Annotated in this window: 97 protein-coding genes and 1 tRNA gene (1 of these 98 running past the window's edge); 52 read left to right on the top strand and 46 right to left on the bottom strand. The window is 63.2% G+C overall.

Annotation, left to right across the window (positions count from 1 at the left end; all coding sequences use genetic code 11):
• Positions 1–97, top strand: partial view of a DUF499 domain-containing protein gene (locus Q5H89_RS22015; RefSeq protein WP_305021491.1) — the 3' portion only. Its footprint begins 3221 nt before the window's first position; only the last 97 of its 3318 coding nucleotides appear in the window; its start codon lies beyond the left edge, outside the window; its stop codon occupies positions 95–97.
• An 899-nt stretch (positions 98–996) separates the two neighbouring features.
• On the opposite strand, the gene Q5H89_RS22010 is transcribed toward Q5H89_RS22015, so the two are convergent.
• From Q5H89_RS22010 to Q5H89_RS21990, 5 genes are all read right to left on the bottom strand, one after another.
• Complete coding sequence (locus Q5H89_RS22010) at positions 997–1968, bottom strand: PorP/SprF family type IX secretion system membrane protein (RefSeq protein WP_305021490.1); 972 nt, start codon at positions 1966–1968, stop codon at positions 997–999.
• A gap of 75 nt (positions 1969–2043) precedes the next feature.
• Positions 2044–6951 carry a T9SS type B sorting domain-containing protein gene (locus tag Q5H89_RS22005; protein WP_305021489.1) on the bottom strand — a complete coding sequence of 1636 codons (4908 nt, stop codon included), beginning with the start codon at positions 6949–6951 and terminating at the stop codon, positions 2044–2046.
• A gap of 433 nt (positions 6952–7384) precedes the next feature.
• Positions 7385–7672, bottom strand: a complete 288-nt coding sequence (locus Q5H89_RS22000) for a hypothetical protein (RefSeq protein WP_305021488.1) — start codon at positions 7670–7672, stop codon at positions 7385–7387.
• A 342-nt stretch (positions 7673–8014) separates the two neighbouring features.
• Positions 8015–8536, bottom strand: a complete 522-nt coding sequence (locus Q5H89_RS21995; RefSeq protein WP_305021487.1) for a hypothetical protein — start codon at positions 8534–8536, stop codon at positions 8015–8017.
• Positions 8537–8623: 87 nt separating this feature from the next.
• Positions 8624–9946 (bottom strand): M23 family metallopeptidase, encoded by a 1323-nt coding sequence (locus tag Q5H89_RS21990; RefSeq protein WP_305021486.1) that lies wholly within the window; start codon positions 9944–9946, stop codon positions 8624–8626.
• A gap of 159 nt (positions 9947–10105) precedes the next feature.
• Here Q5H89_RS21990 and Q5H89_RS21985 point away from each other — a divergent pair, with 159 nt between their 5' ends.
• The 4 genes from Q5H89_RS21985 to Q5H89_RS21970 all read left to right on the top strand — a co-directional run bounded on the left by Q5H89_RS21985 (position 10106) and on the right by Q5H89_RS21970 (position 13337).
• Positions 10106–10972, top strand: a complete 867-nt coding sequence (locus Q5H89_RS21985; protein ID WP_305021485.1) for a hydroxymethylglutaryl-CoA lyase — start codon at positions 10106–10108, stop codon at positions 10970–10972.
• A 4-nt stretch (positions 10973–10976) separates the two neighbouring features.
• Positions 10977–11483 carry a hypothetical protein gene (locus Q5H89_RS21980; protein WP_305021484.1) on the top strand — a complete coding sequence of 169 codons (507 nt, stop codon included), beginning with the start codon at positions 10977–10979 and terminating at the stop codon, positions 11481–11483.
• Between the two features lie 2 nt (positions 11484–11485).
• Positions 11486–12235, top strand: coding sequence for a (Fe-S)-binding protein (locus tag Q5H89_RS21975; protein WP_305021483.1), 750 nt, complete (start codon positions 11486–11488; stop codon positions 12233–12235).
• A 169-nt stretch (positions 12236–12404) separates the two neighbouring features.
• The gene (locus tag Q5H89_RS21970) at positions 12405–13337 is read left to right on the top strand and encodes a cation diffusion facilitator family transporter (RefSeq protein ID WP_305021482.1); all 933 of its coding nucleotides are present in this window, start codon (positions 12405–12407) and stop codon (positions 13335–13337) included.
• Between the two features lie 21 nt (positions 13338–13358).
• On the opposite strand, the gene Q5H89_RS21965 is transcribed toward Q5H89_RS21970, so the two are convergent.
• Together Q5H89_RS21965 and dapA are read right to left on the bottom strand one after the other, a co-directional pair.
• Positions 13359–13922: a 2OG-Fe(II) oxygenase gene (locus Q5H89_RS21965; RefSeq protein ID WP_305021481.1), complete on the bottom strand. Its 564-nt coding sequence runs from the start codon at positions 13920–13922 to the stop codon at positions 13359–13361.
• A gap of 26 nt (positions 13923–13948) precedes the next feature.
• The gene (dapA, locus tag Q5H89_RS21960; RefSeq protein WP_305021480.1) at positions 13949–14812 is read right to left on the bottom strand and encodes a 4-hydroxy-tetrahydrodipicolinate synthase; all 864 of its coding nucleotides are present in this window, start codon (positions 14810–14812) and stop codon (positions 13949–13951) included.
• Positions 14813–14891: 79 nt separating this feature from the next.
• On the opposite strand from dapA, the gene Q5H89_RS21955 reads away from it, so the two are divergent.
• On the top strand, positions 14892–15833 hold the full coding sequence (locus tag Q5H89_RS21955) for a polysaccharide deacetylase family protein (RefSeq protein ID WP_305021479.1): 942 nt from the start codon (positions 14892–14894) through the stop codon (positions 15831–15833).
• Between the two features lie 201 nt (positions 15834–16034).
• Here the strand turns inward: Q5H89_RS21955 and Q5H89_RS21950 are convergent, their stop codons facing one another.
• Entirely contained in the window at positions 16035–17213 is a 1179-nt protein-coding gene (locus tag Q5H89_RS21950; protein ID WP_305021478.1) for a LacI family DNA-binding transcriptional regulator, read from the bottom strand.
• A 308-nt stretch (positions 17214–17521) separates the two neighbouring features.
• Between Q5H89_RS21950 and uxuA the strand changes: the two genes are divergently transcribed.
• The 18 genes from uxuA to Q5H89_RS21860 all read left to right on the top strand — a co-directional run bounded on the left by uxuA (position 17522) and on the right by Q5H89_RS21860 (position 50726).
• On the top strand, positions 17522–18724 hold the full coding sequence (gene uxuA / locus Q5H89_RS21945) for a mannonate dehydratase (RefSeq protein ID WP_305021477.1): 1203 nt from the start codon (positions 17522–17524) through the stop codon (positions 18722–18724).
• Positions 18725–18793: 69 nt separating this feature from the next.
• A complete protein-coding gene (locus tag Q5H89_RS21940; RefSeq protein WP_369810690.1) occupies positions 18794–20902 on the top strand; it encodes an alpha-glucuronidase family glycosyl hydrolase in 2109 nt (702 codons plus the stop codon).
• A gap of 34 nt (positions 20903–20936) precedes the next feature.
• On the top strand, positions 20937–21764 hold the full coding sequence (locus tag Q5H89_RS21935; RefSeq protein WP_305021476.1) for an SDR family NAD(P)-dependent oxidoreductase: 828 nt from the start codon (positions 20937–20939) through the stop codon (positions 21762–21764).
• A gap of 61 nt (positions 21765–21825) precedes the next feature.
• Positions 21826–25023 (top strand): SusC/RagA family TonB-linked outer membrane protein, encoded by a 3198-nt coding sequence (locus Q5H89_RS21930; protein ID WP_305021475.1) that lies wholly within the window; start codon positions 21826–21828, stop codon positions 25021–25023.
• 82 nt (positions 25024–25105) lie between these two features.
• Positions 25106–26896, top strand: coding sequence for a RagB/SusD family nutrient uptake outer membrane protein (locus Q5H89_RS21925; RefSeq protein WP_305021474.1), 1791 nt, complete (start codon positions 25106–25108; stop codon positions 26894–26896).
• A gap of 209 nt (positions 26897–27105) precedes the next feature.
• Positions 27106–28644: a GH35 family beta-galactosidase gene (locus Q5H89_RS21920; protein ID WP_305021473.1), complete on the top strand. Its 1539-nt coding sequence runs from the start codon at positions 27106–27108 to the stop codon at positions 28642–28644.
• Entirely contained in the window at positions 28622–30586 is a 1965-nt protein-coding gene (locus Q5H89_RS21915) for a sialate O-acetylesterase (protein WP_305021472.1), read from the top strand. The genes Q5H89_RS21920 and Q5H89_RS21915 overlap by 23 nt, the downstream gene beginning before the upstream one ends.
• Positions 30576–32774: a glycoside hydrolase family 3 N-terminal domain-containing protein gene (locus Q5H89_RS21910; RefSeq protein ID WP_305021471.1), complete on the top strand. Its 2199-nt coding sequence runs from the start codon at positions 30576–30578 to the stop codon at positions 32772–32774. The genes Q5H89_RS21915 and Q5H89_RS21910 overlap by 11 nt, the downstream gene beginning before the upstream one ends.
• 8 nt (positions 32775–32782) lie before the next feature.
• Positions 32783–34288: a xylulokinase gene (locus Q5H89_RS21905; protein WP_305021470.1), complete on the top strand. Its 1506-nt coding sequence runs from the start codon at positions 32783–32785 to the stop codon at positions 34286–34288.
• Between the two features lie 189 nt (positions 34289–34477).
• Entirely contained in the window at positions 34478–35794 is a 1317-nt protein-coding gene (gene xylA / locus Q5H89_RS21900) for a xylose isomerase (RefSeq protein WP_305021469.1), read from the top strand.
• A gap of 77 nt (positions 35795–35871) precedes the next feature.
• Positions 35872–37956, top strand: coding sequence for a transketolase (gene tkt / locus Q5H89_RS21895; protein WP_305021468.1), 2085 nt, complete (start codon positions 35872–35874; stop codon positions 37954–37956).
• A gap of 331 nt (positions 37957–38287) precedes the next feature.
• Complete coding sequence (locus Q5H89_RS21890) at positions 38288–39373, top strand: endo-1,4-beta-xylanase (protein WP_305021467.1); 1086 nt, start codon at positions 38288–38290, stop codon at positions 39371–39373.
• 145 nt (positions 39374–39518) lie between these two features.
• The gene (locus Q5H89_RS21885; RefSeq protein ID WP_305021466.1) at positions 39519–42128 is read left to right on the top strand and encodes a glycosyl hydrolase 115 family protein; all 2610 of its coding nucleotides are present in this window, start codon (positions 39519–39521) and stop codon (positions 42126–42128) included.
• Positions 42129–42186: 58 nt separating this feature from the next.
• Positions 42187–43617, top strand: a complete 1431-nt coding sequence (locus Q5H89_RS21880; RefSeq protein ID WP_305021465.1) for a glucuronyl esterase domain-containing protein — start codon at positions 42187–42189, stop codon at positions 43615–43617.
• 21 nt (positions 43618–43638) lie between these two features.
• Positions 43639–46323 (top strand): glycoside hydrolase family 3 C-terminal domain-containing protein, encoded by a 2685-nt coding sequence (locus Q5H89_RS21875; protein ID WP_305021464.1) that lies wholly within the window; start codon positions 43639–43641, stop codon positions 46321–46323.
• Positions 46324–46384: 61 nt separating this feature from the next.
• Positions 46385–48061, top strand: coding sequence for a glycoside hydrolase family 43 protein (locus Q5H89_RS21870; RefSeq protein ID WP_305021463.1), 1677 nt, complete (start codon positions 46385–46387; stop codon positions 48059–48061).
• A gap of 32 nt (positions 48062–48093) precedes the next feature.
• Positions 48094–49437 (top strand): family 43 glycosylhydrolase, encoded by a 1344-nt coding sequence (locus Q5H89_RS21865; protein WP_305021462.1) that lies wholly within the window; start codon positions 48094–48096, stop codon positions 49435–49437.
• Positions 49438–49532: 95 nt separating this feature from the next.
• Positions 49533–50726, top strand: coding sequence for a lactonase family protein (locus tag Q5H89_RS21860; protein WP_305021461.1), 1194 nt, complete (start codon positions 49533–49535; stop codon positions 50724–50726).
• 120 nt (positions 50727–50846) lie between these two features.
• Here Q5H89_RS21860 and ligA read toward each other — a convergent pair whose 3' ends face one another.
• Both ligA and Q5H89_RS21850 read right to left on the bottom strand, forming a co-directional pair.
• Positions 50847–52856 (bottom strand): NAD-dependent DNA ligase LigA, encoded by a 2010-nt coding sequence (ligA, locus tag Q5H89_RS21855; protein WP_305021460.1) that lies wholly within the window; start codon positions 52854–52856, stop codon positions 50847–50849.
• Positions 52857–53029: 173 nt separating this feature from the next.
• Positions 53030–53269 carry a hypothetical protein gene (locus tag Q5H89_RS21850; RefSeq protein WP_305021459.1) on the bottom strand — a complete coding sequence of 80 codons (240 nt, stop codon included), beginning with the start codon at positions 53267–53269 and terminating at the stop codon, positions 53030–53032.
• 168 nt (positions 53270–53437) lie between these two features.
• On the opposite strand from Q5H89_RS21850, the gene Q5H89_RS21845 reads away from it, so the two are divergent.
• The 3 genes from Q5H89_RS21845 to Q5H89_RS21835 all read left to right on the top strand — a co-directional run bounded on the left by Q5H89_RS21845 (position 53438) and on the right by Q5H89_RS21835 (position 54795).
• Positions 53438–53719 carry a hypothetical protein gene (locus Q5H89_RS21845; RefSeq protein ID WP_305021458.1) on the top strand — a complete coding sequence of 94 codons (282 nt, stop codon included), beginning with the start codon at positions 53438–53440 and terminating at the stop codon, positions 53717–53719.
• Complete coding sequence (locus Q5H89_RS21840; RefSeq protein ID WP_305021457.1) at positions 53691–54059, top strand: hypothetical protein; 369 nt, start codon at positions 53691–53693, stop codon at positions 54057–54059. Before Q5H89_RS21845 ends, Q5H89_RS21840 begins: the two co-directional genes overlap by 29 nt.
• A gap of 61 nt (positions 54060–54120) precedes the next feature.
• Entirely contained in the window at positions 54121–54795 is a 675-nt protein-coding gene (locus Q5H89_RS21835) for a cytochrome c oxidase subunit 3 (protein ID WP_305021456.1), read from the top strand.
• Positions 54796–55234: 439 nt separating this feature from the next.
• Here Q5H89_RS21835 and Q5H89_RS21830 read toward each other — a convergent pair whose 3' ends face one another.
• Positions 55235–57544 (bottom strand): T9SS type B sorting domain-containing protein, encoded by a 2310-nt coding sequence (locus Q5H89_RS21830; RefSeq protein WP_305021455.1) that lies wholly within the window; start codon positions 57542–57544, stop codon positions 55235–55237.
• Positions 57545–57717: 173 nt separating this feature from the next.
• Here Q5H89_RS21830 and Q5H89_RS21825 point away from each other — a divergent pair, with 173 nt between their 5' ends.
• The gene (locus tag Q5H89_RS21825) at positions 57718–59757 is read left to right on the top strand and encodes a M1 family aminopeptidase (protein ID WP_305021454.1); all 2040 of its coding nucleotides are present in this window, start codon (positions 57718–57720) and stop codon (positions 59755–59757) included.
• Between the two features lie 4 nt (positions 59758–59761).
• On the opposite strand, the gene Q5H89_RS21820 is transcribed toward Q5H89_RS21825, so the two are convergent.
• The 3 genes from Q5H89_RS21820 to Q5H89_RS21810 form a co-directional block, all read right to left on the bottom strand.
• The gene (locus tag Q5H89_RS21820) at positions 59762–60400 is read right to left on the bottom strand and encodes a hypothetical protein (RefSeq protein WP_305021453.1); all 639 of its coding nucleotides are present in this window, start codon (positions 60398–60400) and stop codon (positions 59762–59764) included.
• A gap of 156 nt (positions 60401–60556) precedes the next feature.
• The gene (locus Q5H89_RS21815) at positions 60557–61000 is read right to left on the bottom strand and encodes a DUF2147 domain-containing protein (RefSeq protein ID WP_305021452.1); all 444 of its coding nucleotides are present in this window, start codon (positions 60998–61000) and stop codon (positions 60557–60559) included.
• Positions 61001–61635: 635 nt separating this feature from the next.
• Positions 61636–62571: a C40 family peptidase gene (locus Q5H89_RS21810; protein ID WP_305021451.1), complete on the bottom strand. Its 936-nt coding sequence runs from the start codon at positions 62569–62571 to the stop codon at positions 61636–61638.
• A gap of 119 nt (positions 62572–62690) precedes the next feature.
• Here Q5H89_RS21810 and Q5H89_RS21805 point away from each other — a divergent pair, with 119 nt between their 5' ends.
• Positions 62691–64571 carry a M61 family metallopeptidase gene (locus tag Q5H89_RS21805; protein ID WP_305021450.1) on the top strand — a complete coding sequence of 627 codons (1881 nt, stop codon included), beginning with the start codon at positions 62691–62693 and terminating at the stop codon, positions 64569–64571.
• 86 nt (positions 64572–64657) lie between these two features.
• Here Q5H89_RS21805 and Q5H89_RS21800 read toward each other — a convergent pair whose 3' ends face one another.
• The 7 genes from Q5H89_RS21800 to Q5H89_RS21770 all read right to left on the bottom strand — a co-directional run bounded on the left by Q5H89_RS21800 (position 64658) and on the right by Q5H89_RS21770 (position 71342).
• Positions 64658–65008 carry a nuclear transport factor 2 family protein gene (locus Q5H89_RS21800; RefSeq protein WP_305021449.1) on the bottom strand — a complete coding sequence of 117 codons (351 nt, stop codon included), beginning with the start codon at positions 65006–65008 and terminating at the stop codon, positions 64658–64660.
• Positions 65009–65098: 90 nt separating this feature from the next.
• Positions 65099–66850: a protein-disulfide reductase DsbD family protein gene (locus Q5H89_RS21795; protein ID WP_305021448.1), complete on the bottom strand. Its 1752-nt coding sequence runs from the start codon at positions 66848–66850 to the stop codon at positions 65099–65101.
• A gap of 11 nt (positions 66851–66861) precedes the next feature.
• Positions 66862–67311, bottom strand: a complete 450-nt coding sequence (locus Q5H89_RS21790; RefSeq protein WP_305021447.1) for a protein-disulfide reductase DsbD domain-containing protein — start codon at positions 67309–67311, stop codon at positions 66862–66864.
• Positions 67312–67581: 270 nt separating this feature from the next.
• On the bottom strand, positions 67582–69543 hold the full coding sequence (locus tag Q5H89_RS21785) for a KUP/HAK/KT family potassium transporter (protein ID WP_305021446.1): 1962 nt from the start codon (positions 69541–69543) through the stop codon (positions 67582–67584).
• A gap of 84 nt (positions 69544–69627) precedes the next feature.
• The gene (locus tag Q5H89_RS21780) at positions 69628–70407 is read right to left on the bottom strand and encodes a hypothetical protein (protein WP_305021445.1); all 780 of its coding nucleotides are present in this window, start codon (positions 70405–70407) and stop codon (positions 69628–69630) included.
• A 6-nt stretch (positions 70408–70413) separates the two neighbouring features.
• On the bottom strand, positions 70414–71049 hold the full coding sequence (locus Q5H89_RS21775) for an FKBP-type peptidyl-prolyl cis-trans isomerase N-terminal domain-containing protein (protein WP_305021444.1): 636 nt from the start codon (positions 71047–71049) through the stop codon (positions 70414–70416).
• 158 nt (positions 71050–71207) lie between these two features.
• Positions 71208–71342, bottom strand: a complete 135-nt coding sequence (locus Q5H89_RS21770) for a hypothetical protein (RefSeq protein ID WP_305021443.1) — start codon at positions 71340–71342, stop codon at positions 71208–71210.
• Between the two features lie 381 nt (positions 71343–71723).
• Between Q5H89_RS21770 and Q5H89_RS21765 the strand changes: the two genes are divergently transcribed.
• Positions 71724–72131 carry a hypothetical protein gene (locus Q5H89_RS21765; RefSeq protein ID WP_305021442.1) on the top strand — a complete coding sequence of 136 codons (408 nt, stop codon included), beginning with the start codon at positions 71724–71726 and terminating at the stop codon, positions 72129–72131.
• 6 nt (positions 72132–72137) lie between these two features.
• On the opposite strand, the gene Q5H89_RS21760 is transcribed toward Q5H89_RS21765, so the two are convergent.
• Genes Q5H89_RS21760 through Q5H89_RS21750 form a run of 3 tightly spaced genes read right to left on the bottom strand, consistent with a single transcriptional unit; the run spans position 72138 to position 74513 of the window.
• A complete protein-coding gene (locus Q5H89_RS21760) occupies positions 72138–72554 on the bottom strand; it encodes a YybH family protein (protein WP_305021441.1) in 417 nt (138 codons plus the stop codon).
• 45 nt (positions 72555–72599) lie between these two features.
• The gene (gene mtgA, locus Q5H89_RS21755) at positions 72600–73361 is read right to left on the bottom strand and encodes a monofunctional biosynthetic peptidoglycan transglycosylase (RefSeq protein WP_305021440.1); all 762 of its coding nucleotides are present in this window, start codon (positions 73359–73361) and stop codon (positions 72600–72602) included.
• A gap of 15 nt (positions 73362–73376) precedes the next feature.
• On the bottom strand, positions 73377–74513 hold the full coding sequence (locus tag Q5H89_RS21750; RefSeq protein WP_305021439.1) for an App1 family protein: 1137 nt from the start codon (positions 74511–74513) through the stop codon (positions 73377–73379).
• 87 nt (positions 74514–74600) lie between these two features.
• On the opposite strand from Q5H89_RS21750, the gene Q5H89_RS21745 reads away from it, so the two are divergent.
• Positions 74601–75719: a DNA topoisomerase IB gene (locus Q5H89_RS21745; protein WP_305021438.1), complete on the top strand. Its 1119-nt coding sequence runs from the start codon at positions 74601–74603 to the stop codon at positions 75717–75719.
• A 3-nt stretch (positions 75720–75722) separates the two neighbouring features.
• Here the strand turns inward: Q5H89_RS21745 and Q5H89_RS21740 are convergent, their stop codons facing one another.
• Positions 75723–76958 (bottom strand): MFS transporter, encoded by a 1236-nt coding sequence (locus tag Q5H89_RS21740; RefSeq protein WP_305021437.1) that lies wholly within the window; start codon positions 76956–76958, stop codon positions 75723–75725.
• An 81-nt stretch (positions 76959–77039) separates the two neighbouring features.
• Entirely contained in the window at positions 77040–78623 is a 1584-nt protein-coding gene (locus Q5H89_RS21735; RefSeq protein ID WP_305021436.1) for a hypothetical protein, read from the bottom strand.
• A gap of 199 nt (positions 78624–78822) precedes the next feature.
• Here Q5H89_RS21735 and Q5H89_RS21730 point away from each other — a divergent pair, with 199 nt between their 5' ends.
• A complete protein-coding gene (locus Q5H89_RS21730) occupies positions 78823–80442 on the top strand; it encodes a hypothetical protein (RefSeq protein ID WP_305021435.1) in 1620 nt (539 codons plus the stop codon).
• A 158-nt stretch (positions 80443–80600) separates the two neighbouring features.
• On the opposite strand, the gene Q5H89_RS21725 is transcribed toward Q5H89_RS21730, so the two are convergent.
• Together Q5H89_RS21725 and Q5H89_RS21720 are read right to left on the bottom strand one after the other, a co-directional pair.
• Entirely contained in the window at positions 80601–81299 is a 699-nt protein-coding gene (locus Q5H89_RS21725) for a spheroidene monooxygenase (RefSeq protein ID WP_305021434.1), read from the bottom strand.
• Positions 81300–81420: 121 nt separating this feature from the next.
• Entirely contained in the window at positions 81421–81933 is a 513-nt protein-coding gene (locus Q5H89_RS21720) for a pyridoxamine 5'-phosphate oxidase family protein (protein ID WP_305021433.1), read from the bottom strand.
• Between the two features lie 139 nt (positions 81934–82072).
• Between Q5H89_RS21720 and Q5H89_RS21715 the strand changes: the two genes are divergently transcribed.
• Positions 82073–82663, top strand: a complete 591-nt coding sequence (locus Q5H89_RS21715) for an acyl carrier protein phosphodiesterase (protein ID WP_305021432.1) — start codon at positions 82073–82075, stop codon at positions 82661–82663.
• A gap of 42 nt (positions 82664–82705) precedes the next feature.
• Here Q5H89_RS21715 and Q5H89_RS21710 read toward each other — a convergent pair whose 3' ends face one another.
• The 4 genes from Q5H89_RS21710 to Q5H89_RS21695 form a co-directional block, all read right to left on the bottom strand.
• Positions 82706–82984, bottom strand: coding sequence for a SemiSWEET family sugar transporter (locus Q5H89_RS21710; RefSeq protein WP_305021431.1), 279 nt, complete (start codon positions 82982–82984; stop codon positions 82706–82708).
• An 88-nt stretch (positions 82985–83072) separates the two neighbouring features.
• Complete coding sequence (locus Q5H89_RS21705; RefSeq protein ID WP_305021430.1) at positions 83073–83363, bottom strand: SemiSWEET family sugar transporter; 291 nt, start codon at positions 83361–83363, stop codon at positions 83073–83075.
• Between the two features lie 124 nt (positions 83364–83487).
• Entirely contained in the window at positions 83488–84003 is a 516-nt protein-coding gene (locus Q5H89_RS21700; RefSeq protein ID WP_305021429.1) for an FKBP-type peptidyl-prolyl cis-trans isomerase, read from the bottom strand.
• A gap of 170 nt (positions 84004–84173) precedes the next feature.
• Positions 84174–86363 carry a catalase gene (locus Q5H89_RS21695; protein ID WP_305021428.1) on the bottom strand — a complete coding sequence of 730 codons (2190 nt, stop codon included), beginning with the start codon at positions 86361–86363 and terminating at the stop codon, positions 84174–84176.
• Positions 86364–86638: 275 nt separating this feature from the next.
• Between Q5H89_RS21695 and Q5H89_RS21690 the strand changes: the two genes are divergently transcribed.
• Entirely contained in the window at positions 86639–87781 is a 1143-nt protein-coding gene (locus Q5H89_RS21690) for an SMP-30/gluconolactonase/LRE family protein (protein ID WP_305021427.1), read from the top strand.
• Positions 87782–87926: 145 nt separating this feature from the next.
• On the opposite strand, the gene Q5H89_RS21685 is transcribed toward Q5H89_RS21690, so the two are convergent.
• From Q5H89_RS21685 to Q5H89_RS21665, 5 genes are all read right to left on the bottom strand, one after another.
• Positions 87927–89915: an AAA domain-containing protein gene (locus Q5H89_RS21685; protein ID WP_305021426.1), complete on the bottom strand. Its 1989-nt coding sequence runs from the start codon at positions 89913–89915 to the stop codon at positions 87927–87929.
• An 85-nt stretch (positions 89916–90000) separates the two neighbouring features.
• Positions 90001–90270, bottom strand: a complete 270-nt coding sequence (locus tag Q5H89_RS21680) for a DUF7710 domain-containing protein (protein WP_305021425.1) — start codon at positions 90268–90270, stop codon at positions 90001–90003.
• Positions 90271–90272: 2 nt separating this feature from the next.
• A complete protein-coding gene (locus Q5H89_RS21675) occupies positions 90273–90689 on the bottom strand; it encodes a hypothetical protein (RefSeq protein WP_305021424.1) in 417 nt (138 codons plus the stop codon).
• 20 nt (positions 90690–90709) lie between these two features.
• A complete protein-coding gene (locus Q5H89_RS21670) occupies positions 90710–91081 on the bottom strand; it encodes a cupin domain-containing protein (protein ID WP_305021423.1) in 372 nt (123 codons plus the stop codon).
• Positions 91082–91121: 40 nt separating this feature from the next.
• On the bottom strand, positions 91122–91376 hold the full coding sequence (locus Q5H89_RS21665) for a Kazal-type serine protease inhibitor domain-containing protein (protein ID WP_305021422.1): 255 nt from the start codon (positions 91374–91376) through the stop codon (positions 91122–91124).
• 180 nt (positions 91377–91556) lie between these two features.
• On the opposite strand from Q5H89_RS21665, the gene Q5H89_RS21660 reads away from it, so the two are divergent.
• The gene (locus Q5H89_RS21660) at positions 91557–92117 is read left to right on the top strand and encodes a CsbD family protein (protein WP_305021421.1); all 561 of its coding nucleotides are present in this window, start codon (positions 91557–91559) and stop codon (positions 92115–92117) included.
• A gap of 133 nt (positions 92118–92250) precedes the next feature.
• Complete coding sequence (locus tag Q5H89_RS21655) at positions 92251–92661, top strand: YtxH domain-containing protein (protein ID WP_305021420.1); 411 nt, start codon at positions 92251–92253, stop codon at positions 92659–92661.
• Between the two features lie 276 nt (positions 92662–92937).
• On the opposite strand, the gene lysS is transcribed toward Q5H89_RS21655, so the two are convergent.
• The 3 genes from lysS to Q5H89_RS21640 all read right to left on the bottom strand — a co-directional run bounded on the left by lysS (position 92938) and on the right by Q5H89_RS21640 (position 98201).
• Positions 92938–94494, bottom strand: coding sequence for a lysine--tRNA ligase (gene lysS, locus Q5H89_RS21650; RefSeq protein WP_305021419.1), 1557 nt, complete (start codon positions 94492–94494; stop codon positions 92938–92940).
• 228 nt (positions 94495–94722) lie between these two features.
• Positions 94723–95832: a hypothetical protein gene (locus tag Q5H89_RS21645; RefSeq protein WP_305021418.1), complete on the bottom strand. Its 1110-nt coding sequence runs from the start codon at positions 95830–95832 to the stop codon at positions 94723–94725.
• Between the two features lie 227 nt (positions 95833–96059).
• Entirely contained in the window at positions 96060–98201 is a 2142-nt protein-coding gene (locus Q5H89_RS21640) for a carboxy terminal-processing peptidase (RefSeq protein ID WP_305021417.1), read from the bottom strand.
• Between the two features lie 185 nt (positions 98202–98386).
• Between Q5H89_RS21640 and Q5H89_RS21635 the strand changes: the two genes are divergently transcribed.
• A complete protein-coding gene (locus Q5H89_RS21635; RefSeq protein ID WP_305021416.1) occupies positions 98387–99364 on the top strand; it encodes an ADP-ribosylglycohydrolase family protein in 978 nt (325 codons plus the stop codon).
• Positions 99365–99653: 289 nt separating this feature from the next.
• Here Q5H89_RS21635 and Q5H89_RS21630 read toward each other — a convergent pair whose 3' ends face one another.
• The 3 genes from Q5H89_RS21630 to Q5H89_RS21620 all read right to left on the bottom strand — a co-directional run bounded on the left by Q5H89_RS21630 (position 99654) and on the right by Q5H89_RS21620 (position 101879).
• Positions 99654–100067, bottom strand: a complete 414-nt coding sequence (locus Q5H89_RS21630; protein ID WP_305021415.1) for a thiol-disulfide oxidoreductase DCC family protein — start codon at positions 100065–100067, stop codon at positions 99654–99656.
• A 122-nt stretch (positions 100068–100189) separates the two neighbouring features.
• Positions 100190–101062 carry an EamA family transporter gene (locus tag Q5H89_RS21625; RefSeq protein WP_305021414.1) on the bottom strand — a complete coding sequence of 291 codons (873 nt, stop codon included), beginning with the start codon at positions 101060–101062 and terminating at the stop codon, positions 100190–100192.
• A gap of 97 nt (positions 101063–101159) precedes the next feature.
• Positions 101160–101879, bottom strand: coding sequence for a GAF domain-containing protein (locus Q5H89_RS21620; protein ID WP_305021413.1), 720 nt, complete (start codon positions 101877–101879; stop codon positions 101160–101162).
• A 227-nt stretch (positions 101880–102106) separates the two neighbouring features.
• Here Q5H89_RS21620 and Q5H89_RS21615 point away from each other — a divergent pair, with 227 nt between their 5' ends.
• A complete protein-coding gene (locus tag Q5H89_RS21615; RefSeq protein WP_305021412.1) occupies positions 102107–102763 on the top strand; it encodes a hypothetical protein in 657 nt (218 codons plus the stop codon).
• Between the two features lie 68 nt (positions 102764–102831).
• On the opposite strand, the gene Q5H89_RS21610 is transcribed toward Q5H89_RS21615, so the two are convergent.
• From Q5H89_RS21610 to Q5H89_RS21600, 3 genes are all read right to left on the bottom strand, one after another.
• Positions 102832–104250 (bottom strand): glycoside hydrolase family 125 protein, encoded by a 1419-nt coding sequence (locus tag Q5H89_RS21610; RefSeq protein ID WP_369810689.1) that lies wholly within the window; start codon positions 104248–104250, stop codon positions 102832–102834.
• A 157-nt stretch (positions 104251–104407) separates the two neighbouring features.
• Positions 104408–105757 carry a tyrosine-type recombinase/integrase gene (locus Q5H89_RS21605; RefSeq protein ID WP_305021411.1) on the bottom strand — a complete coding sequence of 450 codons (1350 nt, stop codon included), beginning with the start codon at positions 105755–105757 and terminating at the stop codon, positions 104408–104410.
• A 2-nt stretch (positions 105758–105759) separates the two neighbouring features.
• A complete protein-coding gene (locus Q5H89_RS21600) occupies positions 105760–106530 on the bottom strand; it encodes a hypothetical protein (protein ID WP_305021410.1) in 771 nt (256 codons plus the stop codon).
• Between the two features lie 126 nt (positions 106531–106656).
• Between Q5H89_RS21600 and Q5H89_RS21595 the strand changes: the two genes are divergently transcribed.
• The 14 genes from Q5H89_RS21595 (at position 106657) to Q5H89_RS21530 (ending at position 115224) form a co-directional block, all read left to right on the top strand.
• Positions 106657–106845, top strand: coding sequence for a hypothetical protein (locus tag Q5H89_RS21595; RefSeq protein ID WP_305021409.1), 189 nt, complete (start codon positions 106657–106659; stop codon positions 106843–106845).
• Positions 106846–106847: 2 nt separating this feature from the next.
• Positions 106848–107159 (top strand): hypothetical protein, encoded by a 312-nt coding sequence (locus Q5H89_RS21590; RefSeq protein ID WP_305021408.1) that lies wholly within the window; start codon positions 106848–106850, stop codon positions 107157–107159.
• Between the two features lie 2 nt (positions 107160–107161).
• Positions 107162–107344, top strand: a complete 183-nt coding sequence (locus Q5H89_RS21585) for a hypothetical protein (RefSeq protein WP_305021407.1) — start codon at positions 107162–107164, stop codon at positions 107342–107344.
• 4 nt (positions 107345–107348) lie between these two features.
• A complete protein-coding gene (locus tag Q5H89_RS21580; RefSeq protein WP_305021406.1) occupies positions 107349–107597 on the top strand; it encodes a hypothetical protein in 249 nt (82 codons plus the stop codon).
• 28 nt (positions 107598–107625) lie between these two features.
• The gene (locus Q5H89_RS21575; protein ID WP_305021405.1) at positions 107626–107904 is read left to right on the top strand and encodes a hypothetical protein; all 279 of its coding nucleotides are present in this window, start codon (positions 107626–107628) and stop codon (positions 107902–107904) included.
• A gap of 65 nt (positions 107905–107969) precedes the next feature.
• Positions 107970–109058, top strand: coding sequence for a hypothetical protein (locus Q5H89_RS21570; protein ID WP_305021404.1), 1089 nt, complete (start codon positions 107970–107972; stop codon positions 109056–109058).
• A 6-nt stretch (positions 109059–109064) separates the two neighbouring features.
• Positions 109065–109129, top strand: a tRNA-Cys gene (locus tag Q5H89_RS21565).
• 236 nt (positions 109130–109365) lie between these two features.
• Complete coding sequence (locus Q5H89_RS21560) at positions 109366–109815, top strand: hypothetical protein (protein WP_305021403.1); 450 nt, start codon at positions 109366–109368, stop codon at positions 109813–109815.
• Complete coding sequence (locus Q5H89_RS21555; RefSeq protein WP_305021402.1) at positions 109812–110057, top strand: hypothetical protein; 246 nt, start codon at positions 109812–109814, stop codon at positions 110055–110057. The genes Q5H89_RS21560 and Q5H89_RS21555 overlap by 4 nt, the downstream gene beginning before the upstream one ends.
• Before the next feature lie 604 nt (positions 110058–110661).
• On the top strand, positions 110662–111639 hold the full coding sequence (locus tag Q5H89_RS21550) for a 3'-5' exonuclease (protein WP_305021401.1): 978 nt from the start codon (positions 110662–110664) through the stop codon (positions 111637–111639).
• Between the two features lie 4 nt (positions 111640–111643).
• Positions 111644–112642 carry a hypothetical protein gene (locus Q5H89_RS21545; RefSeq protein ID WP_305021400.1) on the top strand — a complete coding sequence of 333 codons (999 nt, stop codon included), beginning with the start codon at positions 111644–111646 and terminating at the stop codon, positions 112640–112642.
• 2 nt (positions 112643–112644) lie between these two features.
• Positions 112645–114168 carry a replicative DNA helicase gene (locus Q5H89_RS21540; RefSeq protein WP_305021399.1) on the top strand — a complete coding sequence of 508 codons (1524 nt, stop codon included), beginning with the start codon at positions 112645–112647 and terminating at the stop codon, positions 114166–114168.
• Positions 114168–114362, top strand: a complete 195-nt coding sequence (locus Q5H89_RS21535) for a hypothetical protein (protein ID WP_305021398.1) — start codon at positions 114168–114170, stop codon at positions 114360–114362. Before Q5H89_RS21540 ends, Q5H89_RS21535 begins: the two co-directional genes overlap by 1 nt.
• A gap of 367 nt (positions 114363–114729) precedes the next feature.
• Positions 114730–115224 (top strand): ASCH domain-containing protein, encoded by a 495-nt coding sequence (locus Q5H89_RS21530; protein WP_305021397.1) that lies wholly within the window; start codon positions 114730–114732, stop codon positions 115222–115224.
• The last annotated feature ends 119 nt before the right edge of the window (positions 115225–115343 follow it).

The raw sequence follows: 115343 nt of genomic DNA, 5'->3' as shown, positions 1-115343 counted from the left end.
CTCTACTACTGCTAAGCCGCTGACGGAGAATAGCGCCGAGTATAAAATTATTAAAGAATCGGCGCGGCAACTGGGCCTGAAGCTGGAGGAGGAATAGTGGGTGAACGCTGGGGCGCGGCTGGCTCTATGAGATATTATGGGCATCGGTGGTATAGCTAGCTGCAAATTTCAATTTCATCAGGCTCGATTGAAGCAGCCAGCAATATCACCGGCGCAAATCGCCGGACGCTATTTCAATTCCACCGGCTCCTATTTAAACTGCCTGGTGAGCTAGAACCGGCCGGGCGCTATTAAATTTCAATTCCCTCAATTCAAGTGATACCCAAGTATGAGGTCGCCAAGTGAGTGCGCCACAAATGTTCCAATTCCGTTTGGTTTGCTTAATGAATTGTAAAGCAAGATGTTAGTGAAAAGTATCAGCTTTTTTCAATTCTGCCTGTTCCGATTAATACCCTCCGGTACGGCTGGATAGGCAACCACGAATTTCAGTTTCAATTCCACTTGGGCTAGGGTAAATTCCTGCGTCAAGATGCTGGTGTGCTTCAAATGCCAGCTGGTCCGATTGAAGCACGCCTGCCAGCAATGCTTCCGGCAGTATTTACGGGGCGCCGGTAAAAATATTGGTAACCTACCAACCCTAAGGGGGCCAGCCCCCGCCGGTGGAAGCCTTGCGTCAGCACGTTCAGGTGCGGGCGTTGGGTAGGATGAGCGGAAGGCGCAGGCAGCGCATCTTAGTAGCACTACCGCCAAAAGCGACGCAGCTTAAAAACTGAGAACAGCCCGGGCAGTAGCCCGGTTAGCCGCGTTGTCACGCATTAAGCGAGCGAAGAAGGCACCCGGTGGAATGGCCGGCCGGGCACCGGCGCAATTCCTCAGCGCGGCGCTTGCCGTGGGCGCCCGCGGCGCTTTCGCCTGCCGATGCTGAAGCTTTCCCCTGCCTGCGCCTGGCCACTCGCCGCTAGCCGGCAGCCCGGGCCACCGCCCGCTGAGGCCGCCTTACCAAAATTTACTGACGCACGTGCTCTGGTTTTTCTTCTTGAGCCGCAGCCCTATCAGTATTTCGTGGCTGCCGCCGTTGTAGCCGGCCAGCTGGCTGGTGCCGGCATCGTAGGAGTAGCCCAGCGTAAACTGCTCGTAGCTGAGACCCACCATGGCCACCACCGCGTCGAAGGCGCGCCACGACACGCCGGCCCACAGCAGGTCGCGGTACTTGAGCTTGGCATTGATATCGAGCGAAAGTGGCGCCGGGTTCACCGACTTGAGCAGCACCGACGGCACCAGCGAAAAGTCTTCGCTCAGCGGCACCCGCACCCCGGCCGTGGCAAAGTAGTGCCGCTTGAGGGAGTTGCCGGGCGCACCCACCCCTAGCTGATTGGGCCCGTAGGCAAAGTCGAGCTGATTGCCAAACAGCTGCGCCCCCGACAGCCCCAGGTAAAAATCGGGGCTGTAGAGCCACAGGCCGGCCGAGGCATCGACCACCCGCGAGGCGGCGCTGGCCGCCACAGTAGTAGGGTCAAAAAAGTGTAGCTGATTGCCATCGACGGAGAACTGCTGCATGCCGGCCGATACGCCCAGCGACAGCCGGATGGTGCGCGTAAGCACCGCGTTGTAGGCGTAGGAGCCGTAGACCCCTAGCCGGCTCGTGGGCCCGGTCACGTCGTTGTACACCAGGCCGCCCACCGCGTGAAACCCCCGCAGCGGCTCGCGCCGGGGGCGGTTGTCGGTGCCCCGCCAGGGGGCCAATGAGGAGCTGCCGCTGACGTAGTAGGTTTTGGGCGCCCCCTCCAGGCCCGTCCACTGGGTGCGGTAGCTGGCCTTGAGGTCGATATAATCCTCCACGCCCGTGGCCCCCGGGTTGATGATGTAATTATTGTTCATGTACTGGCTGTACTGCGCCTGCTGCTGGGCCAGGGCCGGCCCGGCGGCCAGCAGCAGCGGCCCTAGCGCGCCCAATAAAATCTTTTTCATAGCGGATAATACCTTGTCGATGAGCTGGATAAAACCCCGTTCGGCAGTGCTGAGCCCCACCGAACGGGCTGCTGCTTAGTACAGAATCGTAATGGAGCCCGCGTAGGACTTGCCCAGCGGGCCCTTCGTAACGACGACGTAGTAGTAGGTGCCCACCGGCGCGGGCTGGCCGTTGATGTCGCCGCGCCACTCGTTGGCCCGGCTGTAGTTTTCGGCCGAGAAAATCTTGTTGCCCCAGCGGTTGAACACGGTCACGGTATTATCGGGGAACTGCTCGATGAACTCAATCTGCCAGGTGTCGTCGCGGCCATCGCCGTTGGGCGTGAAGGCATTGGGGATGCGAATGGCCGGGCGCACGGTCACGGTTACCTGGTCGGAGCTGGCGCAGCCGCCGGCCCCCGCCGAGAGGGTGTAGGTGGTCGTGACCAAGGGCGCCGCAATGGGGTGCAGCGGGTCACTGGCCGGAATGGTGAGGCTGGCGCTGGGCGTCCACGTTACGGGGTAGGTGCCATCGGCGCTGCCCTCCAGCACCACCGAGGTGCCGGCCAGAATCTCCTTGTCGGGCCCGGCATTCACCACCACCGGCGGCTGAATGCGCACGACTATGCCCGCCGAAACGACCGTTACTACCTGGCCGCAGTCGTTGGTGGTGCGCAGGCGCAGCGTCACGGTCTGGCCATCGCGCAGCGTGGTGCTGGTGAAAACCGGGGTGGTGGCCCCGGCCACGTCGGTGCCATTCACCTGCCACTGGTAGGTAGGCGCAGGGCCGGCGCCGGTTACGCTGGCGATGCTGAACGTGAGCGGGTCGCCCTGGCAAACGGGGCCGCTGGGCTGCGCCGTAATGGCCAGCGTAGGCAGCGGCGTGGGCGTGCGCGTAATGGTGACGGTGGCCGTGGCCAGGCCCGTGCTGCACAGGCCCACGGTAGGCGTCACCTCTACCTGCACCTGGTCGCCGGTTACGAGCGTGCTGCTGGTGAAGGTAGGCCCGGTGGCCACGGCCACGCCATTGACGAGCCAGCGGAAGGTGGGCGCGGCACCCGCGTTCGTGACCACGGCCGTGAAGGTGAGCGGCGTGCCGGGGCACTGCACCGGCGGGGTGGCCAGGGTTACGGTGGGCGTTACGGCGGGCGTCACGCGCACCGCAACAACATTAGAAACCGGTGCGGCGCAGGTACCCGAAGTAGCCCGCCGCCGGAAGTAGGTAGTGGCCGTGAGCGCGCCCGGCGCATAAGTCGCGCTGGTAGCGCCGGCAATGACCGTCCAGTTGGAATTATCAGCCGAGGATTCCCACTGGTACGTGTAGCTGCCGGTGCCGCCGCTAGCCTCACTGATGCTTGTGAGGGGGGCCGGCGTGGCGCCGGAGCAAATGTCCTGGTCGGCCGCAATGCTGCCCGGGGTCAGCGTGGGCAATACCCGCACGGCAACGGACGCGGAATACACCGGCCCGCAGGCGCCCGACGTTACCCGGCGCCGGAAGTACGTGGTAGTTGCGAGCGGGCCCGGCGCATAGTCGGCGCCCGTGGCGCCCGCAATAGCCGTCCAGGCGCTATTGTCCGGCGATGATTCCCACTGGTAGCTGAAACTGCCGGTGCCGCCGCTAGCCCCCGCCGTGCTGGTGAGGGTGGCCGGGGTGACGCCCAGGCAAATAGTTTGGTCGGCCCCGATGGTGCCGGCCGCCAGGGCCGGGGTTACCGTGATGGTGACCACGTTAGACACCGCCGGCCCGCAGACCCCCGACGAGGCCTGACGCCGGAAATAGGTAGTAGCCGCGAGCGGGCCGGGCGCGTAGGTTTCGCCCGTAGCCCCGGCGATGTTCGCCCAGGTTACGTTATCCGCCGAGGACTGCCACTGGTAACTGAGCGGGCCGGCGCCCCCGCTGGCGGGGGCACTGCTGGTGAGCGGGGCGGGAGTACTGCCCGCACACAGGGCCTGGTCGGCGGCAATGCTACCGGCCACGAGCGCGGGAGCCACCGTAATGGTCACCACGTTGGAGGGCGTGGTGGTGCAGGCGCCGGCGGTTACCTGGCGGCGGTAGTAGGTAGTGGCCGCGAGCGGGCCGGGCGCGTAGGTTTCGCCCGTAGCGCCCCCAATGGCCGTCCAGGTCACGTTGTCCGACGACGCTTCCCACTGGTAGGCAAACGTGCCCGTGCCCCCGCTAGCCGCGCTGGCGCTGGTAAGCGGGGCCGGCGCGGTGCCCGCGCACACCGTTTGGCTGGCGGCTATGGTGCCCGCGCTCAAGGCCGGCAGCACGGTGAGCGTAACGGCCGGCGAGTACGCCGGGCCGCAGGCCCCCGAGGTTACCTGGCGGCGGAAGTAAGTGGTAGCCGTCAGAATGCCCGGCGCATACGTGGGGCCGGTGGCACCCGCAATGTTCGTCCAGGTGGCGTTATCGGGCGATGACTGCCATTGGTAGGTGTACGTGCCGGTGCCGCCGCTAGCCCCCGCCGTGCTGGTGAGGGCGGCCGGGGTAGCACCCGGGCACAGCGTCTGGTCGGCGGCTATAGTGCCGGCCACCAGGGCCGGCGATACCGTGATGGTGACAACGTTAGACACCGCCGGCGCGCAGCCGCTGCCCGAGCTGGCCCGGCGCCGGAAATAGGTCGTGACCGTGAGCGCGCCCGGCGCATACGTGGGCCCGGTAGCGCCCGCAATGGCCGTCCAGGTTACGTTATCAGTCGAGGCTTCCCACTGGTAGGTGATGGCGCCCAGGCCGCCCGTGGCCACGCTGTCGCTGGTGAGGGGGCTAGCCGTGGCGCCCCCGCACAGGGCCTGGCTGGTGCCGATGCGGCCGGCCAACAGGACCGGGGCCACGGTTATTTTAACCGGGTTGGAAGGCTTAGCCGAGCAGGCGCCGGAGCTTACCTGACGCCGGAAATAGGTGGTAACGGTGAGCGCACCGGGCGAATATGTTTCGCCCGTGGCCCCGGCAATGGCCGTCCAGGTCACGTTGTCCGGCGAGGCTTCCCACTGGTAGGCAAACGTGCCGCTGCCGCCCGTGGCCGGGGCCGTGCTCGTGAGCGGGGCCACCGGGCTGCCGGCGCACACCGCCTGGTCGGCAGCAATGGTGCCGGCCGCCAGGGCGGGCAGCACGGTAATGGCTACCGAGGCAGTAAAGGTGGGCGTGCAGTAAGGGCCCGACTGGTTTGGCAGCAGCAGCTGCACCCGCCGCTTGAAGTAGGTAGTGCCAACCGGCAGCGTGCCTGGGGGCGTGTAGCTAACCCCCGTAGCGCCGCTGATATCCGCGAAGGTGACATTATCCGAGGAGGATTGCCACTGGTAAACGAGCGGCAGGCCGCCATCGCTGAAGGCACTGGCCGTGCTGGTGAGCGGGGCCGGGGCCGTGCCGGCGCATAGCGTCTGCGGAGCCGCAATGCTACCCGGCACGGGGAGGTTCGGTACCAGAATAGAGCCCGTGCTTTCGCGGCAAAAGCAATTGGTGGTAATGCGCAGGGTTACCGTGTAGGTACCGGGCGTAGCATACACGTGCACCGGGTTTTCCTCGGTAGAGGTGGCCCCGTCGCCAAATTTCCAGGAGTAGGTTTTGTTGTCGAAGTCAATGGGCGGCGCCGTAAAGGTGATTTGGCGGCAGCCGGTTATCTCCGCGCTGGGCCCCACCCGCAGCAGCGAGCTTTGGTTGAAATTGACCAGCCCCAGGCCACTGCGGCGGCCGCTCAGCTGCAGCGTCACGCTGTCGTCGGCGTAAAGGGCCTTGGCCCCCACCGAGTCGGGGTGGGCAATGAAGCCCAGGGCCGGCTGGTTTTCGCGGGCCACGTAAATCTTGCCATCGGGTGCGGCTTGCAGCGAACCCAGGTTCACGGGCGTTTTTTGCTTGAGCGGCAGGCTCTGCTTGTTCAGCGGGCCCGTGCCGCTGACGTTGAATTGCAGCAGCTTGGGCGGGTTCATGACGGTGGCGTAGAGCTTGCCGCCGGCCGAGAAATCGACCCCGTAGTACTTGCCTTCGCCACGGTCAACGATGTACGGCACCCGCGGATTGACGCTCACCGTGCCCGTGCTGGTGTCGAAGTTAAATAGCTCAACGGTGCTGCTGCTATCGCCCAGCACCTCGCTGTAGCGGGCCACGGCTAGCTGCTGGCCGTTGGGCGTCACCTTCATCTGCCCGCGGTAGCCTAGCGGCGAGGCGCTCGGCGCGTGCAGCGAGCCCACAGCCGAGATAACCGGCGCGTCGATGAGCACCGGGCCCAGGCCAGCCCCGCCTACCAGCCGCACGCGGTAGGCCAGAAAGGCGTCGCCGCGGTTGGCGGTGCCCGACTTAGCATCGCCCCAGCCGTGCACGATAATCCAGATGTCGCAGCCGTTTTTGTGAAATACGCCCGTCATTTTCTCGGTGGTGCCCTGGGTGAGCGGCGTGTTTTTGGTGGCGGCTACCACCGTGCCGGGCCCGCCGCCGGCCGGAATAATAATCTCCGACCAGCTCAGGCCCTTGGGGCCGCCCGCCGCGTCTTGCGTAAAAATGAGGTAGCGCGTGGCGGCCCCCGCCGTGCCGGGGGGCGGGCTGCCGGGCAGCCGGATGGGCAGCGGCCCATCGGTCACCAGCCGGTTGCCGCCCAGGCCCGTGCCATTGGTCATGATGCTGCCGTTGGCATTCCAGATGGTGTCGCCGTTGCTGTAAAAGAGAATCTTGCCGGTACCATCCGACATTATCCCTGAGCCGGCGGGGGCCGTCATTTGGCCATCGGTGAGCACTTTGGGCGGAATGGAGTCGGTAGCCGAGTTGAAATCGAGCCCCGCCTTATAGCCGAAGTACCAGGTGTTGGCAAATTTCTCGTCCTGGCTGCACTCGGGCGGCGGGGCGGCCACCTGCGCCAGGGCGGTGGTGGCCGCCCCGCTCAGCAGCCAGAGCAGCAGCGCCAGCAGCCAGCTAGCCGCCGGGCGCCGGCGGGGGGCGCTGGCCGCCGCACCGGGCCGGGCAACGGGCAGCGTAGGGGTGGGAAATTGGACCGGAGACGATAGCTCTGCGGGCATAGAAGGGCGGGTAAGTGGGCAGACAGGTAAGTGGATACCTAGAAAAGCAACGTCCCACTTGCCGCCCGAAAAGAACGGAGCCTGCTGACCAGTTATTACTCGAAAAAAAGCACGCCTAGCCAGTATCAGTAAAGCTACGCACGGCTAGCCAGCTTTAGGCAAGCCACTGCCCGAATAGTACCGCCGGGCTGCCCTTGCGCGCCATTTCTGCCCGGCCCGGCCCTTGCCTCGCGTTAGCTGCGCCCGGTTTTCAATTCGATAAAGCACCGCTGGCGCCCACGCGGCCATTACCGCAGCAGCCCAAATCTCTGCCCGTGCTGCTGACCTCTCAGAAGCTGTTTAAGTCAGCAAAAAGCGGTTGTCATTGCAAGCGTAGCGCCGCAATGACAACCGCTTTACAGGTCTGTTCAATCAATACCAGGCAGCTGCTTAGCTAGTTAGGGCAGGGCGGCCGGCGCGCAAAGCCGGGCTGCTCGCCGGGGCGTAGCGACTCTTGCAGCTGCGAGTCGAGCAGCGCATACTGGGCCATATCGAGCAGCTGCTGGGCCCGCTGGCGCTCGGGTGGCGTGGGTGGGGGGCCGGCCAGCAGGTAGGCGAGCAGCTCGGCTTCGGTGCGCTGCAGCAAGGCATCGGCTTCCTGGGCCAGGCTAGGCCGGGCGCCCAGTTCCAGGTAGAGGCGCACGCTGGCGCGCAGCTGGTCTTGCCAGGTGGCGGTTTGCATGCGGGCAAGGAGGCTGGGGCGCGGGGTAGCAAGTTTATCCATGCCGACATAAACGAAAGAAAAAGTTCCGCCGGATTGCCCTGCTTTCTAAAATTTCTCTAACGGCAAGATGGGCAGCGGGTTTCTTTGCCGCGCGGGCCCTGGTAGCTACCGGGCGGTGGCAGCAGTAAGTACGCTTGCCCACCGCCAGAAGAGCCGCACCGCCCTGGCTGTAGCGGCAGGCCCCTTAGTGCGCCGGTGGGGCACTAAGGGGCCTGCCCCGGCAAATTGCCGGTTAACGAGGGGCCGGGGCGGCCGCTGGCCGCTGGGTAGAAAAGCAGCGCGCGCCTGCCGCTGCGCGTGCTACGCGCCGCTAGAGGCCGCCGCCTTGGTACGCAGCAACAACTCGAGCTGCTGCACGGCCCGGGCCAGCTTCGACTGCGACTCGGTGGGGCGCAGCGGCAGGCCGCAGCCCGTGGCATACTCGCCGGGGTTTTGCTGCAGCCAGCTCACGGCCTCGTCCAGCTCATCGAAGATGGCTAGCTGCAACAGGGGCAGCCGGTTGATGATGGTTTGCACAATGTTGCGGCCGCGCAGGCCGGGCGCACAAACCCAGGCAAATTTTTCGACGCCGGCCAGGGTCAGGAAGGGTAGAAACTCCTGGGCGAGCCAGCCGGCTACTTCCCACTGGGTGGTAGTGACTTGCACATTGCTGTTGAGCACCCGGGCGTAGGGGCGCCCCAGCACGCAGCGGCCCAGCTCGAGGCAGGCCACCTGCACGGCGGGCAGGGTTAGCTCGCCGTGCCAGTCGGCAAAAAGCCAGTTGTTCCAGCTGTCATAATAAATAGCTATACTAGAGGTGCTGCGTAATAAGTGCAGGTTCATGGAAAAGAAATAAGGCGAAGCGAATTTACGCGCCGCCATACGTAATTCTTTGCCTGACCGGTGGTTTGCCCCTGGTAGCGCCGCGGCTTATATTTTAGCCCAGCCTTGCTGCCCGGCCGGGCCACGCAAGAGCGAGTAGCCGGCGCTTTGGCCCAGCACGGCCACTGGCGTGTGCAGCGGCCAGGCCGCCAGCGCCGGCGCGCCCGCCGCGGGCGCCAACTGAATTTCGTGGGCTGCCGCCAGCGTGAAGCGCCGCAGCGGCTGCGCCACCGCCACGGCGCGGGCGGCCACGTAGCGCCGCTGCCCGCCAGGCAGCTCTACCCGCAGATAGCCGGCGCGCTGGCCCAGCACCAGCAGGGGCAGGGTGGCGGGTAGCTGCCGGCTGGCCGCGCTGGCGCGCACCCACTCGCCCCGGCGGTCGGGGCCCGGCAGGGCGGCGGGCACGGCATCGGCGCGGTGCAGAAACGGCCAGGGGTCTACGGCGCCGCCCGCGCGGTAAATGCCGAAGTGCAGGTGCGGTGCCGTGGTGCGGGCGTTGCCGGTGTTGCCCACCAGGCCCAGCGTGTCGCCGGCGCGCACGCGCTGGCCGGGCTGCACCAGCTGCCGGTCGAGGTGGGCGTAGTAGAGGTGCTGGCCCTGGGCATCGGCCAGCCACACCACGCGGCCGCCGAGGGTAGTTTCGCCGGTGCGGGTGATGTAGCCATCGGTGGCGGCCACGGCGGGCGTGCCGCGCGGGGCGAAAATATCGACGCCCTCGTGGCGCCGCGCGCCGCCGTCGCGCCCATTGCCCCAGAAGCTGCCGATGGCCTGGTCGGTGCGCCCCTTCACCGGAAACAGCCCTAGCCCCGGCCCGCGCCACAGGCGCAGCGTGTAGCGCCCGGCGGCCAGCAGCTCGGGCTGCACGCGCAGCAGGTGCTGGCCATCGTTGGCCACCGGGTAGCTGTAGTCGTAGGTGTCAGCGGCGGTGGTGTCGGTGGCGGTCCACTTCAGCAGCTCGGGCGGCTGGCCGGGGGCTAGCGCAAAGGCATCGACAAACACGCGCGGGGCCAGCACCGGGCCGGGCGCCAGCGTGAGGCGCACGTGCACCAGCTCGCCGGCCCGCACGGCGTAGCGGTAGCTGGCCGCCGTGGGCTGCTCGGGGCGGAAATACCCGGTTTCGAGCACGGGCAGCGTCACGGTGAGTGAGTCGCGCAGGGCCTGGGCGGCGGCCTGCTGCCACTGCCGGCCCAGCGCGGCTTCCTGCAAGCCGGCGCGGTCGAGGGCGCGGGCGTAATCGTCGTGCGGGGTGGTTTTTTGAAATAAAGCCGCCAGGGTCTGGGGCTTGCTGCACGAAGCCAGCAGGGCTAGCAGCACCACTAAAAAGCCCCCGGCCTGCCGCCTGTCAGGGGGTGCGAAAAACGAGAAAAGCATACCTGCCCAACGCCCGCGCCGCCGGGCAAGTTCGACTAAAACCGGGTGTCATTGCGAGCGCAGCGCAGCAAGTGCATCCGAACGATTCGTGCTAGGGTCGTTCGGGTGCGCTTGCGTCGCCGGCCCGCAATGACGGGGATTTTCTACCTTCGCCTTACTATGCCCACCCACCCCGTCGTCCTCACCGAATGCCCGCGCGATGCCATGCAGGGCCTGCATGCCTTCATTCCGACCGCCACCAAAACGGCCTACCTCCAGCAGCTGCTGGCCGTGGGCTTCGACGTGCTCGACTTCGGCTCGTTTGTGTCGCCCAAGGCCATTCCGCAGCTGCGCGACACCGCCGAAGTCCTCGCCGGCCTCGACCTTAGCCAGACTAAGACCAAGCTGCTGGCCATCGTGGCCAACCTACGCGGGGCCGAGCAAGCCGCCACCCACCCCGAAATCAGCTACTTGGGCTTCCCGCTCTCCGTCAGCGAAACCTTCCAACGCCGCAACACCAATCAAACCATCACCGAGGCCCTCGCCGACGTAGCCGCCATGCACGCGCTCTGCGAGCGCGTGGGCAAAACGCTGGTGGTGTACCTCTCAATGGGCTTCGGCAACCCCTACGGCGACGCGTACAGCCCCGCCGTGGTAGCCGACTTCACGCAGCAGCTTGCCGCGCTAGGGGTGCGCATCGTGGCCCTGTCCGACACCATCGGCGTGAGCACGCCCGCGCTCATCACGCCCTTGTTTGAGGAGCTGATTCCGGCCTTCCCGCAGATTGAGTTTGGCGCGCACCTGCATACCACGCCCACCACCTGGCGCGAGAAAGTGCAGGCCGCCTACCAGGCCGGCTGCCGCCGCTTCGACGGCGCCCTCGGCGGCATCGGCGGCTGCCCCATGGCGGCCGACGTGCTCACGGGCAATATGGCGACGGAGAATTTGGTGGCGTATCTGGAGGAAGAGGGCGAAGAATTAGGGCTAGATAAAAAATCACTGATGCAAGCGCAGCAAATGGCAAGCTCAGTTTTAGCTTTTGCGTAGCGAAATGCCCGAAGAAAATCAAAAGAAAATATTAGGCCGCTTCCTTTTGCTATTACTCTTGTTGGGTATTAGCTGGCAGTTTACAATGATTTGGCGAGAGTTTAGGGCTGATTTGAAAAAGCTAAGCAAGGTTTCAGGAGTGCCAGGTTCTATCGAAGTAAAGTACTCAAGAACCAATCCTCCGCTTACTTATCTACGCTTTTCCTTGATTGGCAGCAAGGATACTTTCGCTATTCGCTCGCCGGACTGCGATGATAAACTCAGTGTTTTAGCAGATAAGCTGCGTTATAGTAAGCAGGCGATGGTCTACTATGACAATAGCTTTTTTAGTCAAACTACTGCCGGGTGTCGCAAAGCCTTTCAAGTAGAAACTGAACAAGAAATAATCTACCCTATTGAAGAGTTGCGCAAAAGCGCATCAACCGGGTTGATTTGGGGAGCACTGTTCATTTTTGTGATGGCAATGAGTTTTTTAGGTTTTTATCTACAAGGCCACAGGGCCAATTCATAACCGTGTCGCAAGTTCCCAAAGTCGATATTTTCATCCCCTGCTTCGTCGACCAGCTTTACCCGCACACCGCCCTAAACATGGTGAAGGTGCTGGAAAAAGCCGGCTGCCAGGTGCACTACAACCCCGCCCAAACCTGCTGCGGCCAGCCGGCCTATAATGCGGGCTACAAAGCCGAGAGCTGGGATATTGGGCACAAGTTTCTAAGCGACTTTGCCCCGCCTGCCAGCGGCGAAATGCGCTACATAGTCAGCCCTTCGGCCTCGTGCGTGGGTATGGTGCGCAATGCGTACACTCATCTGTTTACGGAACGTGAGGAGCATTATATGTGCCAGGGCGTGCAGGCCCGCACCTACGAGCTTACCGAGTTTCTGACTGATGTGCTGAACATCAGCACTATTCCGGGGGCTAGCCTGCCCGGCACCTACACCTACCACGACTCCTGCTCGGCGCTGCGCGAGTGCGGCATCCGGGAGGCGCCGCGCCGGCTGCTCGATGGCGTGGCCGGCCTCCGCCGCGTCGAGATGGCCGAAACCACCACCTGCTGCGGCTTCGGCGGCACGTTTGCCGTCAAGTTTGAGGCAATTTCGGTGGCCATGGCGCAGCAAAAGGTCGAGCATGCCCTGGCCACTGGCGCCGACTACATCGTGAGCACCGACGTGAGCTGCCTCATGCACCTGGAGGCGTACATCAAGCGCGAGAAGCTGGCTATCAAAACGATGCACATCGCTGATGTGCTGGCCAGCGGCTGGTAGCCGGAGTTCAATTATGAATTTTTAATTAAGAATTATGAGTGAGCGGCCAACGGCGCGGCCGAATGAGCGTAAGGAAAGCGCGGCTAGCTAGCCATGTCCCGGTACTCGCCAGCAACTGCTTAGCCGCTGTGCCACCTTTCGAGTCAATTCATAACTCCTAATTTGCCCAATGGCCGGAGGTTCTAAAATAGTCGTTTACGGGGCCATCGGGGCCAACCTTGCCATTGCGGCGGCCAAGTTTACGGCGGCGTTTTTTACGGGCAGCGCGGCCATGCTCTCCGAAGGCATCCACTCACTGGTCGATACCGGCAACGGACTGCTCATCTTGCTAGGCCTGTCGCGGGCCAGCAAGGCGGCCGACGACGAGCACCCCTTCGGCCACGGCAAAGAGCTGTATTTCTGGACGATGATAGTGGCCGTGCTCATCTTTGCGGTGGGCGGCGGCCTCTCGCTCTACGAAGGCTGGATTCACATTGAGAAGCCCGCCCCGCTCACCGACCCCACCTGGAACTACTGGGTACTGGGCCTGGCCGTGCTCTTCGAAGGCATCGCCTGCTCGCTGGCCTTCCGCGAATTCAACAAAACGCGTGGCGACGCCGGCTTCTGGCAGGCCCTGCGCGCCAGCCGCGACCCGGCCGTGTACGCCATTCTGCTCGAAGACCTGGCCGCGCTCGTGGGCCTGGTTATCGCGCTGGGCGGCGTGTATTTCGGGCACCTGCTCAATAATCCGTATTTCGACGGCGGGGCCTCCCTGGCCATCGGCGTGCTGCTCATCGGCATGGCCGTGTTCATGCTCAAGGAAACGCGGGGCCTGCTGGTGGGCGAGGGCATCGACGACGCCACCCGCGCTAGCCTGCAAGCGCTGGCCCAGGCCGACCCCGCCGTGCAAAGCATGCGCCCGCCCATGTCCATGTACCTCGGGCCCACCGAGGCCTTCCTGGCGCTCGACGTGCGCTTTCGGCAGGACCTATCCGCCCAGCAGGTCGAAGACGCCGTGGGCCGCCTCGAAAAAGCCATCCGGGCCCGGCACCCCGAGTTCAAGCGCATTTTCGTGGAAGCCGAGTCGTTTGCGCCCGAGCAGCGGGCTAGCCCCGCTCCCTGAAAAAGAGCCCCCGAATGCGGGCTAGGCCTCCGTAGCCGGGGTTTCGGTGCGGTACATTACATCGGAGCGCAGCACGTATTTCACGCCCTGCGTCACCTCGCTGCCCTCGTGGTAGAGGCTGTGCAGGAAAAGCAGCGCCATGCCCTGCCGGGGCCGGATGCGCACGCCCCGAAACGTGGTGTCGCCGCCCTGAAAGTTGTCGTTCAGGTACACCATAAAGGTGAAATAGCTTGCCTCCTGCGCGTTGCGGACGTAGCTTTCATCGTAATGACCCTTAAACTTATGCCCGCGCTGGTAGCGATAAAAGCGAAACAGCTCATTGAGGCCGATGGCCGTGCTATTGCCTAACCGAGCCGGCGCGCAGGGCGCGAGCTTCTGCCACAACTCCTGCGCTAGCTCCTCACTGTTGAGAAAGGCCCGGCTGTTGTTGCGCACGTCGGTCTTGACCTTGCTGCCGCTCGCCGTGTTCACCTTGGCCAGCTCGTAGCCGATTTCCTCACTGCGCACAATGTACTGTAAGCACTCGGCGCGCGTGAGAAAATCTTCGACCGTGAAAATATTATCGGCTACTTTGGTAAGGTGCATAGGCAAACAAGGTAGGCAAACATAGCTTACAACAGCGCCTTAATGCGCGCCGTCAGGCTCTCGCTGGCGGGCACCAGGGGCAGGCGCACGGCGGGCTCGCACACGCCTTGCAGGGCTAGCGCGGCCTTCACGCCCACGGGGTTGCCCTCTTCGTACATCAGCGGGTTCAGGCCCACGAAATAATAGAGCAGCTGGCTGGCGCGGGCAAAGTCGCCGGCCAGCGCAGCACGGGTCATGTCGCTGAATTTCTGCGGAAATGCGTTGCCCAGCACCGAGATAATGCCCTGGCCGCCGCAGGCAATGAGCGGCAGCGTGAGCATGTCATCGCCGCTCCAAAACAGGAAATCGGCCGGCTTTTTCGCCAAGATGGCCAGGCACTGCTCCACGTTGCCGCTCGCCTCCTTGATGCCGATAATATTGTCGTGCTGCGCCAGCTTGAGCGTAGTATCGGTCGAGAGGTTGGAGCCGGTGCGGCCGGGCACGTTGTAGAGGATGAGGGGTAGGGGCGAAGCCTCAGCGAGGCGCTGATAATGAGCCAGTATGCCCGCCTGGCTAGGCTTGTTGTAAGCGGGGCTAGCCGACAGAATGGCCTCAATGCCGCTAGGGTCGAAGCTGCGCAGCTGGTGCTCTACAGCGGCCGTGTCGTTGCCACCGATGCCGTACACAAGCGGCACGCGGCCGGCCACGTGCCGGCGGGCAACGTCCAGCAATTCATTCTTTTCCGAAGCCGTGACGGTGGGCGACTCGCCCGTTGTGCCGTTGATTACCAGGTATTCGACGCCGCCTGCGATGTTGAAATCGAGCAGGCGCTCCCAGGCTGCCATATCGACCGCGCCGGTGGCGGTAAAGGGGGTCACCAGGGCCACGCCGGTGCCGTGTAGTTTGTTCATCCGCTGTGGGGGTTGTTGCTTTGTGCAAAAGTACACCCTTCGTCCGCCGTTGCGCCCCGCCGGCTTTTTAATTGCTTCCTTGAAAAACCTGTTTCCGGTTGCCGCCCTGGTGGCTGCCACGCTGAGCCTAGCCGCCTGCGACTCGAAAACCGCCACCACCGGCGAGGCCCGCACCACCCCCGACGCCGAGGCCACCGGCAAAAACGACTCGGCTAAAATCGACGAAACGGCACCCACCACGGGCACCGCCGCCGTGGCCGCCGACGAGGCCAACGCCAAGCCCGGCCCCGACCCCAGCACCATTCCGGCCGTCAAGGCCAGCGACGCGGCCGCCATCTACGCCCGCCCGCAGGTGCCGATTCTGTGCTACCACCAGATTCGCGACTGGACGGCCCGCGACTCGAAAGGCGCTAAGGACTACATCATTCCCATCGCGCAGTTCAAGGCCCAGATTAAGATGCTGGCCGACAGCGGCTACCACACCATTCAGCCCGACCAGCTCTACGCCTACCTCACCACCGGCGCCAAGCTGCCCAGCAAGCCGGTGATGCTGACCTTCGACGATACCGACCTCGACCAATTCACCATCGCTAGGCCCACCCTGAGCCAGTACGGCTACAAAGGCGTGTACTTTGTGATGACCGTGAGCCTCGGCCGCCCGCACTACATGACCAAGGACATGGTGAAGCAGCTCTCCGACGAGGGCAACCAAATCGGCTCGCATACCTGGGACCATCACAACGTGAAAAAGTACCAGGGTAAGGATTGGGAAACCCAAATCGACAAGCCTACCAAGACGCTGGAAGACATTACGGGCAAGAAAATCAAGTACTTCGCCTACCCCTTCGGCCTCTGGAACACCCAGGCTTTCCCCGAGCTGAAAAAGCGCGGCTTCGTGGCCGCTTTCAGCCTGGCCGAGAAGCGCGACCAGCAGGACCCGCTCTTCACCATCCGCCGCATCATCGCCAGCGGGTATTGGACGCCCCGCACGCTGCACAACAACATGGTACAAAGCTTTTAAGGTGCCGTTTTAGCGGGTTACCTCACCCCCCGGCCCCCTCTCCTTAGGGAGAGGGGGAGCCTTACGATTTGTTCTAAAAACAGAAAAGCGCTCAGCGGTTGCTGAGCGCTTTTCTGTTATAGTGCTCGGTAAATGCCGCTGTGGCTTCCCCTCTCCCCAAGGAGAGGGGGCCGGGGGGTGAAGTGACCCGCCAGAACAGTTCTAAACCAGTACTTTCAACTTCTCGCCCTTCCCTTTCAGCGACGACTGCCGGATAACCAACTCGCTGGATATTACGCAGGTGCGGGGCTGAAAGTCCTCCTTCTGCGCCATTTGCTCCAGGAAGAGGCTAGCCGCCTGCTGGCCGATACGGAAGGGGTGCAAATCGACCGTGGTGAGGCCCGGCTCGATGAGGCTGGCCAGGAATTCGTCGCCGAAGCCCACGATGGCCATGTCCTCGGGCACGCGCACGCCGCGCTGGCGCAGGGCCAGCAGCAGGTCGAAGGCATTGGTGTAGTTGATGGCAAAAATGGCGTCGGGTGGCTCGGGCAGGGCCAGCCAGGCATCGAGGGCGGCCACTGCGGAGGTGGGCCGGAAGTCGATGTGGGCGCACAACTCCTCGGTGGTGGGCAGGCCGTGCTTGCGCAGCGCGCTGAGGTAGCCCGCCTGCCGCTGCCGGCTGATGAGCAGCGACTCGGGCCCCGCCAGAATGGCAATGCGCCGACAGCCCTGCTCAATGAGGTGCTCGGTGATGGTAAAAGCTCCCAGCCGGTCATCAAGGATGACTTTGGCGCTGTTCACCTCATTGCACACCCGGTCGAAGTGGATGACCGGAATACCGCGCCGCGCGGGGTCTTTCACGTGGTCAAAATTCTCGGTTTCGCGCGAGTGGCAGATGAGCAGGCCATCTACCCGGCTGGCTATCAAGGCCTGCACGTTGCTCACCTCGGCCTCGTACGACTCCTTCGACTGGCAAATCATTACCCGGTAGCCCGCCTTGGTGGCCACTTGCTGAATGCCGCTGACGGCGGTAGCGAAAAACGGCCGCTCCAGGTCAGGAATCAGCACGCCAATGGTATTGGTAGCCTGGCTTTTCAGGCTCTGGGCCAGCAGGTTGGGCTGGTAGTCGAGCTGCTGCGCCGCCTCCAGAATGGCCTGACGCGTGAGCGGGCTGATATCGGAGTGCCCATTGAGGGCCCGCGATACCGTGGACGGCGCCACGCCCACCTGCCGGGCCACGTCGGCAATGGTGGCCTGGTGGCGCTTGCGGCTAGGGGTGCCGGCCGGCTTCTCGGCCGTGAAATGGTACTCGCAGGACTTGCAGAAGAACCGCTGCCGCCCCCGCACGAAGCCCGCTTTCATCACGTCGTCGGCGAGGCTGCACTTAACACATTTAACCATGAGGCAAGGGTGGGAAGAAAGGTGGATAATGCGAAGGTCGGGGAGAAGCTACGAAGTAGCCAGCTAAAAATGATTGCTAAAAAAATATTTCGCTAAGATAACCTATCGGCAACGATTGCGAAAACGTTTCCGATAGGTTTTGAAAGTATTTTACTTGAATTTGAGGTTTTTAGGTTTCAGCAAGTGGTAACGCTGCCTTTACATTTGAATCAGATTCCTCCCCGGCCCGTTGCCAACGGCTAGCTTATCAACTGATAAAGTGGTCTTCGGCGGTGGGTAAAAAATTGTACTATTCTATTTCGACTGCCATGCTGCATACCATGCGCTGGTTCGGGCCCAACGACCCGGTTTCGCTCTTCGATATTCGCCAGGCGGGCTGCGCCGGGGTGGTGTCGGCGCTGCACCAGCTGCCCGTGGGCGCGGTGTGGCCGGTGGCCGAAATCCGGGCGCGCCAGCAGCTTATCGAGGCCGCTAATCAGACCCATTCGCCGCTGCACTGGGCTGTGGTTGAGAGTTTGCCGGTGCACGAGGACATCAAGAAGGGCCGGCCCAGCCGCGACGAATACATTGCCAATTATCAGCAGAGCCTGCGCAATCTGGCGGCCTGCGGCATCCGCACGGTGTGCTACAATTTCATGCCTGTGCTCGACTGGTCGCGCACCGATTTGAGCTACGAAATGCCCGATGGCTCGCGGGCGCTGCGCTTCGTGTGGCAGGATTTTGCCGTGTTTGACTTGTGCATTCTCAAGCGCCCCGGTGCCGAGGCCGATTACGAGCCCGCCGTGGCCGAGGCCGCCCGCCAGCAGTTTGCCAGCATGAGCCCCGAAGCCGTAACCCAGCTCACCAACACCACCCTGCTAGGTCTGCCCGGCTCGGAAGAGGCCTTTGAGCTGAGTAGCTTCCAGGCTTATCTGAATGAATACAAGTCGATTGACGCCGTTACTCTCACCGCCAACCTGCACTATTTCATCCAGCAAGTAGCGCCGGTGGCCGAGGAAGTAGGCATCGGCCTCTGCATTCACCCCGACGACCCGCCCTTCCCGCTGCTGGGCCTGCCCCGCGTGGTGAGCACCGAGGCCGACCTGGCTGGCCTGCTGGCCGCCTGCGACGTGCCCGCCAACGGGCTGACCTTCTGCACTGGCTCGCTGGGGGTGCGGCCCGATAATGACCTGGCCGGTATGGCCGAGCGCTTTGGCCCGCGCATTCACTTTGTGCACCTGCGCACCACCAAGCGCGAGGAAAACCCGCGCAACTTCCACGAGGCCGACCACTTGGCCGGCGACGTGGATATGTACGCCGTGGTGCGGGCCCTGGTGCAGGAAGAGTTGCGCCGCGAGGCCGCCGGCGACACCCGCCCGCCGCTGCCCATGCGCCCCGACCACGGCCACCAGATGCTCGACGACCTGAGCACCAACAAGCGCACTTACCCCGGCTACTCGGCCATCGGCCGCCTGCGCGGGTTAGCCGAGCTGCGCGGCCTCGAATACGGCGTACGCCGCATGCTGCTATAAAGGCGAAACACCTCTGCGTTTCGCCTGCCTAACTGCCTGACTACCCTCCACGTTTCCCACCCGCCCGCCGTGTTGCTCCGCAACGTACTTCTGCTCTTTCTGTGCCTAGCCGCCGCGGCCCCGAGCCGCGCCGACGACGGCTACCGCCTGTGGCTGAAGTACGACCGCGTGGCTAATACTGCTGAACGACAGCAAGTTGCGCGGGCGGCGCAATTTGTGGCTAGCCCCGGCAGCACGCCGGTATTGCGCGCCGCCAGCGCCGAATTGCAGCGTGGGCTGAGCGGCCTGCTGGGGCAGGCGGTGCCGGTAGTAGCCACCGCGGGCAGCCGCACGGGCGGCATCGTGCTGCGCGTGGATGCCTCGGCTAGCCCAGCGCTAAAGGCGGAGGGCTACCGCATTTTCCCGGAGAAGAACAACCTCGTTATCACGGGCCGTACCGACCGGGCGGTGCTCTACGGGGCTTTTGCGCTGCTGCGGCAGGTGCAGACGGGCCAGCCGCTGGCCGGCCTTAGCCTGAGCAGCAGCCCGCGCATCAATTTTCGGCTGCTCAACCACTGGGATAACCCCAATGGCACCGTGGAGCGCGGCTACGCCGGCTCTTCGATTTGGAAATGGTACGAGCTGCCCGAGCGCCTCGACCCGCGCTACACCGACTACGCCCGCGCCAATGCCTCTATCGGTATCAATGGTGTGGTAGTCAACAATGTGAATGCCAGCGCACGCTACCTCTCGGCCGAGTATATAGGCAAGGTGGCGGCCCTGGCGGGCGTGCTGCGGCCGTATGGGCAGCGGGTGTACCTGTCGGTATTTTGGGCGGCGCCTAAGGTGCTGGGCGGGCTAGCCACCGCCGACCCGCTCGACCCTGCCGTGAAGCAGTGGTGGGCCGCCAAGAGCGATGAAATTTATAAAGCCATCCCCGATTTCGGCGGCTTTCTGGTAAAGGCCAACTCGGAGGGCGAGCCCGGCCCGCAGGACTACAACCGCACCCACGCCGACGGCGCCAACATGCTAGCCCAGGCACTCGGCCACCACGATGGCGTGGTGATGTGGCGCGCTTTTGTGTACCAGGCCGGTAGCAAGGACCGCTTCAAGCAGGCCTACGAGGAGTTTCAGCCCCTCGACGGCAAGTTTGACCCCAAAGTATTGGTGCAGGTGAAAAACGGGCCGATTGATTTCATGGCCCGCGAGCCGTTTCACCCCCTGTTTGGGGCCATGCCCCGCACGCCGCTGGTGCTGGAAGTGCAGCTGACGCAGGAATACCTGGGCTTCGCCACGCACTTAGTGTACCTGGGGCCGCTCATCAAGGAAGTGCTGGAGGCCGATACCTACGCCAAGGGCCCCGGCTCGACGGTGGCCAGGGTAGTGGATGGCTCGGTTGATAACCACGCACTGAGCGCCATTGCGGGCGTGGCCAACATCGGCTCGGACCGCAACTGGACCGGCCACCCGGTGGGCCAGGCCAACTGGTACGCCTTCGGCCGGCTAGCCTGGGACCATGAGCTGGACCCCGCCGCCATCGCCCGCGAGTGGACCCGCATGACGCTGACCACCGAGCCGGCCGCCGTGCGCACCATTACCGACTTGCTGGGGCAGTCGCGCAGCATCTACGTGCGCTACACCATGCCGCTGGGCCTGCACCACATTATGGGCGAGAGCATTCACTACGGCCCGCAGCCCTGGCTGGCCAAGTCGGGCCGGCCCGACTGGACGGCGGTTTATTACCACAAAGCCGATTCCATCGGCCTGGGTTTCGACCGCACGGCCACGGGCTCCAACGCGCTGGCCCTCTACAAGCCCGAGGTGCAGAAGGAGTGGGGCAACGCCCAAACCTGCCCGCTCAACTACCTCCTCTGGTTTCACCACGTGCCCTGGACGCAAAAGCTCAGCACCGGCCGCACCCTCTGGAACGAGCTGGCCACCCGCTACTACACCGGCGCCGACTCGGTGCTCTGGCTGCAAAAGCAGTGGCTAGCCGCCCGCCCCGCCCTCGACCCCGCCCTGTATGCCGACGTGGCGGCCCGCCTCCAAACCCAGCGCAAAGAGGCCCTGTGGTGGCGCGATGCCTGCGTGCTCTACTTCCAGTCGATAGCCAAGCAGCCCATTCCGGCGCCTTTCGCCCCGCCTACCCGCTCGCTGGCCGACATCAAGCAGCTCGTGCAGCTCTACCAGCTCAAGTAATTCCCACCCTGTTCGCTCCGGCTTTATTCTGCTTATGAACTCCTCGATACTCTCTTCTAACGGCAACGGCCACGCGGCCACTACCACGCCCGATTCGGCCCCGCTGGGCGACGTGTTTTCGCTGGCCGGGCGGGTGGCGCTCATCACGGGCGGCGGCACGGGTATTGGACTCGAAATAGCCCGCTGCATGCTCACGGCCGGCGCCACGGTCATCATTACTGGCCGCCGCGAAGCGGTGCTGCAAGACTCGGCCGCCGAGCTAGGGGAGGGCGCCCACTTCGTGGTGAACGATATCTGCGACCTGGCTAGCCTCGATGAGCTGGTGGAGCAGGTGGAAGCCGCCCACGGCCCACTCGACATCCTGGTCAACAACGCCGGCATCAACATGAAGAAGCCCGCGCTGGAAGTTACCGACGAGGATTTTAGCCGCATTATTCACACCAACCTCACGGCCGTGTTTGCCCTCACGCGGGCTGCCGCCAAGCGCATGGTGCCCCGGGGCAGCGGCGTTATCCTCATGATTTCGTCGATGGCCGCCTACTACGGCATCGACCGCGTGGTGGCCTACGCGGCCTCCAAGTCGGCCGTGGAAGGCATGGTGAAGGTGCTGGCCTCCGAGTTTTCGGCCCACGGCGTGCGCATCAACGCCATCGCCCCCGGCTTCATAGAAACCGAGATGAGCCGCACGGCCATGAACTCGGACCCCGACCGCCGCGACCGCGCCATGCGCCGCACCCCGATGGGCAAGTTTGGCAAGCCCAGCGACATCGGCCACGCCGCCGTGTTTCTGGCCTCGGAGGGCGCGCGCTACATCACGGGCGTGTCCTTGCCCGTGGATGGGGGCAATTCTATTGGTTTCTAATGCTGACTCGCCCCGAGCGGGCCGTTTCCTTCTGCTTTTCACTTTTCAAGTTTCCCACCCCATGAACACACGCATACCTTCCGCTCGCCCGCTTAAGGGCTTGAAATGGTCGCGGCTGGTGCCGCTCCTTCTTCTCAGTGGCGGCCTGGCCCCGCTAGCCCCGCAGGTTGCCTACGCCCAAGTGGCCGGCACCCACACCGTGAGTGGCCGCATCACTTCCGACAACGGCGAGGGCATTCCGGGCGTGACGGTGGTAGTAAAAGGCACCACCACCGGGGCCACTACCGACGCGGACGGCAACTACACCGTGACGGTACCTAACGATAACAGCGTGCTGGTGTTCAGCTCGGTGGGCTACACCCGGCAGGAAGTAGCCGTGGGCAAGCGCACCAACCTGAGCCAGGCCCTGGTGCCCGAAACCCAGGCCCTCAACGAGGTGCAGGTGGTGGGCTACGGTACCCAGAAGAAAAGCCAGGTAACGGGCGCCATCTCGAGCGTGAGCGACGAGCAGCTGCGCGACGTGCCGGTGGCCAACGTGGGCCAGGCCCTGCAGGGCCGCGCGGCCGGCATCACAGTATCGAGCAACGGCACGGCGCCGGGCCAGGCGCCCACCATCCGCATCCGGGGTAGCCGCTCGCTCTCGGGCTCCAACGACCCGCTGCTGGTGGTGGATGGCGTGCCCTTCGACGGCAGCCTCAACGACCTGAACCCCGACGACATCACCTCGCTCGAAGTGCTGAAGGACGCCAGTTCCACGGCCATTTATGGCGCTAGGGGTGCCAACGGGGTTATTCTGATTACGACCCGCCGCGGCAAGAGCAGCGCGGCCCGCGCCACCTACGCCGGCTACTACGGCATGAAGGACATCTACGGCCGCTTCGACCTGATGAACGGTACGCAGTACTACAACTACAAGCTCGAAGCCTACCGCACGCAGAGCCCCACGTTTGACCCTAGCAACCCGTCGTTCCTGACCCAGGATGAGCGCAACAACTACGCTGCCGGCAAAACGACCGACTACCAGAGCCTGCTGTTTCAGAAAGGCCACATTCAGAACCATACCCTAGGGGTTAGTGGTGGCACCGAGCAGACGCAGTATTCGGCTTCGCTGGGCTACTACGACGAAACGGGCATCGTGCCGGTGCAGCGCTTTCAGCGCTACTCGCTGCGCGCTACCCTCGACCAGCAGATTGGCAAGCGCGTTAAGGTAGGTGTCAACTCGCTCAACACGTTCACCAACGCCAACGACCCGAACGTGAACGTGTTGTATCAGATTCTCACCACTAGCCCCCTGGCTTCGCCCTACGACCAGAATGGCCAGTTGGTGCTCTACCCCAACGGCGACAACGCGGGCTCGAACCCGCTGACGCTGTACGCGCCCAACGCCCACCTCGACCGCAGCCGCCGCCTGCGCTCGTTCAACAGCATCTACGGGCAGGTGAACATTGCGAAGGGCCTCGACTACCGGCTCAATGTGGGCCTTGATGGCCGCACCCAGGCCGACGAGTCGTTCTATGCTTCGGTAACGCCCAACAACGGCGGTGGGGTAAACACGGCCAGCCGCTCGTCGAGCATTGCCTATAACCTGCTGGCGGAGAACATTCTAACGTACAACCGCAACTTTGCCGAGAAGCACGACCTGAACGTGACGGCCCTCTACAGCCGCCAGACCTACCACGCCGACGGCTTCCAGGGCGCGGTGCGGGGTACGCTGGCCGACTTCCAACTGGCCGACAACCTGGGGGCGGGTACGCCGAGCACCGTTAGCAACAACACGCAGCCCATCGACTGGGCGCTGGAGTCGTACATGGGCCGTATCAACTACGCCTACGACAACCGCTACTCGGCCACGCTTACGGCGCGCATCGACCGCTCGTCGCGCCTGGCGCCGGGCCACAAAACCAACCTGTTCCCCTCGGCTGCCGTGGCCTGGAACATCGCCAACGAGTCGTTCCTGAAGGATTATTCCTGGCTCAATACCCTGAAGCTGCGCGCTAGCCTGGGCCGGGTGGGCAGCACCGCCATCAACCCCTACCAGACGCAGGGCGCGCTCATCACGGGCATCGGCAACGGCTATTACAACTACGGCACCACCGGCGGCATTGGCGTTATTCCTTCGGCCATTCCGAACCCCGACCTGGGCTGGGAGTACACCACCACCACCAACTTCGGCCTCGACTTCGGCTTCTTCCAGAACCGCCTCACGGGTAGCGTGGAAGTGTACCAGCAGCGCACCAGCGACCTGCTGCTGCCCGACGCCCTGCCCACCGCCAGCGGCTACAGCTCGTTTTTGCGCAATGCCGGCCAGACCCAGAACCGCGGCGTTGAAATTTCCTTGACCACCGTGAACGTGCGGGCTAAAGACCTGGGCGGCTTTGAGTGGAGCACCGACTGGAACTTCACCGTGAACCGCGAAAAAGTGCTCGATTTGAACCTGACCAACGCCGACGGCAGCAAGCGCGACGACGTGGGCAACCAGCGCTTCATTGGCCAGCCGCTCTACGTAATCTACGATTACCGCAACCTGGGCGTGTGGCAGGCCTCGGAGGCTGACCAGGCCAAGAAGTACGGCAGCAAGGTGGGCCAGATTAAGGTGGAGGATGTGAACGGCGACGGCGTCATCAACGCCAACGACCGCGTGATTGTGGGCTCGCGCCAGCCCAAGTTTGAGGCTGGCCTCACCAACCGTTTCCGCTTCAAGGGCTTCGACCTGACGGTGGTAGCGCTGACCCGCGTGGGCGCCACCGTGGTAGACCCCTACTCGTTTGGCCCTAGCTACTACGCCACTAACACCGGCCGCCGCAACCAGATAAACTTCGACTACTACTCCAGCGGTATTCCGGCCAACCTGACCCCGCAGACGCCGGGCGGCGTGCCCGCCAACCCCAGCAACACCTACCCCGAGCCCGACCAGACACCCCGCGCCAACGAGTGGCCTACCTACGGCTCTACCCTGGGCTACCACAGCGGCACATTTATCAAAGTGCGCAGCATCGACCTGGGCTACACGCTGCCCGCCGCCTGGGCCAAGGCCGCGTTCATGAGCAGCACCCGCATTTACGTGCAGGTGCAGAACCCCTACATCTGGGCGGCCGACAAGTACTTCCAGCACAACAAGGCCATCGACCCGGATGCGCTCTCTTACTCGACCCGCTTCGACTCCTCGCAGGGCGTTAATGCCGCCAACATCTCCTTCCAGGGTGGCAGCAACTACCCCGTTACGCGCGCCTTCATCGTGGGTGTAAACCTGGGATTCTAGCGCTGCGCGGCGGCCCCTGGCCGGGCTGGCCCGGCCAGGGGCCGCGAGCCCCCCATTTCCCATCCAATCCTTCGCAATCATCATGAAAAAAATAGTATTAGCGACGCTCGGTACGGCCCTGGTGCTGTCGGCGACCAGCTGCAACAAGGACATTCTGGACGAAAACCCGACGTCGGTGCTGACGCCCTCGTTCCTGCAAACGGCGCAGGGCGTTGAGGCCGGCGTAACGGGCGTGTACTCGGGCCTGCGCCAGGTGTACGGCAACGACGCGGCCACCTTTACCACTGAGGCGGGCACCGACCTCTGGACTACGGGCATCTCGGCCAGCAGCGGCCTGTCCGACTACGACAACAACGCCCTGACGCCCTCGGGCGACGGCTCGCACTCATTTATCTGGACGGCGTGCTACCAGAAAATTAACGCCGCCAACGGGGTGCTGCAATACGGCCCCAATGCCCAGGGCCTGACGCCCACCCGCCTGACCCAGCTGCTGGCCGAGGCCAAGCTGCTGCGCGCTCAGTACTACTTCGTGCTGGTGCAGGACTTCGGCGACGTGCCGCTCTACACCAACTTCATCGACCAGCCCACCAAGGAAATCAGCCGGGCCCCGCTGGCCGATGTGTACACGCAGATACTCAAGGACCTGAACGAGTCGCTGGCCACCATTGCCGACAAGCCCGCCCAGCCCGGCCGCGTAACGCGCGCCACGGCTCTGCACCTGCTGGCCAAGGTATACCTGACCCGCGCCACCTCGTCGGCCAAGCAGGCCACCGACTACACCATGGCCGCCCAGTACGCCAAGGAGCTGATTGACAACCAGGCCCGCTACGGCCTGGGCCTGGAAGCCGACCCGGCTACCGTATTTGCCGAAGGCAACGAGAATGGTAAGGAGGTCATCTTCAACGCGCAGTTCAACAACGACGCCACGTTCACGGGCCTGGACGGCTTCACCTACGTGAGCGGCGAAAACGTGCTGGGCTTCCAGTACCGCAGCCGCTACGACAAGCTGCCCAACATGGCCCGCGACACGTACAATGGCCGGCCGTTTGCCCGCCACGTGCCCACGTTCTTCCTCGAAAACTCGTACATCCTGCGCGATGCCAGCGGCAACGCCCTGGAGTCGGGCGCCACGCTGCGCACCACCGATACCCGCTACAACAAGTGGTTTACGACGGTGTACTTGGTAAACTCGAACTCGCCCAACGCCAACGGCGGCAGCACCAAGGCCGTTATCGGCGATACGGCCGCCTGGTACCCCGGCCGCGAGCTAACGGCGGCGCAGCTCACGCGCATTGCCAACCGCACGCCGTACCCGTACATCGTTATTTCGCCGAGCCAGTATACCACGGAGTACTTCCCGACGCTCAATAAGTTCGACAGTCGCAACCGCTCGTCGCTCAACGGCTTCTCGACCCGGCCCAACATCATTTACCGCCTGGCCGAAACGTACCTGATGGCCGCCGAGGCCTACTTCTACCTCGGCAACACTGCCCAGGCTGCTACCTACCTCAACGTGGTGCGCGAGCGCGCCGCTGCCAGCGGCAAAAAAGCCCAGATGGACATTACGGCCGCCCAGGTGACTATCGACTTCATCCTGGACGAGCGCGCCCGCGAGCTGTGCGGCGAGTTTACCCGCTGGTACGACCTGAAGCGCACGACTACCGCCGGGGGCGCCAGCGAGCTGCTCACGCGCGTTCGCAACACCAACTATGCGCCTGCTTCGCGCGCGGTCACGACCCCCGGCTTCACCAAAGGTGGGGTATATGGCTCCAACGCGGCCATCAACATCAAGGACTTCCACGTGCTGCGGCCCATTCCCCAAAGTGAAATTGACCGCACGAGCGGCAAGCTCACCCAGAACCCGGGGTACTAGCCCTGGGTAGCCAGCGCTGCCGGGCTGCCGCATGGTAGCCCGGCAGCCATTGGCTGCGGCGCGTGAGGAGTAAGGTGAGTTTGCTTGCAGAATCGTTTATAGTAGAAAGAGTTTTGAGCGCTAAACAATTGATAGGTAAGCTGCTGGTAATTAGCCTGGTTGTGCTGAGCGCCTTGGGTACCCATGCCCAGAGCGCCCTGCCCCACCTCGTGAAAGCCGGACCCAGCACCCAGCTGGTAGTCGATGGCAAGCCTTTCCTGATTCTGGGCGGCGAGCTGGGCAACTCCAGCAGCTCCAATACCGCCTACATGCAGCCCATCTGGCCCAAGCTGACGGCCATGCACCTGAACACGGTGTTTGCGCCCGTGTACTGGGAATTGCTGGAGCCCACCGAAGGCCAGTTCGATTTCAGGCTACTTGATGAGCTGCTGGCCGACGCCCGCCAGCACCAACTGAAGCTGGTGCTGCTGTGGTTTGGGGCCTGGAAAAACAGCATGTCGGTGTATGCCCCGGCCTGGGTCAAAACCAACCCTAGCCGCTTTCCGCGCGCCACCGATGCCCAGGGCCGCCCCCAGGAAATCCTGACGCCTTTCAGCGCCGCCAACCTGGAAGCCGATAAAAAAGCGTTTGTACGCCTGCTGCAGCACCTCAAGCAGACGGACAGCCGCACCCACACCGTGCTCATGGTGCAGGTCGAAAATGAAATTGGCATGTTGCCCGAGGCCCGCAGCTACGACGCCGCGGCCCAGGCCGCCTTCGCCCAGCCCGTGCCCGAGAAGCTGCTAGCCCACCTGCAGCGCGACAAGGCCACCCTACGCCCCGAGTTTGCTGCCCAGTGGCAACGCCACGGCGCTAAAACCCAGGGCACCTGGACCGAGGTTTTTGGCCCCGGCGTGGCCACCGACGAGATTTTTCAAGCATGGTACTACGCCGACTTTACGAATACCCTGGCCGCGGCCGGCAAAGCGGCCTACCCACTGCCCATGTACGTGAACGCGGCCCTTAACTACCGCGCCGACCGCCTGCCCGGCCAGTACCCTAGCGCCGGCCCGCTGCCGCACCTCGCCGATGTGTGGGAAGCTGGCGCCCCGAGCATCGACATCCTGGCGCCCGACTACTACAACCCGAATTTTCGCTACTGGTCTGACCTGTTTACCCGCAACGGCCGGCCGCTTTTTACCCCCGAAATTGCGTTTGAGCCCGGCGACGACGCCAAGGCGCTCTATGCCTTCGGGCGCTACAACTGCCTCTCATTCTCGCCCTTTTCCATCGAGTCGACCGATAAGCCCGCGCAGGAGCCCATCGGCAAAGCCTACGACCTCTTGCAGCAAATAACCCCGCTGCTTACCAAGTACCAACCGCTAGGGGCGGTGCGCGGCTTCCTGCAAGCCAAAGACTCGGCCGCCGGCCGCGCCACCCTCGGCGACTACCGCTTCACGGTGAAGCATGACTACACGCTAGGCTGGGCGCCTGATTCGAAAAAAGCTGACTGGCCGCTAGCCGGCGGCCTGATTATCAGTGTGGCGCCCGACGAGTTTTACGTCGTCGGCAACAGCCTCGTCATCACCTGCGAGCCCACGGCGGCTGGCAAAAAAGCTGGCTTCGTCAGCATCGACGAAGGCCGCTTTAGTAACGGCGCCTGGGCTCCCGGCCGCCGCCTCAATGGCGACCAGAACCACCAGGGCCGCCACATTCGCCTCGAACCAGGTAGCTACGCTATTCAACATGTTAAGCTCTATACCTACTAATCGTTTTGCTTTGCTGGCCGCCGCCGGCACCCTGGCGGCGCTGGCGGCGGCGCCTGCCCGCGCCCAGGTGCGCCTGCCGCGCCTCGTAAGCAACGGCATGGTGCTGCAGCGCGACGCGCCGGTGCGCATCTGGGGCTGGGCCAAGGCCGGCGAGGCCGTAACTGTGGCTTTCCAAGGCAAAACCTACCGCGCCACCACCGGCGCCGACGGGCAGTGGCACGTGGCCCTACCGCCCCTGAAAGCCGGCGGCCCCTACGAGATGAAGATTGACGCCAGCAACCACTTGGTACTGAAGGATATCTTGGTGGGCGACGTGTGGTATTGCGCGGGTCAGTCGAACATGGAACTGCCCATGCGCCGCGTACGCGACAAGTACCCGCAGGAAGTAGCCACGGCCAACAATCCCCGCATCCGGCAGTTCGACGTGCCGATGCGCTACGCTTTCAACGGCCCCAAAAGCGACGTGACGGGTGGCAGCTGGGTAGCCCTGACGCCCGAAACGGTGCTGGGCTTCTCGGCCGTCGGCTACTTCTTCGCCAAGGAAATCAACGCCAAATACCAGGTGCCGGTGGGCCTGATAAAGGTGGCCGTGGGCGGCTCACCCGCCGAAGCCTGGCTGAGCGCCGACGCCCTCAAGCAGTTTCCCAAGTACGAGCAGCAAGCTGCGCCTTACCGCGACAGCGCCGCCGTGGCCGGCATCCGGCAGCGCGAAAGCGCCGCCGTGAGCGACTGGTACAAGCGCCTGCACCAGGCCGACCAGGGCGAGGCCCCCGGCCAGCCCAAGTGGAGCAGCCCCGGCTACGACGCCAGCGGCTGGGCCAGCATGAATGTGCCCGGCTACTGGGCCGACCAGACCCCGCTGGGCCCCGTAAACGGCGTGCTGTGGTTCAGAAAAGAAGTGGAGGTGCCCGCCGCCATGGCCGGCCAGCCCGGCCGCCTGGAACTGGGCACCCTAGTGGATGCCGACTCGACCTACATCAACGGCCAGCTCGTGGGCACCACCGCCTACCAGTACCCGCCGCGCAAATATGACTTCGGCCCCGGCGTGCTGAAGGCCGGCAAAAACGTGCTTACCGTGCGCCTCATCAGCAACGGTGGGCGCGGCGGCTTCACCAGGGAGAAGACCTACCAACTCACGGCCGGCGGCCAGGCCCTGGACTTGCGCGGGCCCTGGCAGTATAAGCTGGGGGCTACTACGCCACCCACGCCGGGCACTACCACCTTTCAGTATCAGCCGGGGGGCCTTTACAATGGCCTCGTGGCCCCGGCCTTGCCCTATGCACTAAAAGGCGTGCTGTGGTACCAGGGCGAATCGAATACCGGCCATCCGGCCGATTATTATCCCTTGACTTCGAGCCTTGTCACCGACTGGCGCGCGCATTTTCAGCGGCCCGATTTGCCGTTTCTCTACGTGCAATTAGCCAATATCAATGCCGCCAAAAAAGAGCCCGGCGAGAGCAACCAGGCCTTGGTGCGTGACGCCCAGCGCCGCCTGCTAGCCCTGCCGCGCACCGGCATGGCCGTTATCAGCGACGTAGGCGAGTGGAATGACATTCACCCGCTCGACAAGCAGACAGTGGGCCACCGGCTAGCCCTGGCGGCCGAGAAAGTAGCCTACGGCGACGCCAAAGTAGTAGCCAGCGGCCCGCTCTACCAAGCCATGAAAACTACCGGCAAACAGGTTACGCTGACTTTTGCCGGGGTAGGGACTGGATTGGAAGCGAAAGGCGGCGGCCCGCTGGGCGGCTTCACCGTGGCCGGGGCCGACCACAAGTTTGTGCCCGCCCAGGCGCATATTGAGGGCGGCAAAGTGGTGGTGAGCAGCGACCAGGTGGCCGCACCCGTGGCTGTGCGCTATGGCTGGGCCGACAATCCGGAAAGTGCCAATCTGTACAACAAGGAGGGTCTGCCCGCTTCAACCTTCCGCACCGATGACTTCTAAGCTGACCTCTTTGCTGCCCGGCTTCGCGCTGCTGGCCGTGGCTAGCCTGGGCGCGCACGCCCAGACTACGCCCGTGTTTCGCGACGCGAAGCAGCCACTCAGCGTGCGCGTGAACGACCTCATCAGGCAGATGTCGCTGGAGGAAAAAGCCCAGCAGATGCTCGACCAGAGCCCGGCCATTCCGCGCCTGGGCATCCCAGCCTATAGCTGGTGGAACGAGGCGCTGCACGGCGTGGGCCGCTCGGCGCCGGCCACGGTTTTTCCGCAGGCGATTGGGCTGGGGGCCACGTTTGACGATGACCTGGCGCTGCGCGAAGCTACCGCCATTTCGGACGAGGCGCGGGCCGTGTACAACGCCGCCATTGCCAAAAACCACTACGTGAAGTACGGCGGCCTCACCTTCTGGACGCCCAACATCAACATCTTCCGCGACCCCAGATGGGGTAGGGGCCAGGAGACTTACGGCGAAGACCCGACCCTCACGAGCCGGCTAGGGGTCGCCTTTGTGAAAGGCTTGCAGGGCGACAACCCCAAGTATCTCAAGGTGGCGGCCTGCGCCAAGCACTACGCCGTCCACAGCGGCCCCGAGCGCCTGCGCCACGAGTTCAACGCCGAGGCTAGCCCTCAGGATTTGCGCGAGACGTATTTGCCCGCCTTCAAGGCCCTCGTAAAAGATGCCCACGTGGAGGCCGTGATGTGTGCCTATAACAGCACCAACGGCGAGCCCTGCTGCGGCAACGAGTTCTTGCTGAGCCAGGTGCTGCGCAAGGAGTGGGGCTTCCGGGGCCACGTGGTGAGCGACTGCGGCGCCCTCGACGACCTCTACCAGGGTCACAAAACAGTAAAAACCAAAACCGAAGCCGCCGCGCTAGCCCTCTCGCGGGGGGTAGACCTGAACTGCGGCGACACCTACACCAAGCTGCCCGAGGCCGTGCGCCAGGGCTTACTCAAAGAAAGCCAAGTGGATAGCGCGCTGGCCATTCTGCTGCGCACGCGCTTCAAGCTGGGCTTGTTCGACGGGCCCAACGCCACGCCCTACGACCGGCTAGGCCCCGAAGTAGTGAACAGCGCCGCCCACCGCGCGCTGGCTAAGGAAGTGGCGCTCAAGTCGATGGTGCTGCTCAAAAACAACGGCGTGCTGCCCCTGCGCCCCGACCTCGGCAAGTACTTCGTAACCGGCCCCAACGCTACCAGCGTGGAGGCGCTGCTCGGCAATTACTACGGCGTAAATGGCCAGATGAGCACCATTCTCGAAGGCCTAGTGAGCGCGGTGCAGCCCGGCAGCCAGATTGAGTACAAGCAGGGCGCCCTGCTCGACCGGCCCAATATCAACCCCATCGACTGGACCACCGGCGAAGCCAAGCAGACCGACGCCATCATCGTGGTGATGGGCATTACGGGCGTGCTGGAAGGGGAGGAGGGCGAGTCCATTGCCTCGCCCAATGCCGGCGACCGCCTCGACTACAACCTGCCCCAGAACCAAATCGACTTCCTCAAGAAGCTGCGCCAAGGCAGCAAAACGCCCATTATCGCCGTCGTGACCGGCGGCAGCCCCATGAACCTGGCCGAAGTGCACGAGCTGGCCGATGCCGTGCTCCTGACCTGGTACCCCGGCGAAGAAGGCGGCAACGCCGTGGCCGACCTCGTGTTTGGCAAGGCCTCGCCCTCGGGCCGCCTGCCCGTCACGTTCCCCAAGAGCTTCGCCCAGCTGCCCGCCTACGAAAGCTATGGCATGAAGGGCCGCACCTACCGCTACCTCGACGCCGAGCCGCTTTACCCCTTCGGCTACGGCCTGAGCTACGGCAAATTCACGTACTCAAATCTGAAGTTCGGCAAGGCTAAAATTGGTAAGAACGAAGCGGCCGAAGTCACCGCAACCGTTACCAATACCGGCCCGGTAGCGGCCGACGAGGTGGTGCAGCTCTACCTCACGCACCCGCCCAAGGCCGGCACCCAAACGCCGCTGTTTGCGCTCAAAAACTTTCGGCGCGTGAATCTCCAGCCAGGGGCCAGCGCGCAGGTAAAATTCACGCTCACGCCCGCCCAGCTAGCGCTCATCGACAAAACCGGCGGCGCCGTGACACCCAGCGGCCCCGTGACGGTGTACGTGGGCGGCTCGCTGCCCTCGGCCCGCAGCCTGGCGCTGGGCGCCGCCCGGCCCGCCTCGGCCCTCCTTACTATTAAATAGCTTCCACTATGAAATATCTACTCGGCTACGACATCGGTAGCTCTTCCATTAAAGCCTCGCTGCTCGACATCGCCACCGGGCGCTGCGTGGCCGCCGCCACCTCGCCCGAAACCGAGATGGAAATGGCCGTGCCCCAGCCCGGCTGGGCCGAGCAGCGCCCCGAGCGCTGGTGGCAGGAAGTTATCAACGCCACCAAAAAGCTGCAAGCCCGCTACGGCTTCGACCCGTCGCTGCTGGCCGGCATCGGTATTACGTACCAAATGCACGGCCTCGTGCTGCTCGACAAGGCTGGCCACGTGCTGCGCCCGGCCATCATCTGGTGCGACAGCCGCGCCGTGGAGATTGGCAACGAGGCGTTTGCCGAGCTAGGTGAGGAGTTTTGCCTGCAAAATTTCCTGAACTCGCCCGGCAACTTCACGGCTTCTAAGCTGAAGTGGGTGCGTGAGAACGAACCCGAGGTTTACGCCCAGATTCACAAGATTCAGCTGCCTGGCGACTACCTCGCCTACCAACTTACGGGCCAGATGCAAACCACGGTATCGGGCTTGTCGGAAGGCGTGTTCTGGAATTTTAAAAAGCAGGCCATCGCCCAGGAGCTGCTCGACTACTACGGCATCAGCGCCGACTTGCTGCCCGAGGTGGTTGACACGTTTGCCATCCAGGGGCGCCTCACGGCCGAAGCGGCGCAAACGCTGGGGCTAGCCCCCGGCACGCCCATCAGCTACCGCGCCGGCGACCAACCCAACAACGCTTTCTCGCTCAACGTGCTGAACGCCGGCGAAGTAGCCGCCACCGGCGGTACCAGTGGTGTGGTCTACGGCATCAACGAAACCACTACTGCTGACCCGCGCTCGCGCGTCAACTCCTTCGTGCACGTCAACAGCACCCGCGAGCAGCCCAAAAACGGCGTGCTCATGTGCCTCAACGGCACCGGCATTCTGAACAGCTGGCTGCGCAAAGTGGTGGGCAACCTGCCCTACGACCAGATGAACACCCTGGCCGCCCAGGCGCCGGTGGGGGCAGAAGGCTTACTGTTCCTGCCCTTCGGCAACGGCGCCGAGCGCATTCTGGAAAACCGGCCGGCCGCCGCTAGCCTTCACGGCTTGCAGTTCAACGTGCACGGTCAGCCGCACCTCATCCGGGCGGCGCAGGAGGGCATTGTGTACGCCCTTAACTACGGCATGGACATTATGCGCAATTCGGGCGTGCAGGTGCAGAAGGTGCGCGCCGGCCACGCCAACATGTTCCTCTCGCCGGTTTTCCGCGAGGCCTTCGTGAACTGCGGCAACGTGACGCTGGAACTCTACGACACCGACGCGGCTCAGGGCGCGGCGCGCGGCGCGGGCATCGGCGCCGGCATCTACGCCAGCCCCAGAGAAGCGTTTAATGGGCTAGCCCTCATCAGCACCGTAGAGCCTACGCCCGCCTTGCAGGAACAGTATCAAGTAGCTTACAGCGACTGGCAGCAGCTGCTGGCCCGCGAAACCCGGCCGGCAGAACTGCTGCTGGCCTGAAAACCTCACCCCCGGCCCCCTCTCCTGCGGAGAGGGGGAGCCTGACGACTCCTAGTATAGGTTTGCGTCTATTTACGGTCGGCTCCCCCTCTCCGCAGGAGAGGGGGCCGGGGGGTGAGGTTAGCTAGCCGGTCAGCCGCAACTACCACCTTTATCAGAAACCCAACTACCCCAATCTCCATTCCCAACATGGCAACCTCCGAGTTTTTCAAAGGCATCGACAAAATCAAGTTTGAAGGCCGCGAATCTGATAATCACCTGGCTTTCAAATGGTACGACGAAAACCGCGTGGTGGCCGGCAAAACCATGAAGGACCACCTGCGCTTCGCTACGGCCTACTGGCACACCTTCGTGGGCACCGGCGGCGACCCGTTTGGCCCCGGCACCAAAAACTTTGCCTGGGACCAGAAGGGCGACATCGTGGGCCGCGCCAAGGACAAGGCTGACGCCGCGTTTGAGTTCTTTACCAAGCTCGGCACGCCTTACTATTGCTTCCACGACATTGACTTAGTGGACGAGGGCTCGTCGCTGAGCGAGTACGAGAGCAACCTGAGCACGGTGGTTGACTACCTCAAAACCAAGCAGCAGGAAAGCGGCGTGAAGCTGCTGTGGGGCACGGCCAACGTGTTCTCGAACCCGCGTTACATGAACGGCGCCAGCACCAACCCCGACTTCTCGGTGGTGGCCCACGCCGGCACGCAGGTGAAAAACTCCATTGACGCCACCATCGCGCTGGGCGGCGAGGGCTACACCTTCTGGGGTGGCCGCGAGGGCTACATGACCCTGCTCAATACCAACATGAAGCGCGAGCAGGAGCACCTGGCCCGCTTCCTGACCATCTCGCGCGACTACGCCCGCAAGCAAGGCTTTAAAGGCAAGTTCTTCATCGAGCCCAAGCCGGCCGAGCCCACCAAGCACCAGTACGACTTCGATGCGGCTACCGTAATCGGCTTCCTGAAGGCGCACGGTTTGGAGAATGACTTCATGCTGAACCTGGAAGTGAACCACGCCACCCTGGCCGGCCACACCTTTCAGCACGAGCTGCAAGTGGCGGCCGATGCCAATCTGCTGGGCAGCATCGACGCTAACCGCGGCGACTACCAGAACGGCTGGGACACCGACCAGTTCCCCAACAACCTGAACGAGCTGACTGAGAGCATGCTCATCATCCTGGAGCACGGCGGTATCTCGCCGGGTGGCATCAACTTCGACGCCAAGACGCGCCGCAACTCGACCGACCTGGAGGACATCTTCATCGCCCACATCGCCGGCATGGACACCTTCGCTAGGGCCCTCGTCACGGCCGATGCCATCCTCACCAAGTCGCCCTACAAGCAGTTCCGCACCGAGCGCTACGCCTCGTTCGACTCGGGCCACGGCGCCGAGTTTGCCAAGGGCAACCTCACGCTGGAAGACCTGCGCCGCATTGCGCACGAAACCGGCGAGCCTACCCCCCGCAGCGGCAAGCAAGAGTGGCTGGAGAGCATCATTAATCAGTACATCTAGCGAAAAATCCGTAGAAGAACGCGGCGCGGCCCGCTCGCGCCGCGTTCCTTTGCGCTACCAATCTTTTTCGCTTACCCATGAGCAACTCCAATCCCAACAACGTTTCAATTGATGAATTGAGCGTTAACACCATCCGCCTGCTGTCGGTGGACATGGTGCAGAAAGCCAACTCGGGCCACCCCGGCCTGCCGCTGGGGGCCGCCCCAATGGCCTACGTGCTGTGGTCGCGCTTCCTGCGCTTCAACCCGCAAGACCCCAAGTGGCCCAACCGCGACCGCTTCATCTTGTCGGCCGGCCACGGCTCGGCGCTGCTCTACAGCCTGCTGCACCTCTACGGCTATGACCTGAGCCTGGATGATTTGAAGAATTTCCGCCAGATGGGCTCCAAAACGCCCGGTCACCCTGAGTCGCACATTACGCCCGGCGTGGAAGTGACTACCGGACCGCTAGGGCAGGGCTTCGCCAATGGCCTGGGCATGGCGATGGCCGAAGCACACCTCGGCGCGCTCTACAACAAGGAAGGCCACGCCCCGGTGCAAGACCACTACACCTACGTGCTGGTGAGCGACGGCGACCTGATGGAAGGCATTGCCTCGGAGGCCGCCTCGCTGGCCGGCCACCTGCAGCTGAACAAGATGATTTATCTCTACGACGATAACAACATCTCGCTCGACGGCCCCACCAACCTGACCTATACCGAGAACCCGATGAAGCGCTTCGATGCCTACTACTGGCACACGCAGCACGTAACCGATGGCAACGACCTCGACGCTATTGAGAACGCCATTAAAGTGGCGCAGTCGGTGACCGACCGGCCCTCGATTATTGCGGTGCGCACCATCATCGGCTTCGGCTCGCCGCTGGCGGGCACCAACAAGTCGCACGGCTCGCCGCTGGGGGCTGATAATGTGAAGATTACCAAGAAGTTTTACGGTTTCGACCCCGAGCAGACCTTCCAGGTGCCGCAGGAGGTGTACGACCACCTGCGCGAGCCCGGCCAGCGCGGCGCCGAGCTGCAAAAGCAGTGGGACGCCGACTTCGCCAGCTACGCCGAGAAGTTTGCCGACGAGGCTAGCCAATTCAAGCTTTCCTTCGACGGCAAACTGCCCGAAGGCTGGGACGCCGACCTGCCCGTGTACACGCCCGCCGATGGCGAGCTGGCCACCCGCCAGGCGTCGGGCAAAGCCCTGGATGCTCTCAAAAAATCGGTGCCCTTCCTGTTCGGCGGCTCGGCCGACCTAGCCTCGTCCAACGAGATGGATAAGGTGGGTAGCGACAGCTTCCAGCCCGCCCACAAGGCGAATCGCAACATCTGGTGGGGCGTGCGCGAGCACGCCATGGGCGCGGCCATGAACGGCCTGGCCCACCACGGCGGCGTGCGTACCTACGGCGGTACCTTCCTCACGTTCAGCGACTATATGCGGGCGGCCATCCGCCTCACGGCCCTGGCCGAGAGCACGGCCACGTTCGTGTTCACCCACGACAGCATTGGCCTGGGCGAAGACGGCCCTACCCACCAGCCGGTGGAGCAGGTGCTGGCCCTGCGCTCCATCCCGAACATTGTGGTGCTGCGCCCCGCCGACGCCAACGAAAGCACCGAGGCCTGGCGCATCGCCATGACCACGCCTAAGTCGCCGGTTGTGCTCGTGTTCTCGCGTCAGAAACTGCCGATTCTTGACCAGTCGAAGCTCGGCTCGGCTCGCGAGGGCGTAGCTAAGGGTGCCTACATCCTGAGCGAAGCCCAAGGTGGAGAGCCCAAGCTCATCCTCATTGCTACCGGCTCGGAAGTGGCCCTGGCCATGAAGGCGCAAGTGGAGCTGGAAAAGGCCGGCACGCCAACCCGCGTGGTGAGCTTCCCCTCGTGGGAGTTGTTTGAGCACCAAGATAAAGCCTACCGCGAAAAGGTATTGCCGCCGACTGTGAAGAAGCGCCTGGCCATTGAGGCTGGCTCGCCCATTGGCTGGCACAAATACACGACCGATGAAGGCGGCATCATTGCCATGAACCGCTTTGGCGAATCGGCCCCGGCCGAGGAGCTGTTCGCAAAATTCGGCTTCACGGTGGCCAACGTGGTGAAGCGCGCCCAGGGTGTGCTAGCCGGCCACCCCGAAGACGAAGGCCAGGAAGAAGAGAAAAAGCAATTAGTAGCCAAGGGCAACTAAGGCGGCGCGTTGCGGGTGGCCGGGCAACTGGCTGCCGAACGTGTCGCGGATGCGGCCCGGCATCCCAGATACCCAACCACCCGCAACCAACATCGTGCGTTCTCACCTCCTTTTTCGGCGGCCGGCTGGCCGCCGCCACTGGCTGGCCCTTGCCGGGGCCGCCGGTTTTGCTGCCCGGCGCGCGTGCGCGCCACTGTGCCCGTAGTGCCTGCGGTCGCGACCCTAGCCGGGCCGTGGCCGCAGGGGCTGCGGGCATTTTTATTGGCTAAGCCGCCCGCTTGAATTTGGCTGTTGGGCCCAACCTTTTCTTTTCCACTAGCTCATTATTCACATGAAAATCAACGCTTACGCGCTAGCCCTGGTTAGCCTGCTCGGGGTGGCGGGCCTCACGGCCAGCCAGCGCCCGCCCACCGAGAAGGGGCTCAAAGACTACTACAAAAGCTACTTTCCTATCGGCGTAGCCGTGTCGCCGCGGGCCCTGCAAAACCCGGCCGAGGTGGCGCTTATTCTTCAGCAGTTCAATAGCCTGACCCCGGAGAACGACATGAAGATGGGCCCCATTCACCCCGACTCGACCCGCTACAATTGGGGGCCGGCCGATGCCATCGTGGATTTTGCCCAGGCCCATAAGCTGAAGGTGCGCGGCCACAACCTATGCTGGCACGAACAAACGCCGAAGTGGATTTTCAAAAACCCCGACGGTAGCCAGGTGAGCAAAGCGCGGCTGCTCAAGCGGTTGCACGACCACATTGACGCCGTAGTGAAACGCTACAAAGGCAAAATCTACGCCTGGGACGTGGTGAACGAGGCCATTGCCGACAACCCCAACGAGTTTTTGCGCAATTCGGACTGGTACAAAATCTGCGGCGAAGACTTCATTACCGAAGCCTTCCGCTACGCCCACGCGGCCGACCCGAGCGCGGTGCTGTTTTACAACGACTACAACACCGAGCGCCCCGAAAAGATGGAGCGCATCTACAAGCTGCTCAAGAAGTTGAAGGATGCCAAGGTGCCCATCGACGCGGTAGGCTTACAGGGCCACTGGTCGCTGGTCGAGCCCACCGAGCAGGAACTGCGCACCACCATCGAGCGCTTCGCCTCGCTAGGCCTCAAGGTGCAGGTGACGGAGCTGGACGTGTCGGTGTATCCTTGGGAGAAGGACCGCCGCGCCAAGCGGCCCGGCGAGTCGGACGCCTACACGCCCGAGATGCAAACCAAGCAGGCCGCGCAGTACGCCATGTTTTTCAAAGTGTTCCGCGACGAAGCCAAGTACATGACGGGTATTACGTTCTGGAATATTTCCGACCATTATTCCTGGCTCGATACCTACCCGGTGGCGGGGCGGAAGAATCATCCGCTGTTGTTTGATGAGAATTTCAAGCCCAAGCCGGCTTACTACGAGGTAGTAAAATTTTAAGGCCCTAGCGGTAGCCCAAAAAAACGGTCAGGCAGCGCGTAGCATCTCGCCTGTGTTGCTAGGGGTACCAATTCAACGGAAGCCAGCGAGATGCTGCGCTGCGCGCTGCCTGATAGTTCTTTAGAAGTTAAAAACAACCAAACCTATGCGCACCATCCTTTCCCACCTTCGGCTGACTGTGCTGCTGCTAGCCCCCGCGCTAGCCTGCGCCCAGCCAGCTACGCCCGCTGCGCCGCTCACCACCCACTACATCTCGGCCAAGAAAACCACCGGCAGCTTTCCGCTGGTGGCCGGCGGCAAAGCCGCCACGCTCTACGCCAGCGAAGGCGATTGGCCGGGCGTGCTGCGCACTATTCGCGATGTGCAGGCCGATATCAACCGTGTGACGGGCCACGAGCCCACTTTTCTCACCGATAAGCCGCAGGGCCAGCAGCCGGTGGTGCTCATCGGCACGGTGGGCCACAGCCCGCTGATTGACGAGCTGGTGCAGGCGGGCAAGCTCGATGTGAGCAACCTGGCCGGGCGTTGGGAAACCTTTGTGGTGCAGGCCATTGCGAACCCGATGCCGGGCGTGGCGAGCGCCCTGGTGGTGGCGGGCAGCGACAAGCGCGGCACCATCTACGGCCTCTACGACCTGTCGCAGCAAATGGGCGTGTCGCCCTGGTACTGGTGGGCCGATGTGCCGACGCCGCACCAAAACAGCCTCTACGTGGCGGCCGGGCGCCACACGCTGGGCACACCCCAGGTGAAATACCGTGGCATTTTCATCAACGACGAGGCGCCCGCGTTTTCGGGCTGGGCCAAGGAGAAATTTGGCGGCGTCAACCACGGCGTGTACGAGCACATGTTTGAGCTGATTCTCCGGCTTAAAGGCAATTACCTGTGGCCGGCCATGTGGGGCAACATGTTCAACGTGGACGATGTGCGCAACCCCGAGCTAGCCGATATGTACGGCATTGTGATGGGCACCTCACACCACGAGCCGCTCACTAGGGCCCACGAGGAGTGGAAAAAAGCCGGCCACGGCCCCTGGAACTACCAGACCAACGACACCACGCTGCGCCGCTTCTGGCGCCAGGGCATGCGCCGCATGGGCACCCGCGAAAACATCGTGACCATCGGCATGCGCGGCGACGGCGACGAACCCATGAGCGAGGGCAGCAACATTGCCTTGCTCGAAAAGATAGTGGCCGACCAACGAAAGATTATCGCCGGAGAAACCCACAAGCCGGCCGAGCAAACGCCCCAGATGTGGGCGCTCTACAAGGAAGTACAGGACTATTACGACAAGGGCATGCGCGTGCCCGACGACGTCACCCTGCTGCTCTGCGACGACAACTGGGGCAACCTGCGCAAGCTGCCCAAACTCGGCGACAAGCCCCGCAAGGGCGGCTACGGCATCTACTACCACTTCGACTACGTGGGCGGCCCGCGCAATTACAAGTGGCTTAATACCAATCCACTGCCGCGCGTGTGGGAGCAGATGCACCTGGCCCATGAATACGGCGCCAACCAGATTTGGGTGGTGAACGTGGGCGACCTCAAGCCGATGGAGCTGCCGATTTCGTTTTTCCTCGACTACGCCTGGAACCCCGACGCGCTGCCCGCCGATGGCGTGGCGGCCTACACCCAGCGCTGGGCTAGCCAGCAATTTGGCCCCAAATACGCGGCCGACATCGCCGATATTCTAGCTAAATACGCCAAGTACAACGGCCGCCGCAAGCCCGAATTGCTCGACGCCAATACCTATAGCCTGGCCACCGGCGAGTGGGCTAGGGTAGTGCGGGATTACGACGCACTGGCCGCTCACGCCGAGGAAATCGGGGCTAAGCTTCCCGCCGCCGACCAGGCCGCCTACTTCGAGCTGGTACTGCACCCGGTACTGGCCTGCGACAATCTTAACCTGTTGTATTACATGGTAGCCCGCAATCACGAGGCCGCCAAAACAAACCAGCCTAGTACCAACGACTTTGCGGCCCAGGCCCAGCGTCTATTTACGGCAGACGCTGAGCTTTCGCGCCGCTACAACGATATCGCCGGCGGCAAGTGGCACCACATGATGGACCAGATGCACATTGGCTACAAAGCCTGGCACGATGAGCCCAAGGATGTGATGCCCGACGTAGTGACCCTAGCCGCTGGCACTACTGCCACCGGCGCGCCGGCTAGCCCCACCGCACCGGTCAAGGCCGACTACGTAGCGCTTGATGCCGAGCACTACACGCAGGCCGTGAACGCCGGCCCCATTACCTGGCAGCGCCTGCCCGACCTGGGCCGCACGGCGGGGGCGGTTACCACGTTTCCGGTCACGGCGGCGCCCACGGCCGTGCCGGGCGGGGCTAGCCCGCACCTGGAGTACCGCATTGCGCTGGCCCAGGCCGGGCCCGTAACGGTGAGCGCCTACCTGGCGCCGACCCTGGATTTTACCAATACCACTGGCCTGCGCTACGCCGTGTCGCTGGATGATGAAGCGCCGCAAGTCATCAACCTGCACACCGGCCTCAACCCCGATAATGGCAACAGACCCTGGGAAAGGGCGGTGGCCGAGAACATTATCCTCAAAACTTCGCAGCACAACGTGGCAGCCGCTGGCGCGCACGTGCTAAAATTCTGGCGCGTGGACCCTGGCGTGGTACTCGAAAAGCTGGTAGTGAGCCAGGGCGATGTGCCCCCTAGCTACCTCGGCCCCGCCGAAAACGCCGGCGCTGCCAGGCACAAAGACCAGCCGGTGCCCGGTAGCCTGGGCAGCCGCTAGCGCGCTGCCCAGGCTGGCGTGCGCAGGATTATCACCAGCTTAAAAGCCCATACGTTGCATGAAAAAGCTTGCTTGTTTAGTGCTCGGCGCGGTGCTGCTGCGCCACGTGGCCGTGGCGCAAGCGCCCGCCCCCGATTTTGCCAAGATGAGCGCTGAGGAACGCACGGCCTACTTTGCCAAGCAAAATGCTGCGGCCTACGCCGACTGGCAGCAGACCATGCAGCGCCTGCACCTCACCGTGCCGCAGCTCGGGCCCGAGGCCACCGACCCTAATCGCCCGGCCAATACCTTCCGCAAAGGGGCTAGCGGGCCGTGGCTCGACTCGGTGGGCACCAACTACTTTCGCTCGGCCTGGGGCAACTGGACCAACTACCGCGAGGAGCTAGCCGGTGGCCTGCCGCCCGCGCCCGCCCTACTCACGCTCGCCAACGGCCAGCCCGTGCGCACCGCCGCCGACTGGACGCGCCAGCGCCGCCCCGAGTTGCTGCGCCTCTACGAGCAAACTATCTACGGCCAACAGCCGGCCCACACGCCGGCCGTGCGCTTCGACGTAACGGCCACCGAGGCCGGCGCACTCGGTGGGCAGGCCCGGCGCCGCGAGGTGGTGGGCCACATCGACAACAGCCGCTACCCGGCCGCCACGCCGCGCCTGGCATTCACCATCTACACGCCCGCCCGGGCCACCCGGCCGGTGCCGCTGATGGTGATTGTGTGGGGCGGCATCTTTCCGACGCCCACGGCTACTATCGAAAAGGTATTGGCGAAAGGGTGGGGGGTAGTGCTATTTGACACCGGCGCGGTGCAGCAGGACAGCGGCGCCGGCCTGGGCCAGGGCATTATCGGGCTCATGAGCCAGGGCCAGCCCCGCCAGCCCGCCGACTGGGGCGTGCTCTCGGCCTGGAGCTGGGGCCTGAGCCGGGCGCTCGATTTTCTGGTGAAAGACCCGGCCATCGATGCGCAGCACATTGGCATTGAGGGCCATTCGCGCTGGGGCAAAACGGCCCTGCTGGCCGGGGCGCTCGACCCGCGCTGGGCCATTGTGTGGGCTAGCAGTGCGGGCAGCATGGGTACCTCGCTCGAAAAGCGCAACTTCGCCGAAAGCATCGACATCGTGGCCGGCTCGGGCGAATACCACTGGATGGCGCCCAACTTTCTGCGCTACGGCGGCCACTGGCAGGATATGCCCGTCGATGCCCACGCCCTGCTGGCCCTCATCGCCCCGCGCCCGCTGTTCGTGACCGGCGGCACCAAGGGCGATACCTGGGTAGACCCACACGGCGAGTTTCTGGCCTGCGTGGCGGCTAGCCCCGTGTATGAGCTGCTGGGCAAAAAAGGCCTCGGCAGCACCACCATGCCCGCGCCCGACCACGAGCTGGTGAATGGCGAAATTGCCTTCCGCCTACACGAAGGCGGCCACACCGACGCGCTGGACTGGCCCACGTTTCTGGAGTTTGCGGGCAAGTATTTCCCGGCTGCGCCTGCCAACTAAATCGCCTAAGCATCCCACCCTATGAAACTGACCAAGCCGCTACTCGGCCTGTTGCTGCTGGCCGCCCCGGGCGCCCAAAGGCTACTCGCTAGCCACCCAACACTTCTTGAAGCCAGCAAAGCCGCCGGCTATCCTTTCCAAAACCCCGACTTGCCCATCGACCAGCGGGTAGACGACCTGGTGGGCCGCCTGACGCTGCCCGAAAAGGTATCGCAGATGCTGAACAACTCGCCGGCTATCGACCGGCTGGGCATTCCGGCCTACAACTGGTGGAATGAGGCGCTGCACGGCGTGGCCCGCACCAGCCTGAAAACTACCGTGTTTCCGCAGGCTATTGGCATGGCGGCAACTTTCGACAAGGACGCCATGCTTGAGATGGCCACCATCACCTCCGACGAGGCGCGGGCGGTGCACCAGGAATTTGTGCGGCGTGGCGAGCGCGGTATTTACCAAGGCCTTACCTTCTGGACGCCCAACATCAACATCTTCCGCGACCCGCGGTGGGGCAGGGGCCAGGAAACGTACGGCGAAGACCCCTACCTGACCGGCCAGATGGGCTCGGCGCTGGTGAAAGGCTTCCAGGGCGACGACCCTAAGTATTTGAAAGTGACGGCTTGTGCCAAGCACTTTGCCGTGCACAGCGGCCCCGAGCAGCTGCGCCACGTATTCGACGCCAAAATCAGCGACTATGACCTGTGGGACACGTACTTGCCCGCCTTCCGCGACCTGATTGTGGATGCCAAGGTGGCCGGCGTCATGTGCGCCTACAACGCCTACGCCAGCCAGCCGTGCTGCGGCAGCGACATCCTGATGACCAACATCTTGTATAAGAAGTGGAAGTTCAAGGGCTACGTCACCTCCGACTGCGACGGCCTCAACGACTTCTGGCAGCACCACAAAACTGACCCCGACGCGGCCACGGCCGCCGCCGATGCCGTGCTGCACGGCACTGATATAGAGTGTGCTACGGGCAAGCTATTTACCTACAACTCACTGCTCGAATCGGTGCAAAAGAAGCTTATCACCGAGGAGCAACTCGACGTATCAGTGAAGCGGCTCTATAAAATCCGATTTCAGCTGGGCATGTTCGACCCCGTGGAGCGCGTGAAGTACGCCCAGATTCCGATGAGCGTGGTGGAGAGTGCGCCGCACCAGGCCCACGCCCTCAAGATGGCCCGCGAATCGGTGGTGCTGCTCAAGAACGAGCACAATACCCTACCCCTGCGTAAGGACCTGAAGAAAATTGCGGTGCTCGGCCCCAACGCCAACAACGAGAACGTGCAGCTCGGTAACTACAACGGCTTCCCGACCAACATCGTGACACCGCTCGAAGGCATTCGGGCCAAGGTAGGGCCGGGTACGGAAGTGGTGTACATTCAAGGTGTTGACTATGCCAGCAACACTGTGTATGAGCCGCTAAATATCAATAAGAACCTGAGCTACAATGGCCAGCGCGGCTTTCACGCTGAGTATTTCAAAGGCACCAACCTAGAGGGTCCTGCCGTAGCCACCCGCCAGGAGGATGGCCTTGACCGCTACCTCGCCAATGTGAAAATGGAGATTGCGCCTGGCCTGCCTTCCGAAAATATTTCGGCCCGCTACCTCACCACGTTCACCCCCGACAAGACCGAGGAGCTAGCCCTGCAAATCACCGGCGACGATGGCTACCGCTTGTTTGTGGACAACAAGCTGGTGGTAGATGGCTGGAACGGCCACGGCGTTTCGACCAACCAATACGTGCTCAACGTGACGGCTGGCCAGAAAATCGACCTCAAAATCGAGTATTTCCAGAACGTCAGCCGCAGCATTCTCAAGTTTACCGGCGCGCACGTGGTGCCCATGAACGCGGCCAATATCCTGGCCAAAGTGAAGGACGCCGACGCCATCATCTTCGTGGGCGGCATTTCGCCCAAGCTGGAAGGCGAGGAAATGAACGTGAAAGTGCCCGGCTTCAGCGGCGGCGACCGCACCAGCATTGCCCTGCCCACCGTGCAAACCGATTTGCTGAAGGTGCTGCACACCACGGGCAAGCCGGTGGTATTCGTGATGATGACCGGCAGCGCCATTGCTACCCCCTGGGAAGCGGCCAACCTGCCCGCTATCGTGAACAGCTGGTATGGCGGCCAGGCCGCCGGCACCGCGCTGGCCGACGTGCTATTTGGCGACTACAACCCTTCGGGCCGCTTGCCCGTGACGTTCTACAAGTCGGAAACCCAGCTGCCGGCCTTCGACAACTACAGCATGGAAGGCCGCACGTACCGCTATTTCAAGGGCGTGCCGCTCTATCCCTTTGGCCACGGCCTGAGCTATACTTCTTTCAAATACAGTAACTTAAAAGTGCTGTCGAAGCCACAAACCGGCCAGCCCATCACCGTCAGCGTGGAGGTGCAGAACACCGGCCAGCGCGCCGGCGACGAGGTAGTGCAGCTCTACGTGAAGCATCCCGGCGCGCAGAGCCGCGTAGCGCTCCATTCGCTGGAAGGTTTCCGGCGCATCGCGCTGCCCGTGGGGAAAAAAAAGACGGTGCAGTTCACCTTGTCGCCGCGCCAGTTGTCGCGGCTCACTGCGCAGGCGCAGCGGGTAGAGCAGGCCGGGAAAGTGCAGCTGTTTGTGGGCGGCGGGCAGCCGCTAGGGCCCGATGTGGCCGCCGGCCGCGTTCTGAAAACCGACCTGCTGCTGACCGGCGCGCGGGTGGCGCTCGACTAAGGCGCCGCACCAAGCGGCTGCATTCTCGCCGCATCCTTTCATCTTCTCTTTTCTGAGCATCATGCGAATAAAAAGACTTCTTTTCACCCTGGCCGCCCTCGGGTGGCCTGGCACAGCACTTTTTGCACAATCGATTGAGTTGGTTAATCCCATCTTAACCGGCTTTTACCCAGACCCTAGTATAGTGAAGGTAGGGCTTGATTATTACCTGGTTAACTCTACGTTTGCCTATTTCCCGGGTATTCCGGTGATGCACAGCCGCGACCTTAAGAACTGGCGGCAGGTGGGCAACGTCATCAGCCGTCCCTCGCAGATGAATTTCCTGGGCGACCGCATGACGCGCGGCTTGTTTGCGCCAGCCATTGAGTATCACAACGGTACGTACTACGTCACCTGCACGCTGATTGACCACAAGGGCAACTTTGTGGTGACGGCCAAAAACCCGGCCGGGCCGTGGAGCGACCCGGTATTTTTGCCCGAGGTTCGGGGCATCGACCCCTCGCTGTACTTTGAGGGCGACAAGGCCTACGTCATCTACAACAGCGACCCACCCGACAGCAAGCCGCTCTACGACGGCCACCGCTCCATCAAGATTATCGAGCTGAACCCCCAAACGCTGCAAACCGTGGGCGAGGCCAAAATCGTGGTGAATGGGGGGGTAGACCTCAGCAAAAAGCCCGTTTGGATAGAAGGGCCGCACCTGATGAAGCGGGGCGACTGGTACTACCTCTACGCGGCCGAGGGCGGCACGTCGGTAAACCATACGGAGGTTGTTTTTCGCAGCAAGGCGCCGCTGGGGCCGTTCGTGCCTTATGAGAAGAACCCCATCCTTTCGCAGCGCGAGTTGCCCCGCGACCGCAAAGACCCCATCACATCGGCGGGGCACGCGCAATTTGTGGAAGGGCCCGATGGCAAGACCTACGCCATTTTTCTGGCCGTGCGGCCCTACGAGGGCAACTTCTACAACACTGGCCGTGAGACGTTTATCGTGCCCGTGGTGTGGAAGGACGAGTGGCCGGTGATGGACCCCGGGCCTGGCGGCGTGCAGTATAGCTACCGGGCCAGCTACCCGGAGGTGAAGCAGCCCGGCGCCCGGCCTCAGAGCGGCAACTTCGGCTACACCATCACTTTTGAGAAGCAGCTTGACCCGGCTCTGCTGTTTCTGCGCACGGTCGATAGCAGCAGCTTTTCGCTAGGCAAGGCCAAGGGCCTCACCCTGAAGCTGAAGCCCGAAACGTGCGCCGAAACCGGCAACCCGGCATTCATTGGCAAGCGCCAGCAGCACCTGTACTGCACCACCGAAACAGAGCTGACATTTACGCCGCGAGGTGACGGTGAGCAGGCGGGCCTGGTGGTCTTTCAAGACGAAAAACACTTCTATTACCTCTGCAAATCGCTGGCGGGCGGCCAGCCTGTCCTCACCTTATACAAGAGCACCGACAAGCCGAAAATACTGGCCATGCTGGCCGAAACCCCGCTAAAATCGGCCACCGGCAAGGTACAACTGCGCATCGTGGCGGCGGGCGATACCTACAACTTTGCCTACTCGGAAAACGGTAAAACCTGGTCGACACTTAAGGATAAAGTGGACGCCCGTTTCCTGAGCACCCAAACGGCGGGCGGCTTCATTGGCTGCCTGTTTGGGGTGTACGCTACCTCGTCGGGCCAGCCCACGACCAACACGGCCTCTTTCAAGTATTTGACATACGCGGGCAACGACCCCGTGTATAGGCCCTAACAAGCACGGTGTACTTTCATCAGCTACCGCACATGCCTCGCACACTTTCTTGCTGGCTAGCCACCATAGCGGCATTGCTGCTGCATTCGGCCCACGCCCAGAACCCGTTCATTACCAATCAATTTACGGCCGACCCTTCGGCTAGGGTCTTCAACGGCCGGGTGTACGTGTACCCCTCGCACGACATTCCGTGCGGGCCGGGGCGCGGGCGCCTCGGGTGGTTTTGCATGGAGGACTACCACGTGTTTTCCTCCGCTAACCTAGCCGACTGGACCGACCACGGCGTGCTTGTAACCCAGAACAAGGTGCCTTGGGTGCAGCCCGACAGCTACAGCATGTGGGCGCCCGACTGCGTTTTTCGCAACGGCAAGTATTATTTCTACTTCCCCACTACCCCGAAAGACACCACCGGCGGCAAGGGCTTCCGCATTGGGGTGGCCGTGGCCGACCAGCCCACCGGCCCCTTCGTGCCCCAGCCGCTGCCCATCAAGGGCGTGCGGGGCATCGACCCCAACGTTTTTGTTGACAAGGACGGGCAGGCCTACCTCTACTGGTCGCAGGGCAATATCTACGGCGCCAAGCTGAAAGACAATATGCTGGAGCTGGCTGCTGAGCCCCAAACGCTGGGCCAGCTGCCCACGCAGGGACTGAAGGAAGGACCGTACCTGTTTGAGCGCCAGGGCACGTATTACCTGACTTACCCGCACGTGGCCAACAAGACCGAGCGCCTCGAATACGCCACCAGCTCTTCGCCGCTAGGGCCGTTCACGGTGCGGGGCGTTATTATGGATGAGTCGCCCACTGGGTGCTGGACCAATCACCACTCCATTATCGAGTTCAACCACCAGTGGTACCTGTTTTATCACCACAACGACTTGTCGCCGAAATTCGATAAAAACCGGTCAGTTCGGCTCGATAGCCTATTTTTTGAACCCAACGGCGTCATCCGGAAAGTGACCCCCACGTTGCGCGGGGTAGGGCTGACAGATGCCCGCCACAAAATTCAGCTGGACCGCTACAGCCGGCTCAGCCCCCAGGGCGCTACCATCGCCTTCCTGGATACGGCCCACACGTTTGGCGGTTGGAAAACTGTTTTTGCCGGCGGCTCCGGCTGGGTGCAGTACAACGGCGTGGTATTCGGCCCGCAAAAGCTCCATACGCTTACGCTCCGGGGCGCCTCGGCCGCCGGGGGTACGCTGCAGATTCGCCTCGACCACGCCCGGGGCCCGGTAGTGGCGGAGGTGGCCGTGCCGCCGGGCGGCGCCTGGCACGATGTGGTAGCGCCGCTAGGGGCCATCAGGCCCGGCACGCACGCGCTGTTTGTGTCGCCAAAAACCCCGGCGGCTGTAGCCGTAGATTGGGTTCGCTTTGAGTGAGCAAGTCGGCGGTAGTCGCCCGGGCCAAAGCGGTGAGGTGCTGCCAAACGCGGGCCGCGGCGACATCTTTGCACTTCTACTTCCCAATTTGCCCAATGCTTTATTCGCTTGTTTACGCCGCCGCTAGCCGGCGCATCTTTGCCGCCGGCCTGGCGGTGGCTGGGCTAGCCGGCTGCGCCCGCTCCGTGCCCACGGCCAGCAACCCCGATTATTTGGTGTACGTTGGTACGAATGTGGCTAGCCCACAAGAGAATACGATTTACCTCTACCACCTCAGCCCCACCACCGGCGAGCTGCTGCCGCTCGGGGCCATGAAGGGCGGCGCCCAGCCTACGTACCTGACGATGGACGCCGCGCACCGCCACCTCTATGCGGTGAGCGAAACCCAGACTTACCTCGGGCAGCCGGGCGGGGGCGTGAGCGCCTTGGCCATCGACCCGCGCACGGCTATGCTCACGATGCTCAATCAGCAGCCTTCTACCGGGGCCTCGCCGTGCTACATCAGCCTCGACGGCACGGGCAAGAATGCCTTGGTGGCCAACTATGTAGGCGGCAACGTAGCGCTGCTGCCCGTGCGCCCCGATGGCCAGCTAGCCCCGCCCGCCGCTACCGACCAGCACCAGCCGCCCACCGGCCCGCACAAAAACCAGGACAAGCCGCACGCCCACAGCTTTCTGCCCGCGCCCGATAACCGCTACGTATTCTCGGCCGACTTGGGCACCGATAAAGTATATGGCTATCAGCTCGATGCCGCTAGCGGCAAGCTGAGCCCACTGCCCGCGCCCGCCTTCACGGCCAAGCCGGGGGCGGGGCCGCGCCACCTCACGTTTCACCCCAACGGCCGCTGGGCTTACCTCGAAAACGAGCTGAACTCGACCGTAACGGCCCTGGCGTATGATGCCAAGGCCGGCACCTTCCAGGAAATTGAAACGCTGAGCACGCTGCCCGCCGGCTTCAGCGGCGACAACTCGGGTGCCGACGTGCACGTGAGCCCCGATGGCCGCACGCTCTACACCTCCAACCGGGGCGATAACAGCTTGGCGGTGTTCAGCATCGCGCCCGCCGATGGCCGCCTCACGCTGGTGCAGCACGTGAGCACCCAAGGCAAAACGCCCCGCAACTTCGCCCTCGACCCTAGCGGCCGGGTGCTGCTCGTGGCCAATCAAAATTCGGGCAATATCTTCACCTATGCCGTTGATAAGCAGACGGGTAAGCTCACGCCCACCGGCAAGTCGGTGAGCCTGCCTTCGCCGATGTTTGTGGAGGTCGTGCCCGATTTTACGAAGTAGTTACGGCTATAAATCGCCTGTCATTGCGAGCCTGCGAAGCAATCGCACCAGAACGAGTAGTTCGGGTGTCGTCCTGGTGCGATTGCTTCGCAGGCTCGCAATGACAGCTGGGTAAGGACATTACTCAGTCGGCAGCAGGGCTAGCAGTTCATTCTCCGAAATAATCGGCACCTTGAGCGTGGTCGCTTTTTCGCGCTTGGCGGGGCCCATGTTTTCGCCGGCCACCAGGTAGCTGAGCTTCTTGGAGATGGAGCCCGTGATTTTGCCGCCGTGCTGCTGAATGAGGTTTTGCAGCTGCTCGCGGCTGTAGTTTTCGAACACGCCCGAGAGCACGAAGGTGAGGCCGGCCAGGCGGTCGCTCACCGCCTTGGGTGGCTCGCCGCTCGCCTCCAGCTGCACACCGGCCGCTTGCAGGCGGGCAATAAGCTCCTGGTTTTCGGGCTGCTGGCTCCAGAGCGCCATCGAGTCGGCAATGACGCCGCCGACCTCGGGCACCTCGGCCATTTCGGGGGCCGAAGCCGCCATAATGGCCCCGATGGTGCGGTAGTGCTGGGCCAGTTTCTGGGCCACAGTCTCGCCCACGTAGCGAATGCCGAGGCCGAAAAGCACCCGCTCGAAGGGCACGGTTTTGCTTTTCTCGATGCCGGCGATGAGGTTGTCAATCGACTTCTCGCCCAGGCGCTCCAGGCCCACCAGCTCGGCGCGGCGCTGGGGCAGGTCGTAGATGTCGGCGGGTGTTTTAACTAGGCCCAGGTCGAAGAAGCGACCCACTGTTTCGGCGCCTAAGCCGTCGATATTCAGCGCTTTGCGCGATACATAATGCTCTAGCCGGGCCTTGAGCTGGGGCGGACAGCCGCGCTCATTGGGGCAGCGGAAGTGGGCCTCGCCCTCGGGACGCACCAGCGGCGTGCCGCAGGCCGGGCACTCGGTGGGAAAGCGCACGGGCACGGCCTCGGCGGGCCTGGCGGCCAGGTCTACGCCGGTGATTTTAGGGATGATTTCGCCGCCCTTCTCTACGAACACCAGGTCGCCCAGGCGCAGGTCGAGCAGCGCTATCTGGTTGGCGTTGTGCACGCTGGCGCGCTTGACGGTGGTGCCGGCCAGGGGCACCGGGTCGAGCAGCGCCACGGGCGTGACGGCCCCGGTGCGGCCCACGTTGTAGATAATCTCGCGGAGGCGCGTGCGGGCCGCGGCCGTGGGGTATTTGTAGGCGATGGCCCAGCGTGGGCTCTTGGCCGTGAGGCCTAGCTGGTCTTGCTGGCGCAGGTTATCGACCTTAATAACAATGCCATCGGTGTTCACGGGCAGCGTGAAGCGCTTCTGCTCCCACTCGTGGATGTAGTCTAGTACCTCCTGCAAATTGGCGCAGCGCCGCCAGGTGGGCGATACCGGCAGGCCCCAGGCCGTGGCGGCCTCCAGGCTTTCGCTGTGGCTGGCGAAGTGCCGGCCCGGCGTGAGCACCGAGTAGGCGTAGAAGCGCAGCCGCCGCGCCGCCACCTGGGCCGAGTCTTGCAGCTTGAGCGCGCCGCTGGCGGCATTGCGGGGGTTGGCCAGCAGGGCCTCGCCGTTTTGCTCGCGCTCCTGGTTGAGGTCGTTGAAGACCTGGTTGGGCATGAAGACCTCGCCGCGTACCTCGGCTTCGGCCGGGAAGGTGCCGTGCAGGTGCAGCGGCAGCGTGCGGATGGTGCGCACGTTGGCCGTTACCACGTCGCCGCGGGTGCCGTCGCCGCGCGTCACGCCCTGGTGCAGGTCGCCGTTTTCGTAGGCCAGGCTCATGGCCACGCCGTCTATTTTCTGCTCGCATACATACGCATACGGCGCGCCTTCGAGGCCCTTTTGTACGCGCTCGTCAAACTCGCGCAGGTCGTCTTCCGAGTACGTGTTGCCCAGGCTCAGCATGGGGTAGCGGTGCTGGGCGGTGGCAAACTGCTTGGTGATGGTGCCGCCCACGCGCTGGGTGGGCGAGTTGGGCCGGGCTAGCGTGGGGTGGTCCTTTTCGAGCTGGTTTAGCTCGGCCAGCAGGGCGTCAAACTCCTGGTCCGACACCTCCGAGATGTCGTGCTGGTAGTACTGGGTATTGAGGTGGTGCAGGCGCTGGGTCAGCTCCTGAATACGGGCTTGGTGGTCCATAGGGGCGGGGGAGAAGCAGCGCAATTAAACTTTTAGTAAGTAAAAAAAGAACGTCATGCAGAGCGCAGCGAAGCATCTCGCTCGAATCGTTGGATTGGTACTCCCAACGGTGCGAGCGATATGCTTCGCTGCGCTCTGCATGACGTTCTATAGAATAGCCGTGCGGTGAAAACCTAGGCGGCGGCCGAGAGCTGGTGGCCGGGCACTACGAAGTAGGTGCTGCCGCTTTTTTGCTGGGCATCGCGCTCGCCTTGCTCCTCGGTGCGGGCGGGCGGGGCGTTTTCCTCGCCTTGGTGGCCCTGGGCTTCCTTGGCGCCGGTCGGAATGATGGGCTCGGCCGGGGCCTGGGGCTTGAAGCGGGCAACAAGCAGGAAGAGGATGGTGGCGACGGCGAACCAGGCGAAGAATTTCATGGGCGTAGAGAAAACGGGCAAAACCAGATGTGGGGCAAAAATACACCGCTTCGGCCAACGGCAACCCTGGCCCGGCGGTTGCGTTTGGCCGTTGGGGGCCCGCTAGCTTGCTTTGCAGCGCCAAGCGGCAGCTGCCACGGTGCCTTTAACTTTTAAAATTTGCTTCCCATGCCTGACCAATCCGCTACTTCCTGGGCCGAAACGGCCGCCTCGCTGCTCACCAAGCTTTCGGGCGGCGTCGAGCTGAATTTGAACTTCGACCAGGTAGAGCTGCAGGTGCCCAACCAGGCCAACCCCGCCGGCGTGCCCGCCACCTGGAAGCTCAACGGCGCCCTGCGCATCCGCACCAAGGGGGAGGCCCCGGCACCTCCCGCCGTGCGCGTAGACCCGCCAGCGCCCAGCGGCCAGCCCCAGCCTCAGTTTGGCCAAGCCAACGCGCCGCGTGGCTAGGGCCCTGGAGGTAGAAGCCCAACTGGTGCTCACCTGGCCGGGCGGGCACGAAATTCAGCTGGCGGCCGCGGGCTCGTATCTCATTCTCAACGTGCCCAGCCAACAGGTGCTCGACCTGATTACGAGCGGGCCGCCGCAGCCACCGGGCACGCCCAAAAAGCCTAAGCAGCCCGGCCCCGACCCCCTGGAGCAGCTACACTGGCTGGCCCGCCGCCTGGGCCTGGTGCTCGACCTGCGCGTGGCCGGCAAAACCTACGTCACCTTTGGCCTGCCCGACCGCAACGGGCCCAAGATTACGCTGAATGCGGTGCTGGGGAAAATAGGCTCGTTTTTTAAGTGAGCGCCGCCCGCCGCGGCCGAACAAAAGACTCCTTTTTCGCCTTAGAGGAGGGAGTCTTTTTTTGCCTAATTTCGCTTTTGTGCAAGCCCCCCGCGACGACCGCAATACCCCGCTAGGCACTGGCCGCCGGCCGGCCGGCAGCTCGGCCTTCAGCCGCATCGAGCGCGTGCCGCCCCTGCTGATGCTGCTGTACCTGGCCATGCTGGGCATCACCATGCTGTTTGTAACGCTGGTGGCCCTGTACGTGGCCTCGCGGGCCCAAAGCGCGGTGCCGCGCGGGCTGCACGAGTTTCCGCGCTACTTTTCGCTGAGCACAGTGGTGCTGCTCGTGTCGTCGTACACGCTGGGGCAGGCGCCGCGCCTGTACCGCGCCGACGACCTGCCTGCCCTGGTGCGCTGCCTGGGCGCTACGCTGGTGCTGGGGTGCATTTTCAGCGGCTTGCAGGTGCAGGGCTGGCGCGAGCTGGTGCACCAGGGTGTGCTGTTCACGGGCGAGCGCAGCGGCACGTTTGTCTACGTTATTTCGGGGCTGCACGTGGCGCACATCGTGGGCGGGCTCGTCTTTATTCTGGCACAGCTGCTGCGCACGCTGCACGCCAGCCGCGACGCGGTGCGCACGCTCGTTTTCATCCGCAACCCCTACCACCTGCGCCAGCTGCGGGCGCTGCTCACCTACTGGCACTTCATCGACGTGCTGTGGCTAGGGCTGTTTGTGGTGTTTTTGCTCCTGTACTAAGGCGGCCCCGGCGGCCGGTGGCAGCCGCCGGGTTGAGGCTGCGGTAGCAGTTGGGCCGCCAGGGGCATTGGCTGAGGGCAGCCCCGGCTAGCTGCCGAAAAAGCGGAATAAGTTGGGGTCGGACGTTGCTGCTATCATACCCCATTTCCCGGCAGAAGTCCGAAAAAGCGGAATAAGTTGGGGTCGGACCCAAACCGATTGCCTAAAAAGCGAGATAAGTTGGGGTCGGACCCAAACCAGTTGCTTAAAAAGGGAAGCCAGCTGCCCGAAAAGAGGAGCAAGCTGGGGCCGGACCCCAACCGGCTGCCCGAAAAGGGGAGTGGGTTGCGCAAAAAGAGAAGCCAGCTGCCGAAAAAGGGGAGTGAGTTCGGGTCTGACCCCAACTCACTCCCCTTTTTTGGCAGCTGCTCAGGCTGGGCAGCCAGCACACCTGGCTGCCCTATTGCACCACCTCTACCCAGCCTTTGTAGCGGCGGCCGGTGGTGAAGGTGAGCAGGTAGTAGTAGGTGCCGGCCACGTTGTCGCCGCCCCAGCGGAAGGTGCGCTCGCCCGACTCGTACACCTGGCGGCCCCAGCGCGAAAATATTTTGATGCCCGCAAAGCGCGCGTCGCAAAAGTCGGGCGGCAGGCTGCTCATCGTGAACACGCGGTTGGCCTGGTTGGGGCTGGTGGGCAGAATGATGTTGGGCGGCAGGAAGGCCAGCGTGTCGGGGTCAACCACCGCAAAGCGCACGGTGCGCGTCTGGGGCTGGGCGCGGCAGGTAGCCTCCTGCAGTTGAAACACGACGGTGAGCGTTTGGGCCTTGCCTTGCAGCACGCTGGCCGCCTCGCAGCCCGGCAGCCACTCAAACGTGCCCTTGGCCTGCCCCGCCGGGCTAGCCACCGTGGTAAAGCGCATGCCCGCGCTGGCCAGCTCGAAGCCCTGCCCGGCGGCGCTCAGCGTCAGCACGTCGGCATCGGCGTCGAAGCCGGTAAGGGTGGCCACGTAGGGCTTGCCCAGCGGCAGCCGGATGAGCGGCGGCTCGGCCGGCGGGGCGCCGGCCGGCGGCAGCGTGGTGGTGAGCACCGGCGGCGTGTTGCTGTAATCGACAATAACCGGGATGCTGAGCGGGGCCGAGGTCAGCTTCTCGCCGCAGGGCGTAGTAGAGCTGGCCGTGAAAACCAGCTGCCGCACCTGGCCGGCCGGGTCGGTGAGGGCCCGGCAATCGACGGGCCAGGTAAAGCGGGCGCGGCGCGTGGTGCCGGTTTGGGCCTGCGGCACCAGCGTAGCCCCTAGCGCATCGGGCACAAAGCCACTGGGGCTGCCCGCCAGCGTAAATAAAATGGGGTCGCTGTCGGCATCCGTCGCTACGAGGTCGAAGGCCAGCGTCTGGCCCGGGCGCACGTGCAGCGGCAAGCTAGGGCCGGCGTTGCTGCTGAGAGTGGGCGCGGCATTGGGTGGCGGCGAGCCGATGAAGGCCACGTGCACGGTATCGTGCTTGGGCAGCGAGCAGCCATTATCAGCCACCAGCACGTCGAGATACCCCACCTTGCCCTTGGTATCGGTGCACTCCGAAAAGCAGAGCGAGGCCACCAGGGTATCGGGCAGGCCGGCCGCGTGCACGGTGCCGCTGGTGGCCGTGGTGAAGGTAGGCAGCGGCCCCGCGTAGCCAACGGGCCGCAGGCTTAGCGTGAGCTGCGCGCGCGCGTCGGGGTCGGTGAAGCGCAGGCGCACGCAGTGCGGGCCGCCGGGCACAATGCGCAGCGTGTCGCGGCCCGGCCGGTACACGGTGCTGCCGCTGGTGCCGGGCAGCAATTGCAGGCTAGGGGGCAGGTTTTTGGGGCAGGTAGTGACGTAAATCTGAAAGTCGCGCCGCGTTTCGCCAATTTTCTCACCCTTGCGAAACTCCGAGCAGCGTACCCCAAATACAAACAGGCCCTTGGCCGTGGGCCGCACCGAAAGCCGCCCCGTGCGAGCCCCGATACTCAGGGCCGGGGTGCCCGGAATCTGGCTGCTCACGCTGCGGCCCGCCGCCCAGCTAACTTCGGTGTAGGGCGCCGAAGTGGCCGCCGCCGGCTTGGGCTCCACGGGCGTGGAGTGGCCGTTGAGCGGCGTCACCATGTCGTAGACCAGCGAATCGCCGTCGGGGTCCTGGCCCCCAAAGTCGTAGGTGAATAATTCGCCCAGGCAGGCATAATCGCTCACCGGCGGAAATACGCGGGGCGTAGAGTCGCGAAATGCTTGCCCGCCCCGCGTCACGGCCGGAAACTCCAGGTAAAACGTTTGGGCCGCATTGGCCGGCGCGATAATGTTGCTGATGGTGATGTTGCGGCAGCAGCGCTCCACGGCCGCATAGTAGCCCTGGGTGCCATTGTAGGTGCCCGCCGGCAGCTCAATGGTGCTGCGATACACGATGGCCTTGGTGCTAAGCTCCCCAATAGTACAGGCCGGATTGGTATAGCTAACAAACGCGTTGCTGATGAGCGGCAGCACCACGTTGGCCATGCGGCGGTTGGTGGCCTTGTCGAAAATGCCGGCCGTGAGGTCACTGTCGAGCGCGCCGGGGCTGCCATTCACGGCGTCGAAGTACAGGTTGAGGGTCAGCTGGTAGGTGTCGCCGCGCAGGTATTGCAGGTCCATCTCGCCGCCTACAATGTGGGTGGCCCGCGCCGCCGGGGCACTTAGCAGCAGCCCTAGCAGCAGCAAGGCCCCCCCGGCCCGGCCGGCGCGGGTTGCCAGGGCTAAAAGCGCAGCGTATAGTCTTATCATACAGCAGAAGTTGGCAGGTAGCCTGGCGAAGAAAAAAGAAGGGCGGGGGCAAGCCGCGCCGTATCCCGAAGATAAGCCGCGGCGCCTAGTTGGCCCCTGCTATTTACCTTCGGCTATCTGCCCCGGCTATCTGCCCCGGCTAACGCCGGGCGCGCCCTTTCCCGTATTCGGTTATGTCTAAAAAACTACTTGCGTGGGTATTGCTGACTTTCCTGGCCGGGCGGTGGCCCGCCGCCGCGCTAGCCCAGGCGCCTCTTGCCAGCGCCGATGCCGCGCAGGCGTGCCGGCAGGCGCGCCTGGGGGCCGCCGCCCGCACGGCGGCCACGGCCGGGGTGCCGGTGCGCCACCGCCAGAAAATGGACCGCTACGACCTGAAATGGGTGAAGCTCGACCTGGCCCTCGAAAACAACTCGCGGGCGGTGGCCGGCTCGGCGCTGCTGCTGGTGCGGGTGGGCCCGCAGCCGCTCGATTCGCTGGCCTTCGAGCTGTATCAGGCGCCGGCCGGCGCCGCGCCCGGCACGGCCACGCTCACCATTGACTCGGTGGTGGCCGATGGCCGGCGCTCGCCGGGGGTGCTGCGGCAGGGGCAGGCGGCCACGGCGGCGCTGGCGCAGCCCGCGCCGGCGGGCGCGCTGCTGGCGGCGCGCATCTACTACCACGGCGCGGCGCCCACGGCGGGCACCGCGGCCATCGGCAATGCCTACAGTACGGCCACGCTGCCGGGCGGCAGCTACCAGGTAAGCTGGAGCCTGTCGGAGCCGTTTTCGGCCCACGAGTGGTTTCCCATCAAGCAGTCGCTCACCGACAAGGCCGACTCCTCGGCCGTATCCGTCACCACCACGCTGCCCAACAAGGTAGCCTCCAACGGCCTGCTGCGCCGCACGGTGCTGCTGCCCGCGGGCAAGGTGCGCTACGAGTGGAGCACCCGCCACCCCATCGATTACTACCTCATTTCGGTGGCCGTGGCGCCCTACGTCGAGTACACCACCCAGGCCAACCTGCCGGGCGCGCCCGCCATGCCGGTAGTCGGCTACCTCTACGACCAGGCGGCGCTCGATGCTAATAAGTACGCACTCAGCTTCTTGCCGAGTACCATCGAGTACTTTTCTAGCCTGGTGGGTACCTACTACTTTGCCGATGAGAAGTACGGGCTGGCCTTCGCGCCCATGGGCGGGGGCATGGAGCACCAGACCATGACCACCCAGAGCAGCCTGGGCACGGACTTAACCCTGACGGCCCACGAGCTGTTTCACCAGTGGTTTGGCGACAACGTGACCTGCGCCTCCTGGGAGGATATTTGGCTCAACGAGGGCTTTGCCTCCTACGGCGAATACCTGTATTTGCAACAGTACTACAACCCGCGCAGCTGGCTGAATGACGCCCACAGCTACGCCTCGCAAGACCCGCTAAGCTCCGTGCGCGTGCCCGACACTACCAGCGTCAGCCGGATTTTCAGCTACAGCCTGACCTATAAAAAGGGCGCCTCGGTGGTGCACATGCTGCGCTACCTCTGCCACGACGATGCCCGGTTTTTCCGCGCCCTGCGCACCTACCAGCAGCAGTTCAGCGGCCGCGCCGCCCGCACTGCCGATTTGCAGCGCGTGTTTGAGGCCGAGCTAGGGCAGCCGCTCGGCTATTTCTTCGACCAGTGGTACCGCGGCAATGGCTACCCGATGTTTAATGTGCGCTGGAACCAGTTGAACAGCTCGCTTTTCCTGCAGGTCAATGAAGTAACTTCGGCCGGCGCATCCCCGGCATTTTTCCGTACCGAAGTCGACTACAAGCTCACCTTTAAGGACGGCAGCACCCAGCTCGTGCGTTTCAACCAAACCCAGGCCAGCCAGGGCTTTAGCGTGCCGGTGGCCGGCACCGTTACGGGCATCGAAGTAGACCCCGATGCCTGGCTGCTGGCTTTCCCCAATACCGTGCAGCGCGATAATAGCCTGGTGCTGGCCACGCGGGCCGCCAGCGCCCCGGCGCTGACCCTGTTCCCCAATCCGGCGCGCGGCTACCTCACCATCAGCGGGCTAGCCCCGGCCGCCGCCACTACGGCCGAAGTATGCGACGCCACCGGCCGCGTGGTGCTGCGCCAGCCGCTGCCGGTAGCGCCCGCCCGGCTGAACACAGCCGCGCTGGCCCCCGGCCTGTATTTCCTGCGCCTGGCCGGCGCGCAGGGCGAAACCCTAGGCCAGGGCAAATTTGTGCAGCAGTAGGCGGCTAGCCCTCGTAGTACTCGGCAATGCGCTGCTCAATGGCCGCATCGGCCACCGGCTCGTCGAAAACCGTTTGCAGCAGCGCCTCAAACGACTGCGGCGGCGTAAAGTGCGCCTCGTGCACGGGGTTGGTGCTGAGGCGAATAAAGAGCGGCCGGTCGTTCACCACCACCAGGTCGAGGGTGATGAGGCCGTAGCGCTGGTTGCAGCGGCCGCTCTCGGTGCAGTCGGTGGGGTCGGGCTTGAAAAGCTGCTTTATCGTGTTTTCGCGCAGCTGCTCGTGGCGGCGCTGACGGCGGTCGTGGCAGGCGCGGTGGTAACCCAGGGCCCCAATGCGCTCGCCCAGCAACTGATAAAGGTGCTCGAAATTGCCCGGCCCAATGCTAGGGTCATAAAAAAACAACGCCCCCTGGCGGCCCTTCTCGTGCAGCAAATCTACGCGGTAGCCCCGCCGCCCGCCGGCCCCGCCCTTGCGCAGGTGGTAGGCCTTAAAGTAGGGCCCCAGCCAGTTGCGATACACGCGCTCCGCTACCCAGGCGGCGTGCCGCCGGGCCTGGGCGGGCGTGGGCGTGGCGGCGGGCTGCCAATCGGGGCCCGCGCCGCTGCGGCGCCGCTGAAAAAGCTGGTGGATGAAGTGAAGCACAGTAAAAAAGGCAACCTGAACGGGTGAAAAACACGGGCTCCGGCAAATAGTTTCGGGCGGCGCGGGGCGAGCGGCTCCGCCGCCCGGCAAAAAAACAGCGGCCCTTCCCGCAGGAAAGGCCGCTGCCGCCAGAAGCAGGCTAGTGCACGGGCGCACCTATTTTACCCGCGTCCAAGTCTGCGATTTGCCAATGAGCGAGAAGCCAATGTAGCCTTTGACTTCCATCGTATTGGCCGACTCCATCTTCATGTAGCACGAGTAGGTTTTGCCGCTTTCGGGGTCGTATATCTTGCCGTTGTCCCACTTGTTATCATCTTCATAATTAAAGCCTTGCATGAATACCAGGCCCAGGCGCGGGCGGGTGCGCAGCTTGGGGTCGGGGTTCTGGGTGTCGAGCTTGGGCTTGCCGGTGGCGGGGTCGTTGGGGATGGTCAGGCTCACGATTTTACCGCAGAGCTTATCGCCGCACTTATAGATTTCGAACGTCGCCTTTTTCTCGGCATTCGTCCAGATGCCCAGCGGCGAGAGGGTTTGGGCGTGGGCAGGCAGGCTAGCCGCCCCAAGCCACAGCGCCAGCAGAAAAAAGAGAGACTTGTACATTGTCAAAAAAGAGTGAAGAAGTAGTGAAGGGTGGATGAGACAGGAAAGCTACTGGAAAAAAGAGGAATAAACCAGGAGGTGCAAGTATGCGGCCAGTTTGGCGCGCCCCCGCCGGCCGGGCCCTGGCCGGCGGCGTTTGGCCGGCCGTGGGCGCCGGGCCCAGAAAGAGCGCCGACAAATCAAAATTAATATGCTTGACTTTCAGTCAACTGCCGTAAACGTCGTCCCCGGCCCCCTAAAATACTCGGGAACGCTTGGAACCTACCCCCCGGCAATTAACTTTAACACCCAGTAGCGAGTGCTACGGCCCCGGACGAGCCGCCCTAATTTGCTGGGCAGCAACCCCAGGGTTATGTGGAACCATAAAGAAAGGAGGTACAAAATGTCTAGTAGTCCCAACCAAATCCTGCCGAGCCTGTCCAATGTAGTACGCCTCACCGCCGTACTCGCCTAAACACACAGCTCGGCGGAGGGCGCTGCAGTATTGCGGCCCCCTTTCGTTGGACAGGTCTTACTGTGAGACGGCGGCGCTGCACCCCAGCGCTCTCGCTCGGTAAGATTTGAAGGATTAGATGCCCGACTAGCCCCCTGGCGCGCGCAAGCGCGCCGCGGTGGGCCGGTCGGGCATCGTTTTTTTAGCGGGTCTTTGGTTTTGCCGAGTGATGCGCTGGCTTTGTTTGGGCCGCTGCCTTAAGTGCTTTTTGGCCGGTTGGCTGCTTTTTGGCCGTAGTCTTTTTGCTGCTTACTAGCTTTTGGGCAGCGGCGTGCCTAGCCGGGGTAGGCCGTTTGCGCGTGGCAGTTGCTTTGGCGGTAGCCCTGGCGTGGGGGCGTAACCGAACCGGGACCGGGGCAACCCTGGCTGGCAGCGTTGCGGCCAGGTCAACCTTTACCTTGGGCGAAGCCGCGGGCAGCGAGGTTACGGGCGCCGGCGGGCGGGCTAGCTCTGGCCGGCTCGAAGCTGCGGCTATTCTCGGGGTGGTGGCCGCCGGCCCGGCCGGGCTAGCGCCCAGCACGCGCCGCACCTGCATAAAGCGCCGCTCGTAGCCCGAGTTTTCGACTTGGCTGATTTTAACCCCCGACTCGCGCCGGGCCGACGAGGCGTGTACAAAGCGCAGCGGCGTTTCGCCCAGCGCCGAGATGACAATGCCCGCGTGGCCGGGCGTAGTGCTGCCCTCAGCTGTGCCGTTGAACACCACGATGTCGCCGGGCTGCGCCTGCGCGCGGGGCACCGCCTGGCCGGCCCCGATGAGCAGCGCCGTGGCGTGGGGCGTGGGCACGCCAAACCGCCCGAACACGTAGGTGATAAACCCCGAGCAGTCGAAACCCGTGAGCGGGCTGGTGCCCGCCCAGGTGTAAGGTGTGCCTACTTGCCGCAGGGCAAAGCGCACGATGCTATCGCGCTGCCCCGTGGGGGCGGGGCGGGGGCTAGCCAAGTGCTGGGCCACCAGCACTACCGCCGGCGCCGTGGGTGCGCTGCCGGCCGCCGGCTTGGCCGCGCGCCGGGGCAGCCAGAAGCGTAGCCCGAGCAGTACCAGCAGTAAACAACCAAAAATCAACCAGATACTACGCATATAAAAGCAGCCGCAGCGGCGGCCTAGCTCGCTTAACGGCGGGGCTGGGCAGGAAGTTGACTTGCCGCCGGCCTAGCAGATGCAGCGGCCGGCCCGGTTGGCGACGTTACTTTGTGGCCATGTTCGCATCTACATCTGCCTTTTGCCGCCTGGCCGCCGTGGCCGGCCTGCTGGCGGCCGTGCCCGCCGCCGCCCAAATCAAAACTAAAATCAAGGTAAAGCCGGGCGCCGCTGCCACATCGGCCCCGGCACCCGCCAGCGTGGCTGGCGGCAGCCTGCGCTACACGCTCGCCATGCCCGCGCCCCAAACGCACTATTTCGAGGTGCGGATGGACTTGCAGGGCTTCGGCCAGGAATACACTGACCTCAAAATGCCGGTGTGGGCGCCGGGCTCGTACCTGGTGCGCGAGTTTGCACGCCACGTCGAGCGCTTCCGGGCGCAGGGCGCCAATGGCCAGGCGCTGGCCGTGGAGAAGCTCGACAAAAATACCTGGCGCGTGCACCACGCCGGCCAGGGCACGTTCCGGGTCGACTATGGGGTGTATGCCTACGAAATCAGCGTGCGCACGAGCTTTATCGATGCCGACCACGGCTTTGCGCTCGGCAGCAGCATCTTCATGTACCCGGCCCTGGCCAAAAACATGGCTAGCCAGGTAACGGTGCAGCCCGCCGCCGGCTGGGCCACCGTGAGCACCGCCCTGCGCCCCGCGCCGGGCATGCAGAAGTTCGTGTACCAGTCGGCCAGCTACGACGAGCTGGCTGATTCTCCGATTGAAGTGGGCAACCAGAAAGTGCTGAATTTCAGCGCTAATAATACGCCGCACCAAATGGCCATGTATGGGCCTTACACGTTGCCCGACGAGCCGCGCTTCCTGGCCGACATGAAAAAGATTACCGAGGAAGCCCAGCGCGTAGTAGGCCAGAATCCGCTCGACCACTACCTCTTCATCGTGCACCACCTGGAGACGGGTGGCGGCGGCCTGGAGCACCTGTACTCGACCACGCTGGGGGCGCGGCCGGGTACGTACTCGTCGGAGGCGGGCTACAAGAATTTTCTGCGCCTGGTGGCCCATGAGTATTTCCACCTCTGGAACGTGAAGCGCATTCGGCCGGTGGCGCTGGGGCCGTTTGACTACGACCACGAGAACTACACGCACATGCTGTGGGTAAGCGAGGGCCAGACCGAGTACATGGCCAACCAGATTGCCCAGCGCGCCGGCTTCTATACCGCCCAGCAGTACTACGACCAACTGGCTACCGTGCTGGGGGGCGTCGAGAACCAGCCCGGCAACAAGCTACAGCCGGTAGCCATGGCGAGCTTCGACGCCTGGATTCGGGCCTACCGCCCCGATGAAAACTCGAAGAATTCGGAAATCAGCTACTATGACAAGGGCGAGATGGTGGGCATGGTGCTTGACCTCATGATTGTGCAGGCCACCAACGGCCAGAAGCATATCGACGACGTGTTCCGCCTGCTCTACGATAAATATTACAAAGGCCTGAAGCGCGGCTTTACCGACCAGGAGTACCAGGACGCGGTGGCCGAAGTAGCCGGCCGGCGCTTCGACGATTTCTTCCGCAACTACGTGTACGAGGCGCGCACCCTCGACTACGCCACCGCCCTGGGCTACGTGGGCCTGGCCCTGAACAGCACCCCCGCGACCCCCAACGGCAGCCTGGGCGCCACCATCGCCAACCGCAACGGCCACTACGTGGTAACGAGCGTGAAGCGCGACGGCACCGCCTGGACCGGCGGCCTCAACGTGAACGATGAGGTGCAGCAGCTCAACGGCGCCGCGCCCACCGACGATGCCGTGAAGCAGGCGCTCTTCGGCACCGCGCCCGGCACGGCCCTGAAAATGCAGGTTAAGCACGGCGCCCTCACCCACGACCTTAGCCTGACCCTGCAGCCCGACCCCGACCGCACCTACCAGATTCAGCCCGTGGCTAGCCCCACCCCCGACCAACTGCGCCTGCTGGCCAAGTGGCTGGGCAAGTAACAGCTTGCGGTGATGTTGCCCTAAAACCAAAAAGCCCTCCTGACCCTAGCGGCCAGGAGGGCTTTTTAGTAAGGTGAAATACCCGGTTATACCTGCTCGATATCCATCTGCTTGAACAGCTTATCCTCAATAGTATAGAGGTGCTTTACCGGGCCATCGAACAACAGCTGGCCCTGCTTATCTCTTACTATCTGATGCACGGCAACTTCCAGCCGGCCGTCTTCGCGCTCCTTGAAGCCGGTTGGCATCACCTGCGGGTTCAGCTCCTGCCACTGGCGCAGCCAGTATTCGCGCACCTCGTCGTGGCCGGTGGCATAGTCGCCCTCCCACGCCTTCGACCAGCGGACCTCGGGGTGAAGGGTGGTGAGAACGGTTGGAATATCGCGGGCGTTGAAAGCCGCATATGCTTTCCGAATCAGGTCGTGATAGTATTCCATTGGGAGAGGGCTAAATACGTGCGTGCGGCCTGAACTGAAGCAAAGCTTGCCAGCCAGGGCTCTTGCTTAACAGGAGGTGCTAGTAGGTAACTAGTAGGCTTTCAGGCCGCTATTGAGATAGTTTACGAAGTCGGCCACCTCGTAGTCGGCGCCCTGCGGCGGCACCAGCACCTGGCCCTCGCGGCCCAGCAGCACGTAGTAGGGTTGCGAGTTGGTGTTGAAGCGGCTGGCTTGCAGGTCGCTGTACTTATTGCCGATGGTTTTGAGGGTTTTACCGCTGAGCTTCGACACGGTTTGCTCGGCGGCGGGCAGCTCGGTTTTATCGTCTACGTAGAGCTGAATGAGTACGTACTTGTCGCGCAGCAGCGGCAGCACCTGCTTATCGGGCCACACATTGGCTTCCATTTTGCGGCAGTTCACGCAGGCGTGGCCCGTAAAGTCGATGAGCACCGGCTTGCCCACTTGCTTGGCGTAGGCCATGCCTTCATCATAGTCGAAGAAAGCCGGCAGCCCGAGCGGCGCATGGAACAAATCGGCGTACTTGTGGGGGGCGGTGCTAGCAGCGGGTGCCGCGCTGCCCGTGCCAGCCGGGGCCAGCAGGGTAGGTGTGTAAAGGTCAAAATCCTGGGTGTCCTGCGGGGGCAGAAAGGCCGACACGGCCCGCAGCGGCGCGCCCCACAGGCCCGGTACCAGGTACAGAGTGAAGGACAAGACGATGATGGACAAAAACAAGCGCGGCAGCGTGATAAACGGCAGGTCGCTATCGTGCGAGAAGCGCAGCTTGCCTAGCAAATACAGCCCCATCATCCCGAAAATAATTACCCACAGCACTAGAAACACCTCACGGTCGAACCACTGCCAGTGGTAGGCCAGGTCCACGTTGGACAAGAACTTGAGGGCTAGCGCCAGCTCCAGAAAGCCCAGCGTCACCTTCACCGAATTGAGCCAGCCGCCCGACTTGGGCAGCGAGGCCATCCAGCCCGGAAACAGCGAAAACAGCGTAAACGGCAGCGACAGGGCTAGCGCAAAGCCAAACATGCCCACGGCCGGCCCCAGCAGCTGGCCCATAGTAGCGGCCTGCACCAGTAAGGTGCCGATGATGGGCCCGGTGCACGAAAACGACACCAGCGCCAGCGTGGCAGCCATAAAGAAAATGCCCGCCAGGCCGCCCCTGTCGGCCTTCTCGTCCATTTTATTGGCCCAGGCCGTGGGCAGCATAATCTCGAACGCGCCTAGAAACGATGCCCCAAACACCACCAGCAGCAGGAAGAAGAAGAAGTTGAAAATGCCGTTGGTAGCCAGGTTGTTAAGCGCATCGGCCCCAAACAGCACCGTAATCAGCAGCCCCACCGCCACGTAAATAACGATGATGCTGGCCCCGTACACCAGCGCGTTGCGAATGCCGCGCGCCCGCGTGCCCGAGCGCTTGGTGAAGAAGCTCACCGTCATGGGCAGCAGCGGGAAAATGCAGGGCATCAGCACCGCCGCGAAGCCCCCCAGCAGGCCCGCTAGAAACGTGACCCACAGCGAAGATTTTACCGGCGCGGGCGCCGCCTGGGCCGGCTGGCTGGCCTCGGCAGCGGCGGCCGGGCTGGCGGCCGTGGCCGCCGGGCTGGCAGTAGCCGGGGCAACTGCGGTGGCTGCCGTATCGGCAGCCTTGGCCGGCGGGGCGGCCTCCTCCACGGGGGTAAACTGAATATCGGCCGTCGAAACGGTATCCTGGGCCTGGGCGGGCTGCCCGGCAAAGACCCCAACCAGGAGCCACAGCCCTAGCAGCCAGGCCGCCGGGGCCTTTAACGAGCGCAGGAGCCTAGTGGCTCCTGCTAAATTGGTTACGCGCATTACAAAAGAAGTTATTTTACGGGAATGCTGAATGCCACTTCATCGGGCGGCAGGCATTTCTCGTCGTTGCAGGCCATAAATTCCAGGTTGCCCTTCACCGTGATGGGGCCCTTGCCAGTGAGCTTCACCTTCTGCTGAAAAATAACCGAGTTAGTGAAGTAGCTCACCTCCATGTTGAAGGTCTTTTCCATCTTGGAAATCGGCTTGGGCTCCTGCGGCGCGCCCACCAGGGTGTAGGCTTTTGAGGGGTCAAACTTAATGGTGGTTTTCACCGGGCCGCCGTCCTTCACGTTTTGCGAGTACACGTGCCAGCCCGCGTCGATGGTGGCTTTCAGGAACACCACGGCCTCGGTGGGGCTGATTTTTTTGGCGGCGTAGCTCCAGTGTACGGGCGTCAGAATCTGGGCTTTGGCTTGCGTGGCGCCAAGCAGGACCATGCCTGCCAACAGTAGTTTTTTCATGAATGCAAAGGGCAATAAGCGGCCCGGTAGATGCGCTAAAACAAAGGTAGTGCCTGTTTTATCCCAGCGGCAGGCAGTATCGGCAAACTACCAGTTGCCAGGCCTACTTGTTTTGACAAGGTATGCTGGCCGCTACCGGAGGCTAGTAGTGGCCGGGGCCGCTGGCTGTAGCGCCAGTCTGCAACCAAAAAGTCGCGACAGCCAGCCCCTCTTTTACGAAAAAAGCCTGCCGGGCAGGCAGGCTTTCTTGTGCTATCAGGTACCTGGCGGCTATTTCACCCGCGTCAGGGCCACTTCGCGCACCGGGGCAATAACCAGCGGTACTTTCTCCATCTTCACCGAAGAAGTGTCGAGGCCGAAGTACTGGGCCTCGCCCGAGATGAACTGCTTGATGTAGAAGTATGCCTGCATCACGAGCTTTTCCTGGGTCGGGAAGTCGTTCTCGACCGACAGGTATTTTTCCAGCACCACGAAGCGGAAATCGCCCACCACGTGCCGCTGGCTCAGCGAGGAGTAGCGCGAGGTGATATCCACTTCCTTGTTGCGCACCAGGTCCTCCACCACTTTGCGGAAGAACAGGTTGATGCGCTGCTGCACCCGGAAACCCAGCTTGAAGTTAATGCGGAACACGTCGTCGGGCGCCAGCTCGGTCACCTTGTACTCCATCGTGTACGGCTCGTCGGTGGTATCGACGTGGATAAACCAGTAGATATCCGCCCGCTTAGGTCGCTTCTGGAAAATGGAGTAGATGATTTTCTGCTCAATCTCGCTGGCCCGCTCGGCCGAGGTCAGGAACACGAGGTGGGTGGCATACTTGCCAATCGAGTCGTCGTTGCTGAGCTGCTTGAGCGGCTCAATGTAAGGCTCCATCTTCACGAAGTCGGTGAGGCGTCGCTTGATGTAGTAGGCCTTGAGCCACACGTACATCACGGCCATGAGCGCCGTGCCAATCATGAGCGATACGTAGCCGCCCTTGGGAAACTTGAGCAGGTTAGCCACCAAGAAAGAGCCCTCAATCAGCCCATACACTACCACAAACAGGGCCACCAGGGGCAGGGCTACCCGCTTCACTTTCCAGAGCCAGACGGTAAGCAGCACCGTGGTCATGAGCATGGTGAGGGTGATGGCCAGGCCGTAGGCGGCGTCCATATTGGCCGACTCGCGGAAGTGCAGCACCACCCCGATGCAGCCAATCAGCAGCAGCCGGTTCATGCTGGGCACGAAGAGCTGTCCCTTCACGTCGGTAGGGTAGTTGAGGCGCACTTTGGGCCACATATTCAGGCGAATGGCCTCGGCCACCAGCGTAAACGAGCCGGTGATGAGGGCCTGCGAGGCGATAACGGCCGCCACCGTGGCTAGCCCGATACCAAAAATGAGGAACCCGTGCGGCATAAGCGCATAAAAGGGGTTGGTATCGCCGAGCGGCTCGCCCACGTGCAGCAGCAGCCAGGCGCCCTGGCCCAGGTAGTTGAGCACCAAGGTAGTCTTTACAAAAGTCCAGCTGATGCGGATGTTGCCCTTGCCGCAGTGGCCCAGGTCGGAATACAGGGCCTCGGCCCCGGTAGTGCACAGAAATACCGACCCCAGCAGCCAGAACCCCCCCGGATAATTTACCAGCAGCTGATAGGCATAGTAAGGATTGATGGCCTTGAGAATGACCGGATTTTTAATTATCCACATGCTGCCCAGCACGCCCAGCATGGTAAACCAGAGAAACATAATCGGGCCAAAGGCTTTGCCTACTATCTGGGTTCCAAAGCTTTGGAGCAGGAATAGCCCCGCGATAATGCCGATAACAATGTAGACAATAATGTCCTGCGTGAGGCCCGGAAACACCGCCTTCATGCCCTCTACCGCCGACGATACCGAGATGGGCGGCGTAATAACCCCATCGGCCAGCAGCGACGCCCCTCCGATAATGGCTACCGCCGACAGCCAGGCCCCCCGCCGCCGCACCAGGGCGTAGAGCGAAAAAATGCCGCCCTCGCCGTTATTATCGGCATTGAGGGTGAGCAGCACGTACTTGACGGTGGTTTGCAGCGTGAGCGTCCAGAGTACGCACGAAATGCCGCCGAGGACTAAGTCTCTGTCAATCAGGCCCGGCACGTGCCCACTCTTAATGAGGGAGGTCATCACGTACAGAGGCGAGGTGCCAATGTCGCCATAAATAATACCGAGCGCAATAAGCAGCCCGGCCCCGGAGATGGCGGTGTGCGAAGATTTAGAACTCATGAGGTAACGGAGTAATTACTTAGTCAAAAAGCAGCGCGTAAAGCCCGGTGACGCGGTAAAAGTAAGAAGGTGCGACGGCCGGCTTTACGCAGGCGCGTCCGAAATGGCTGGGTCGGGGGCCCACTGTGCCGCTTCGGCCTGCCTGGCTGCCTCGGCGGCGGCGGCACGCTCGGCTTCCAGGGCGGCCAGCAGCCTAGCGGCTTCGGCGGCGGCCTGGTCGTGGGCGCGGTGCACGCGGCGGTTTAGCTCGCCCACCAGGCGCCGCCAGCCATCGGCATCGCCGGGCAGGGCAAAGTGCACAGCCTCGCGGCCCAGCAGCACCAGCCGCAGCCGGTTGGTGCCCCGGTGACCATAGAGCAGCACCAGCGCCGTGGCCAGCAGCCCGGCCATAGTAGGCAGCGTACGTAGCCAGTTATTTAAAAACAGAATCAGCACAATGGCTAGCCCCAGCCCGCCCAGTAGGTACCACAGCAGCCAGCGCACTGGCTGTACTTCGGCCCGCTCCAGCTCGCGCAGGCCGTAGGTGTGGCCCAGCACCGTGAGCGAGGTATCAGTCAGGGTCAGGCGGCCATCGGTGCTGCTGATGGTAGGAGCAGGGGGCGGCAGCGCCTCGGCTTCGGCCGCTAGGGCAGGTGCCGCGTCGGTAGCCGCCGGTTCATCCGCCGGGCTGGCTGCTACCAAAGCCGCCACCGGCGCGGGCGCGACCGGTGGCGGACTAGGGGCAGCAGGCGCGGCCAAAACGGGGCTAGCGGGCACGGCCGTGCTGTGCCGTACCCAGGTGGGGGCGGTAGCAGCGGTGGCCGTGGCGCCCGCTAGGGGGGCGGGCGCCTGGGGCGCCTCGCCCGGTACATCCCCGTCTGGCACGGCTGCTTAGTTGTTTACTTTAAGCAGCTCCACGTCGAAAATCAGCGCCGAGTCGGGGCCGATGTCGCGGCCCGCGCCGCGCTTGCCGTAGGCCAGGTCCGAGGGGATGTAGAGGCGGTACTTCGAGCCTTCGGGCATCAGCTGCAGGGCTTCGGTCCAGCCGGCGATTACGCCATTCACCGGGAAGGTAGCCGGCTGGCCGCGCTGGTAGCTGCTGTCGAACACGTTGCCGTTGATGAGCGTGCCGTGGTAGTGCGTGGTTACCGACGAGCGCAGGGTGGGCTTGGGGCCGGTGCCCTGGGTCAGCACTTCGTACTGCAGGCCGCTGGGCAGGGTGGTTACGCCCGGCTTCTGGGCGTTTTCGGCGAGGAAGGCTTCGCCTTCGGCTTTGTTGTTCATGGCATTGGGGTTTTGGGGGGCGTCGTCATCGTCGTCTTCACCGCCGCCGAGCTGCTCTTGCAGCTGCTGCATGGCGGCTTGCATTTGCTCCTGGGTCAGGCGGCTGGGCTGGCCCGAGAGGCCTTCTTTAAGGGCAGCCGCCAGGGTGTCGATATCCAGCTCCAGGCCCTGCTGGGCAAAGTTGCGGGCCAGGTCGCGGCCGATGATGTAGCTGACCTGCTGTTGATTGGTGTCGAGCGTCACGGGTAAATGAGCGTAAATGCGCCGGCTCGCCAGAGCCGGCCAGGCGTGAAAAATGAGGAAATGAGGCCGCGAAGGTCGGCACTGCTAGCCGCTTCTTACGCAAAAAGCCCCGCCGGGGGCGAGGCTTTGCAGGCAAGTATGGTGGGAAACCCGGTGGGCTAGAGGTAGTAATGGTCCTCTTCGCCGTGCAGGTGAAAGGTCAGATTGAGGTTGGCCAGCTGCGCCCGCAGGTAGCGAAGCGAACCCAGGCTGCCGAGCAGCAGCAACGACGATAGGGCAGTTGTCTTCTTCATGAGCACTGGTTGTTAAAAGATTAAAACGCAGCGCAAAGATACGCAAGCTTGCGGAAATATGTTAGGCGTGCCGAGTAGTTTGCGAGATTTAGCTTGCTGCTAAAGGCTACCCGCCCTACTTTGCCAAAAAATATTCCCATGGCGTTGCTTCGTTACCTCAGCCCCTTGGTGCTGGCCTTCAGTCTGCTTGTCCGGCCTAGTCTGGCTCAACAGGCAGACCTTACGCCAGTGCAGCCAGTTCAGCCCCGGCTTGTGTGGCCCGCTGCCTCTAGTGAGAGCACCGGGCACACAGTTGCGCCGGTGGCCAGTGCAGCACCAATAGCTAGGCGGTGCCTGGTTTCGGTGTTGCCGCCAATGCCACTACTAGTAATAAACTCAAAATTGCTAACTGATTATGCCTACTTAAACAAGCTCAATCCTGCTAATATCAAAAGAGTTATTGTTTACAAGGGCGGCAATTCCATGCATGCCACCACACCTATCCAATGGCGCGGCTTGGATAGGAACGGTTTGATAGCGATAAGGCTGAAGAAGAAAAGGCGCCTGAAAAGTCAAACGCTGGCGCAGCTAGGGCGTCAACTGCGAGTGCAGGGGCCGATAAGCTATACCATTAACGACTTGCCAGCTAACGGCGCCCTGTGCATCGCTACGGCCAGCATTGCGGAAATAAAATTGGCCCGCACGCCCATCGGCACCACCGTTGGGGTGTGGCTTTTGCAAGAGCCTAGCCCGCTAACCAAGACTTACCCGCTCGGTACTATTATGATTCAGGACACGGCCCGCCGCTAGCCCACCTTAACTCGAATGGTCGGCCACGATAACCCACTGGCCGTTTAGCTTGCGGAAAATCAGCAGAAACTGCCCTTGCGCATCGCCGGCCGCCGCGCTGGGCCGGGCCAGGTGCCAGTGGCCCACTACCTGCGCCACGTCGGGGGCGAGGGGCGTAATGCGCAGCTGGCTGAAATCAAGTTTGCCCATCTGGGCGGCGTCGGGGTAGTGTTTTTGGTAGTTGGCTATGGTCGGCTGCCAGCCGTAGGTAGCGCCGCCCTTGCCAATGAACACCAGCGAGTCGGAGTGCCAGTAGCCGGCCATGAAGCCGGGAATGTCGCCCCGGTTCCAGGCCGCCGTTTGGGTAGTGAGCACCTGGGCAATGGCCTGGCGTGGGGTGGGCGGCGCGGCGAGGGCCAGGGCGAGCAGCAGCGTGTTCAGCATAAGCTTGGCGGCAAAAGGTATAAGTGAAGTGCCAGGGCGTAAGGGCTAGCGGTTCAGCAAGGTAGCCACGTAGGCGGTGCCGCCCAGCGCCCGCATGTTGCGCAGCACGCGCAGCTGCTTGGCCCGCGCCTGCGGCCCGGGCTGGCCCGCCCGAAAGCGCAGCGGGTTGGGCAGCACGCCGGCCAGCAGCGCCGCTTCGGGGGCGCTGAGGTTGCGGGCGGGCTTGTGGAAATAGCGCTGGCTGGCCGCTTCCACGCCGAAGGTGCAGTCGCCCATCTCGGCCACACTCAGGTACATTTCCATGATGCGGCGCTTGCTCCAGAGCAGCTCGATGAGGACGGTGAAGTACGCCTCGGCGGCCTTGCGCACGTAGGAGCGGCCCTGCCAGAGAAACACGTTTTTGGCCACCTGCTGCGAGATGGTAGAGCCGCCGCGCACGGGCTTGCCATCGGCGCGGTGCCAGTTGTACTGGGCGGCCTTCCACATGCCATCCACGTCGAAGCCGTGGTGGATGAGGAAGCGCTGGTCCTCGGCCGCCACCACGGCCAGCGGGATGCTGGGAGCCACCTCATCGAGCGAGGTAAAATTGTAGTGCGCGTGGCGTGGGTCGGCCTGAATGCCGATGTACCCTAGCCCCACCGGCGCGTGGGCGCGGCGGTCGAGCATAAGCCAGGTGGCGGGCGGCGCCACCCAGCGGTAGAGCAGCACCCACGTCACGGTAAGCAGAAACAGCGCCGCCACGGTTTGCAGCGCCACGCGAAAAACCGTGCGCCACGGCGGAAGAAGAGATTGTACGGAATGCGCCACGGGGCAAAAGTAAGGCTAGCCGTGCTCGGCGCGCACCTGCGCCAGCCCCTCGGCCGTGATGAGGCCGTGGGCGGCGGCGTGGGTGGCGGCGGCCAGGTAGTCGGGCACCAGCAGCAGCGCCACGCCGGTGTCGCGATGCAGGGCCTCGGCCAGGGGCGCCACGCGGGCGGCGCGGGCCGGCACGCCCACGTCGCGGATGTACACTACCCGAATGCGCCCGGGGTGCGTGCGCACTACCTCGGTATAGATGTCGGGGTCCTGCTGGCCGCTGTCGCCGAGTAAAATAAACGTGAGGTCGGGATACGTATCGAGTATCTGATTGATTTCCTTTAGCTTATGGCCGTGGTGGGGCGAGGCCGCGGTAGGTTTTGCCTCCGAGCCGGGCGTGCGGCCCAGCAGGGTTTCGCGCAGCAGCAGCGGGCCGGGCGGCACGCCTTGCAGGCGCAGAAAGTCATCGAGCACGTCGTACAGATTCCAGGGCGACGAGCTGACGTAGAAAAAGGGGTTGTCGGGCCGGCCGCTGAGGCCGCGCAGCAGCGCCTGGTAAAAGGCCGCCACGCCCGCCAGCGTTTCGTGCGAGTGGGCGTTGCGCAGCAGTACGGTGCGCAGCATCCGCAAAATGTGCGTGGCCTTGGTCACAATCACGGTATCGTCGAGGTCGGAGATGACCCCAAACTCGGCCGTGGGCGGCGGAATAAGCACCTGCGCCGTGCCCTCGACCTGCCCCAGCAGCCCCAGAAACCGCGGGGGCAGCTTGGTGAGGCGCACCGGCACCGGGTGCCACAAATACTCGACCGAGGGCGGTAGCGCGGGCGGGTCGAGGCGCAGGGTGAAGTAGCCGGTGTTGCCCGTGACGACGGGCAGCTCCAGGTGGTTGGGTAGCGAGATAACGACCTCAGCGCCGGGTATTTCGCGGCTGTTGAAGCGCCGGTACATGGCCTGGAAGTTGCGCCACGGCGAGTCGGCATCGGTCTGGGGCGTGAGGCCGCGGTCGGCAAGCAGGCGGCCCTTCACGTAGAAGCGGTGCGGGGTGCCGTAGCTGCGGTACACATCGAGGTGCAGCGGGCGCAGCCGCCCCAGCCGGGCCGCCACGCGCGTTATCGACGCATCGACCCATTCCCACCCATCCGCTAGCCATTGCGCTATGTCCATCCGGCAAACCTACGGCCGGCGGGCGGTTTGGGCGGCCTCACCATTTGCCTGGCTTTTGCGTAGAACCCGGCTTTACCCCGCGCTTCCATGCCCACCGCCCCCGTGCAGCCCCGCCCCAAAACCCGCAAGAAAAGCCTGCCGCCCATCCACGAGCTGGCCGCCCACGAGCTTTACAAAGACCCCGCCCGCCAGGCCGAGCTGGCCGGCCTGCGCTACGCCACCGATGCCGGCCCTGGCCTGCGCCGCGAGGCTAGCGGGGCGCATGAGTTCGTGTATGTCAATGCGAAAGGCGAGAAAATTACCGATGCCAAAACGCTGGACCGCATCCACAGCTTCGTGATTCCGCCGGCCTGGACCGACGTGTGGATTGCGCCCAATCCCAGCTTTCACCTGCAGGTGACGGGCCACGACGCGGCCGGCCGCAAGCAGTACCGCTACCACCCGGCCTGGGATGCCGCCCGCTCGCTCACCAAGTTTTCGCGCCTGCTGGCCTTCGGCCAAAAGCTGGGCGAGCTGCGCCAGCAGCTGCGCAAAGACCTGGCCCGCCCCGGCCTCGACCGCGATAAGGTGGTGGCCCTCGTGCTCACGCTCATGGACCAGTCGTTTATCCGCATCGGCAACGAGGAATACGCCAAGAAAAACAAAAGCTACGGTCTCACCACGCTGCTCGATGACCACGTGGCAATCAGCCACGGCGACGTGCGGTTTTCCTTCGTGGGTAAAAAAGGCGTGGCCCACGACGTCACCATTCACGACCGCAAGCTGGCTAGCCTCGTGCGCAAGTGCAAGGAGATACCGGGCCAGCACCTGTTTCAGTTCTACGGCGCCGATGGCCAGCGTCACCCCCTGGAGTCGGGCCATGTGAATGATTACTTGCACCAGCATACCGGCATCGCGCTCTCGGCCAAAGACTTCCGCACCTGGGGCGGCACCGTAAAAATGGTGCAGTGCCTCGAAACAGTGCTGAACGGCGACGTGGAGCTAGCCCCCGAAAAAGCCATTCGCCAAGCTACCAAAGAGGTTGCCAGCAACCTCGGCAACACGCCCACCGTGTGCTCCAAGTACTACATTCATCCGCAGGTGACGGAGCTGTTCAAATCGGGCAAACTTATTGAGTATCTGCGCCGCCACGATGCCGACCCGCAGGACCGCGACGAGCTTTCGCCCACCGAGCACCTGGTGCTGGAGATGCTGGCCGAGGTGTAGCCCCTAGCGGGCGGCCAGCTCGGGGGGGGCGGCGGGCGCCGCCTGCCGCAGATTGCGCCAATACAGCAGGCCAATGCCGAAAGCCAACAGGCTCTCGGCCAGTACGGTAGGCTGCACGCCGAGGCGCTGCGACACGGCCCCCACTACCACGCTGCCCAGCGGCAGCGCGGCCGTGTACACCAGCACGTAGAGGCTGATAACCCGCCCCCGCATGGCGGGCAGCACCAGCGTTTGCAGCAGCGTCACGCTGATGGTAGTCTGGGCCATCATCCCAAACGCGGCCACTACCAGAAAGGCCAGCGCCAGCCCATACCAGGGCGTGTAGGCAAAAAGCAGCAGCCCCGCCCCAAATACGAACGTGGTGAACGTCACTACTTTATTTAGGTTGGTGGCCGGCGGCAGCCCGGCCAGGTACAGCGCCCCCACTAGCCCGCCCAGCCCAATGGCGCCGTCGAGCAGGCCGAAGGTGGTGGCCGTGCCCCCAAAAATGTCCTTGGCGTACACGGGCATGAGCGTGGTGAAGGGCAGCACCAGCAAAGCCGTGAGCCCGAGCGTGCTGATAATGAAGCGGATAGCCGGCGTGGCTTGCACGTAGTGGAAGCCATCGGCGAGTTCGGCCAGCAGGTTTTGGGTCGAAGGTCTAGCTACGAAGGCCGGCAGGCGCATGGCCAGCAGCGACCCGATAACGGCCACGAAGCTGAAGGCATTCAGGCCAAAGCACACGGTGGCCCCGAGCCGCTCAATGGCCAGGCCCGCCAGGGCGGGGCCTAGCAGCTTGCTCAGGTTGAGCATCGTCGAGTTGAGGGCCACGGCGTTGGGCACGTCCTGCTTATCGGCCACCAGCTCGTAAACCAGCGACTGCCGGGCCGGCACATCGAAGGCGTTGATGACGCCCAGCGCGGCGCTCAGAGCCATAATTGGCCACACCGCATCGGGCCGCCAGTACACAGCCAGCGCCAGCAGGGCCGCCTGCCCCATCGAGAGCACCTGCGTGAGCAGCAGCACCCGGTAGCGGCTGTAGCGGTCGGCCACCACGCCGCCCAGCAGCGAAAACAGGGCCGAGGGAAACAGCGTGGCAAACACGCTCACGCCCAGCATAAACTTGGAGTGCGTTTGGGCATATACTACCCAGCTCACCGCCGTTTTCTGCATCCAGGTGCCGAGTAGCGACAGCGACTGCCCGCCGAAGAACAGCCGAAAATTGCGGCTGCGAAAAGCCCGGAAAGCAGCTGCATTCATCATGCGAAACTACGCGCATCCGGATGAAGCCGTCAAGAATAAGCCGCCGCTTAAGCGGTTTGTCGGCCATTGCCCGGGCTTCTACTCGTCCGTGAGGCGGTCGTAGTTGTCGAAACGCTGCTTCTTTTTGGTGGGGGCGGGGGTATTGAGCGTACCGTTTGACTCGGGCTCGTAGCGCAGGCGGCGGCGCGAGGTAGCACGCAGCACATCCGCGCCCGCGCCGGCGTGAACTACGATTTTGAGGCCGTGGCCGGTAAGCTCAAACACGTCGTTGCCCCCTAGCCCTTCCAGGGTGAGGCGCTTGGTTTCGCGGGTGTAAAACGTGCGCTGGTAAAACAGCGAATCGGCCCCGAGCGTGCGGTTGTACACGCGCACGGTGGTCGAGTCGGGGGTGCGGGCCACGGCAAAATGGTCGGGCAACTCGGTGCCGGCCACCACGGGGCGCTCGGCTTTCAGCTCGTAGTAGGTTTGGGCCAGCTGCGGCAGCTGGTCGCGGCGGCTCCGTAAATCGTGCAGCAGGCGCGGGCCCTCCAGGGCGTACACGGCGGGCGGCAGGTGGCGCACGGCCCGGGCCAGGGCCGAATCGGGGAGGCTAGCCACTGCGAAGCGGGCCGCCGCGGCAAAGTCGCGCCGGCTCAGGGCATTGAGGCCGCGCTGGTCTACGTAGCGGCCCTGGCCGGTGAGGGCCACCACATCATGAAAGTCGGGCTTGAACGTGACGAGGTGGCGCACCAAAAACTTGCGCGTCATCAGCCACGGCACTGCCCCGTCCGACATGCGGAAAAACACCTGGTCGCGGTCCTTGGGCACGGCCACGAACAGCGTGCCGCCGGGCCTAGCCGGGTTGGGCAGCTCGCCCCACTGCCACTGGCCCGAGTGCCGGTCCCAGTCGCCAATCAGCACATCGAGCAGGCGCGCCCGCAGCAGGGCCAGCTGGTCGGGGCGGTTGCGCGGGTCGGCGTAGAGGTGCGCCCGCATCTTCTCATCGCTGATAAACTTGGTAGCCCCGGGCAGCAGCGAAGACTGTACCCGCTCGCCGTCATACTTTTCTTCGAGCAGCACCAGCTTGCCGCGCAGGCGCTCGTTGGCCTCGGCCGAGCCCAGGTTGTCGGCATCGGGCGGCACGTAAAAGATGCGTGGGTGCGTGTGCGGCACGCCCAGCTTTTGCGATAGCGTGGGCACCACCAGCGCCCCGTAGGGGAGGCCGGCCGAAGTGCCATCGCGCAAGCCATTGGTTATAAATGTTTTCTGCAGCCACTCGGGCATAATGCGCGAAGGGTCTTTATCGAGCGAGCGAATGACGTAGGGTCGGCCATCGGCCCCTAGCAGCGTGAGGCTGGTGCTTTGAAAGCCGCCGCCCAGCTTGGTGGGGGTGAGGCGGCCCGCCTGGGGCACGGCCGTGGCCAGGCGTAGCACCGGCACCCGCACCGGGGCGGCCCACACGGCCCGGTGGTGCGGCCCCATCAACAGGTGGTAGGCTTTGCTGTGGCGGTTGTACTGGCGGCCGGCCGTGGCCCACACGCTGTCGGTGGTAGCAGGCCTGGCAACGGGCTGGGCCGAAGCCGGCAGCCGGGCATCGGGCTGGAAATAATGTTTACGGGCGCAGCCGGTGGCTAGCCCAAGCAGCAGCCCGCCAGATGATAATAATAGGGTAACAGAGCGCAAGACGGGCCAGAATAACGAGGTGCACGGCAGCCAGCGCTGCCCAAGCTTGTCTAACGTAGCCCGCGCCCAAAAAGATAGGGGCCAGGCTAGCGCTGGCCGGCAACCCCATAGGCCGGCCTTGCGCTATACGGGGCAGGCCTGCGGCCTTTTTACTTTTTAAAGTCAGGATGCCGGTGCAAATGCCGGCTCCGATGCGCCAGTGGCAGTACGTAGAGCATCGTTTGGGAGGAAGTGGGCGGTTCTGGGGCTGCCCCTGGCCGTGCTGGGCCTGGGTGGCTGCGCCGAACCTGCTACGCCCGCCCCCGGCGAAACGGGGCCGGTGTTCAGTGCCGATTCCAGCACGGTGCGGGTAGCGGCCGGCGCGCACTACGCCCGGCGCGGCTGGCTTTGGCAGCGCCTGTGGGGCCGCCACTACCGCCCGCTGTGGGCCACGCCCGTGAGCGCGCCGGTGCTGCGCCTGGGGCAGCTGGGCTTCACGCCGCTGCGGGCCGGGGGCAGCTTCCAAACCAATACCCTGCGCCTGCGCACGCCCGACGGCCGCATTTTCGTGCTGCGCTCGGTAGATAAGGACCTGAGCCGCAGCCTGACGGTGGGCTGGCTAGGCCGCCTGGTGGCGCCCGTGCTGCGCGACCAGACCTGCGCCGCCCCGCCCTACGGCGCCTACGTGGCCACGGCCCTGGCCCGCGCCGCCGGCGTGTTTCATACCAACCCGCGCCTGGTGTATCTGCTGCCTGATGCCGCGCTGGGCGAGTGGCGCACGCGCTTTCGGCCGGCTTTGTATTTGCTCGAAGAGCGCCCCGCCAACGACCAAAGCCACGCCGCCAGCTTTGGCCGCGCCCGCCGGGTGGTGGGCTCCGATAGTATGCTGATGCAGGTGCTGCGTGGCCCGGCTGCCCACCTGGCGCCCCGGGCGTACCTGCGCGCCCGCCTGCTCGACCTGCTGGTGGGCGACTGGAGCCGCCGGGCCGACCAGTGGCGCTGGGCAGCATTTGCGGGAACTGGCGGCACGGTGTTGCGACCCATCCCGCGCGACCGCGACCAGGCGTTTTTTCGCTTCGATGATGGCTGGCTCACGCGCTGCGTGTCGTGGGTGCACCCGCGCTACCAGACCTTTAACCCCCACCTCGTGCCCGCCGATGTGGGCCCGCTCACCACCACCGCTCGGCCCCTCGACCACACGGCCCTGGCCCTGCTGCCCGAGGCAGTTTTCCTGGCCGAGGCCGACTCGCTGCGCCGCCGCCTGCCCGATGCCGTGCTGGCCCAGGCCCTGCAAGCCGTGCCCGCCGAGGTGCGCGCCCGCATGACCCAGGAGCTGCTGCCCGCCCTGCGCGCCCGCCGCGATGCGCTGCCCGCCGCCGCCCGCCGCTATTACGAGGTATTGCAGCAGGAGGCCGTGGTGACGGGCACCGACGCCCCCGAGCGCTTCGAACTCACGGGGCTGGGGCCGGGCCGGCTGCGCCTGCGCGTATTTGCCCGCCGCCCGGCCCGGCCCGATAGCCTGCTCGGCGAGCAGGTCTACGACGCCCGCCGCACCATCCGCCTCAGCATCTACGGGCTAGGGGGTAAGGATGAGTTTATGCTCGGTGGGCGGCTGGCGCCGGGCTTTGGGGTGCACCTCTATGGGGGCGCGGGGCGCAACGTGTTTTTGCAAGCCGACATTATGCAAGCCGCCGGCCCTGGCTTCACCATCCACCCTGGCCCGGCCGATGACCTGGTGCAGGCCAGCCACACTGTGCGAGTACTGCCCGGCACCACGGCCCCCGCCACGGCCGCCGCCTGGGTAGCCACCCAGTACCGCCTGCAGCTGGGCAGCCGCTAGGGCAGAAGTGCAGAAAGTACATCTCCCACGCTGATAGCGCGGGGCAGAGCCCCGCGCTATCAGCGTGCTATCGGGCATGTTTGGGCTTGTTGTCAACTTTTTTTGCGTTCCAAACACTTTCAGACGCCTGGTGGCCGGTTCGTAGCCTTGTTGCCGGGCTAGCCCAGCGGGTTGCGGCCATCCACGGTGCCAGAACTGCTCAGCACCTGAAAGCGGGCAAATAACTCTTCCGAGTACCAGCCCTCGCGGCGCGTAAGTTGGATTACCTCGCGGTGCCGCACATCGCGGTAGGCGTACTGCTGCATGGCCTGCACCGACTCCCACACGCTAAACGTGGCTTGGCGCACCAGCGGCAGCTCGCCCAGCCCAATGGCCAGCTGCAGGCCCTCGGCCCCGGCCAGCGCCCGGCTCGTGGGCTCCACAAACTGCCAGAAGCGCGGTGCCCGCCGCAGCCGGATGCTGGCCCGCGTGAGCACGGCCACCGGCCCCTCGGCCCGGCCGCCACCGGCCGCTGGTTCGCCGAAGGGCAGCACGTCGTCCCAGGTGCCGTGGGCTTGCAGGGGGGCTAGCTCGGCGGTCCAGCACTCGGTGCTGCGCTGCTGGTAGGCGGCCCACACCGGGTGGGTGGCGAAGAACTCGGCCGCTGCCTCGGGGCTGGCCCAGGTGGCCATAAAGCCGTAGCGCCGCAGGTTGGGCCAAAACCCAAACCCGTTGTCGGCCCCGCTCCCCAATAGCTGAAAAAAGCGCAGCCCGGCTACTCGCCGCAGCTGGCGCGGGGCCGTGGCCATTTGGGCCAGCGCCCAGCGCGCCGCGTTGGCGCCGGGTTTCAGGGTAAGCAGCGAAAGCGTAATGTGCATGGCTAGGGTAACAACCGGGCGCAAAAAAAGGCCGGAATCGCGTCCGGCCTTTTTTTTAATGTATGAATTATGAGTTATGAACTCGTCCGGCACCTCATAATTCATACCTTTTACCTCATACTTATTTCTGCACCTGGGCGTGCTCATTCACGTCGTCCGACTTGCTGCCCTCGCCCGTAGTTACGGCGCGCAAGTAAGCGTAGGCGCGCGACAGCATGCCGCTGGGCGAATCCCAGTACTCACCTTTCTCAATGTCAACTTTGAGAATCATGATGTTCGGGTCTTCCTTGCCTTTCGGAAACCAGGCTTTCATGTCCTCGCTCCACAGCTCGGCAATCTTCGCTTCGTCGCGGTAGGCGCTGGCCGTGCCCGATATCGACACGTACACGTTGTCGCTAGGGTTGGCGTAGCTCAGGTTAACCTTATTGTCTTTTTTTACTTCGTACACCTTGGCCGAATCCTTATCGGTGAAGAAGTACAGTGCCCCGTCGGTGCCGGGCTTGATGGTGCCCATTGGGCGGCTGTGCAGCGCGTGCTCCTCGTCGAAGGTCGAGAGCATGGCGATGCGCACATCCTTGATTTTTTCAAATAGCTTGCTGAGGTCGTGGGTGACCGGGGTTTTCGAATCAGACATGGGAAAGGAAATGGTAAGGAAAGAACGGGAGCGGGCCCGCTGGGCGCACGCTGCGGCTTTAGCTTACGGCCGAACTTGCCCCGGGTTTCCCGGTTGGAAGGGGCAGGCCGCCGCGCGTGGCCCTTTTGCCGCCCCGCTTATGAATTTTCTGGCCCACCTCTACCTGGCTGGCCCGCCCGCCGCTCCTGACTACCCGGGGCGGCTAGTGGGCCAGTTTATTGCCGACTCGGTGCCCGGCCGCCAGCTCGAAACCTACGCGCCCGCCGTGCAGGCCGGCATTCGGGCGCACCGCGCCATCGACACCTTTACCGACCAGCACCCCGTGGTGCGGCGCACCACGGCCCGCCTGCGCGCGGCCGGCGCCGGCAAGTACGCCGGCGTGGTGGCCGACGTGTTTATGGACCATTTTCTGGCGCGCTACTTTACGGAGTTTTCCAGCGAAAGCCTGGCCGATTTTACCCAGCGCGTATATGCCGGGCTGGCTAGCCAGCAGGCCGGCTTTCCGGCGGCAGTGCAGCGGTTTTTTCCGCACCTGGTGCAGCACAATTGGCTGCTGCACTATGCTGACCTCGAAGGCATTACCCGTGCCTTGCTGGGCCTCAGCCGCCGGGCCTCGCCCGGCTCGGGCATGGATACGGCCACCGAAGAGCTGCGCCGCAACTACACTGCCTACGAGGCCGATTTCCGGGAGTTTTTCCCCATGCTGCAAGCCTACGCGGCCGGGTTGTAGCGCGGGGTTTGCAGGCCATACCTGGGCAACAGGCTACGTGGACTAAGTCCGCGCTACCTTATCGCCTGGCTTGGCCGTGAGCTTCAGGTAAAGGATAATGGTGGCTAGCCCGCCCGAGATGAGATTGGTCATCAAAATCGGAATGTCGTGGATGAGCACCGCGTAAGTTCCCCACAGACAAGTGCCCAAAAACAAAATCAGGAAGGTGGGCAGCGAGAGGGCGCTGGTGTCGCGGGTTTTTATGGTTTGGTACGCCTGCGGCACGTAGGCAATGGTAGTCAGAAAAGCGGCCAGGCTGCCGATGAGGGTAACGGTGGTCATAGCTAACGAAAAGAAGAACAGGCAGTGAGGGCAAAAGCCGGACGGGGCCCGCCAATTGGCCCGCCCCGCCCGGGCCGCAAGGTAGCGGCTAGGGCGCGCTCGTTGCGTCAGTATTCTCCTCCGTAGGCTTGGCGGTCAGCTTCAAAACCAGAATAATACCCGCCAGCGCGGCCGTTACAATGTTGGACACGATAACCGGCAGGTCGCCAATGTGCAGGCCGTAGGTGGCCCACAGGCAGGCCCCCACAAACAGCATCACATAGGTAGGCAGCGAGAGCGCCGCCGTGGCGCGCGTCTTGATGGTTTTGTAGGCCTGGGGCACGTAGGCGGCCGTGGTTAGAAAGGCAGCCAGCCCGCCAATCAGGGAGAAGAACGACATAGGTAAACAGTTCGTGGGCAGGAGCTAAGCTCCTAAAATAGAAGCGGGAAGAACTCGCCAGGCAAGCTCTTCCCGCTCCGGATAAAGGGCAGTGGTGGGGCCGGCTAAGTAGCCGGTGGGGAGGCTAGTGGTGGTGGCCGCCTTCGCCGTGCACGTGGCCGTGGGCCAGCTCCTCGGCGGTGGCGGGGCGCACATCCTGGATTTTGCCGTCGAAGTGCATCACCATGCCGGCCAGCGGGTGGTTGAAATCCATAGTTACCTGCTCAGCGCCGATTTCTACTACCTTGGCTTGCATGTGGTTGCCTTCGTTGTCGGCCATGGGCAGGTAGTTGCCTACCTGCAGCATCTGGTCGTCGAGCTGGCCGTCAATTTCAAATACCTGCTTCGGAATCTCCACTACGGCCTGCTGGTCGTAGTCGCCATAGGCCTGCTCGGGCGTGAGCGAGAAGCTGAAATCGTCGCCGGGGTTTTTACCATCGAGCTGGCGCTCAAACTCTTCGGGCAGGCCACTGTGGCCAAATAGGAAGACCATCGGCTCGTCGGCTTCGGCTTGCTCTACCAATACTTTCTGCTGGTTTTCGTCGGTTACGGAGAGGTCGTACGTCAGGGTCACGACCGAGTTTTGGGCAATGCTAGCCATAGAAGTGGGGTGGGGTGGTATGGGGCAAAGGTAGGGTCAGCCCCTGACTAATTGCCATTTAAAGGCCGGTAAGCGGGCTTTGGTCCGAACTCGGCCCTAGCGGAAGCAAAAAAATTCCCCCGCCATACCCAACGGGCGGCGGGGGAATTTAGTTTTTAATGCCCCAGTTTTTAAGCGGGCATCGCCTTCAGCTCGCGGCTCCAGAAGCGGTGCTGCGCAATGGCCTTGATGAAGTTCTGGGCTAGCCCGGCCACTTTGTTGTCAGGGCTCGTCACCACGCCATCGGCGCTCAAAATGTCGGTCGCGCCGGGATACGAGGCGGCTTTGAGCAGCTCTACGCCCTCGGCCGAGGCGGCCAGGGGCTTGCAGTGGCGGAAGGCCTCATTTACGAAGCGCACGGCGTCGGCGTCCTGGGTCAGCCTCTGCACGCTGCCGGCGCCGCCGGCCACGTACAAGGCATCGAACAAGACTGAGGACGTGGCCTGGAACGTCCAGTTAATCAGGATTTCCTGGCCGTCCTTGCCTTTCAGTGTGCCCAGGTGGGTGGCTACAATGGCAGTTTGGGCGCCCTGGTCCATCAGCGTCTTCATCAGCTCGCCAATGGCGGCCACGTCGGCGCCATCGGTGGCCAAAATGGCAATCTGGCGGGTCTTAATGCTGGCTTTGCCGGCGTTGATGGGGCTGTCGGTGGCAATACTCAGGGCCGGCGAGCTGGCGCTGGCATCCTTCACCGGGCCCGACTGGTAGTGGGCCACGTCGCCATCGGCGGGCACGGCCAGGTTCAGCTGCACACCGTCCGAGGAAGGCACTGCCATGCCCAGGCCTTCGGCCACGCGGCGGGCCAGGTCGTGGTCTACCTGGGCTAGCTGCACCAGGGTACGCTCCTGCACTTCCGAGTGCTGCACGTGGCTCAGTTCAAAGCGCAAGGCCTTCACAATGTGCATCTTCTCGGCATCGGTCTGGCTGTTCCAGAACAGCTTGGCCTGGCTGTAGTGGTCGACGAAGCTCTTGCTGCGCAGCCGGATTTTGTGGCCTTCCACGCGCTCGTAGCTCGATACGAAGCCGCCCTCGCTAGCCTTGGCCTGCTTGGGGTAGCCGTCGTTAAGCTTATTCACGCCATAGGCCACGTTGCCCTTGTTGATGGTCTGGCGCATGTGCCCATCGCGCTGCCCGTTGTGAATGGGGGCTAGCGAGCGGTTAATCGGAATCTCGTGGAAGTTCGGCCCGCCCAGGCGCTTGAGCTGCGTATCAAGGTACGAAAACAGGCGGCCTTGCAGCAGCGGGTCGTTCGAGAAATCAATGCCCGGCACGATGTGGCTCAGGCAGAACGCTACCTGCTCGGTCTCGGCAAAGTAGTTGTCTACGTTGCGGTTGAGTACCATCTTGCCCAGCTTAATCACGGGTACCTGCTCCTCCGGAATGAGCTTGGTCGAGTCGAGAATATCGAAGTCGAACTTGCGCTCGTCCTCTTCTTCTACCACTTGCACGCCCAGCTCCCACTCGGGGTAGTTGCCGCCTTCGATGTTGCTCCACAGGTCGCGGCGGTGGAAATCGGGGTCTTTGCCCGAAATCTGCTGCGCCTCTTCCCAGGCTACCGAGTGGGTGCCTAGTAAGGGTTTCCAGTGAAATTTTACGAAGCGCGCCTTGCCCTCGGCGTTTACGAGGCGAAAGGTGTGAATACCAAAGCCTTCCATCATGCGCAGGCTGCGGGGCAGGCCGCGGTCGCTCATCACCCACAGCAGCATGTGCGTGGTTTCGGGGTTAATCGAGATGAAGTCGTAGAACGTGTCGTGGGCCGAAGCGGCCTGCGGAATTTCGTTGTGCGGCTCCGGCTTCACGGCGTGAATGAAGTCGGGAAACTTGATGGCATCCTGGATAAAGAAAACCGGGATGTTATTGCCTACCAGGTCATAAACGCCTTCCTCGGTGTAGAATTTCACGGCGAAGCCGCGCACGTCGCGCGCCATGTCGCTGGAGCCCCGCGAGCCGGCTACCGTGGAAAAGCGCGTGAACACCGGCGTTACGGCGCCGGGCTGCAAGAAGGCGGCGCGGCTCAGGTTGGCGTTGTCGTTATAAGCTTCGAAGTAGCCGTGGGCGGCCACGCCGCGGGCGTGCACCACGCGCTCGGGAATGCGTTCGTGGTCGAAGTGCGTCATCTTCTCGCGGTAGATGAAGTCTTCGAGCAGCGTGGGGCCGCGCTCGCCGGCCTTCAGCTGGTTCTGGTCGTCGTTGACGCGCAAGCCCTGGTTGGTAGTCAGAAACTTCCCGTAGCCGTCTTCGCGGTTCTGGGCCATCTCGTCGGTCTTGGGGTTGCCGACCACGTCTTCGTGGGTCTGCTTGGCTAGGGGTTTATCGCTCATCTCGGGGAAAAGGAATAGAGGCTTGAAAACTGGGTGCCTAAACGGGCTCGCCCGGGCAGGGTTGGCACCAGCCAGCCGCTCGCACCAGCAGCGGGTTGCGCGGAGCGGGTCTGCCGGCTGCTTCAGCTCTTGATTGGCAAACCTCTAGCAGCGGGTAAGGACGAGGATACTAATCGGGTAAAAAAAGCCGGTTGGGACCCCGGCTGCGGTAGAAAAACCCCGGGCCCGCGCGGTGCGTATGGCGGCATACTTCTTCCACTAGCAGTTTGTTGTTCATGAAAAATTCATATTATGGCTGGGCTACCGCGCTGCTGGGCGCGGGCCTGCTAGCCAGCTGCGGGCCGCAGCAGCCGGCCGAAAAGCAGGCCGCCGCCGATGCCACCGATAAGTCGGCCGAAGCGCAGGTTAAAACTGACAGTGCCACCCAGGGTGCCACGCCGCGCCTGCTGGCTACTTTCCCCGACTCGCTGAACACGCCCGATGGCCTGGCGCTGGCCCCCGATGGCCGGGTATTCCTATCGGTGCCTAACCTGGCCGACAATAAGTATCCGGCCCGCATCGTGGAGCTGACGGCGAGTGGCTACAAGCCCTTCCTTAACAACCTGCCCCCCGAGCCCACTACCAAGCACGCCGCGCCAATGGATTTGGCAGTGGGGCCGGATGGGAACTTATACTACGCTGAAAACCAATACGAAAACAGCAAGGATTTTAAGTCGCGCCTGATGCGGGTGCTGATGAGCGGCGGTAAGCCCGGCAAGGTAGAAACCGCCGTTGACGGCTTTGCGCTGGCCAACGGCGTGGTGTGGAAAGGCAAAGACCTGTACGTAACCGATAGCCAGTGGGACCTGCCTGGCAATGACAAAGGCAGCGCGATTATGCACTTCAGCCTGGCCGAGCTTAAGCCGGGTACTACCCTGCATCTTAAGCCCAAAACGCTGGACCCGCACGTGCTGACGACGTTTACGACGACCGTGAACGAGACGGACATCGACAATGGCGCCGATGGCATCGACTACGACAGCCAGGGCCGCCTCTACACCGGCTCGTATGGCGATGGCACGCTTTACCGCGTAACCCTGAAGCCCGACGGCAGCTTTGCCAAGCAGGAAGCGGTACCCGTGGCTAGCCCCAAAATACCGTGCATCGACGGCCTGGTTATTGACCGCGCTACCGACAAGGCCTACGTGTGCAGCTCGCGCCTCAACTCGATTGACGTGGTTGATTTGACGACTGGCGCGCACACCATACTAGCCCGCAACGGCGACACCAACGGCGCGGGCGGCAAGCTCGACCAGCCCGCCGAGGTGCTGCTCAAAGGCAAGCAGCTGCTTGTGTCGGACTACGACAAGCCCGACAAAAAATTCGTGAATACCAAATCGGATGCCCCGCATACCGAGTCGATAATCGACCTGAAGTAGCAGCCCAAGTAATTAAAACCGCCCGTCACGCTCCCGAGCGTCCGCTTGCCGCGCTGCCTCTGCCGCTTCATTCAAGAAGGCGGTAGAAGTGCTGCGGCAAGCGAACGCCTGGGTAGCCTGACGGGCGGTTGTCGTTTATACTAACTTAATCCTGCAATTCCCAGGCGGTGCGGTAGCCGCCCACGCGCTCCACGTAGTCGAGAAATGCCTTGTAGAACGGGTGCGCCCCTAGCGTGCTGGAGTCGCCCACGAGCAGCAGCTTTTTGCGCGCCCGGGTCATGCCCACGTTCATGCGCCGGATGTCGGAGAGGAAGCCGATTTCGCCGTGCGAGTTGCTGCGCGTGAGTGAGATAGCGATTATATCGCGCTCCTGGCCCTGAAATGAGTCGACGGTGCCCACGCTAAGCTGGCGGTGCAGCAGCAGGCCGCTAAGCTCATCGTTTTCTTCCACTGCGTCTTTCAGATAATTGATTTGGGCGCGGTACGGGGCAATGACGCCAATGCTGAGCGGGTCGGTTTCGTGGTCGGCCTGGTCGTAGGGCTCCAGCAGCTGGGCCAGGCGCTTCAGCAGCAGGTCGGCCTCCTCAGGGTTAGCCGTAGAGCGGCTTTCGGGGATGGTAATTTCCTGAAAGCCAAAGCCGGCCGTATCCAGAAACTCCACCGGCAGGTCGGGGGCGAAGCGAATATCGTAAGCATCGAGGCCGGCGTGGGCCACGGTGGGCGCCGCCACCAGGCGGCCTTCGTAGAACTGCTCGGAGCTGAACTGCATAATCTGCTCGTGCATGCGGTACTGCACTTCGAGCATGCGGCTAGCCTCGGGCTGGCGTTTGATAGCCTTCTCGAACAGCGTTTCGCGCAGGGCGCCGGCCTTCTCGCTTTTCACGGTGGGCGGCAGCTGCTGGTGGTCGCCGGCCAGCACCACGCGGCCCGCCTTAGCAATCGGAATCCAGCAGCCCGGCTCCAAGGCTTGGGCGGCCTCGTCGATAAATACCGTCTCGTAGGTGAGGTGGCGGATGTTGCGGTTGCTGGCGCCCACGAGGGTACAGGTAATCACCTGCACCTGGTCGAGCAAATCTTCGGTAATGTAGCGCTCCAGGCCATCGGCCTCCTGGTGCAGGGCGCGTGCTTCCTCCTTGAGGTGGCGGCGCTGCTCGCGCTCTTCCCAGCCGAAGTGCTTGGTGTGCTTGCCGGCTTCTTCGCGGTACTGCTCGGCCGTGAGGCGCATACTGCGCAGCTCGCCGTAGCGCTTGTGGGCCATCACCTGGGCATCGAGGGTGTGCTCCAGCAGCAGGTCGCTCACCCGGCTAGGGTTGCCCATCCGAATAACGTTGACGCCGCGCTCGGCCAGCTTCTCGGTAAGCAGGTCTACGGCCGTGTTGCTGGGGGCGCACACCAGCACGCGGCGCTCGCGCCGGATGGTTTCCAGGATGGCCTGTACCAGCGTGGTGGTTTTGCCGGTGCCGGGCGGGCCGTGGATGATGGCCACGTCCTGGGCGGCCTGCACGTGGCGCACGGCGGCTAGCTGGCTCTCGTTCAGCGGGCTAGGGTAGAAGAGGTCGTCGGCTTTCTCCTGACGGAAGCGGGCGGGCTTGGCACCCAGCAGAATATCGCGCAGGTCGGCCAGGCGGTCGCCGTAGGCGCCCATCACCTTGCCCAGCGCGTAGTCCATCTCGCGGTAGCTCACCTCATCAAACGTGAGGTCGATGCCCAGCTTGCCGCCTTCGAGCACCCAGTCGGGCAGGTCTTCCTTGGCCGTGCTCAGCAGCAGCTTATTGCGCCGCACGCTAGTAATCACACCGCTGAGCGTGGGCCGGTCGGTGGCCGAGCGCCCCGGAATATTGCCAAATAAGGCCGCATTCTTGCCTACCTGAAACAGGTGTAGGCCCTGCTGCCCGGCGGGGCGCTCCAGCTCCAGCACCACCTTGCCGCCAAAGCCCACGTCTTCCTTAGTAATCGTGACGGGGTACCAGGTGAGGCCGCGCTTCTGACGCTCCTGCACGGTGGCTTTGGCATTCTTTAGCTTAAACTGCTCTAAATCTTCTTGTTGCTCAAGCTTGAGCAAGGCCTGCACGCGGCGCAGCTCCTGCTCAATGGCGTAGGGCTCGGCGTGGGGGGACGTAGTTTGGGTCGACAAAAGCGAATTGATTGATTTCGTTGAATGGGTAACAACGAAAACGGGAAATGAGTGGCGGAAGATTGAATGCAGTGGCTAGTATAATTCAGTCTAGGCGGCCATCCTCATAATGATAGTGTTCTTGGCTGGCTGTTGTAAAGCGCTGTATAAAGCTGGTTTCGTATTGTTCGGGCTTGCGGGGCTCGAACAACTTTTCTTGAATCGCCCAATCGTAGGCGCTTATGCCAACCGGGTAGTTGGTGAGCAAACCGCTCAGTCGGTAAAGGCTAATAAATTCTTCGGCTTGCGCCCTAGAGGAGAATACCCCGCCCGCAAAGCGGCTGCCCACACCGTGAAAAACCCAGACTTCTTTCATACTCAATCAATCAGCCCGCAGGCCCAGGCGCGCGCTTCGGCCAGAGACAAGAAGTGCCGAAACTCGTAGGGTAGGCCCGGCAGGCTGCGCTGGTACATGCCGTCGATGGTGAGGCGGTTCATGGCTTCTTCCGATTCGAGGTGCGCGAAGCGCAGCACCCCCAGCGCGCCCAGCGGGGCTAGCACCTCGGTGTGCGTCCACTCCAGGTCTTTGGGGCGCACGGCGCCGAGGCGGCGGTCGTCGGCCACCCAGCCCGTAACGTGGTGCAGCCGGGCCAGGCGCAGGGCTTCTACCAGGGCCGCGCGAAAATCGGCGCTGCCGGCAAAGCCGAGCCATTCGGTTTCGAGCACGTTGCGCGGCCCGCCGCTGTGCAGCAGCACGTCTAAGAAAGGGTAAGAGGCAACAATAGTGGTAGTCATGGGGCAAGCAAAGCCAGCGGCTATTCTTCGCGGTGTACGGTGGCCGGGCTAAAGGCGGGCACGCACACCGACCAATACTCGCACTCAGCTTCGAAAGGGTTGGAGTAGCGTACCCGCGCCCCGGCCTTTATCAGCAGCGACTCGCCGGCTTGCAGCTCCACCACATCGCCGTCTATCTCGAAGCGCTTGCGCCCGCGCACCACAATCGTAATCTCGTCGAACTCGGGGCGCTGGTGCGGCTCGCTCCACTGCGGCGGGGCCACCATGTGGGCCACGCTGTACTGGCCGGTGTGGGTGCTGGCCAGCCCAATATGCTCCTCAATGAGCTTGCCATCGGTAGTAGGCACGCGGAAGGGCTGGGCGTTGCGAAAATAGTTTTTTTCGGCAGACATAAACAGGCAAGGTAAAATGCGAAGGGGCGCAAAAGTAAGCCTAGGGCCGGCTAGGGCAGGGGCCGGGCTTAAAGGCGAGCAGCCCCGCGTTGCGGGCCACGCAGGCATTGGCATAGGTGAGGCCGTTGCAGCCGCACACCGGGTCGTACTCCATGGTGCACATGCCATTGGGGTTGGCCCGCTTGGGGTCGAGGCAATCGGGCCCGGCGGCGGTGGGCGGGCTGGCGGGGTGCGGGCGGGTGCAGCCGGCCAGCAAGGCCAGCGCCAGCCCGCAGAAGGACAAAACGCGCGTCATAGGACGGGCTTATACGCAGGTGCGGCGGGTAGTGGCAACCGGACCAGGGCCAATTTTAAGAAAAAAAGGCCCCACCCCAACCCCTCGCCCCGCCCCGCGTATAGCTGCCAAACTCCGGGCTGACGGCCACTACCGCGCCGGCCCCGGCCCTTTCACCTTACCACTTTTTCTTTCCTTCTCATGTCGTACCGCGAAGAAGATAACAACGCAGGCAAAATTCTCCTCGCCGCCCTCGCTGGCGCTAGCGCTGGCATCATCGCCGGCATTCTGCTGGCCCCCGATAAAGGCACGGCTACCCTCGAAAACTGGAAAGGCGCAGCCAAGCAATATGGCGGCCAGCTGGGCGAGCAGTTCAATAAGTACAGCGCTGACCTCGAAACTAAATTTAAAGGCCTGAGCGACAAGCTCGAAGATATGGGCATCCTGGGTGCTGGCGGCAGCCTCAATATTGCCGGCAACTGGGACGACATCAAAGGCAAGCTGAAGCAGCAGTACGCGCAGCTCACCGATGAGGACCTGACCTACGCCGAAGGCAAAGGCGACGAGCTACTGGGCAAGCTGCAAGACAAGCTTGGCAAGGGCAAAGCCGAAGTAACCAAAATCATTAACGACTTGGTAGGCAAAAGCGGCGATGTGGCCGACAAGGCAAAGGATGCCGTTGACAAAGGTGCCGATAAGGCCAAGGACTTGGCTGACAAAGGCGCCGATGCTGCCAAAGATGCCGCTAACCGCGCCAGCTAGGCCCAGTTTCTTAGCAAACAAAAGCCCCGCGCCAACTCGGCGCGGGGCTTTTTTGCGCTTTGGGCTAACCACTAGGCGGCCTTCGCCGTTTGCAACCAGTACTCCATCTCTCATTTTAACACCCTTTTCACTGATGCCTAAGGACAACGGAAAAGTAATTGTATCGCTGCTGGCCGGCGCCACCGCCGGCATCGTAACGGGCCTGCTGCTAGCCCCCGAAACCGGCGAGGATGCCCGCAAGAGCATCCGCGAGTCGGCCAAAAGCCTGTGGGCCGGCGGCCTCGGCAAACTGGCCCAGGATGCCCTGGCCAGGTTTCAAGGCTCTGCTACCAACCCCGACGCGGCCGTGAGCGAAGACAAAAACGCCGCTGATGCGCTGTTCGACAAAATGGGTGCCGCCGAGCCCGGCGACCTGGCTACGCCCGCCGGCGACGGCCACTCGGTAGCCGGCCAGGGCACCGACTACGCCGCTAGCCACCGCGACGACTTTAGCGCCGATGGTGACGAAGACCAAACTCCGCGGCGCACTGGCGTAGGGTCCTAGCCAAAATTTTTTAGAAAAAAATGCCCCGGCGCGTAACCTCACTCCGAGCGCCGCGTTAAAGACTATACAAACGGCTTAAACGAAGCCCGCTAACTGAAAGTAGTAAAATTGCCGGTCGTAGGAGCTTCTAGCAGAGTTGGTTAAACATTCTGCTTGTAAAATCAGACGGCCCATCGCACAGTTCTAGTTTCACTGGCAGCTTTTATCGGCTGTTCGTAAAAAGGCCCGCTTCCCTTCGGAAGCGGGCCTTTTTTTGTGGCCGCTAGCCAGCGCTTCTTACGAAGCGCTGGGTTGGGTTTTTTCCTGCGCCACCACTTCGGGGCGCATCTGCGGGAAGAACAGCACATCCTGGATGGAGTGCGAGTTGGTCATAATCATGCTCAGGCGGTCGATACCGATGCCCAGGCCGGCCGTGGGCGGCATGCCGTACTCCAGGGCGCGCAGGAAGTCTTCGTCGAGCACCATCGCCTCGGTGTCGCCGCGCTTGCCCAGCTCCAGCTGGTCTTCGAAGCGCTGGCGCTGGTCGATGGGGTCATTCAGCTCCGAGAAGGCATTGCAGATTTCCTTGCCGTTGCAGATGGCTTCGAAGCGCTCCACGAGGCCGGGGTGGTCGCGGTGCTTCTTGGCCAGGGGCGACATCTCCACCGGGTAGTCGGTGATGAAGGTGGGCTGGATGAGCTTGGGCTCCACGTGCTCGCCAAAAATCTCGTCAATGATTTTCGACTTGCCCATGCTCGGGTCGAGGCCCACTTTCAGGGTTTTAGCCGTTTCGCGCAGCGCAGCCTCGTCCATCTCGCCGATGGCCACGCCCGTGAACTTCTCAATGGCCTCAAACATGGTGTAGCGCTGCCAGGGGCGCTGGAAGTTGATGAGGTTGTCGCCCACCTGCACCTCGGTTTTGCCGTGCAGGGCTAGCGCCACGCGCTCCACCATTTCCTCCACCAGGTCCATCATCCAGGCGTAGTCCTTGTAGGCCACGTAAAGCTCCATCTGGGTGAACTCGGGGTTGTGGAAGCGCGACATGCCTTCGTTGCGGAAGTCCTTCGAGAATTCGTACACGCCGTCGAAGCCGCCCACAATGAGGCGCTTGAGGTACAGCTCGTTGGCAATGCGCAGGTAGAGCGTCATGTCCAGCGTGTTGTGGTGCGTCTTGAAGGGCCTAGCCGCCGCGCCGCCGTAGAGCGGCTGCAAAATTGGGGTTTCTACTTCTAAGTAACCTTTGTCGTTCAGGTAGTTGCGCATGGCCTGCACCAGCTGCGTGCGCTTGATGAACGTGTCGCGCACCTGCGGGTTCACCACCATGTCCACGTAGCGCTGGCGGTAGCGCTGCTCGGGGTCGGTGAAGGCGTCGTACACCACTTTTTCGCCGGTGGCTTCATCAATGCGCTCTTTCACCACGGGCAGCGGGCGCAACGCTTTGGCCAGCAGCGTCAATTCCTTCACGTGAATGGAGGTTTCGCCCACCTGCGTCTTAAACACGTGGCCCTTCACGCCGATAAAATCGCCGAGGTCGAGCAGCTTCTTGAAAACGGTGTTATACAGCGTCTTGTCCTCGCCGGGGCAAATCTCGTCGCGGTTCACGTAGAGCTGAATGCGGCCCGACGAGTCCATGAGTTCGGCAAACGAGGCCTTGCCCATTACGCGCACCGTCATGAGCCGGCCAGCCAGGGCCACCTCCTGAAAGTTGTTTAGCTCGGGGTGGTAGTTGTCGTGAATTTCCTGGGCCGAGAAATTAACGTCGAACAGTTCGGAAGGGTAGGGCTCGATGCCCAGCGCTTTCAGCTCGTCGAGCTTTTGGCGGCGCAGGAGTTCCTGCTCACTCAAATGAATCACGGATTAGCACGAATTTTAGCGGATTTCACGGATTTTGTGGACGATTAATCCTAGTTCCGTGCTAGCTGTTTGCGCCAATTGTTAGGTGGCGTTTGAGAGCAGTTCCCGCTGTGTGAAAAGTAAAAATGAGGTGCAAAAGTACGGCACGAAAAAAGCCGCCCCGAATGGAGCGGCCCTGTACCGTTCACAAAATCCGTGGAATCCGCTAAAATCCGCGTAATCCGTGATTTAGGCGGCCATCTTAAACTCGGGCTCCGGCTCGGTGCCAAGCAGGATAGGCTGCACGCGGGTGCGCAGGCGCTCCTGCACAAAGCCGGCTTGCAGGTGGGTGGGCAGCTCGCGCACCAGCTGCTCATAGCGGGCCAGGCCCAGGGCCTTGGCCACGTAGGCTTCGTGGATGCCGTTGAGGTAGCTCACCACGTTCAGCAACGAGCTGTGGAACAGCTTGAAATCGATGTCGGCCTCCACGTAGCGCTCAATCTCTCGGCTGCTCTGCGAGATGCGCAGGCGGCCCAGCAAATCAAAAATAGTGGTGTAGCCCAAGCGCCAGGTAATCTGCTGCCAGTGGGCGGCCGTCCACTTATCGAGCGGCTTGCCGGTTTTCTGGCTGCGGATAGCCGTGTTGGGATTAGCCTGCACCTGCTGGCGCACGGCAATGGCCGTTTGCTTGCGCGTGGTGCGCAAGAACTGGCCAATCTGGGCCTGGGCATCAATCTCCTGCGAGGCGATGTGCAGCCCGGCCTTATAGCCGGCCAGCGGCAGGCGGTGAATGTTGAAGTCGCCGTAGGCACCTGCGGCGTAGAACGACACCGGGCGTGGGTAGGCGTTCTTCACCACCAGGCGGCCCACCTCGCGGCGAATAACCTGGGCGTTGTTCGAGCGCACGCCGGTCGTATACAGAAAGGCTTGCAGGCCCGACAAAATGGTGTGGTAAGCCTGCGGGAAGGTCCAGTGCAGGGCGTTACGCAGGAAGTTCTCGTCGCCCAGCTCGGCGGTGGCGCGCAGAGCATACTCGGTGCTCCAGCACGAGTGCAGCAGCTTGGTGAGGGCGGTTACGTCGCCTTCGGTCAGCTCGGCCTGGTGCTGGCGGAAATAAGGCGAGTGGGCTAGCCCCCCCAGCGGGCTTTCACCCTCCTGAATGTGGTAGCTAAGGGCAAAAAAGTAGTTGAGAAATACCTGAGCCGGAATAGAGCGGCGCCAGGTTTCGTCGGCCAGCCGCTGCTGCTCCTGCTCCTCGGGCGTGAGCATGGCTTGGGCGGGCGAAACGGCCATAACCGGAGCCGAATACATGTCGGCCGGAATGAGCGGGATAATGCGGGCTTCGGTTTTAGTAGTCATGCTTAGTAAACCCGTTGCCAAAGATTTTAGTTGCAAGTTTGCTAAGAAAATTCAAGGCAATTTACTAAAAATATTGGCTAGTCTTTTTAGCCACCCCCAGCAGCCAAAAATGCCCATCCTGCGCAGTGCGTGATAGGGCCAGGGATACAAAAAAGGCTCCCGAACCACTGGTCCGGGAGCCTTAAAGGCAAAGCTGTTTGCTAATGGTTATTTAGCAGGGCTAGCGCTTATTGTTCGTCTTTAATAACGTTCACGGCTTCGCCCACGGTGATGTCCTTGTTGAGGCCGCGGGTAAAGCGCATGGCGCGGTTTACCTTCACTGAGTCGCCGCCGAGGGCCGTGCGGTCGGCCGCGAGGGGGGCAAGGGCTAGCGGGGTCGCCGTCTTCTGAATCGTCTCGTACTTGTCTGATTCCGCCTTTAGCAAGTGCTGCATGGTGCGATACTTGTCAAGCTTCAGCGATACTACCGTTTCATCCTTGCGCTTGCGCAGGCTCTGCACCAGCTCGGTCATTTGCTGGAAGGCAGGGCTAGCGGCCACGCGGGCCTTGCTGTTGGCTTCGAGCTTGGCGTAGTTGGGCTGGTCGTCCCAAGGGCGGTAGGCGGCGGGCTTAATCTCGTCCCACTTCAGCGGGTAGTCCGACTCCTTCTCGCCCTGGTCTACGTACGAGAACAGGTCGGGCAGCACGATATCCGAGGCCACGCCCTTGAACTGGGTCGAGCCGCCGGTAACGCGGTAAAACTTCTGCATCGTGAACTTGAGCGAGCCAAACGGCTTGAGGCTGGCCAGCTCGGCGGGCAGCGTTTCGTCGAGGTCGATAATGCGCTGCACGGTGCCTTTGCCATAGGTCGTGGTGGTACCCATGATAATGCCACGCTTATAGTCCTGGATGGCAGCGGCCAGAATCTCGGAGGCCGAGGCGCTGTACTTGTTCACCAGCACCACGAGCGGGCCGCTGTACTGCACGCGCGGGTCCTTGTCGTTGAGCACGTTGGTAACGCCGCGGCTGTCGTGCACCTGCACCATGGGGCCGCTGGGCATGAAGAGGCCGGCCATCTCCACGGCATCGTTGAGCGAGCCGCCGCCGTTGTTGCGCAGGTCGAAAATAACACCCTTCACGCCCTCGGCCGTAAGCTTGGCCAGCTCCTTCTTCACGTCCTCGGCCGACGAGCGGCCGCCGTTGTCGTTGAAGTCGGCGTAGAACGCCGGCAGGCGCAGGTAGCCGATTTTAATGCCGCTGGGGTCGTTGATAACGGCCGACTGGGCGTAGGTATCTTCCACTACCACCACGTCGCGGATGATGGGAATAACCTTGGTCGAGCCATCGGGCTTCTTCACGGTGAGGCGCACCTCCGAGCCTTTTTTGCCCCGGATAAGCGTCACGGCCTTGTTGGTGTGCCAGCCCTCGATGCTCACCGGCTCGGCGGCGGCCTGGGCCACGCGCAGGATGGCGTCGCCCTTCTTCAGCTCGCCCTGGCGGTACGAAGCCGAGCCGGGCACGATGTCTTCGATGTAAATCAGGCCGTCTTTTTCGCGCAGCGTGGCGCCAATACCCTCGAAGCGGCCCGTGAGCTGAATATCAAACTCCGCCTTGTCGCGGGGCGCAAAGTACTCAGTGTGAGGGTCGTAGGTATTGGCGATGACATTGGCATAGTTGGTCAGCACCTCATTAGTATCGGGCTGGTCAGCAAACTGCTCGTCGTAATACTTAAGCACGCGCTTGCGGGCCTCTACTTCCATTTGAGCGGGGGTGCGGTCGGGCTCGGCGGTGGCGGGCTCCTTGGCGAGGCTAGCCACGCGGGTGCGGTCGTGGCGCTTGTCCTGCTCGTCCATCATCTCGGCCACGCGGGTCAGCGTCTCGTACTTGAGCAGCTTGCGCCACTGCTCGCGCTGGTCGGCAGCATTGGCGGGGAAGGTGGCCTTCTCGAAGTCCGTCTGGATGGTTTCTTCGGTGTCGAAGGTGAAGGGCTTGGCCAGAATCTCGTGGGCCAGCGCCTGCATCTGCTTGGTGCGCTCGGCCATGAGCTTGGTGCTCAGGTCCAGGAATTCGTGGGTGCCCCGCTTGGTTTCGTCGTCGATATCAAGCTGATATTTAGTCAGCTGGGCAATGTCGGACTGCAACAGAAATTTCTTGCGGTAGTCCAGGCGCTTGAGGGCCAAATCAAACACGCGCTTGCTGAAGGCATCATCAACCCGCTCGGGCTGATAATGTGCCTGCGAAAGCCCCTGCACGATGGTGCCTACCAGCACCTGCTCTTTGCTAGGGGCCGCCTGCGGGCCGCTGTGCTCATAGAAGCGGTAAGACGCCAGCCCGAATACGGCGGCCACCAGGCCAGCGTAGGAGCTAATTTTGAGGCGAGGGGAGAACATTCAGGAGATTAATTAGGAGAAAGCCAAATGTAGGGGATAGGCAGCGCTTGTTGCATAACCCAAGCGTAACTACGGCAAAAACGTCGACGGGGCCATGAATAGTGCCGCCAAACCCGGTTCTTCTACGGCATTTGTAGCGCCCGCTGCTAGCTTCGCCACCCATTCGCTTTTTGTACGCTGTTTATATGACCGTTGCTGCTACCCGCGCGGCCCTGCTGGGCCTGGCCGTGGGCGATGCCCTGGGCGTGCCCGTTGAGTTTATCAGCCGCCACGTGCGCCAGCGCGACCCCGTAACCGGTCTGCGCGCCTACGGCACCCACCACCAGCCGGCCGGCACGTGGTCGGATGATTCGTCGCTGACTTTTTGCCTGGCCGAAACGCTGGCCCGGCCCGAGGGGCTAGCCGGCGTGCCCGATTTGGTCGACTTCGGCCGCCGCGCTAGTAATTGGCTGGACAACGGCTACTGGACGGCTCATAACCAGAGGTTTGACGTGGGCGGCGCTACCCGGGCGGCCATCCAGAGCCTAAAGCGCGGCGTGCCCCCTAGCCAGGCCGGCCCGCGCTCGGAGTTCGACAATGGCAATGGCGCGCTGATGCGCATTTTGCCGCTGGTATTTCACCAAACCTGGCAAGCTGAAAACCTGGATTTGAACGCGGCCTGGGCGCTGACGGAGGCCGTAGCCAGTGTCACGCACGGCCACCCGCGCTCCACGCTAGGATGCTGGCTTTACCTGCTGGTGGCCCGGGGGCTGGTGCGTGGGTTAGCCCCTGCAGCGGCTTATGAGCAAGCCCGCACCCTGGCCAACTACTGGCTGCAAAAGCAAGCAAAAGGGCCGGTTTTTTATGAGTGGCCCAACTACGGCGCCGTTCTGGATGGCACGCTGCCCGCCGTGGCCGAGCCCGAAATAAAGTCCTCCGGCTACGTGGTGCACACCCTGGAGGCGGCCCTGTGGTGCCTGCTGCGCCACGATACCTACGCCGCCACGGTGCTGGCCGCCGTGAACCTGGGCGACGACACCGATACCACCGGCGCGGTGGCCGGCGGGCTGGCCGGGCTGGCGTATGGCGAAGCCGGTATTCCGGCCGAGTGGCTGGCCGGGCTGGCTCGCCGCGCCGACATCGAAGACCTGGCTGCGCGCCTGGCCGGCGCCGGTGGCCGCTAGCCCCGCCTGCATCGAAAACCCAGGGAAGCCGCTGGGCTGCTTTGAGCTATGCACGCTTGGCGCGTATTGAAGAGCTTGAAACAGGCCCGTGCTTCGACGGGCTTAGCCTGCGGTGTTGATAGTGGGGCTAACAAAGCCTGCCGGCGCGCGGAGCGGCCGGGCGCAGCATCGCCGGTAGGTTATTTATTGGGAGTTGTTAAATAACCTACCAGCGGTGCACAAAGCAACGGGGGCCGCTTCCCTATCCGGAGTAGCTTCTTGCGCATTGCGCCATTCAACCAAGCCCGGCCTAAAGAAACCGCGCCCGCAGGGCCGGCGTAGGCAGCCAGCAGCTTTCCTGGCGCCCAAACCAACGGTAGCGGTGGCGCGCCACGAAGCGATACAGCGCGTCGCGCCAGGGCCGGGGCAGCAGCCAGCCCACCGCCGCTATGCGCCACCCGCCCCCCAGCAGCCCGGCAATGCGCAGCACCGCCGCCGAGTGCGAATACAATTGCCCACCTACCAGCAGCAGCACCGACTCGGGGCCGGCGGGCCCGGGCGGTGGGTGCCCGGCCGCGGCCAGCAGGGCCTGGCCCGCCTCGCTTTGCAGCGCCGCAAAGCGGAAGCGCGCCTGCGCATCGTGGCGAATAAGGAACTGCACAAAGCCGTTGCAGAGGTTGCATACGCCATCAAACAGCACAACGGCAGGGGAGGAAGCAGACATAAGCTAGGGGCCTCATCTGGGCCTGCCTATTAAACACGCCACTGGCCGCCGGGGTTGGCAGCCCGGTTGACTGCGTGCGCCAGCGGGCCGTTCAGAGGCTGCCCGGTAAGGCGGCCTGCCGGCTACTCGCCGCCGGTGGCGGCCAGCACCTTGCGGGCCGTGAGCGTGGCGCCCGCGCTGGCCGCCATCACGAGCAGCACGGCCAGCCACTGGCCGGGCGAGAGGCGCTCGCGCAGAAAAAACCAGCCGCAGAGGGCCGCGGCGGCCGGCTCCAGGCTCATCAGGATGCTGAAGGTGCGCGTGGGTAAGCGCTTGAGCGCCTGCATTTCCAGGGTGAAGGGCAGCGCGCTCGATAGCAGCGCCAGCGCCGCCCCCAGCGCCAGCAGGCGCGGCGTGAGCGCCCTCAACTGCCCGCTGGCCACGCCAAAGGGCAGCACCGCCAGCGTAGCAAACAGCATACCCACAGCCACGGCCGTGTTGCCGGGCAGCACCTCGGCCACGCGCCCACCCAGCACAATGTATACTGCCCAGCAGCCGCCCGCCGCCAGCGCAAACAGCATGCCCACCACATCAATGCCGTGGCCGCCCCAGGGTGCAATGAGGGCAATGCCCGCGCCCGCCAGCACGGCCCATAGCACATCGAGCCAGCGGCGCGAGCCGGCCAGCGCCACCAGCAGCGGCCCCACAAACTCGAGCGTGACGCCCAGCCCCAGCGGCACCCTGGCCAGGGCGCAATAAAACAGGAAATTCATGGCGCCCAGCGCCACGCCGTAGGGCACCACCGCCCGCCACTGCGCCGCCCGCAGCTGCCCCAGCCGGGGCCGCACCGCCACCAGCAGCATCAGGGCCGAGAGCCCAATGCGCAGGCTGGCGGTGCCCGCCGCCCCCACCACCGGAAACAGCCCCTTGGCAATGGCCGCCCCGCCCTGCACGCTGATAATGGCCAATAGTACGGCCGGCACGGGCGGCAGCGAAAAACGGGAAGGCTTGGGCATGGTGGCACAAAGCTAGGCCCCGCCCGCCGCCGCTAGGCTTGCAGGCGTTTCACAACGCCTTCGAGGCAGAGCTAACGGGAAGCCCCGCCCGCCGCCGCTAGGCTTGCAGGGCCCGGATGTGCCCGGTAAGCACGTCAATAATCTGCACCATCTCCTCAAGTGTCGAGGCCTGGTAGGCCTGGGCGGCGGGCGTGTCGGGCTGCGTTTCCCAACTGGCCAGCGCGGCCAGGGTTTCGAGGCGGGTAATGGAGGTATCGATGCGGGCGTACACGCTGGCCCATAGCTGCTGGTTCCAGGTGGGCTGCTGCAGCAGGTGCAGGCGCAGGTCGAGCAGGCTCATCACGGCCCCGGCCAGGCGCTGCAGCAGGTCGGCCTCGGCGGGGCTGAACTGGCGCGGCTTGTGGTCGATAACACACAGCACCCCAATAGAATAGCCCTCGGGCGTGCGCAGGGCGCAGCCCGCATAAAAACCCAGGTTGAGACGCTGCACCAGCAGCGGGTTGATAAGCTCGCAGGGACGCTCGCGCAGGTCCTCAAACACGCTGATTTCATCGTGCAGCATGGCCACCGAGCACAGCGTTTCCCAGCGGTTCACTCGGTCCATGTCCGGCGCCAGCCCGTAGTTGAGGCCAAAGCGCACCTCCTCCTCTTCCACAAACGCGATGATGGCGATGGGCACGTTGAAGAGCTTGGCCGTCAGGCGCACCAGTTCGGCAAACGTCTCGTCCTGCATGGTAGTATACACCCGGTACGGCCGCAGGGCTTCGAGGCGTAGCGGCTCGGTGAGGGGTAGCAGGGGGTGGGACGAGGTTGACAAAATAGCAGCAGTTAGGATGCTTTACTACAGAAGGTTAGTAATAGGGTTCAGGCAAAAGTACTGAATAAGCCACTAGGTGCCGGGCGCGCAAAAATTTCAGCGGCAAAAAATATTTTTCTGAAAAAAATCTGGCTTTGCAAGAGGTAAGAGCAGGGCAATGCCCTTAGCTTTGCGCATAGGCTAGCAGCTCTCTTTTTTCTGTACAATTTAATTTTTCTTCTTGCCTTATGCGCATTCGTACCCTGGGCCTTGCGGCCGTTTTCTTTTTAGTGCTGCTTTGCTCGTCGTGCGGCCCTAGCATTTACCTGGCCCAAGATTTCCGCACGTATGCGCCCGCGCATAAGACGGTAGCCATCCTGCCGGCCAGCGTCAACATCGGCCTGCGGCCCAAGGAGGCGCGCAACACCAGCAGCGACCAGATGCGCAACATGCAGCAGCAAAGCGCCCTCGATTTTCAGTCGCGCATCTACGCCTGGCTGCTGCGCCGCCAGATGCAGCAGCACTACACGGTTGACTTTCAAGACGTAGCCCTTACCAACTCCATGCTGCGCAAAGCCAACCTCACCGACCAGGACATGCGTACCCTCTCGCCCCAGGAGCTGGCCAAAATGCTGGGCGTAGACGCCGTGCTCAGCACGAGCGTGCGCACGTCCAAGCCCATGAGCGATGGCGCGGCCGTGGCGCTGGGGGTGCTGGTGGGCGCCTGGGGCGCTACCAACCAGGCCAACATCACGGTGAACATCCACGACGGCGCGGCCGGCAAGCTGCTCTGGAAATACGATTTCGTGGCCAGCGGCTCGGTGGGCAGCTCGCCCGAGAATATGGTGAATGCGCTCATGCGCAATGCCTCGCGCAAGTTCCCTTACACCCCGGCAAAATCCTAAAAAAAACGCTGCTGCGGCTAGTCCGGCGGGGCGCTCCTTTGGTGGGGGCGCCCCGCTTTTTTTGGGGGCTAGCCCAGCAGGGCGGGGCGCTCCTGGTACACTTTCCAGAGAAACTCGCCAAACAGGGTGTTGGCCCAGGCAAACCACGGGCGGGTAAACTTGCCGGCGTCGTCTTTGTGAAACGACTCGTGCATGTAGCCGGTGCCCGCGTGGGTGGCGCGCAGCGCCTGCACGCAGCCCCGGATTTCGGCCTCGTCGTTGCTGGTGAGGCCCCGCATGATGATGGCCAGCGGCCAAATCATGTCGGCTCCCACGTGCGGCCCGCCAATGCCCTCGGCGGCCGAACCCTTGTAAAAGAAGGGGTTAGCGGCCGAGAGGGCCAGCCGGCGGGTGTTCTGGTAAACGGGGTCGTTGAGGGGCAGCGCGCCCAGGTAGGGCAGGCTCAGCAGGCTGGGCACGTTGGCGTCGTCCAGGAGGATGTGGCCGCCGTAGCCATCAACCTCGTAGGCGTAGACCGGGCCTAGCTCGGGATGCGTGACGAGGGCGTGCTGGCGCAGGGCGGTGGCAACCTCATCGGCAAAGGCCATGAGGTCGTTGTAGCCATTTTGCTCATGGTGAATGTCATAGAGCATGAGGGCGGCCTGGCGCAGGCTGGCCACGGCAAAGAAATTGCCAGGCACCAGAAAGGGCAGCAGCGTGGCATCGTCGCTGGGCCGGAAGGCCGAGGCAATGAGGCCGCAGGGCCGCACCGGGTAGCCATAGCCGGCCAGGGGCTGGGTATCGGTCGAGGTCAGGGTTTCGCGCTGAAAGTGATAGGGGCCGGGGCCGCCGCGGCGCTGCTGCTCACGGAAGGTCTTTACAATCAGGTCGATGGCGCGGCGCCACTGCGCATCGAAGGGCTGGGTGTCGCCGGTCGTTTTCCAGTAGTGGTAGCCTAGCCGGATGGGGTAGCAGAGCGAGTCGATTTCCCACTTGCGCTCGTGCACGCCGGGCTGCATGGCCGTGTGGTCGCTCTTCCACTCGCCCACCCGGGTTTTGTCGGCGTAGAAGGCATTGGCGTAGGGGTCTTGCAAGATGCACTGCGTCTGGCGGTTGAGCACGCCCGCAATAAGCTCGCGCAGGGCGGCATCGTGCGGGGCCAGCGGCAGGTAGGGCCACACCTGGGCCGAGGAGTCGCGCAGCCACATGGCGTCGATGTCGCCGGTAATGACGTAGGTATCGGGCCGGCCGGCCAGGGTGGTGTGCGTCACCGTCGTGTCGAGCGTGTTCGGAAAGCAGTTGCCGAAAAGCCACCCCAGCTCGGGGTCTTTCACCTGCTGCTGAAACTCGCGGATGGCACTCTCCACCGCCCGGCTCCGAAAGCGGCGCTGGCTGGCCGCCGGCCGCACTACCGGAAAAGCGGGTGCTGCCCGCAGCGGCGAAAACCCTAGCAGCGGGCCGGCGGCCACCAGCCCCGCGCCCCGCACAAACGAACGGCGATTCATCATACTTAGCAAAAGAAAACCTGGGTAAAGATGCGCCAAAACCCCGGCCCCGCGCACCAAAAAGGCTGCCTGAAAATCAGGCAGCCTTTCAAAAAGTGCGGTAGTACCACCCGTACTAAGATTTTCGAACGCGCCTTTGTCGAACGGCCCCCGTTCGACGCTAGGCGGCTTTCTCTGCTTCATCGGACGCCGAAGCCCCGTGCGCGTCTGCTGTTTGTTTTACCTGTGTTTTACCCACGCGCAGCGCTTCGTACACGGTGTGGCTGGCCGTATCCACCTGCGCGGTGTCCATGCCGCGCAGATAAATCTCGGTCGTGCTGGTGCGCCGGTGGCCCAGCATGCCGCCGGTGGCCCGCAAGTCACCGCCCAGCGCCCGCTCGCCGAGCGTGGCCAGGGTGCGCCGCGCGACGTGGGAGCTCAGGCGCTTCTCGATGCCGAGCTTTTTGGCCGCGCGCCGCAGGTAGCCATTAATGGTGGTGAGCTTATTCTTCATTACCTGTATCTGCTGATGGGGGTGCAGCTGCTCGAAGTTAGCCGGCAGGTAGGGCAGGATATAGGCCCCCGGCCGCGGGGAGCCCCCGGGGGGCAGCAGGCTATCGAGCAGGGCCGTAAGCTCGGGTGTTTCCTCCACATCCTTTTCCTGGCCTCCTTTATCCATCGTGAAGCGCAGGCGCCCACCGGCGCGGTCCTGCCACTTGAGCCGCAGAATGACGCCGATGCGCGAGCCGTGGGCGTAGTGCTGAATAAAGTACACCGTGCGGGCCAGGTGGGCGGCCCGGGGCAGGGGCACGGTTTCGAAGTTCACTACCTCTTCCTGCTCCAGCCATACCCGCTTTGCTTTGCCGCTTGGGTACTCGTAAAAGTGCATCGGGTCATCCTGGGGCTTGAGGAGCTTGGCCCGGATGGCCTTGGTGATGAAAAGCCGCAGGGTCTTAAGCTCCTTGACGACGGTCGTGGCCGCGTTGCCGACCGTGTGCAGCAGGTAGAGCTCGTACTTTTTGAGTAGCTCCACGGTGAGCAGCGGAAAGGGGAGGGGCTTGCCGTGCCAGGCGGCAAACTTGTTGATGGAAGGCCGGCGCACATCGATGCTACCCTGGCTCAGCCCCACGGTGGGCCGGCGCTTGGCGTAGGCCTCGTCGACCAGCTGTTGCTCTGCGTCGAGCCGCTCGTGGCAAAACTTGATAAAATCAGGCGCTTCGGGGTCCAGGTCGCCGTTGCGCAGGGCCGCCTTTAGCTGGTCGGCGCCCCAGCCGGGGTTGTCCTGGGCCAGCTGCTGGGCCCGGTCGTGCCAGCGCAGCAGGTCGGCGTTGTAGGCGGCGTGCTTGCGGTGGGCCGTGCGCACCCAGTTCTTGGTGAGTAGCGTGGCGTTGGGGTTCCACTGCTTTTCGGGCAGGGCGATGCCTGTATTCTGGTAGCGCACCACCCGGTCGGCCGTGAGGCGCAGGCGCACGTCGAACAGGCCGTCGCTGTCAGCCTTGGCAGCGAGCACGAGTTTGAAGGTGGCTGGCATACTTACGCTATTAGGCGAAAGGGTACAATGCCATAAAACTCGCGCACCTCCCAAATGGAGTGAATGTCATTGCGCTCCACCGTGAACGAACCACCTGGCCCGCCGGTAGCATGTAGCGTCAGGCCATCGGTATTGTTGAGGTCGTTTTTGAGGATGGCTTTTACCGTGACCTCCTCAGCATAGGCTACCACGCAGGCCGTGTTATGTAGGTATTCCCACTTGCTTTCTGGAATAGGCCAGGCAATCACCTGCTGCCCATCTCGCAGGCTGGGTTCCATGCTGTCGCCTTCTATGTCGAATACTAGGGCATCCCGATAATCTTCCTCTGTGCGGCCGGGTGGTAGGCGAAATAGTACTGTGTCAAAAATGTCGGAATCTTTAAATCGCTGCATTTGCATGTAGCCGAAGCTGGCACGTGCCTTAAAGCTTACGCGGCGCAACTTGATAACTAGAATATCAGAGAGTAGCCCTATGGCCTGCACGTTGGTTTGGCCCGCAGGATAGGGTGAAAAAATCTTGCCTGCGCCATTCTCAACATAAGACAACGGGACTTGATATTCTTTGACTAGAATGTCAACAAGTGTAGGTGGGGCTGACTGTACACCTGAGCGCACCTTACTAAGAAGTGACTCGCCTAAACCGTGATGCATTAAGAACCGCCGGTCGCTTCTGAACCCTTTTTGGGAAATTATCTTGTCAACCTCTTCCAGGATAAGGACATCAAAGGGTGTTCTAGGCTTTTTATCACTGTTTTCTGGCAATTTTGCTCCCATTGTGGAAATTTTCTAGAGGTAGTGTTGCTTTTTATTTGACATATTGACAACTTGTCAATATATTTGGCGTATTAAAGCTAAAGTAAACCAAATGTAAGGCAAATGGAAAGCAAAAAGCCAAAGGTCTTGATAGACTTACTGCCTCCTGGCAGCATTACGGCAATGGCGAAAGAGGCCGGCGTAACCAAGCAGGCGGTAGGACAGGCCTTGCGCAAGGGCAAGCCTACCAACCGTTTCGTGCAGCAGGCCCTGCGCATTGCCAAAGAGTGCGGCAGCCTCGAAGCTGCCCAAACGCTGGCCTCTATTGCTGCCTAGCCATGCCAACTGTTGCCTTTATCACCCCAGAAGAGCACGAGGCGGCCATGACCAGCCTGCGCGAGGAGCTGCTCGGCCTGTTTCGCGCCTACGTCGGCAGCGCGGAGAAGTGGCTGCCGACTGAGCAGGCCCTCGAAGCGGCCAACATCAAGGCTCGCTCTACGCTGGTGCAATTCGCCCGGGCTTCGGCTCCCGGCAAGCACGAGCCCGGCCGCATCACCTACCGCAAGGAAGGCACCAAGTGCTACTACCTGCAAGCGAGCTGCATCGACTACGCCCGCACCAAGCAAGGCCTACGGGCGCTCGCTGCCTAGCCATGAGAGCGCCCCTTCTCAACCCGCTGGCCCCTTTCGAGGCTGACGTGGCCGCCGCCCGCCAGCGCCTGGACCAGGCCGAGAGCCCCAACGCCTACAACATCGCCCATGCCAACTACCAGGAGGCACGGGCCACGCTGAAAGCTGCCAAAAAATCCCTTGGTACCACCTGCCTAGCCGCTTAGCCCCATGCCGCGCACCTGTGAACAAAACCTGGCGCTGCGGGCCTGGGCCAGCGCGCACCACCGCCAGACACTGGCCGAGCAGCTGCTGACCCAGCCCACTATCCAGAAGGTGCACGGCCGCGAGATGCGCCGGGCCCTGGAGAGCGGCAAGCCCGAGCGAATCGCCGCAGCCCTGCCGGCCCTGCAACAAGAAGTCGAGCGCTGCCAGCGGCTAGCCCAGCGCATAGCCGGCCCGCTCAGTCAAGCTGCCTAATCAACTTTTTCCCAACCCATTCGCACAAATGGCTCACCACCTCACTACCCGCGCCCGCGCCCTGGCCGACTACCGCCAGCAGCTGCGCGCCCAGCCGGAGCGCCCGGCGGCACCCGCGCCCTCGCTGCATCAGCAGGCTACTGCCTTGCTCTCCATTGGCATGCTGCGCCTGCTGCTAGGCGCCCTCTTTTTCCTCATCCTGGGCACGGCGCTCTACCCGGGCAAGGAGCCGGCTGAGCCTCAGCACCCGACTGAGCTAGCCCACGGCGCCGCAGCCTGGTACGAGTCCGACTACCTCAGCAACTAAAAAAGAAAAGCCGCCGGGCGCACACCCGGCGGCTCATCATTCAACCATTCTTCTTCGACAAAGATATGACCCTCAAGTCAACCAACCTGACCGTGGCGCCGGCTACCGCCGCGGCCACCCTCTCGGCTGAGCAGGCCGATACGATTGCCAGCCTCGTGCTCGGCGGCGACCTCTCCAAGATGGACAACCCGGCGCGCGTGCGCTACTACGTGCAGCTGTGCCAGTCGCTGAGCCTGAACCCGCACACCCAGCCCTTCCAGATTCTGAAGCTCTCGGGCAAAGAGGTGATGTACGCCACCAAGTCGTGCACCGAACAGCTGCGCAAGCTCTGGGGCGTGAGCGTCACCAAGCTGGAGCAACGCCAGGAAGGCGACGTGTTCGTGGTGGTGGCCTACGTGGTGGATAGCACCGGCCGCACCGATGCCGGTACCGGCGCCGTGCCCGTCACCAACCTCAAGGGCGAGGCACTGGCCAACGCCTTCATGAAGGCCGAAACCAAAGCCAAGCGCCGGGCCACACTCAGCATCTGCGGCTTGGGCATGCTCGACGAAAGCGAACTTGATACGCTGCCCCAGGCCACGGCTGTGCACCTGCCCGCCGCCACAGAGCTGGGCACTGGCGCCGAAGTGGTGCAGGAGCGCGCCGCGGTGGCTAGCCCACTGGCCAGCGTCGAGGGTGAGCCGCTGAGTGCCCAAACCCGCAAGCTGATTCTGCTGGCCGTCGATGCCTTTGATGCCAACCATGCCGGCGGCGAGGGCTATGAAGCCAAGCTCGTCGACAACCTCGATACGCTTACCGAGCAGAAAGGCAAAACGGTGCTGGCCTGGCTAGAGAAACAACCCAAGAAAAAGGCCCCCAAGACGGTCATCACCCAGGAGGCCACGACCACTAGCGCCGGCCTGGTGCAGCAATTCCGCGACCGCCCAACGCTCGATGGCAAAGCGCCCGTGGTGTTCGCTACCGACGGCCAGAAGCAGGAAATCAAGCGCTTAATCGAGATACCCGTCATCACGCGCCCGAAAAAAACGACGGTACTGCTCTTTATCAACCGGCTCGATACTGACCGGGCGCACGAGCTGATTGAGGTGCTGAATGAGGCTATCCAGGAGCGGGAAGGTGGTGCTGGGGCAGCTGCCCTGCCGGCCGCAGCCTAGCTCCCTGCCCTGGTCGCGGATGGTAGCGCGCTGCACAGCAGAGGTCGGTGGTTCGAGTCCACCCCAGGGCACGAGAAAGGGCCACCGCGGACACGGTGACCCCTCCTCATTTTTTCAACCTATACCCCACAAAAGTATGACAACAACCGCTTTGCGGCCCGCACGCCGCACTGGTGCTAGCCCAGCACCACCACCCGCTATGGTCAACGCTGCAGTACCGGCGGCATCGCCGCCGTGTGGCCCCCTTTTTACGGCGCAGGAGCAGGCTAACATCCGCCGGCTGTACCCGACAGCGGCTTGGCCGGACTTGCTGCTACTGGCCCCCGGCCGCAGCCGGCAGCAGATAATGAGCTGGGCCATCTACCACGGCCTCAAGCGCACCAAGCAGGCGAAGGCCACCGCCCAGAGCCAGGCGACCAAAGGCAAGTCGAAGCGCAGCGGCAAACAAGAAAAGCAACCAGCTACGCCGGTACTCAATGCCCGCGTGAGTGCCAAGGTGAAGAGCGCCGGGCTCTCACCCATTGGTCGCATGCTGGAGCAAATGCGCAAGCTGCTGCCCAGCCACCCGCGCCGAATGGCCTACGCGCTGGCGGCCCGCACCGGCACGGGCCAGGACGCTTATCGCGCCTGGGTGAATTGGAAACCTTCAGTCACTGAGGCCGACGTACTGCCGGCACCTGCTCCAGCGCCCATTCGGGAGGAGCCAACGCTACCCTGGTTTGACTGCAAAGGCAAAAAGAAGGGGGCCGCAGCATGAACCGTCACTGGAAAGACTACCCGGCGGCCGTGCTTACGGCTACGCCAGAACAGGTTAGCAATGCCCTGGCCGCTCACTACCAGCAGGTCGAAACCGCTGAGCTGACCCAGGCAGCCAGTGAGGTGGGGCGCGGTCTGGCCATCGTGGAGGAAGGCCCACGCGGCACGCTGGGCACGGCCCTACGCGGGCACCTGAATGTGATTGTGGCCGAGCAGCAGCGCAGAGGGGAGGTGGCAGGATGAGCCAGTTATCACTATTTAATGCGCTAACTCAGCTAGCTGCCCCGCTGGCATCTGTGCCCTGTTTCACCTCACTGCAGGCACGAGTTGCCAGCGAGGGTGGCGGGCCAACCTGTCACCGGGAGCCCGTTGCTGCTGCTGGCTATCCACTTGAGCACTACTACCAAGTAGTGCCTGGCCTGATGGTGTCGGTACTTTTTCCACACAAGCTACCGCACTGGCCAGAAGGGAAGCCGGTGCTAACCCGCCTCACACGTGGTCACTCAGATGGTACCGTAGCCTTTGCTATTGGTGGCTACGAGTACCGGCTAGCTGACTTGCCTACGCCGCCGCTGGCTTACCCCAATGGCCTGGGCTTCCGGCCCGGTGGGTGGGCTCTGCTCGTGGCCGGTGACCAGGTACGGGTGCAACCAGACGAAGGCAAGCCTTTCGAAGGCACGCTACTTGATACCCTGTGGATGCGGCCGGCACGTGATGAGGTGAAGCTACGCATCTGTACTTGGCCAGACCTGAGCCGCTACGTCATTAAAAAGTCGGCAATCGGCAATATCTATCCCATGCCTGGCTGCTTAGAAAATTTTACTGAGCAGCACCTCCTCAATCAGACGTGGGAAGCTTACCGATTTACGAGAGAGGAGGCTATGGCATGAGCAGCGCGCAGGCCTTCTACTTTCTGCTGCACTCGTCGATGAGCCACAGCAAGTACTCCTGGAAACGGGAGTACTTGAAGCTCACGCTCGGCGGCAAGCGCGACCGGCTGGAGTCGGTGGTCGAATACGAGGATAAGACTATCTACCGCCCGACCCAGCTAGCGTTCGGCCTGCCCTATGGCTGTCAGCGCATTACCAAGCTGGACTACACGCAGGCCCTGCTGCGCTTTCGTAAGGATTCGACCGCCCGCAAGCTGCTGGCTGACCAGGAAAAGGCGGCGCGTAAGCTGGCCGATAAGAAGCTCAACGGCATCCGCGGCCTGGGCCCGGCGCCCGCGCCGGCGGCGATGCGCGTGGCCCCCACGCCCGAGCCCACCACCGACCTGTTTGGTGATTTCACCATCATCGATACCGAGTACCAGGGCGATTTCCTGCTGGAGCTAGCCGCCATCCGCTATAAAAACTGGCAGGAAGTGGACCGCTACGAGTCGTTCGTGCGCTTCACGGACTGGCTCTGGCCTAAGACGACCGAGCTCACTACCATCACGGAGAGCCAGGTACGCCGTGCCACGCCGGAAACGGCGGTGCTGCAAAAGTTCATCACCCTAGCTGGCGATTCGCTGCTCATCGCCCACAACGTAGGCGCCGACCGCAGCAAGCTCCAGCATGCCTGCCTGCGCCAGGGCCGCGAGATGCTGCCCAACAAATGGTTTTGCACGCTCCAGTTAGCGCGGGCCCGCTCAGCCAAGGGGGCTAAGTGCGGCCTGACCGAGCTCTGCGACCGACTCAAGTTCAGCAACAAGGGTGCCCACCGGGCCATGTCCGACGTGGAGCGCACCTACAAAGTGCTGCGCCACTTCCACGAGCTGGAGACGCTGCGCTCACTCGACCCCAAGGCTAAGGCAGCCGCCCAATCCCAACTCTTTGCTGCCTAAACCCATGTCCTTCTTCGAACTCTTCGACCAATTCTTTCAGCTTAATGCCCAGCAGACGATTGCGCCGCTGGCCACGAAGCTGTACATGTACTGGCTGCACGAGTTCAACCAGGCCCGCTGGCCGGCCGTGCTCTACCGCCGCGCTAACCAGGTGTACATCGACCTGGAAGTTGATAAGAAATCGCTCGAGCGCGCCACGGCTCAACTGGTAGCGCGCGGCCTGCTGCGGCACACCGCCGGCACTAAAATCGCCTCGGGCACCTGGCACCTGAACTACGGCCCGGCTGCTGATTGGCAGCTAGTCGAGGGGAATTTTTCCCCTCAACACGTGGGGAATAATTCCCCTCAAGATTCCGAAATAGGCCCCTTCTCAGGGGGAGAAATTCCCCTTGAAATGCCGGATAGGCCCCTTCTCAAGGGGAATTTTTCCCCACCTATAAGGAATAGACAAGACCAGACTAGAGAAGACCAAACAAAAAAAAAGGTGGGGGAGGCTGCGGAGGAAATAACTCTCGCCCCTCTGACCGCCAAAAAACCAGAGTTAGTGCCCCCCGTTGCGGAGCCCCCCCACGCTGCCGAGTCCCGGCCCGTGGCGGCTGCCGAGCTGCCGGAAGCGCTAGCGGCCGAGGCCAGGGCCCTGGCCGCCGAGATAGCGCCCATCTGGGACCTATCCGAAATCCGCAATCAGCCCAAGTGGGCCCGCATTCATGCCTTCACGCGCTGCATGGCCCGCCTCGGCCGCCTGCCCGACGTGAGGCTGCAGCTGGCCGGCTACCTGGCTGGCCACTTACGCCCCGGCGTGCGGCCCCACCAGCTCGACCGCTGGCTGGGCAGCCCGGCCGACGACTACGCCCAGGGCGAGTGGTGCGGCTGCGACTGGCCCAGCGTCGCGGCCAAGGCCCAGGCGCGGCCCGCCGGTCATGGCCAGCCACCGCCCCCGCCAACCCATGCCAAGCTCAACATCAAAACCGCTGCCACCGCGCAGCAGCAACCCGTCATCTAGCCATGCAGCCCCAAAAATTTATTACCCCGCCGGCCCGGCCGGCCCGCACCGAAACGCTACCCCCGCCCAGCGCCCCCGACATCGAAGCCGCCGTGCTCGGGGCCATGCTCTTCGAAGCGCCGGCCGTGGCCACCGTGCTGGCCCTGCTGCGGGCCAACGCCAACGTTTTCTACATTCCCGCTCACCAGCACGTGTTTCGGGCCATCGTCACGCTGAGCACCAGCGGCCAGGCCGTCGATACGCTTACCGTGGTGCAGCAGCTAGCCGCGGCCGGCAAGCTCAGCGAGGTGGGCGGGCCGGCTAGCGTGGCGGGCCTGGCCACCTACATGAGCGGCGCCGGCATTCTGCCCACGCACTGCGCCGTGCTGCTCGAGCACTACACCAAGCGCGAAATCTGGAACGTGGCCACGGAGCTGCTGGGCAAGGCCCGCAGCCCGATGGTAGCGGCCGACACCTTGCTAGCTGATGCCTACGCCACGCTCAACAGCTTGAGTACCTCCATGCAGGTACGCCGGCCGCAGTTGGTGGGCGAACTCTACGACCGGGTGGTCGATAAGATTGTCGCGGCCTCGCAGGTCGAGTCGGGTATTACGGGCGTGCCGTCGGGCCTGTGGGCGCTCGACCGCATCACCGGCGGCTGGCAGCCGGGCAACCTCATCATCGAGGCCGCGCGGCCCGGCATGGGCAAAACCAGCTTGATGCTGGCCACGGCCCGCAAGGCAGTCGCCGCCGGCTACCCGGGCATGATATCGAGCCTGGAGATGAGCAGCGAGGAACTCGTAACCAAGATGCTGGCCACCGAGCTGCAGTACACCACCAACCAGCTCACCCGCGGCATTGGCCTCTCGAAGCAGGAAGCCGAGAGCATCCGGGAGCGGGGCGCGGCCCTGCGCCAGATGGGCATGGTGCTCGACGACACGCCCGGCATCAACATCGAGGAGCTGCGGGCCAAGGCCACCAAGGCCAAGCAGGAGCACGGCATTACCTGGCTCGCCGTCGACTACCTGCAGCTGGCCACCGCCCGCGCCGGCAAGGGCGGCAACCGGGAGCAGGAAATCAGCGCCATCAGCCGCGGGCTCAAGCTCATTGCCAAGGAGTTGCACATTCCCGTCATTGCCCTCTCACAGCTGAGCCGCGACACCGAGAAGCGCGGCGGCGACAACAAGCCCAAGCTCAGCGACCTGCGCGAGTCGGGCGCCATCGAGCAGGATGCCGACCTGGTGATTTTCCCTTACCGGCCGGAGTACTACAAAATCATGGAGGATGAGATGGGCAACCCCACTACCGACCTCACCGAGCTGATTGTGGCCAAGCACCGCAACGGCGGGCTGGGCACGGCCCTGGTGCGGTCGGTGATGCGCACCGGGGCCTACTCCGACCTGCCGGAGAATGAGCCGCACGTGGTGGGCGCCATCGAAACCGTGCTCGACTACCAGCCCTTAGGTATTCGCGTGGGTACGGCCGGCGACTTCGGGCAGCCCGCGCCCCTGGCCAGCATGCCTGTCGACCCCAACGCGCCCTTCTGATGAGCACCGAGGCCTACAGCAAACGCATGGCCGTGCACGTGCGCCGGGAGTTGCGCCAGGCCGACGGCGCCCGCTTCGCCGAGCTACTCGCCTACTACCAGCAGCGGCGCGGCCCAGGCCTCGCCCTGGCGGAAGCCGAAGCCACCGCCCGGGCCCAGCGCCACCAAACCAATTATCCACCTCAGGCGGCCTAGCATTAGCCTAGTGATGTAGCACTCCCTGCCAGAAGCTAGCAATAGCCACCAGCACGCCACCAGCTACCGCCAGCGCTAGCAACTGCGCCCAATCCTTTCCACTACGCCACAAGGCGCGCAACATGCATAACAGCCCGATGCCCAACCCAACTAGCACGAGCAGCACCGCGAGGACTATCGACCAGAATCCTGGTGGAAAGAAGCTGTGCGGGTCTAGCAATAACGTCAGTAGCATAAGTCAAAACTACTTCTTCATGCCCACAACCCAGCCCAACCCCGACACCCATTGCCCCAGCTGCGGCGAGGTGCTGAGCACCTACCACCATTGCGCGCTGTGCCCGCGCCCCACTTCTAGCACTGCCACCAAATGAAAGCCCTCTCACTTCTTCAGCCCTGGGCTACGCTCATCATGCTGGGCTACAAAGAATACGAAACTCGCTCGTGGGCTACCCAGCACCGCGGCACGCTGGCCATCGCGGCTAGTGCTGGCAAACCCGCCTGGGCGCGCGAGGTGTGCGAAACCGACCCCATCATTCGCGGCATCCTGGCCCAGCACGGCCTCACCTTCGATACGTTGCCCCGTGGGTCAGTGCTCGGGGTCGTGCAGCTCACGGGTATGAAGCGCATTGTTAGCGTGCAACATGCCAATTGTCCCGACGAGGTGGCCCCTAGTCAACTCAAGCCTGTGGAGGTGGCCGCCGGCGACTACACGCCCGGCCGCTGGGCGTGGGCCCTGAGCCACGTGCATGCCTTCGCCACGCCGGTGCCGTGCAAGGGCGCGCTCTCCCTCTGGCAGGTGCCGCCTGAAGTCGAAGAGCAGTTTCCACTTTCGTCGAGTCCCATTCCACCCTTGCCTCAGTAATGCTGCGCACCGCCGCCAAAGTCGATGCCAACCAGCCCGCAATCGTCGAACGGTTGCGGGCTACTGGCCTTTAACGAAGACGAGCGTGTAGATACTGCTGCTGCCCGGTCCAAACGTGC

It is taken from the genome of Hymenobacter cheonanensis, assembly GCF_030581075.1.
Taxonomy (GTDB): Bacteria; Bacteroidota; Bacteroidia; order Cytophagales; family Hymenobacteraceae; genus Hymenobacter.
Note: the sequence above shows the minus strand (reverse complement) of the source record. Positions and strands in the feature narration are given on the sequence as shown.

Coding starts and splice junctions, on each gene's coding strand:
- Q5H89_RS21860 (WP_305021461.1), top strand. CDS start 49,533: ATGCTTTATTCGCTTGTTTACGCCGCCGCTAGCCGGCGCATCTTTGCC.
- Q5H89_RS21715 (WP_305021432.1), top strand. CDS start 82,073: ATGAATTTTCTGGCCCACCTCTACCTGGCTGGCCCGCCCGCCGCTCCT.
- Q5H89_RS21555 (WP_305021402.1), top strand. CDS start 109,812: ATGAACCGTCACTGGAAAGACTACCCGGCGGCCGTGCTTACGGCTACG.
- Q5H89_RS21980 (WP_305021484.1), top strand. CDS start 10,977: ATGCCCGAAGAAAATCAAAAGAAAATATTAGGCCGCTTCCTTTTGCTA.
- Q5H89_RS21850 (WP_305021459.1), bottom strand. CDS start 53,269: ATGAAATTCTTCGCCTGGTTCGCCGTCGCCACCATCCTCTTCCTGCTT.
- Q5H89_RS21880 (WP_305021465.1), top strand. CDS start 42,187: ATGAAAAAGCTTGCTTGTTTAGTGCTCGGCGCGGTGCTGCTGCGCCAC.
- Q5H89_RS21725 (WP_305021434.1), bottom strand. CDS start 81,299: ATGCACATTACGCTTTCGCTGCTTACCCTGAAACCCGGCGCCAACGCG.
- Q5H89_RS21800 (WP_305021449.1), bottom strand. CDS start 65,008: ATGGAATACTATCACGACCTGATTCGGAAAGCATATGCGGCTTTCAAC.
- Q5H89_RS21630 (WP_305021415.1), bottom strand. CDS start 100,067: ATGTCTGCTTCCTCCCCTGCCGTTGTGCTGTTTGATGGCGTATGCAAC.
- Q5H89_RS21695 (WP_305021428.1), bottom strand. CDS start 86,363: ATGAGCGATAAACCCCTAGCCAAGCAGACCCACGAAGACGTGGTCGGC.
- Q5H89_RS21680 (WP_305021425.1), bottom strand. CDS start 90,270: ATGAAAGAAGTCTGGGTTTTTCACGGTGTGGGCAGCCGCTTTGCGGGC.
- Q5H89_RS21580 (WP_305021406.1), top strand. CDS start 107,349: ATGCCGCGCACCTGTGAACAAAACCTGGCGCTGCGGGCCTGGGCCAGC.
- Q5H89_RS21645 (WP_305021418.1), bottom strand. CDS start 95,832: ATGACTACTAAAACCGAAGCCCGCATTATCCCGCTCATTCCGGCCGAC.
- Q5H89_RS21795 (WP_305021448.1), bottom strand. CDS start 66,850: ATGCGCGTAACCAATTTAGCAGGAGCCACTAGGCTCCTGCGCTCGTTA.
- Q5H89_RS21790 (WP_305021447.1), bottom strand. CDS start 67,311: ATGAAAAAACTACTGTTGGCAGGCATGGTCCTGCTTGGCGCCACGCAA.
- Q5H89_RS21995 (WP_305021487.1), bottom strand. CDS start 8,536: ATGAACCTGCACTTATTACGCAGCACCTCTAGTATAGCTATTTATTAT.
- Q5H89_RS21705 (WP_305021430.1), bottom strand. CDS start 83,363: ATGTCGTTCTTCTCCCTGATTGGCGGGCTGGCTGCCTTTCTAACCACG.
- Q5H89_RS21990 (WP_305021486.1), bottom strand. CDS start 9,946: ATGCTTTTCTCGTTTTTCGCACCCCCTGACAGGCGGCAGGCCGGGGGC.
- ligA (WP_305021460.1), bottom strand. CDS start 52,856: ATGGACCACCAAGCCCGTATTCAGGAGCTGACCCAGCGCCTGCACCAC.
- Q5H89_RS22010 (WP_305021490.1), bottom strand. CDS start 1,968: ATGAAAAAGATTTTATTGGGCGCGCTAGGGCCGCTGCTGCTGGCCGCC.
- Q5H89_RS21845 (WP_305021458.1), top strand. CDS start 53,438: ATGCCTGACCAATCCGCTACTTCCTGGGCCGAAACGGCCGCCTCGCTG.
- Q5H89_RS21910 (WP_305021471.1), top strand. CDS start 30,576: ATGACTTCTAAGCTGACCTCTTTGCTGCCCGGCTTCGCGCTGCTGGCC.
- Q5H89_RS21530 (WP_305021397.1), top strand. CDS start 114,730: ATGAAAGCCCTCTCACTTCTTCAGCCCTGGGCTACGCTCATCATGCTG.
- Q5H89_RS21720 (WP_305021433.1), bottom strand. CDS start 81,933: ATGTCTGATTCGAAAACCCCGGTCACCCACGACCTCAGCAAGCTATTT.
- Q5H89_RS21585 (WP_305021407.1), top strand. CDS start 107,162: ATGAGAGCGCCCCTTCTCAACCCGCTGGCCCCTTTCGAGGCTGACGTG.
- Q5H89_RS21575 (WP_305021405.1), top strand. CDS start 107,626: ATGGCTCACCACCTCACTACCCGCGCCCGCGCCCTGGCCGACTACCGC.
- Q5H89_RS21870 (WP_305021463.1), top strand. CDS start 46,385: ATGCGAATAAAAAGACTTCTTTTCACCCTGGCCGCCCTCGGGTGGCCT.
- Q5H89_RS21760 (WP_305021441.1), bottom strand. CDS start 72,554: ATGCTGAACACGCTGCTGCTCGCCCTGGCCCTCGCCGCGCCGCCCACC.
- Q5H89_RS21925 (WP_305021474.1), top strand. CDS start 25,106: ATGAAAAAAATAGTATTAGCGACGCTCGGTACGGCCCTGGTGCTGTCG.
- Q5H89_RS21540 (WP_305021399.1), top strand. CDS start 112,645: ATGCAGCCCCAAAAATTTATTACCCCGCCGGCCCGGCCGGCCCGCACC.
- Q5H89_RS21970 (WP_305021482.1), top strand. CDS start 12,405: ATGGCCGGAGGTTCTAAAATAGTCGTTTACGGGGCCATCGGGGCCAAC.
- tkt (WP_305021468.1), top strand. CDS start 35,872: ATGAGCAACTCCAATCCCAACAACGTTTCAATTGATGAATTGAGCGTT.
- Q5H89_RS21815 (WP_305021452.1), bottom strand. CDS start 61,000: ATGTACAAGTCTCTCTTTTTTCTGCTGGCGCTGTGGCTTGGGGCGGCT.
- Q5H89_RS21785 (WP_305021446.1), bottom strand. CDS start 69,543: ATGAGTTCTAAATCTTCGCACACCGCCATCTCCGGGGCCGGGCTGCTT.
- Q5H89_RS21535 (WP_305021398.1), top strand. CDS start 114,168: ATGAGCACCGAGGCCTACAGCAAACGCATGGCCGTGCACGTGCGCCGG.
- Q5H89_RS21570 (WP_305021404.1), top strand. CDS start 107,970: ATGACCCTCAAGTCAACCAACCTGACCGTGGCGCCGGCTACCGCCGCG.
- Q5H89_RS21600 (WP_305021410.1), bottom strand. CDS start 106,530: ATGGGAGCAAAATTGCCAGAAAACAGTGATAAAAAGCCTAGAACACCC.
- Q5H89_RS21610 (WP_369810689.1), bottom strand. CDS start 104,250: ATGATGAATCGCCGTTCGTTTGTGCGGGGCGCGGGGCTGGTGGCCGCC.
- Q5H89_RS21665 (WP_305021422.1), bottom strand. CDS start 91,376: ATGACGCGCGTTTTGTCCTTCTGCGGGCTGGCGCTGGCCTTGCTGGCC.
- Q5H89_RS21545 (WP_305021400.1), top strand. CDS start 111,644: ATGTCCTTCTTCGAACTCTTCGACCAATTCTTTCAGCTTAATGCCCAG.
- Q5H89_RS21590 (WP_305021408.1), top strand. CDS start 106,848: ATGCCAACTGTTGCCTTTATCACCCCAGAAGAGCACGAGGCGGCCATG.
- Q5H89_RS21615 (WP_305021412.1), top strand. CDS start 102,107: ATGCGCATTCGTACCCTGGGCCTTGCGGCCGTTTTCTTTTTAGTGCTG.
- Q5H89_RS21930 (WP_305021475.1), top strand. CDS start 21,826: ATGAACACACGCATACCTTCCGCTCGCCCGCTTAAGGGCTTGAAATGG.
- Q5H89_RS21670 (WP_305021423.1), bottom strand. CDS start 91,081: ATGTCTGCCGAAAAAAACTATTTTCGCAACGCCCAGCCCTTCCGCGTG.
- Q5H89_RS21710 (WP_305021431.1), bottom strand. CDS start 82,984: ATGACCACCGTTACCCTCATCGGCAGCCTGGCCGCTTTTCTGACTACC.
- Q5H89_RS21965 (WP_305021481.1), bottom strand. CDS start 13,922: ATGCACCTTACCAAAGTAGCCGATAATATTTTCACGGTCGAAGATTTT.
- Q5H89_RS21805 (WP_305021450.1), top strand. CDS start 62,691: ATGTTCGCATCTACATCTGCCTTTTGCCGCCTGGCCGCCGTGGCCGGC.
- uxuA (WP_305021477.1), top strand. CDS start 17,522: ATGCTGCATACCATGCGCTGGTTCGGGCCCAACGACCCGGTTTCGCTC.
- Q5H89_RS21950 (WP_305021478.1), bottom strand. CDS start 17,213: ATGGTTAAATGTGTTAAGTGCAGCCTCGCCGACGACGTGATGAAAGCG.
- dapA (WP_305021480.1), bottom strand. CDS start 14,812: ATGAACAAACTACACGGCACCGGCGTGGCCCTGGTGACCCCCTTTACC.
- Q5H89_RS21865 (WP_305021462.1), top strand. CDS start 48,094: ATGCCTCGCACACTTTCTTGCTGGCTAGCCACCATAGCGGCATTGCTG.
- Q5H89_RS21985 (WP_305021485.1), top strand. CDS start 10,106: ATGCCCACCCACCCCGTCGTCCTCACCGAATGCCCGCGCGATGCCATG.
- Q5H89_RS22000 (WP_305021488.1), bottom strand. CDS start 7,672: ATGCAAACCGCCACCTGGCAAGACCAGCTGCGCGCCAGCGTGCGCCTC.
- Q5H89_RS21745 (WP_305021438.1), top strand. CDS start 74,601: ATGCCCACCGCCCCCGTGCAGCCCCGCCCCAAAACCCGCAAGAAAAGC.
- Q5H89_RS21655 (WP_305021420.1), top strand. CDS start 92,251: ATGCCTAAGGACAACGGAAAAGTAATTGTATCGCTGCTGGCCGGCGCC.
- Q5H89_RS21640 (WP_305021417.1), bottom strand. CDS start 98,201: ATGTTCTCCCCTCGCCTCAAAATTAGCTCCTACGCTGGCCTGGTGGCC.
- Q5H89_RS21875 (WP_305021464.1), top strand. CDS start 43,639: ATGAAACTGACCAAGCCGCTACTCGGCCTGTTGCTGCTGGCCGCCCCG.
- Q5H89_RS21675 (WP_305021424.1), bottom strand. CDS start 90,689: ATGACTACCACTATTGTTGCCTCTTACCCTTTCTTAGACGTGCTGCTG.
- Q5H89_RS21740 (WP_305021437.1), bottom strand. CDS start 76,958: ATGAATGCAGCTGCTTTCCGGGCTTTTCGCAGCCGCAATTTTCGGCTG.
- Q5H89_RS21825 (WP_305021454.1), top strand. CDS start 57,718: ATGTCTAAAAAACTACTTGCGTGGGTATTGCTGACTTTCCTGGCCGGG.
- Q5H89_RS21885 (WP_305021466.1), top strand. CDS start 39,519: ATGCGCACCATCCTTTCCCACCTTCGGCTGACTGTGCTGCTGCTAGCC.
- Q5H89_RS21700 (WP_305021429.1), bottom strand. CDS start 84,003: ATGGCTAGCATTGCCCAAAACTCGGTCGTGACCCTGACGTACGACCTC.
- Q5H89_RS21750 (WP_305021439.1), bottom strand. CDS start 74,513: ATGGACATAGCGCAATGGCTAGCGGATGGGTGGGAATGGGTCGATGCG.
- xylA (WP_305021469.1), top strand. CDS start 34,478: ATGGCAACCTCCGAGTTTTTCAAAGGCATCGACAAAATCAAGTTTGAA.
- Q5H89_RS21625 (WP_305021414.1), bottom strand. CDS start 101,062: ATGCCCAAGCCTTCCCGTTTTTCGCTGCCGCCCGTGCCGGCCGTACTA.
- Q5H89_RS21605 (WP_305021411.1), bottom strand. CDS start 105,757: ATGCCAGCCACCTTCAAACTCGTGCTCGCTGCCAAGGCTGACAGCGAC.
- Q5H89_RS21810 (WP_305021451.1), bottom strand. CDS start 62,571: ATGCGTAGTATCTGGTTGATTTTTGGTTGTTTACTGCTGGTACTGCTC.
- Q5H89_RS21935 (WP_305021476.1), top strand. CDS start 20,937: ATGAACTCCTCGATACTCTCTTCTAACGGCAACGGCCACGCGGCCACT.
- Q5H89_RS21890 (WP_305021467.1), top strand. CDS start 38,288: ATGAAAATCAACGCTTACGCGCTAGCCCTGGTTAGCCTGCTCGGGGTG.
- Q5H89_RS22005 (WP_305021489.1), bottom strand. CDS start 6,951: ATGCCCGCAGAGCTATCGTCTCCGGTCCAATTTCCCACCCCTACGCTG.
- Q5H89_RS21690 (WP_305021427.1), top strand. CDS start 86,639: ATGAAAAATTCATATTATGGCTGGGCTACCGCGCTGCTGGGCGCGGGC.
- Q5H89_RS21915 (WP_305021472.1), top strand. CDS start 28,622: ATGTTAAGCTCTATACCTACTAATCGTTTTGCTTTGCTGGCCGCCGCC.
- Q5H89_RS21660 (WP_305021421.1), top strand. CDS start 91,557: ATGTCGTACCGCGAAGAAGATAACAACGCAGGCAAAATTCTCCTCGCC.
- Q5H89_RS21830 (WP_305021455.1), bottom strand. CDS start 57,544: ATGATAAGACTATACGCTGCGCTTTTAGCCCTGGCAACCCGCGCCGGC.
- Q5H89_RS21770 (WP_305021443.1), bottom strand. CDS start 71,342: ATGAAGAAGACAACTGCCCTATCGTCGTTGCTGCTGCTCGGCAGCCTG.
- Q5H89_RS21635 (WP_305021416.1), top strand. CDS start 98,387: ATGACCGTTGCTGCTACCCGCGCGGCCCTGCTGGGCCTGGCCGTGGGC.
- Q5H89_RS21905 (WP_305021470.1), top strand. CDS start 32,783: ATGAAATATCTACTCGGCTACGACATCGGTAGCTCTTCCATTAAAGCC.